The 115,343-nt window shown below is 49.1% G+C and carries 88 protein-coding genes (1 of these 88 running past the window's edge); 57 read left to right on the top strand and 31 right to left on the bottom strand.

Annotated features, from left to right (window positions below):
* The 3 genes from J0A65_RS10370 to J0A65_RS10360 all read left to right on the top strand — a co-directional run.
* Positions 1 to 1,580, top strand: the 3' portion of a protein-coding gene (locus J0A65_RS10370) for a TonB-dependent receptor domain-containing protein (RefSeq protein ID WP_206594105.1). The gene continues 1,144 nt to the left of window position 1, outside the view; only the last 1,580 of its 2,724 coding nucleotides appear in the window; its start codon lies beyond the left edge, outside the window; its stop codon occupies positions 1,578 to 1,580.
* A gap of 170 nt (positions 1,581 to 1,750) precedes the next feature.
* Positions 1,751 to 2,494 (top strand): GntR family transcriptional regulator, encoded by a 744-nt coding sequence (locus J0A65_RS10365; protein WP_206594104.1) that lies wholly within the window; start codon positions 1,751 to 1,753, stop codon positions 2,492 to 2,494.
* Between the two features lie 25 nt (positions 2,495 to 2,519).
* The gene (locus J0A65_RS10360) at positions 2,520 to 2,927 is read left to right on the top strand and encodes a DUF1801 domain-containing protein (protein WP_206594103.1); all 408 of its coding nucleotides are present in this window, start codon (positions 2,520 to 2,522) and stop codon (positions 2,925 to 2,927) included.
* Positions 2,928 to 3,192: 265 nt separating this feature from the next.
* Here J0A65_RS10360 and J0A65_RS10355 read toward each other — a convergent pair whose 3' ends face one another.
* From J0A65_RS10355 to J0A65_RS10325, 7 genes are all read right to left on the bottom strand, one after another.
* Positions 3,193 to 4,011, bottom strand: a complete 819-nt coding sequence (locus tag J0A65_RS10355; RefSeq protein ID WP_206594102.1) for an endonuclease/exonuclease/phosphatase family protein — start codon at positions 4,009 to 4,011, stop codon at positions 3,193 to 3,195.
* 100 nt (positions 4,012 to 4,111) lie between these two features.
* Positions 4,112 to 6,334: a GH92 family glycosyl hydrolase gene (locus tag J0A65_RS10350; protein ID WP_206594101.1), complete on the bottom strand. Its 2,223-nt coding sequence runs from the start codon at positions 6,332 to 6,334 to the stop codon at positions 4,112 to 4,114.
* A complete protein-coding gene (locus J0A65_RS10345; RefSeq protein WP_206594100.1) occupies positions 6,331 to 8,538 on the bottom strand; it encodes a GH92 family glycosyl hydrolase in 2,208 nt (735 codons plus the stop codon). Before J0A65_RS10345 ends, J0A65_RS10350 begins: the two co-directional genes overlap by 4 nt.
* A gap of 62 nt (positions 8,539 to 8,600) precedes the next feature.
* The gene (locus J0A65_RS10340) at positions 8,601 to 9,788 is read right to left on the bottom strand and encodes an AGE family epimerase/isomerase (protein WP_206594099.1); all 1,188 of its coding nucleotides are present in this window, start codon (positions 9,786 to 9,788) and stop codon (positions 8,601 to 8,603) included.
* Positions 9,785 to 10,798: a carbohydrate kinase family protein gene (locus tag J0A65_RS10335; protein WP_206594098.1), complete on the bottom strand. Its 1,014-nt coding sequence runs from the start codon at positions 10,796 to 10,798 to the stop codon at positions 9,785 to 9,787. The genes J0A65_RS10340 and J0A65_RS10335 overlap by 4 nt, the downstream gene beginning before the upstream one ends.
* Positions 10,795 to 12,045, bottom strand: a complete 1,251-nt coding sequence (locus J0A65_RS10330; protein WP_232849870.1) for a sugar MFS transporter — start codon at positions 12,043 to 12,045, stop codon at positions 10,795 to 10,797. Before J0A65_RS10330 ends, J0A65_RS10335 begins: the two co-directional genes overlap by 4 nt.
* A gap of 42 nt (positions 12,046 to 12,087) precedes the next feature.
* Positions 12,088 to 14,421: a GH92 family glycosyl hydrolase gene (locus tag J0A65_RS10325; RefSeq protein ID WP_232849869.1), complete on the bottom strand. Its 2,334-nt coding sequence runs from the start codon at positions 14,419 to 14,421 to the stop codon at positions 12,088 to 12,090.
* A gap of 302 nt (positions 14,422 to 14,723) precedes the next feature.
* On the opposite strand from J0A65_RS10325, the gene J0A65_RS10320 reads away from it, so the two are divergent.
* From J0A65_RS10320 to J0A65_RS10275, 10 genes are all read left to right on the top strand, one after another.
* The gene (locus tag J0A65_RS10320; protein ID WP_206594097.1) at positions 14,724 to 15,731 is read left to right on the top strand and encodes a LacI family DNA-binding transcriptional regulator; all 1,008 of its coding nucleotides are present in this window, start codon (positions 14,724 to 14,726) and stop codon (positions 15,729 to 15,731) included.
* 532 nt (positions 15,732 to 16,263) lie between these two features.
* On the top strand, positions 16,264 to 19,164 hold the full coding sequence (locus J0A65_RS10315; RefSeq protein WP_206594096.1) for a TonB-dependent receptor: 2,901 nt from the start codon (positions 16,264 to 16,266) through the stop codon (positions 19,162 to 19,164).
* 50 nt (positions 19,165 to 19,214) lie between these two features.
* Positions 19,215 to 22,103, top strand: a complete 2,889-nt coding sequence (locus J0A65_RS10310; RefSeq protein WP_206594095.1) for a discoidin domain-containing protein — start codon at positions 19,215 to 19,217, stop codon at positions 22,101 to 22,103.
* A gap of 193 nt (positions 22,104 to 22,296) precedes the next feature.
* On the top strand, positions 22,297 to 23,208 hold the full coding sequence (locus J0A65_RS10305; RefSeq protein WP_332874327.1) for a glucosamine kinase nucleotide-binding domain-containing protein: 912 nt from the start codon (positions 22,297 to 22,299) through the stop codon (positions 23,206 to 23,208).
* The gene (locus tag J0A65_RS10300) at positions 23,205 to 24,173 is read left to right on the top strand and encodes a N(4)-(beta-N-acetylglucosaminyl)-L-asparaginase (protein ID WP_206594094.1); all 969 of its coding nucleotides are present in this window, start codon (positions 23,205 to 23,207) and stop codon (positions 24,171 to 24,173) included. The genes J0A65_RS10305 and J0A65_RS10300 overlap by 4 nt, the downstream gene beginning before the upstream one ends.
* Positions 24,173 to 25,891 (top strand): endo-beta-N-acetylglucosaminidase, encoded by a 1,719-nt coding sequence (locus J0A65_RS10295; protein ID WP_232849868.1) that lies wholly within the window; start codon positions 24,173 to 24,175, stop codon positions 25,889 to 25,891. The genes J0A65_RS10300 and J0A65_RS10295 overlap by 1 nt, the downstream gene beginning before the upstream one ends.
* Complete coding sequence (locus tag J0A65_RS10290; RefSeq protein ID WP_206594093.1) at positions 25,888 to 26,625, top strand: copper homeostasis protein CutC; 738 nt, start codon at positions 25,888 to 25,890, stop codon at positions 26,623 to 26,625. Before J0A65_RS10295 ends, J0A65_RS10290 begins: the two co-directional genes overlap by 4 nt.
* Positions 26,626 to 26,662: 37 nt before the next feature.
* Positions 26,663 to 29,188, top strand: coding sequence for a beta-mannosidase (locus J0A65_RS10285; RefSeq protein WP_206594092.1), 2,526 nt, complete (start codon positions 26,663 to 26,665; stop codon positions 29,186 to 29,188).
* The gene (locus tag J0A65_RS10280) at positions 29,185 to 30,975 is read left to right on the top strand and encodes a sodium:solute symporter family protein (protein ID WP_206594091.1); all 1,791 of its coding nucleotides are present in this window, start codon (positions 29,185 to 29,187) and stop codon (positions 30,973 to 30,975) included. The genes J0A65_RS10285 and J0A65_RS10280 overlap by 4 nt, the downstream gene beginning before the upstream one ends.
* On the top strand, positions 30,975 to 33,188 hold the full coding sequence (locus tag J0A65_RS10275) for a GH92 family glycosyl hydrolase (protein WP_206594090.1): 2,214 nt from the start codon (positions 30,975 to 30,977) through the stop codon (positions 33,186 to 33,188). Before J0A65_RS10280 ends, J0A65_RS10275 begins: the two co-directional genes overlap by 1 nt.
* A gap of 1 nt (position 33,189) precedes the next feature.
* Here the strand turns inward: J0A65_RS10275 and J0A65_RS10270 are convergent, their stop codons facing one another.
* Entirely contained in the window at positions 33,190 to 33,636 is a 447-nt protein-coding gene (locus J0A65_RS10270) for a DUF6491 family protein (protein WP_206594089.1), read from the bottom strand.
* Between the two features lie 155 nt (positions 33,637 to 33,791).
* Between J0A65_RS10270 and J0A65_RS10265 the strand changes: the two genes are divergently transcribed.
* Complete coding sequence (locus J0A65_RS10265) at positions 33,792 to 36,143, top strand: DNA polymerase II (protein WP_206594088.1); 2,352 nt, start codon at positions 33,792 to 33,794, stop codon at positions 36,141 to 36,143.
* A gap of 66 nt (positions 36,144 to 36,209) precedes the next feature.
* Here the strand turns inward: J0A65_RS10265 and J0A65_RS10260 are convergent, their stop codons facing one another.
* The 3 genes from J0A65_RS10260 to J0A65_RS10250 are packed head-to-tail and all read right to left on the bottom strand — an operon-like array spanning position 36,210 to position 38,738.
* Positions 36,210 to 36,515 carry a DUF6482 family protein gene (locus tag J0A65_RS10260; protein WP_206594087.1) on the bottom strand — a complete coding sequence of 102 codons (306 nt, stop codon included), beginning with the start codon at positions 36,513 to 36,515 and terminating at the stop codon, positions 36,210 to 36,212.
* Between the two features lie 57 nt (positions 36,516 to 36,572).
* A complete protein-coding gene (locus J0A65_RS10255; RefSeq protein ID WP_206594086.1) occupies positions 36,573 to 37,316 on the bottom strand; it encodes a ParA family protein in 744 nt (247 codons plus the stop codon).
* Positions 37,317 to 37,343: 27 nt separating this feature from the next.
* Positions 37,344 to 38,738, bottom strand: a complete 1,395-nt coding sequence (locus J0A65_RS10250; protein ID WP_206594085.1) for a CHAD domain-containing protein — start codon at positions 38,736 to 38,738, stop codon at positions 37,344 to 37,346.
* 389 nt (positions 38,739 to 39,127) lie between these two features.
* Between J0A65_RS10250 and J0A65_RS10245 the strand changes: the two genes are divergently transcribed.
* The 5 genes from J0A65_RS10245 to J0A65_RS10225 all read left to right on the top strand — a co-directional run bounded on the left by J0A65_RS10245 (position 39,128) and on the right by J0A65_RS10225 (position 44,295).
* Entirely contained in the window at positions 39,128 to 40,381 is a 1,254-nt protein-coding gene (locus J0A65_RS10245) for a hypothetical protein (protein ID WP_206594084.1), read from the top strand.
* Complete coding sequence (locus J0A65_RS10240; protein ID WP_206594083.1) at positions 40,375 to 41,277, top strand: glycosyltransferase family 2 protein; 903 nt, start codon at positions 40,375 to 40,377, stop codon at positions 41,275 to 41,277. The genes J0A65_RS10245 and J0A65_RS10240 overlap by 7 nt, the downstream gene beginning before the upstream one ends.
* On the top strand, positions 41,274 to 42,368 hold the full coding sequence (locus J0A65_RS10235) for a glycosyltransferase family 4 protein (protein ID WP_206594082.1): 1,095 nt from the start codon (positions 41,274 to 41,276) through the stop codon (positions 42,366 to 42,368). The genes J0A65_RS10240 and J0A65_RS10235 overlap by 4 nt, the downstream gene beginning before the upstream one ends.
* Positions 42,365 to 43,522, top strand: a complete 1,158-nt coding sequence (locus J0A65_RS10230; protein WP_206594081.1) for a glycosyltransferase family 4 protein — start codon at positions 42,365 to 42,367, stop codon at positions 43,520 to 43,522. The genes J0A65_RS10235 and J0A65_RS10230 overlap by 4 nt, the downstream gene beginning before the upstream one ends.
* Positions 43,523 to 43,644: 122 nt before the next feature.
* Positions 43,645 to 44,295 (top strand): WecB/TagA/CpsF family glycosyltransferase, encoded by a 651-nt coding sequence (locus J0A65_RS10225; protein ID WP_206594080.1) that lies wholly within the window; start codon positions 43,645 to 43,647, stop codon positions 44,293 to 44,295.
* Positions 44,296 to 44,404: 109 nt separating this feature from the next.
* Here the strand turns inward: J0A65_RS10225 and J0A65_RS27330 are convergent, their stop codons facing one another.
* Complete coding sequence (locus J0A65_RS27330) at positions 44,405 to 45,280, bottom strand: PEP-CTERM sorting domain-containing protein (RefSeq protein WP_232849866.1); 876 nt, start codon at positions 45,278 to 45,280, stop codon at positions 44,405 to 44,407.
* Positions 45,281 to 45,527: 247 nt separating this feature from the next.
* Here J0A65_RS27330 and J0A65_RS10215 point away from each other — a divergent pair, with 247 nt between their 5' ends.
* The 7 genes from J0A65_RS10215 (at position 45,528) to J0A65_RS10185 (ending at position 52,854) form a co-directional block, all read left to right on the top strand.
* Positions 45,528 to 45,941, top strand: a complete 414-nt coding sequence (locus J0A65_RS10215; protein WP_206594079.1) for a VanZ family protein — start codon at positions 45,528 to 45,530, stop codon at positions 45,939 to 45,941.
* A 148-nt stretch (positions 45,942 to 46,089) separates the two neighbouring features.
* The gene (locus J0A65_RS10210) at positions 46,090 to 47,487 is read left to right on the top strand and encodes an undecaprenyl-phosphate glucose phosphotransferase (protein WP_206594078.1); all 1,398 of its coding nucleotides are present in this window, start codon (positions 46,090 to 46,092) and stop codon (positions 47,485 to 47,487) included.
* Between the two features lie 13 nt (positions 47,488 to 47,500).
* Positions 47,501 to 48,694 (top strand): outer membrane beta-barrel protein, encoded by a 1,194-nt coding sequence (locus J0A65_RS10205; RefSeq protein WP_206594077.1) that lies wholly within the window; start codon positions 47,501 to 47,503, stop codon positions 48,692 to 48,694.
* An 8-nt stretch (positions 48,695 to 48,702) separates the two neighbouring features.
* Complete coding sequence (locus J0A65_RS10200; protein WP_206594076.1) at positions 48,703 to 49,221, top strand: polysaccharide biosynthesis/export family protein; 519 nt, start codon at positions 48,703 to 48,705, stop codon at positions 49,219 to 49,221.
* Positions 49,222 to 49,223: 2 nt separating this feature from the next.
* A complete protein-coding gene (locus J0A65_RS10195) occupies positions 49,224 to 51,431 on the top strand; it encodes a GumC family protein (protein WP_206594075.1) in 2,208 nt (735 codons plus the stop codon).
* Positions 51,428 to 52,153, top strand: a complete 726-nt coding sequence (locus J0A65_RS10190) for a tyrosine-protein phosphatase (protein WP_206594074.1) — start codon at positions 51,428 to 51,430, stop codon at positions 52,151 to 52,153. Before J0A65_RS10195 ends, J0A65_RS10190 begins: the two co-directional genes overlap by 4 nt.
* Positions 52,154 to 52,218: 65 nt before the next feature.
* On the top strand, positions 52,219 to 52,854 hold the full coding sequence (locus J0A65_RS10185) for a hypothetical protein (protein ID WP_206594073.1): 636 nt from the start codon (positions 52,219 to 52,221) through the stop codon (positions 52,852 to 52,854).
* Here J0A65_RS10185 and J0A65_RS10180 read toward each other — a convergent pair.
* The 4 genes from J0A65_RS10180 to J0A65_RS10165 all read right to left on the bottom strand — a co-directional run bounded on the left by J0A65_RS10180 (position 52,820) and on the right by J0A65_RS10165 (position 57,465).
* A complete protein-coding gene (locus J0A65_RS10180) occupies positions 52,820 to 54,157 on the bottom strand; it encodes an O-antigen ligase family protein (protein ID WP_232849865.1) in 1,338 nt (445 codons plus the stop codon). The genes J0A65_RS10185 and J0A65_RS10180 overlap by 35 nt on opposite strands.
* A 67-nt stretch (positions 54,158 to 54,224) precedes the next feature.
* A complete protein-coding gene (locus J0A65_RS10175; RefSeq protein ID WP_206594072.1) occupies positions 54,225 to 54,692 on the bottom strand; it encodes a hypothetical protein in 468 nt (155 codons plus the stop codon).
* 16 nt (positions 54,693 to 54,708) lie between these two features.
* Positions 54,709 to 56,793 (bottom strand): EAL domain-containing protein, encoded by a 2,085-nt coding sequence (locus tag J0A65_RS10170; protein WP_206594071.1) that lies wholly within the window; start codon positions 56,791 to 56,793, stop codon positions 54,709 to 54,711.
* A gap of 45 nt (positions 56,794 to 56,838) precedes the next feature.
* Positions 56,839 to 57,465, bottom strand: coding sequence for a transglutaminase-like cysteine peptidase (locus tag J0A65_RS10165; RefSeq protein ID WP_232849864.1), 627 nt, complete (start codon positions 57,463 to 57,465; stop codon positions 56,839 to 56,841).
* A gap of 581 nt (positions 57,466 to 58,046) precedes the next feature.
* On the opposite strand from J0A65_RS10165, the gene galU reads away from it, so the two are divergent.
* From galU to J0A65_RS10110, 11 genes are all read left to right on the top strand, one after another.
* Complete coding sequence (gene galU / locus J0A65_RS10160; RefSeq protein WP_206594069.1) at positions 58,047 to 59,012, top strand: UTP--glucose-1-phosphate uridylyltransferase GalU; 966 nt, start codon at positions 58,047 to 58,049, stop codon at positions 59,010 to 59,012.
* Positions 59,013 to 59,051: 39 nt separating this feature from the next.
* Complete coding sequence (locus tag J0A65_RS10155; RefSeq protein ID WP_206594068.1) at positions 59,052 to 60,392, top strand: UDP-glucose dehydrogenase family protein; 1,341 nt, start codon at positions 59,052 to 59,054, stop codon at positions 60,390 to 60,392.
* A gap of 72 nt (positions 60,393 to 60,464) precedes the next feature.
* Positions 60,465 to 61,454, top strand: coding sequence for an NAD-dependent epimerase (locus tag J0A65_RS10150; protein ID WP_206594067.1), 990 nt, complete (start codon positions 60,465 to 60,467; stop codon positions 61,452 to 61,454).
* Between the two features lie 15 nt (positions 61,455 to 61,469).
* Positions 61,470 to 62,267, top strand: coding sequence for a WecB/TagA/CpsF family glycosyltransferase (locus tag J0A65_RS10145; RefSeq protein WP_206594066.1), 798 nt, complete (start codon positions 61,470 to 61,472; stop codon positions 62,265 to 62,267).
* On the top strand, positions 62,257 to 63,495 hold the full coding sequence (locus tag J0A65_RS10140) for a lipopolysaccharide biosynthesis protein (RefSeq protein ID WP_206594065.1): 1,239 nt from the start codon (positions 62,257 to 62,259) through the stop codon (positions 63,493 to 63,495). Before J0A65_RS10145 ends, J0A65_RS10140 begins: the two co-directional genes overlap by 11 nt.
* Positions 63,488 to 64,405: a glycosyltransferase family 2 protein gene (locus J0A65_RS10135; protein WP_206594064.1), complete on the top strand. Its 918-nt coding sequence runs from the start codon at positions 63,488 to 63,490 to the stop codon at positions 64,403 to 64,405. The genes J0A65_RS10140 and J0A65_RS10135 overlap by 8 nt, the downstream gene beginning before the upstream one ends.
* Before the next feature lie 49 nt (positions 64,406 to 64,454).
* A complete protein-coding gene (locus tag J0A65_RS10130) occupies positions 64,455 to 65,729 on the top strand; it encodes an O-antigen ligase family protein (RefSeq protein ID WP_206594063.1) in 1,275 nt (424 codons plus the stop codon).
* Complete coding sequence (locus J0A65_RS10125) at positions 65,722 to 66,639, top strand: glycosyltransferase family 2 protein (protein WP_206594062.1); 918 nt, start codon at positions 65,722 to 65,724, stop codon at positions 66,637 to 66,639. The genes J0A65_RS10130 and J0A65_RS10125 overlap by 8 nt, the downstream gene beginning before the upstream one ends.
* Before the next feature lie 24 nt (positions 66,640 to 66,663).
* On the top strand, positions 66,664 to 67,689 hold the full coding sequence (locus J0A65_RS10120; RefSeq protein ID WP_206594061.1) for a hypothetical protein: 1,026 nt from the start codon (positions 66,664 to 66,666) through the stop codon (positions 67,687 to 67,689).
* Between the two features lie 29 nt (positions 67,690 to 67,718).
* Positions 67,719 to 68,981, top strand: coding sequence for a Vi polysaccharide biosynthesis UDP-N-acetylglucosamine C-6 dehydrogenase TviB (gene tviB, locus J0A65_RS10115; protein ID WP_232849862.1), 1,263 nt, complete (start codon positions 67,719 to 67,721; stop codon positions 68,979 to 68,981).
* Positions 68,932 to 71,133 (top strand): polysaccharide lyase family 8 super-sandwich domain-containing protein, encoded by a 2,202-nt coding sequence (locus tag J0A65_RS10110; RefSeq protein ID WP_206594059.1) that lies wholly within the window; start codon positions 68,932 to 68,934, stop codon positions 71,131 to 71,133. The genes tviB and J0A65_RS10110 overlap by 50 nt, the downstream gene beginning before the upstream one ends.
* 180 nt (positions 71,134 to 71,313) lie before the next feature.
* Here the strand turns inward: J0A65_RS10110 and J0A65_RS10105 are convergent, their stop codons facing one another.
* The 8 genes from J0A65_RS10105 to J0A65_RS10070 all read right to left on the bottom strand — a co-directional run bounded on the left by J0A65_RS10105 (position 71,314) and on the right by J0A65_RS10070 (position 78,725).
* Positions 71,314 to 71,982: a type 2 periplasmic-binding domain-containing protein gene (locus tag J0A65_RS10105; RefSeq protein WP_206594058.1), complete on the bottom strand. Its 669-nt coding sequence runs from the start codon at positions 71,980 to 71,982 to the stop codon at positions 71,314 to 71,316.
* A gap of 128 nt (positions 71,983 to 72,110) precedes the next feature.
* Positions 72,111 to 73,157, bottom strand: a complete 1,047-nt coding sequence (locus tag J0A65_RS10100) for an acyltransferase (protein ID WP_206594057.1) — start codon at positions 73,155 to 73,157, stop codon at positions 72,111 to 72,113.
* Positions 73,158 to 73,635: 478 nt separating this feature from the next.
* Positions 73,636 to 74,541: a LysR family transcriptional regulator gene (locus J0A65_RS10095; RefSeq protein ID WP_206594056.1), complete on the bottom strand. Its 906-nt coding sequence runs from the start codon at positions 74,539 to 74,541 to the stop codon at positions 73,636 to 73,638.
* A gap of 161 nt (positions 74,542 to 74,702) precedes the next feature.
* The gene (locus J0A65_RS10090) at positions 74,703 to 75,548 is read right to left on the bottom strand and encodes a DUF4392 domain-containing protein (protein ID WP_206594055.1); all 846 of its coding nucleotides are present in this window, start codon (positions 75,546 to 75,548) and stop codon (positions 74,703 to 74,705) included.
* Positions 75,541 to 76,485, bottom strand: a complete 945-nt coding sequence (locus J0A65_RS10085) for a 5-oxoprolinase subunit C family protein (protein ID WP_206594054.1) — start codon at positions 76,483 to 76,485, stop codon at positions 75,541 to 75,543. Before J0A65_RS10085 ends, J0A65_RS10090 begins: the two co-directional genes overlap by 8 nt.
* A complete protein-coding gene (pxpB, locus tag J0A65_RS10080; RefSeq protein WP_232849861.1) occupies positions 76,485 to 77,183 on the bottom strand; it encodes a 5-oxoprolinase subunit PxpB in 699 nt (232 codons plus the stop codon). Before pxpB ends, J0A65_RS10085 begins: the two co-directional genes overlap by 1 nt.
* A gap of 11 nt (positions 77,184 to 77,194) precedes the next feature.
* The gene (locus tag J0A65_RS10075) at positions 77,195 to 77,917 is read right to left on the bottom strand and encodes a 5-oxoprolinase subunit PxpA (protein ID WP_206594052.1); all 723 of its coding nucleotides are present in this window, start codon (positions 77,915 to 77,917) and stop codon (positions 77,195 to 77,197) included.
* A 7-nt stretch (positions 77,918 to 77,924) separates the two neighbouring features.
* Positions 77,925 to 78,725, bottom strand: coding sequence for a putative hydro-lyase (locus tag J0A65_RS10070; RefSeq protein ID WP_206594051.1), 801 nt, complete (start codon positions 78,723 to 78,725; stop codon positions 77,925 to 77,927).
* Positions 78,726 to 79,247: 522 nt separating this feature from the next.
* Between J0A65_RS10070 and J0A65_RS10065 the strand changes: the two genes are divergently transcribed.
* Positions 79,248 to 80,828: a methyl-accepting chemotaxis protein gene (locus J0A65_RS10065; protein WP_206594050.1), complete on the top strand. Its 1,581-nt coding sequence runs from the start codon at positions 79,248 to 79,250 to the stop codon at positions 80,826 to 80,828.
* Positions 80,829 to 80,982: 154 nt separating this feature from the next.
* Here the strand turns inward: J0A65_RS10065 and J0A65_RS10060 are convergent, their stop codons facing one another.
* From J0A65_RS10060 to J0A65_RS10050, 3 genes are all read right to left on the bottom strand, one after another.
* Positions 80,983 to 81,369: a hypothetical protein gene (locus J0A65_RS10060; RefSeq protein ID WP_206594049.1), complete on the bottom strand. Its 387-nt coding sequence runs from the start codon at positions 81,367 to 81,369 to the stop codon at positions 80,983 to 80,985.
* A gap of 15 nt (positions 81,370 to 81,384) precedes the next feature.
* A complete protein-coding gene (locus J0A65_RS10055; RefSeq protein ID WP_206594048.1) occupies positions 81,385 to 82,578 on the bottom strand; it encodes an acyltransferase family protein in 1,194 nt (397 codons plus the stop codon).
* 146 nt (positions 82,579 to 82,724) lie between these two features.
* Complete coding sequence (locus J0A65_RS10050; protein WP_232849860.1) at positions 82,725 to 84,611, bottom strand: glycoside hydrolase family 3 protein; 1,887 nt, start codon at positions 84,609 to 84,611, stop codon at positions 82,725 to 82,727.
* Between the two features lie 195 nt (positions 84,612 to 84,806).
* On the opposite strand from J0A65_RS10050, the gene J0A65_RS10045 reads away from it, so the two are divergent.
* Genes J0A65_RS10045 through J0A65_RS10030 form a run of 4 tightly spaced genes read left to right on the top strand, consistent with a single transcriptional unit; the run spans position 84,807 to position 89,411 of the window.
* Complete coding sequence (locus J0A65_RS10045; protein ID WP_206594047.1) at positions 84,807 to 86,378, top strand: sodium:solute symporter; 1,572 nt, start codon at positions 84,807 to 84,809, stop codon at positions 86,376 to 86,378.
* Position 86,379: 1 nt separating this feature from the next.
* Complete coding sequence (locus J0A65_RS10040) at positions 86,380 to 87,279, top strand: glucosamine kinase nucleotide-binding domain-containing protein (RefSeq protein WP_206594046.1); 900 nt, start codon at positions 86,380 to 86,382, stop codon at positions 87,277 to 87,279.
* On the top strand, positions 87,280 to 88,233 hold the full coding sequence (gene murQ / locus J0A65_RS10035; RefSeq protein ID WP_206594045.1) for an N-acetylmuramic acid 6-phosphate etherase: 954 nt from the start codon (positions 87,280 to 87,282) through the stop codon (positions 88,231 to 88,233). It abuts the gene before it with no gap.
* Positions 88,233 to 89,411, top strand: coding sequence for an exo-beta-N-acetylmuramidase NamZ family protein (locus J0A65_RS10030; protein ID WP_206594044.1), 1,179 nt, complete (start codon positions 88,233 to 88,235; stop codon positions 89,409 to 89,411). The genes murQ and J0A65_RS10030 overlap by 1 nt, the downstream gene beginning before the upstream one ends.
* Before the next feature lie 51 nt (positions 89,412 to 89,462).
* On the opposite strand, the gene J0A65_RS10025 is transcribed toward J0A65_RS10030, so the two are convergent.
* On the bottom strand, positions 89,463 to 90,320 hold the full coding sequence (locus J0A65_RS10025; RefSeq protein WP_206594043.1) for a MurR/RpiR family transcriptional regulator: 858 nt from the start codon (positions 90,318 to 90,320) through the stop codon (positions 89,463 to 89,465).
* A gap of 48 nt (positions 90,321 to 90,368) precedes the next feature.
* On the opposite strand from J0A65_RS10025, the gene J0A65_RS10020 reads away from it, so the two are divergent.
* Both J0A65_RS10020 and msrB read left to right on the top strand, forming a co-directional pair.
* Positions 90,369 to 93,251: an FAD-binding and (Fe-S)-binding domain-containing protein gene (locus tag J0A65_RS10020; RefSeq protein WP_232849859.1), complete on the top strand. Its 2,883-nt coding sequence runs from the start codon at positions 90,369 to 90,371 to the stop codon at positions 93,249 to 93,251.
* Between the two features lie 141 nt (positions 93,252 to 93,392).
* Positions 93,393 to 93,833: a peptide-methionine (R)-S-oxide reductase MsrB gene (gene msrB, locus J0A65_RS10015; RefSeq protein ID WP_206594042.1), complete on the top strand. Its 441-nt coding sequence runs from the start codon at positions 93,393 to 93,395 to the stop codon at positions 93,831 to 93,833.
* A gap of 2 nt (positions 93,834 to 93,835) precedes the next feature.
* Here msrB and J0A65_RS10010 read toward each other — a convergent pair whose 3' ends face one another.
* Complete coding sequence (locus J0A65_RS10010; protein ID WP_206594041.1) at positions 93,836 to 96,538, bottom strand: protein kinase domain-containing protein; 2,703 nt, start codon at positions 96,536 to 96,538, stop codon at positions 93,836 to 93,838.
* Between the two features lie 152 nt (positions 96,539 to 96,690).
* Here J0A65_RS10010 and J0A65_RS10005 point away from each other — a divergent pair, with 152 nt between their 5' ends.
* Both J0A65_RS10005 and J0A65_RS09995 read left to right on the top strand, forming a co-directional pair.
* On the top strand, positions 96,691 to 99,072 hold the full coding sequence (locus tag J0A65_RS10005; RefSeq protein WP_206594040.1) for an LCCL domain-containing protein: 2,382 nt from the start codon (positions 96,691 to 96,693) through the stop codon (positions 99,070 to 99,072).
* Positions 99,073 to 99,528: 456 nt separating this feature from the next.
* Positions 99,529 to 100,260, top strand: a complete 732-nt coding sequence (locus J0A65_RS09995) for a peptidylprolyl isomerase (RefSeq protein ID WP_332874326.1) — start codon at positions 99,529 to 99,531, stop codon at positions 100,258 to 100,260.
* On the opposite strand, the gene J0A65_RS09990 is transcribed toward J0A65_RS09995, so the two are convergent.
* Positions 100,244 to 101,128 carry a hypothetical protein gene (locus J0A65_RS09990; protein WP_206594038.1) on the bottom strand — a complete coding sequence of 295 codons (885 nt, stop codon included), beginning with the start codon at positions 101,126 to 101,128 and terminating at the stop codon, positions 100,244 to 100,246. The two genes, J0A65_RS09995 and J0A65_RS09990, sit on opposite strands and share 17 nt — an antisense overlap.
* Positions 101,129 to 101,359: 231 nt before the next feature.
* Here J0A65_RS09990 and J0A65_RS09985 point away from each other — a divergent pair, with 231 nt between their 5' ends.
* From J0A65_RS09985 to J0A65_RS09945, 9 genes are all read left to right on the top strand, one after another.
* Positions 101,360 to 103,810 (top strand): M1 family metallopeptidase, encoded by a 2,451-nt coding sequence (locus tag J0A65_RS09985; protein ID WP_206594037.1) that lies wholly within the window; start codon positions 101,360 to 101,362, stop codon positions 103,808 to 103,810.
* The gene (locus J0A65_RS09980) at positions 103,810 to 104,322 is read left to right on the top strand and encodes a DUF6702 family protein (RefSeq protein WP_206594036.1); all 513 of its coding nucleotides are present in this window, start codon (positions 103,810 to 103,812) and stop codon (positions 104,320 to 104,322) included. Before J0A65_RS09985 ends, J0A65_RS09980 begins: the two co-directional genes overlap by 1 nt.
* 120 nt (positions 104,323 to 104,442) lie before the next feature.
* The gene (locus J0A65_RS09975; RefSeq protein WP_206594035.1) at positions 104,443 to 104,925 is read left to right on the top strand and encodes a GNAT family N-acetyltransferase; all 483 of its coding nucleotides are present in this window, start codon (positions 104,443 to 104,445) and stop codon (positions 104,923 to 104,925) included.
* A gap of 109 nt (positions 104,926 to 105,034) precedes the next feature.
* Positions 105,035 to 105,760: a hypothetical protein gene (locus J0A65_RS09970; RefSeq protein ID WP_206594034.1), complete on the top strand. Its 726-nt coding sequence runs from the start codon at positions 105,035 to 105,037 to the stop codon at positions 105,758 to 105,760.
* 347 nt (positions 105,761 to 106,107) lie between these two features.
* Complete coding sequence (gene lysC, locus J0A65_RS09965; RefSeq protein ID WP_206594033.1) at positions 106,108 to 107,454, top strand: lysine-sensitive aspartokinase 3; 1,347 nt, start codon at positions 106,108 to 106,110, stop codon at positions 107,452 to 107,454.
* 270 nt (positions 107,455 to 107,724) lie between these two features.
* Positions 107,725 to 110,691: an outer membrane beta-barrel protein gene (locus J0A65_RS09960; protein WP_206594032.1), complete on the top strand. Its 2,967-nt coding sequence runs from the start codon at positions 107,725 to 107,727 to the stop codon at positions 110,689 to 110,691.
* A gap of 232 nt (positions 110,692 to 110,923) precedes the next feature.
* On the top strand, positions 110,924 to 111,637 hold the full coding sequence (locus tag J0A65_RS09955) for a LytR/AlgR family response regulator transcription factor (RefSeq protein ID WP_206594031.1): 714 nt from the start codon (positions 110,924 to 110,926) through the stop codon (positions 111,635 to 111,637).
* Between the two features lie 13 nt (positions 111,638 to 111,650).
* Positions 111,651 to 112,745, top strand: coding sequence for a sensor histidine kinase (locus tag J0A65_RS09950; RefSeq protein ID WP_206594030.1), 1,095 nt, complete (start codon positions 111,651 to 111,653; stop codon positions 112,743 to 112,745).
* Positions 112,745 to 113,512 (top strand): LytR/AlgR family response regulator transcription factor, encoded by a 768-nt coding sequence (locus tag J0A65_RS09945; RefSeq protein ID WP_206594029.1) that lies wholly within the window; start codon positions 112,745 to 112,747, stop codon positions 113,510 to 113,512. The genes J0A65_RS09950 and J0A65_RS09945 overlap by 1 nt, the downstream gene beginning before the upstream one ends.
* A 23-nt stretch (positions 113,513 to 113,535) precedes the next feature.
* Here J0A65_RS09945 and J0A65_RS09940 read toward each other — a convergent pair whose 3' ends face one another.
* Positions 113,536 to 114,150 carry a carbonic anhydrase gene (locus J0A65_RS09940; RefSeq protein ID WP_206594028.1) on the bottom strand — a complete coding sequence of 205 codons (615 nt, stop codon included), beginning with the start codon at positions 114,148 to 114,150 and terminating at the stop codon, positions 113,536 to 113,538.
* 179 nt (positions 114,151 to 114,329) lie between these two features.
* On the opposite strand from J0A65_RS09940, the gene J0A65_RS09935 reads away from it, so the two are divergent.
* Complete coding sequence (locus J0A65_RS09935; protein WP_206594027.1) at positions 114,330 to 114,962, top strand: YiaD family glycine zipper/OmpA-like lipoprotein; 633 nt, start codon at positions 114,330 to 114,332, stop codon at positions 114,960 to 114,962.
* Between the two features lie 165 nt (positions 114,963 to 115,127).
* Positions 115,128 to 115,343, top strand: a 216-nt coding sequence (gene tnpA, locus J0A65_RS09930) for an IS200/IS605 family transposase (RefSeq protein WP_206594026.1), incomplete at its 3' end; no start/stop codon positions are given.

The following is a 115,343-nucleotide window of genomic DNA, read 5'->3' as shown; positions in this document are numbered from 1 at the left end:
GCGATATTACAGATAACATCGCCTGGGATCTCTATGGTCAATATGGCCGTACCGACGGTAAAGCAACAGTGTATAACAATGGTGTGCGCTTTGACGCAGCCGGTAACAGCCGCTTCGGCGCTATTGCCAATTCCGTTGACATCTTCGGTCCGGACGCTGATTTGAGCAGCTTGAGCAACCCAGTACTGCATTCTGACCGCCAGCGTGAGCAAAGCATTGTGGCATTGACCTTCTCCGGCGATACCTTAGGCCTGTTGGAATTGCCCGCCGGTCCACTGAGCTACGCCGTAGGTTATGAATATCGTAAAGAGCATGGCATCCAAACCGCCGGTAGCGCGCTGCGCAGCGGCACGGCCTATGGTCTGGGCGGTATCTTTGATATGGACGCTGAGTTTGACTCCAAAGAGTTTTACGCTGAAGTGCTAGTGCCTTTGCTGGTTGACCTGCCTTTCGTTCAGGAGCTGAACCTGGAAGGTGCGTACCGTATGTCTGATTACTCCAACACAGACTCCGCTAATACCAACAAGTTGGGGCTGAGCTGGACTATCAATGACGACGTGCGTTTCCGTGCCACCCGTCAGACCGCGATTCGCGCACCAAACCTGGGTGAGTTTGCCGGCCCTGAAACCGCTTTGTCTCTGGCATTGTTCGACCCTAACAGTTCGCAGTTCGTACCGCGTTTAGGCGGCCGTTTTGACGGTGATCCTTGTTTAGATGGTCGTGGTAATGCCGAGCAATGTGCCCGATTCGGTGCCGCCGCCCCTGGTACTGTGTTCGATACTTCCAAGGCCGTTTACACCTTCGGTGGTAACCCGAATATCCGTCCGGAAGAAGCGGAAACCTACACTGTGGGCCTGGTATACACCCCGGACTACATTGACGGCTTTGACCTGACTTTGGATTACTACGATATCGAAATTTCTGATGCAGTAAGTCAGATCCAGCCAATCGCTGCCCTGACCAACTGTTATATCGACAACCCGGTTGCAGATAATCCTCTGTGTGGTGCGGTACTGCGTGATCCCACTACCGGTCTTATCAGCCAGACGCTGGTTAATGACCTGAACCTGGCGACCCTGAAGCAATCCGGTATTGATATTGGTGCCCGTTACCGTTTTGATTCACTGCTAGGTTTCGGCGAAACCCTGCAAATCAGCTATCAGGGTAACGTAGTAACCGAACAGAAACGTCAGGACAACGCCACGGTTGCCGCTCGTGACTGTAAAGGTACCTTTGGTACTGCCTGTACTGGCGACTTTGCCAGTATTCTGCAGGCCGATTATCGCCATCGTGCCGCCATTGACCTGTTCATTGATGAGGTTAATGTACAGTTGAGCTGGCGTCGTATCGGCGATGTCGTTAATGCACTGGATGCCACTGATACGATCTCAGCCCAGAACTACATTGATCTGGCAGCCTCATGGGAAGTGTCAGACGAACTGCAATTGACCTTCGGTATCGACAACCTGTTCGACAAGGAGCCGCCTATGCCTAAAGCGGCCGGCAACTTGTTTGGCACAGTGAGTGATTACGATGTGATAGGTCGTTCATTTGGTTTGTCGGTTCGTTACCGTCCATAACCTCTGCTGAAAGGCGGCGGCGTTAGTCGCCGCCTTTTTTGTTTGTACAGTAGACTGCAGTTTGAAAATAGATATTCTGTTACATAACGTTGCCAGGTTGTAAATGGCATTAACCCTACTCAGAGCATTGTCGGCGGAGTTCGGCAGTCTTATAAACAAGGTCCGCAGTGATGCACACTTTCCCAAAACAATTGACCCCAAACCTGCATGATGCAACGCCGCTTTATCGCCAACTGGCTAGCCATATTCGCCAGTTGATTGATGATGGTGTGGTTAAAAGCGGCCAGGCCTTGCCCTCCGAACGTGAGTTGATGGAAATTACCGGCACCTCAAGGGTGACCATACGTAAGGCACTGGAGCAACTTATAGAGGAAGGTCTGTTGGTGCGTCGCCAGGGAGCCGGAACCTTTATCGCCCCAGGCCGGGAACAATCTGGTCAGCGCCTGACCGGGTTTACTGCTGATGCCAAAAGTCGTGGTGAATCGCCAAGTTCGGTGTGGCTGGTAAAAAGTCTGGCCAAGGCGACTGAGGACGAAGCCAAGCACTTAGGCTTGAGTGAAGGCGAACCCGTGATGCGATTCAGCCGTTTGCGCTTGTCTGACGGTGAACCTTTAGCCATTGAGCACGCAGTGATCCCTGCCGCCATCTTGCCATCTCCCGATGTAGTGCAGGACTCCCTTTACCAGGCCCTGCGAGAATACGGCAAACACCCTAAGCAAGGTACTCAGAAGCTGCGCGCCTCATTGGCATCACCTATAGAAGCTGGGCTACTAACAGTAAAAGACGGCAGCGAGGTGCTGCGCATTGAGCGTCAAACCTACTTAAACGACGGCTCGCCGGTGGAATATACCCGTTCGGTCTATCGTGGTGACAAGTATGTGTTTGTGTCGGAGCTGCAGGACGGCCTTAGCTAAATAGACAGAGTCAAAGGGATTGGCAATGAATACTGATGTGCAGATAAAAATCGATAGCTACCCGGCAGAAGTTCGACCCGTCTTTTCTCTGTTGCGCCAATGGCTGTATGACATCGCAGCCGAGAAAGCGTTAAATCCTGTCAGCGAATCGTTGAAATGGGCAGAACCCAGTTATTCGGTACAAGGCGGCAGCACGGTGAGAATGGACTGGAAAGCTGGTCGCCCAGAGATGATTCAATTGTATTTCCACTGCCAAACCCAATTGGTGGAAACATTTCGTGAATTGTACCCGCAATCCTTTGAATTTGAGGGAAACCGGGCATTACTGCTACCTGTTAGTGGCTCCCTTCCTGAGGCCGCTATCAAACATTGCTTGCACCTTGCACTGACCTATCACAAACGCAAGCATTTACCTTTGCTTGGTGCCTGCTAAGCTTAGTTGGCCTGTAGGTTGTCATTTTTAGTGATATCGCTCTCCCAGGCTCTCACTTTGATTGATATCACTCTCTCGGCCATAAGCAAGTGGTTGATTTAAGGGAAGATTCCCCCTTCGTGTTCTTCTGATCTTATTGGTGAGAAAACAAAATGCAAATCAACACGAAGGACACGAAATATACGAAGGGTTTAATAGCTACCACCGCGCATCTAAGATTTTGATTCTCTTGATGTTATCCGCCAGCTGGGTGGTGATGAAGCAATTAGAATATTAGCTTTGCCGAAATAGGGAAGTGGTCGGAGATATACACCCCGTCCTTTATGACTTGATGGGTTTGATACTGTGAACTGCCGATAGCCTTATCGGTAAAAATGTAGTCAATTCGCGCAGCAGATTTTGCCTTGCCAAAGCCGTTGAAAGTGGCCGGAGCCAACTTATCGGCGGTATCGCTCAGCCTTTCAGTAAGTAGTTGGTAAGTTGTATCAGAAGGGCTGGCATTAAAATCTCCGCTAATAACTACCGGTAAGCCCTCACAGAGGTTGGTGATTTGCGCCAGCAGCAGTTTTGCCGCATGTTGCCGGGCATTGTCGCTCACATGGCTAAAATGGGTATTAAAAAAGCAAAAGCTGTTTTGGCTTTGCTTATCGTAAAACAATGCCCAACTGGTGATGCGTGGTAAGTGAGCCCCAGGGCCTATAGAACCGACTTTATCCGGGGTTTCCGATAACCAAAAATATCCATTCTTCTTTAATTCCAGTCTGTCGAGGCGATAGAGTACAGGGACAAACTCCCCGGCTTGTTTACCGTCATCCCGCCCCACGCCTAACTGCCCGTACTCTGGTAGCTGCTGTCCCAACCATTGCCACTGGTGGGCTAACACTTCCTGAAGGCCGACCAAATCGGGGTGAAGATTTTGCAGATGCTCTTTTACCATTGCCCGTCGATGAGGCCAGGCGTTAGCGCCATCGGCGGGATTGTCGTAACGCAGGTTAAAGCTCTCCACCACAAGTGCTTGTGCCTTTAAGCTGCCAACATAGCAGGTACTTAATACCAACAACAAAACACTGGTGACTTTAGGCATTTCTAAGCTCCTTAGCGGTAACAAATCCATAGACTGGCAGTGGATGCCGGGCAAAAGCCCTGCACAGTTACATCAGCCATTCTGGTTGCCAATAGCGCGGCTATTGGAAAACCAACCGACCACCATTCACCAGCGCTTGATGGCTTAAGAATGGTTGTTCTAAATCTTTCTGCTGGAATTTAATTTGAGCGTTAGTATTAGAACTTTTGTTCTTTTTTCTGCTTTCTATCACCAGGCTGCCGCCAGGGTAGTAATCTGAATTCAGATGCACAGTGATCTTGTCAAAGCTGGGTTCAAACAAGGCATAGTCCATTACCCCTGGGCTGACCGGGTAAATTCCCATCATGGCAAAGGCTAACCAGGCCGACATGGTGCCGGTATCGTCATTACCCGGCAGGCCGGCTGGGTGGTTCCCATAGTGCTCAGCAATCAGCTGTTTAACCCTCAGCGACGTTCGCCAGCCCTGATTGTCCAGATAGTTGTATAGGAAGGGGTAGGTAATGTCCGGCTCATTGGCCATATCGAAATTACCGGTATCGAAGGTGGCGTCTAGTGCGTTAAGGAAATTGTTCTGGCCACCCAGTAGTTCAATCAGACCTAGTGTGTCGTGAGGCACATAAAAGCGATAATTCCAGGCGTTGCCTTCGATATACCCAGGTGCCGGCTCGAAGTTTCTACCAAGCTCTGGATCGTAAGGGGTCAGCCATTGTCCACTGCGATTTTTAGGGCGCAGCATACCTGTGCTGGCATCAAACAACTTACGGTAGTTCATCGCGTGGCTGAGGTACTTCTGCTGGTCTTCGGTTTTTCCCAGTGCGCCGGCCAGCTGGGCCAGATTAAAATCGGCCAGATAGTATTCCAGGCTGGTAGAGACACTGCCGTCATAAGGCCCTTCATCATCGACAGGAACATAGCCTAAGTCCAGGTAGTCGGCATTCTCTGGTCTGAGTAAATTGTTCTGACGTTGTTCGGCCGCTCTGACCATGGCCTGATAGGCACTGCGTATATCAAAATCGCGGATACCGCGCAGATAGCTATCTGCCAGCATCGGGGTGGCAGGGTCGCCAACCATAACCTGAGTTTCCATGCCGTATAGCTCCCACTTTGGCAGCCAGCCACTCTCAGCAGCCATGGCCACGGCTGAGTTGAGCATATCGCTCTGTAACTCGGGGTAAAGCAAGCTTAATAAGGGGTGCAGGTTACGATTGGTGTCCCATAGCGAATACACCGTGTAGCGATTCCGCTTGCTGTTACCCATGCCTTGCTGGCCCATCAAAGGATAGTCACCATTGATATCCTGCAGGATATTGGGATGAATCAAGCTATGGTAAAGGGCCGTATAAAAGAGGGTTTTGTTGGTATCCGTGCCTTCAACTTCAACCCTATCCAGCAGTTTGTCCCAGGCATCAACCGCGGCCTGACGGGTCTTGGCAAAATCAAAGCCGGGTTGTTCTGCATCCAGGTTGGCACGGGCATTTTCGATGCTAACAAAAGAGATACCCAGCTTAACCTCAATGGCTTCATTGGCAGAGGTATCAAAACTAAACCAGGCACCTATGTCATCACCGGATAAGGTCTGACGAAAGCCCGGATAAGGTTTAATGCTGTCGTTATAGTGGATCCAGTCGGCTTCCACATTCTGGTACTTGGGCATTTTCTTCCAGGCACCAAATTCAGCCGCCGCTTTACTGAAGCGGGCTACAAAATAAACCGGTCGCACGTCTTCAGGGTTATAACAAAAGGTGCCGAGCATACGGCTGCCTTCTACTTCCTGCTCTGACACCACCTTTAATGAGCCGCCGCTTTCATTGGTAAGGCCTAGTCCCAGGTTCAGCAGAATATGCGACTGTCCGGCCGGGAAGGTAAAACGGCTAAGCCCGCTGCGTAGGGTGCTGGTTAGTGCGGCTTTTACCTGGTACTTGTCCAGCATACTGCTGTAGTAACCCGGGCTGGCTTGCTCTTGCGAATAGGTGCTGCCGTATTCCCTGGCATCCAGATTTAGCTTTCCGGTGGTAGGCATCAACAACATCACGCCGGCTTCGGGGCAGCCCACGCCGCTTAGATTTAAGTGGCTGAACCCGGTGAGATAACCATTCTCATGGATATACACTCTGGAGTTCCAGGCGGCGTCCTTTTCAAACTTATTGAGGGTGTCGCCATAGGCCACATTAAAAGGTGAAACCGATGCCAAGGCATTGGGATACTGAGCGCCAGGGTGGGTGGCGCCAAAATTTGAGGTGCCGATAAAGGGATTCACATGCTGGCTGTTGCCAGCCAGCGCACTAGTGCTGGCCAATAGCAGGCCAAAGAACAACGTCTTCATGGTTTTTCACTCATGCTAAATACCAGTTCACCGCCTGCCATAATATCGCTATGACGCAGACGAAAGCCTGTTAATGCTTTACCGTTTAAGGTCACGGATTTCACATAGACCTGCTGCGGCCCCTGATTTTCTGTGCGGATCTTAAATACCTTGCCGTTTTCCAGATGAATGTCAGCACTTTGTACTTCAGGGCTGCCAAGTACATATTCGCCGGATACCGGATCGACCGGGTAGAAGCCCAGGGCGCTGAATAGATACCAGGCCGACATTTGCCCTGCGTCTTCATTGCCTGCCAGGCCATCCGGGGCGGTGCTGTAAAGCTCATCCATAATTTGCCTGACCAGCTTCTGGGTTTTCTGCCCTTCGCCAAGATACTGATACAGGTATGGCACATGGTGGCTGGGTTCGTTGCCATGCACATATTGGCCGATATAACCCGAAATCCACTCCGGGAAGGTTTCGAGATCCTGCACTGTGCTGAACATCTCATCCAGTTTGGCGCTGACCTTTTGCGGGCCACCCATCATTTCCACCATACCCTCAACATCATGTGGTACAAAGAAGCTGTATTGCCAGGCATTGGCTTCACAGTAATCTTCTGGATGATAGGCATTGGGATCAAAAGGTTGGCGGAATTGCTTTTGCTCGTCCAAAGCGCGCATAAAACCGCTTTGCGGGTCAAAATGGTGCCGGTAGTTCTGTGCTCGCCTGGCAAAGCGCTGGTAGATGCCCTCTTTACCCAGTGCTTTGGCCAAACGGGCGATAGCCCAGTCATCGAAGGCGTACTCTAAGGTCAGGGCCACGTTCCATTTACGTTCGGGATAGGGAACATAGCCAAGCTTCTGGTAGCTTTGTAAACCAAACTCTTCTTGTTCAGCGCTTTGCAACACGGCGCTAAGCAAGGTTTCACCATCAATGTCGGTCAATCCCTTTAAGTAGGCGTCCACCAAAACGGGGACTGAGTGATACCCCATCATCATGTCGGTTTCGTTGCCCTGAAATATCCACACAGGCAAGCGCCCAGCCACCTGATAGTGAGCCATCATACTGTCCATCATCTCGCGGGTGCGGCGCTGGTCGATGATGGTTTTCCAGGGATGCAGAGCACGGAAGGTATCCCACAAGGAGAAAAATTCGTAGCGAGGGTACTTGCCGCTTTGCTGAATACGGCCATCCGGGCCCTTATAACTGCCATCCAGGTCGGAGAAGAGCCGTGGCGCCAGTGATGCGTGGTACATGGCGGTATAAAACTGCTTGAGGTTATCCGGCGTGGCGTCAACCACGACCTTACTTAGTTCGTCCCGCCAGGCTTGCTCAGCAGCCAGCTTGGTGCGCTCAAAGTCCAATAAATGCACTTCTGCTTCCAGATTGGCTTTGGCGTTTTCTATGCTGACCGAGCTGATGGCGGTATGCACCAGGATGCTGTTGTCACCACTTAATTCAAAGTCCATTTCCAGGCTGAGATCTTCACCAAAGCCCTTAGACTGCGTGAGGGTGCGGCCATTGGCTTGAATCAGATGTTGAGCGATAGGGCGAGAAAAGCGCGTGTAAAAATACACTCTCTGATCTTTGGCCCAGCCGGTAGAGCGTCGATAACCACCAATACTATAGTGGTCGAAGATCTCCACATGGGTAGCCAGGGTTTTGTCCCAATTGCGGCTGTAGGCAAGGTCAAGGCGAATGACACCCTGTTTAGTATTTTCAGGGTATTGATAACGCTGTATACCGCTGCGAACACCGGCACTTAGTTCAACGTTAATATCGTAATCTTGCAAAAGTACCTGATAGTAGCCCGGGCTGGCTTGCTCTTGTTCATGACTGAAATGCGAGATAATGGTGCCATCTTCAGGGCCGCCTTCTGTTTTCAGTTTTTTAAAGGGACGGGTTAACGGCATAAAAGAGATGTCGTACAAGTCACCTGCGCCAGTGCCGGATAAATGCGTATGGCTGAAACCAGCGATAATGTTGTCAGGATAAAAGTAGCCGGCTATCCAGTCCCAGCCGGTACGGCCATTATCGGGGCTTAGCTGCACCATGCCATGAGGTACGGTGGCACCAGGATAGGTTTTACCTTTGCCATCGGTACCAATAAATGGGTCAACAAAGTTCAGCGGATCGAGCTTGTCTGAAGCCGTCTGGTTGGTCGAAGGAGTATTGCATGCTGACAGTAGAGTGACCAGCAGCAAGGTGACAATTCTTTTCATGACATCCTCATCGTTGTCTGGCAGACAGCCTGCCTGTAGACAGGCTATCTCTGCCCGGCCTGTTACTTCAGAGCCGTAACACCTAAGTCGCGCAGTACCTCAAAGCAGGCGCCCAAGGTGTGATAGTCACACTTGGCACCGGCAGCACTCTTCTGGTTGGAATACTTGCTGTTATTTCTTCTAAGCACTCTGAACCAGGCACCGTATTGGTGATCTACCATGTGCTTCCAGCTGTATTCCCACAGTGCCTGATACTGCTCCAGATAGTTGTTATCACCGGTGACTTTGTAGAGCATAGCTGCCGCGGCAAAGCTTTCGGCCTGTACCCAGAAGTATTTGTCGTCGTCACACCAATTACCTTGTGGGTCAAAACCATACACCAGACCACCTTCTTGTGCATCCCAGGCTTGTTGATAGGCACGATCAAACAACGATTTAGCGCGTTCTACCAGCCAATCCTGCGGTGCATGACGATGAAGGATCAATAGCAGCTTGGTCCACTCGGTTTGGTGGCCTGGCTGAAAACCCCAAGGCCGATAAAGGTTCTTCGGATCGTTTTTATTGTATTCCCAATCTGGCTGGAAACTTGGTGTGTAATGCTCCCATACCAGCCCATCGGTGAGATTGGCCTGACGCACAGCAATATTGTGCGCAAGCAATTTGGCACGTTCCAAAAACTGGCTGAGACCTGTTGCTTCGTAAGCTGCCAGCATAGCTTCACACAAATGCATATTGGCATTCTGACCACGATAGCTGCTCAGCACTCCAGCCGGACTGATTTCATCGGCATATAAGCCGTATTCGGTTTGCCAGAAGCGCTTTTCCAGCAGATCGTAAACCATCAATAATTTACTGTTATCGCTGACCAAGCCGGTTTTACGGGCGGCGGCATAAGCTAACAACACGAAAGCATAACCATAGGCCTGCTGGGTCATATCCAGCGGCTGATGGTCTTTAAGGGTCCAGGCATAAGTCTGGCTGTCCGGTTGCCAGTGCACCTTTTCCAGGTAGTTCAAGCCGTGGCGGGCAATACTCAGATAATCCTGACGATTAAACAGCATCCCGGCCAAGGCATAGTTGACGATAATCCGCGTACTACTGACTAGCTGTTTAAAATCTGTGTCGAATAGTCTGCCGTCATCCAGATAGTTCTGATGATATCCACCACTGGTGTCTACCACTTTGTCGGTATAGAAATCCAGAATGCTCTGGCAATGTTCAATGAGAAAGTCTTGGGATAGGAAATTCATACCTGGCTCCGGAATAAAGCGGGATTGAATGCTGAAAGTTCATGTCCATGGGCGCGCAATTGCGCTTGTATATTGTTCAGGTCCGGCAAGGCCGGAAATGCACCGGGTTTTGTTACGGCATAGGCGCCACAATGACTGGCAAATAACAGCAGGGATTCAAGTTCTGCCGGTTGGACGAAAATCTTATGGCTGTTAGGAAGGCAGCTCAAGCCGTAAAGGAAGCCTCCGATAAAGGCATCGCCACCGGCGGTGGTGTCCACGGCTTTGACACTGGGAGGCTGAATGCTGCCCTGGTGAGAGGCGGTATAGTAGTCAATCCGATTGGCACCATCGGTGACCAACAGCAATTGGCATTGGGCATTCAGGCAGCGAGCCAGGTAGGCGCTAGTCTCACCTTCGGCCAGGTAGTCCAGTTCATCGCGGGAAAACTTGACCAGGTCTGCCTGCTCAACCAGCTTATTGACCAACAAGCGATCAGCCTGATTCTCGGCCCACAAATTGTGCCGCAGGTTAACATCGAAACTGATGAGATTGCCGGCCTGACGTGCAGACTCCACAACATGTTGCGTTGATTCGGCTATTTGGTCCGTGGTCAGGGTGTTACTGCAAATATGCACAATAGTTTCGCCACTGAACCATTCGGGGTTTACCTGCTGCTTATCCAGTATCACATCAGCGGTTTGATGGCGGTGAAAGGAAAAGCTGCGATCGCCACTGTTATCCAGCATCACAAACGCCAGGGCGGTTTTGGCGTGCGGATGTTGTAAAAGAAAACGCGTATCTACACCATATTGGCTGAGGGCATCAGCCAGAAAATCACCAAAAGGGTCTTGCCCTACCTGCCCTGCAAATAAAGCCTGGCCACCTAGCTGAGCCACGGCAACGGCGGCATTGGCCGGTGCGCCGCCCGGATACTGGCGAAACTCGGGTAAGGTCAGCGGGCCCTGATGAGCGGCGCCTACGTTAAGAAAATCAATTAAGGCTTCGCCAAAGCACAACACTTTCTTCATGGTTGCACCTGTGCGGCTTGAATTTTGGGGGAGGCCTTGACGCCATAAAGGGCATACCAGCCGATATACAGGTAAGCACACATAGGCACGATAAAGCTGATTTGGACTGAGCTTTGATCTGCCACAATGCCTTGCAGTAAAGGCAGTATGGCGCCACCGACTATAGCCATACACAATAGACCTGAGCCGCGAGACGTCAGCCGCCCCAGACCACCAATGGCCAGCGAGAAAATGGTGGGGAACATGATGGAGTTAAAGAAGCCAACGGCCAGAATAGACCACATGGCCAACTCGCCAACGCTGTTGATGGACAGAATAATCAGACAAATAGCTAAGGTGGCATTGCCCGCCAGCACGTAAATCGGCGCAATAACGCGGGTCAGGGCGGCGCCGATAAAGCGACCAATCATGGCTGCCCCCCAGTAGTAGGAAACCATGGCTCCGGCTTGCTTGGCGCTAAGGTTACCAATGTGTGCTTCGGCAAAGTAATTGACAAGAAAGCTGCCGATAGCGACTTCAGCCCCCACATATAAGAAAATGGCCAATACACCGAACATCAGTTGACGATGTTCCAGTACCTCTGACCAGCTAGGTTTGGCTTGCTGTTGCAGGTCGGCGTGTATATCTGGCAGCTTAATGGCTTTAAACAACAATGCGACCAGTACCGTAGCGCCAGCGAGAATCAGATAGGGCAGTTTTACCGCATCGGCGCTAATCGCCGCGCCGACTGCACCGAAAATCAGCACAGTGCCAAACAGGGGGCCCAATGTATGGCCCAGAGAGTTCACTGCCTGAGCCAGATTTAAACGGCTGGCGCTGGTTTTTTCCGGCCCCAGAATGGCCACATAAGGATTGGCTGAGACTTGCAAAACCGTAATGCCAGCGGCCAGAACAAAGAGTGCCAGTAAAAACACGCCGTATACTTTGACTTCTGCCGCCGGGTAAAACAGCGCACAGCCTGCCGCAATAGTACAAAGACCGGTAATAATGCCGCGGCGGTAGCCGATCTTTTCAATCAGCATGCCGGCAAAGGGCGACACAATAAAATACGCGCCAAAGAAACAAAATTGCACCAGCATGGCCTGGGTGTAGTTAAGAGAAAACACTTCCTTAAGATGTGGGATCAAAATATCGTTCAGGGCAGTAATAAAGCCCCAAATGAAAAATAACGTGGTCATGGCGGCAAACGCAAAGTGTCCACCGTTCACTTGCCCGCCTGTTACCTGACCTGTTTGAAAACCTGCCATAATCTCGTCTCGCTATATGAAGGGCGCGACTGCGCCCATACGTTAGTGGCGTGAAGCCTCAAGTGACATAGAATAAGGTTGGGCTGAACTGCTGCTTGCCCAGGCTTTATTCGGGGTTTGTCCCATGTCGAAATGTAGTTTGCCGCCGGCCTGAATCACGTGATGATCCAACCAGCTTTTATTCAGCGCTTTGCCATTTAACCAGGCTTGCTGGATATAAGGGCTGTCAGCCTGATTGTTGCTGGACTCAACCACAAAGGTCTTGCCGTCTTCCAGGGTGAGTGTGACCTTGTCAAACAACGGGCTGCCAATCACATACTCGGGCGTGCCGGGGGTTACCGGATAGAAACCCAACGCACTGAACACATACCAGGCTGACGTCTGACCGTTGTCTTCGTCACCACAATAACCATCAGGGGTAGCGGAATACAGTTTGTCCATCACATCACGCACTTTGTACTGGGCTTTCCAGGGTTGGCCAGCGTGGTTGTAAAGATAAATCATATGCTGGATAGGCTGATTGCCATGGGCGTAGTTACCCATGTTGACAATCTGCATCTCGCGGATCTCGTGAATAGTGAAACCATAGTAAGAGTCGTCAAACAGCGGTGGCATATCGAAAACCTGGTCCAGCTTATCGATAAAGGCTTGCTGTCCGCCCATTAGCTGTTTTAAGCCTTCGATATCGTGGAATACCGACCAGGTGTAGTGCAGTGCATTACCTTCGGTGAAGGCGTCACCCCATTTAAGCGGGTTGAAGGGAGACTGGAAACTGCCGTCTGCATTCTTGCCGCGCATCCAACCTGTGTCAGGATCAAATAAATTCCGGTAATTCAGAGAGCGCTGACGGAAGAGCTCAGCATCCTGCTCTTTACCAAGCGCTTTAGCCAGCTTGTACAAATTAAAGTCGGCAAAGGCGTATTCCAGGGTGCGGGCTGCATTTTCATGAATACCCACATCGTAAGGCACATAGCCAAGCTTGTTGTAGTAGTCCACACCTTCACGGCCCACTGACGTCATTGGGCGGCCTTCATTGACCTCAGCGTTTTTCTTCACCGCCTGGTACAGGGTCTCCATATCAAAACCGCGGATCCCTTTTAAGTAAGCATCGGCAATATTGATGGCGGAATTTGACCCAACCATGACGTTGCGATGACCAGGGCTAGCCCATTCAGGTAGCCAACCGGATTCCTTATAAGTGTTGGCCAGCCCCGCCATAATCTGCGCATCCAGTTCAGGATACATCAGGGTGAAGAAAGGAAAGACGGCACGGAAGGTATCCCAGAAACCGTTGTCGGTGAACATATAACCGGGCAGTACTTCGCCGTTATAGGGGCTGTAGTGTATCAGTTGGTTGTTGTTATCGTATTCATAGAACTTACGAGGGAACAGTAGCACCCGGTACAAAGCAGAATAGAAAGTGCGTACCTGATCCAGGTCCTGATCTTCTACCCGAATTCTGGACAACTCTTGCTGCCAGGTTGCTCTTGCCTTGGCTTGCGTCTGGGCAAAGCTGTCCTGGCCGATTTCTCGTTGCAGGTTTAGCTCGGCCTGTTCCAGGCTGATAAAGGAAGAGGCAACTTTGGCATGCACCTGCTCACCTCTTTGGGTCTTAAAGCCGATGATAGCGCCGACATGCTCACCTTTACTGCTCAGGCTGTTTTCTTGCAGCGTCCAGTCATCGTGCCAGGTGTGAGTCAGTTCGAAATCTTTATCAAACTGCACCACGAAGTAGTTATGGAAGTTCTCCGGCACTCCGCCATGATTGTTACGCGCATAGCCGACAATCTTGCGTTGCTCAGGCAGAATTTTCACCATTGAGCCCTTATTAAAGGCATCCAGCAGAATATATGCCTGTTCGGTATCCGGGAAGGTGAAGCGAAATTGTGCGGCCCGCTCTGTGGGCGTCACTTCCATGCTGGTGTCATAATCGGCCAGGTAAACCGAGTAGTGGTCAGGACTGGCTTGTTCGGCTTTATGGGAAAACCATGAAGCACGCTCGTCTTCTTTAAACTTCAATGACCCTGTTACCGCCATCAGTGAAAACGCACCGTAGTCATTTAACCAGGGACTAGGCTGATGGGTTTGTTTGATGCCACGCAGGGTGTCGTCATCATATTTATAAGTCCAGCCGTCGCCCATAGGCGCTGTCATCGGTGTCCAGAAATGCATGGCCCAAGGCGTAGCGATGGCTGGGTAAGTATTGCCATTGGACAAGCTGAACTTGGAATCCGTACCCATTAAGGGATTAACATATTGAACCAAATCTTCGGCCACCAGGTTGACCTTGGTCTGGTGCGATTGCTGGGGTGTCTGGTTGGCGCAGGCCAGTAATGACAGGCTGACCGCGACAAGGCAGGCATTACGCATTTTCATGTTCCACTCAATTGTGACCCAAATGTAGAGTCTGTAACAGGGTCAGGTTAACAATTCGTAAAACTGTAATCGATTACATTTGGAACGTCTAGATCAAAATGTCATTTCAACCGATAACCCAAATAAAAACGGCTATAACGGTTGATTTTGGCGTTATTATCTTACGATATGTTATTTTTGTTATCGATTACATCTATACTTGCTATTGCCTTTATGGGGTGAAATTATATAAACAGAAGGACAGGTGTGCATTGCCTCAGCCGATGGAAGGGCCCAGCAAACAACAGGAATCGTTAGCGTTCATGACTAATATAAAAAAGGTAAGTGAATTAGCCGGTGTTTCAACGGCAACAGTATCCAGGACACTCAAGAATCCTGAGCTGGTGACAGAGAACACCCGGGAAAAAGTGATGAAAGCGGTTCAGTTGGCGGGGTATCGGCCCAATTGGTTGGCGACTAGTGTTAAAACCGGTAAATCCAACTCCATCGTGGTGCTGGTGCCTAACCTGGTAAACCCGTTCTTTATGCGCATTATCGAGGGCATCGAGCAGGCTGCACAGGAAAAAGGTTACTCAGTGTTACTCGGGGATACGCAAGGCAAAGCCAACCGTGAAAACGAATACGCCAGTATGGTACTGACCAACCGAGCTGACGGACTGATTCAGCTTGACCACTCTTTTCCCTTCTCTGCCAATGACGCAGCTTTGGCTGAAAAAGTGCCTATGGTCAGTGTCTGTGAACGCATAGAAGGTGAGCGTCGCTATCCTTTTATTGAGCTTGATAACTATGCTGCTGGCAGAGCGTTGACTCATCATTTGATTAGCTACGGACATAGCCGCTTCGGTATTATTGCCGGTCAACGTACCAGTCAGATCCACCATGACCGACTGGCAGGGATTAAAAGTGTGTTGAACGAAGAGGGCATAGACTTCTCAGAAGATATGCTGGTTGGTGGCAGTTACCGCATTGAAACCGGCATTGAAGGTGTGCAGGAATTACTGAAACGGGACACCCCGCCCACGGCGATTTTTTGCTTCAACGATGATATCGCCATAGGTGCCCTGTATGAACTAAAACGCCAAGGCTTACGCGTGCCTGAGGACGTATCTTTGACCGGTTTTGATAATGTCAAAGTCTCGGCTTATATGGATCCACCGCTAACAACCGTTGACCAACCCGCCTATGAAATGGGCCGCCGCGCGGTGGATGTGCTTATCCAGCTTATAAATCGTCAACCCTTGTCGCGCACAAGAGAAATATTGCCCTTTCAGCTATTGGAGCGCGGAAGCACGGGGCCGGCCAAGGCCTGAAATCCCGCGATGGGGCTGGTGGTGACGTGGCTCCACACTAAAGATCGGTGCCGGATAACGCCAATTGGCTATTTATTGGATAGCTAAGCCTGGCCCGCTATTTTTCTCCACCGCCTGAATTGTGGAACCAAAGGCTATTCACGGGCAAAGAGTCTGCCTGGCGGTCTTCGCTTTCAATAGACTGAGTTTTCTTTACCTAGCCTGAAGTAACATTTTTAAACAACTTAGTTTTCTGTCTCACTAATTTTTTACAATTAAAAATCCAATTTAAATCAATTGGTTGGGCTTATCTTTGATGCTTCATTAAGTGGCAGTGGTTAAGGATTTGTTATTTCTCACCTTTTGGAACGTTGACAGGTTTTGGTACTGGGGCTAGTATTTTAACCAATTTGTAATCGATTACATTTTGGATTCGTGATTGATTGCAATGTGTAAAATCTAAGTAAAAGTGTAACTCACTGAAATTAAAGACCTATTGTGTCTTGTTGTTAATTCTGTGTTTACGATTACATTAATGCAAGTGGAGAAGCCAATGGCTACCTGGAACACAACAAAAAATACCTCGCCCTCAAGAGGTTTTGCCAAATCCCTGCTGTGCTTATCTGTATTGACTGCCATTGGGGCAACAGCCCAGGCGCAGGAATCCAGCGAGCAACAACAAGCGCAAGAGACAGAGGTCATTGAGATTAGGGGGATCCGTGCCTCTGCCTCAGAAAACCTGGCGGTTAAGCGTCTTTCTAATGCGGTGGTCGATGCCATTACCGCCGAAGATATTGGTAAGTTTCCGGACAAAAACGTCGCCGACTCGTTGCAGCGTGTTCCCGGTGTGGTGATTCAGCGCGATGGCGGGGAAGGGGCAACGGTAAGTATTCGTGGTTTGTCTTCTGACCTGACCTTTACCCAGCTTAACGGCAACTTTATTGCCTCTTCTCCTGGTGAGCCATCCCGCTCCTTCTCCTATGCATTGCTGCCTTCCACCATGATTGAGCGGGTAGAGGTATTTAAATCATCTGAAGCCCGTCTGGATGAGGGCGGTATAGGTGGTACCGTATTGATGCACAGCCGCAAGCCGCTGAGCATGGACAAGAATTCCGGTGTATTGAATGTCGAATACACCAACTCTGATATTACCGACAAGTATGAGCCGCAGTTTAGCGGTATCTATTCGTGGAAAAACGACGACGAAAACTTCGGTATGTTGTTCGGTTATACCCGCCAGGATCGTACTAATGGTTCGCAAAGCGCGCGGGTAAATATCATCAATAAAAACTTCCTGTATCAGGAGCGCCAGGACAACCAACTGGTTGAAGGTGGGGCTAAAGGTTACGCGCCACAAAGTATGGTGCAAGAAATCTGGGAAGAGAATCGCGAGCGCGAAGGTTATCAGTTTACTGCCCAGTGGCGGGTAACTGACAGCCTCGAATTTGGTATGAACTACTTTAAGTTCACCCTTGGTCAAAATGCGATTCTGAACCAGTTGGAATACCCCGAGTGGAACAACAATGACAATTTCTGGACCGATATTCGCGTAGATGCCGAAGCAGAGTATGTCACCGGCATTGATTATTCAGTTGGCACGTCCGGTGGGCAACGATTGTCGGCCATTCCGAGAATTAACGGTGAGTACATAGTTGAAGAATCAACCTCAGATACCTTCGACTTCTTCGCCAGCTACGAGGGTGACAATTATAAGGCCAGGCTAACCTTCGGTAAGACGGAAGCCGAAGGTGGCCCGTCTGAAAAATACCGTGCGGCTTACTATGCCAACGAAGCGTCTTTGTTCTATGGCTACGACCTGTCCGGCCACCGTATGACCACCTATATGGATCCTAATATGATCAATAATCTGGTGGCAGGTATTGGTGGGGAAGCAGACGTAGGCGCAACCGACTCAAGCTTTGTTACTGGCACGCAGGAAGAGAAGTATGCGAGCCTGGATGTGGATTACTACGTTGATTGGGGCATAGTTGACACCCTGCGTTTCGGTGCTAAATACCGTAACGGCAAGATTCACCGCGATACCCGTAATACCTTCTATCTGGCGCCAGACTTTGATATTGCTGCCGCAGAAGCAGATGGTGGGATTAATCTGGATGATGACTACTCGCGTAATGGCGGTATTCCGGATATCACCAAAGTGGTGAAGTCTGAATCCCTTGGCAATCTGTCGGATGTGATTAATACCAACTTGTTCCCTGCCGTTGACTGGCACAAGTATCAGCAACATCTGGTGGACAACTTCGTCAAGTACACCCGTATTGAGCCTAACTATGTTTACGGCGTAGAAGAAGAAATCACCGCGGCCTATATGCAGGCGGATTACCGCTACAAGAGTTTACGCGGTAACTTAGGCCTGCGTTTTGTGCGCACTACCACTACCTCTGGCTCATCTGACAAGATTAACTACCGCCTGGACTGGAAAGATGCTAACGGTGACATGCTACCCGAGGATGAGCAACGTGTAGAAGAGTTCGTCTACATTGAAAAAGAGAATACTCAGAACAAGATTCTGCCTAGCTTCAACTTAGTCTGGGATATTGATGACAACTGGGTTTGGCGTGTAGCAGCGGCCAAAGTGATGGCCAGACCTGGCTATGATGAAATCGGCCAGTTCCAGACGCTGACCTACACCTCTAACGAATACTCTGCAGACCGCTCTGCTGCTGATGACTTCGATACTATTCGTGATTCCGAGGGCTGGACTGGGTCAGGTGGTAACTCCAATCTGAAGCCGCTGGAGTCAACCCAGTTTGATACGTCACTGGAATATTACTACGGCGAAGGCTCGGGCTTTGGTATTGCGTTTTTCAAAAAGGACGTAGACAACTTTGTCGTGCCTTTGATTATCGACACTACCCGAAGCCTGCCTGAAGTGCAGTTCACCCTGCCAAATGCCGGTGACAAGGTGGTTAACGCGGGTGGCGACAATCTGCTGATTCGCGACTTTAGCACAGTGGCAAATGGTACTAACGCCAGCTCTAAAGGTACCGAAGTATTCTGGCAGCACTTCTTCGACAATGGCTTTGGTCTTTACGCAAACTACACGCGCAACAACACCAATCAGGCCAACGTAGAACTGGATGGCCAGAAGGTCGGTGAGTCGCCTTTAATCGGCAGCTCCAAGTATCAATGGAACTTGTCTGCTTTCTATGAAGATGACCTGTTTAGTGTACGTGCTTCATATAACAAACGGGGCCCGAGTGTAGGCGGCTATTCCGCTTCCTGGGAAACCAACTTCTACACGGCAGCTTACGACCAGGTGGATGTGAACGCCAGCTACAACCTGACCGACAATCTGGTGCTGTCAGCCTCAGTGATCAACCTGACCAAATCGGACACCTACCGACACCTTGGCAACGATACGGATAACCGCTTTATCCAGAATGCCTACAGTGGTCGTCGTTTCTACATGGGTGCTACCTACAGGTTCTAAGGGCCTGCCTGCGTAAGTGGGCAGCCGTAAAAAGATTCAGAGGAATTACAATGAAACATTTTAAAAACAACAAGTTGTATGCAGTAATTGCGCTCGCCATGAGCGGTTTATATGGATGTGGTGGCGCAGGCGAAGCCGATCCTGCCAATATCCCCGTGGTCATTGATACCACTTCCGCCGATATTAGTGGTTCTGCGGTTAAAGGCACCCTGAGTAATGCATTGGTGACAGTCACGCAAATGAACGGTTCTGATATCAGCATGGGCTCTGGCGACAGAACTGATGCCGACGGCAAGATCAGTTTCAGCGTTGAAGGAAAGCAGGGCTTTGGTATCAACGGTATGTTGAAAGTCGAAGTGAAAGCCGATGCCAGTACCAGTATGGTCTGCGATGCAATCAGCTGTGCCGGTGTGGATATGGGGGACATGCTCTCTGGTGCGCCTTTAGATGGCACCACCTTTACTACCCTGACTTACGTACAAGTACCTTATGCCAGCAATTCTGACGGCGTCGCTGATGCCAGCTTCCAGGCTAATGCCTTGACCACGGTGGCCTCAACCCTGGTGGCCGAGCAGGTCGCGGGTGGTCGCAATGTGTCGGTACGTCCACTTTACGAACTGGCCTTGTCTGATAACTCGCAAACTTTGCTCAAAGCGCTGGGCATTAGTGCCAAAGCTAACGTATTCAGCACAGAGCTGGTCAGTGCTGAGTCATATGAAAACTTTGTCACAGGCGAAAGCTGTGATGATGTGCCAAAAACTGATGCCGAGGGTAACCCTGTCACCGATGCTGAAGGTAATCCAGTAACCGAAGAAGTTTGTGTGGATACCTTGGTCAGTGGTGACATTATCAAACTGTCACTGGCTAACGCGGCCTTTGCCAACATCACTGAAGGAGAAAGCTTCAGCAGTTTAATGAATGATGTGGCAGGTGCTATCACCATCGCGCAGGAAGGGGATGTCAGTGTACTTACGCCATTGCGTGAGCGCATGTTGGCAAGCATCAGTGCCGTTCCTTATCTGCCAGAATTGGCTATCACGGCAGAGCAGGTTATAGACTTGTCTTTGGCTTTCCTGGACAGTGATACCAGCTCCGGCCCCGTGCATGAAATCACTACTGAGGCGAATCTGGCCTCTGCGGTGATTACTGGTCGTAACCGTATCAGTGATGCGGAAGCCGAAGCTATGGTATTTGACGGTAATCTCGATACCAAGTGGTTGGATCACAATGAATGGAAAGGTGCGCCAAGTGTTGAAGACCCATCCTGGCTGCAAGTACAGTTTGCCGAGCCACAGGCAGTAAGCAGTCTGTTTATTACCAGCGCTAACGATGCCCCGGCTCGTGATCCTGAAAACTTCCAGGTACTGGCTTCTAATGATGGTGAAAACTGGATTACCTTGGCCGAGTTTATTGGTGAGACCTTCGACGAGCGTTTTGAGCGTAAGGAATTCCGCTTTGTAAACGGACTGGAATTTACCCACTATCGTCTGAACATCACGAAGAACAAAGGTGATGACACCCTGATGCAAATAGCCGAGGTGGAATTTGTTGGTCCCATTTATACCAGCGCTGACCACACCGACCCGGTAGGCAGTGCCAATATCACGGCCCGCAACCGCATTGGTGATGCAGAAGCTGAGACTATGGCTTTTGACAATGATGTGGAAACTAAATGGCTGGATCACAACGACTGGAAAGGTGCGCCTACGGTAGAAGACCCATCCTGGGTACAGATCGATTTACCCGAGCCTAAGGCGGTAGATACCCTGGTGATTACCAGTGCCAATGATGCCGATGCCCGTGACCCGGAAAACTTCAATCTACAAGGCTCCAATGATGGTGAGAACTGGGTCACCTTGTCCGAGTGGATAGGTGAGAGCTTTGACGAGCGTTATCAACGTCGTCAGTTCAGTGTGGCCAACAGCCTGGCATTTAGCTCTTACAAGCTGAATATCACTAAGAACAAAGGTGATGACACCCTGATGCAGGTTGCCGAAATCGGTTTGGTCGGACCCAAGTTGCCGGATCTCAACCATGCCCTGATGGACGGCAAAGTGGTGACCTTCCGTAACGCTATCAGTGACACTGAAGCGGGCGACATGGCCTTTGACGGCGATGCACAAACCAAGTGGCTGGATCACAACGAGTGGAAAGGTGCGCCGAGCGAAGAAGAACCGTCCTGGGTTGAGGTCCAGTTCCCTGCGCCTGTTGCAGTGAATAAGCTGGGCATGATAAGTGCCAATGATGCAGATTCACGTGACCCGGAAAACTTCAATATCCAAGCCTCAAACGACGGAGAGAACTGGGTAACTTTGGCTAGCTGGATTGGCGAAGGCTTTGATGAGCGCTTTGAGCGTCGGGTTTTCCCCTTTAGTAACGATCTGGGCTTTAGCCACTACCGGGTAGAAATCACCAAAAACAAAGGTGACGATACGCTGATGCAAGTGGCTGAGATTGAGCTGATTGGTCCGCAGTATCAGTCGGTAGATCATTCGTCTGCTCAAGGTGTTGAAGTGACTGCGCGTAATGCCATTGGTGATGCCGAGGCCGGTCCGATGGCCTTCGACGATAATATTGAAACCAAGTGGCTGGATCATAACGAATGGAAAGGCGCGCCGAGTGAGGAAGACCCGTCTTGGATTCAGGTGGACCTGCCACAAGCCAAGATCGTCAGCAGCATAGCTATTACCAGTGCCAATGACGCGGATGGCCGTGACCCCGAAAACTTCAACATCGAAGGCTCCAATGACGGTGGCCTGACCTGGACTCGTCTGGGAAGCTGGATTGGTGAGTCTTGGGATAATCGTTATGAACGTAAACTGTTTGAAATGGGTAATGGATTTGCGTTCAACACCTATCGCATCAACATCACCAAAAACAAAGGCGATGATACCCTGATGCAAATCGCAGAAATTGAGCTTATTGGTCCTGACCTGTAAGCCCATCAGCCGGCGGCTACGCCGCTGGCATTTCTGTTGTATGGATAGTCGCCGCACAGGGAATTAACCTGCTGCGGCATTGTGTTTGATAGACGACCTGGAACAAATTGCAGGCAGAAAACAGACAGCTTAAAGCTGTTTCTGCCTGTGAAATGGCGGTTCGGCGAATGAACCAAACAGCAATGAGGTTTGTGTGAAGACCAAAAACCTGCAAGAGCAAGATCCCCTCTTCATGGGCATTGATGGCGGTGGTAGCCACTGTCGGGTCATGATCCAGAATGGTCAGGGTATGGTATTGGGCCAGGGCCAGGGCGGTCCGGCCAATCCGGTGTACGGTGTACAGCAGTGCAAGGATTCCATTATCAATGCCACCCGGGACGCGCTACGTGAGGCCGGGCTGGATGATAAGGCGATGGCACGTCTGGTGGTTGGTGGTGGTCTTGCTGGTTTGCACTTGCCGCAGATGCAAGCACAGATGCAGGCCTGGCAGCACCCCTTTGCGGCTTTGTATCTCACCACAGATTTGCATGCCGCAGCCCTTGGTGCCCATCAGGGCATGGATGGTGGCGTGATTATTCTGGGCACCGGATTTAGTTCTTTAGCGGCCTGTAAAGGCAAACTGACTCAGGTTGGTGGTTTCGGTTTCCCCATCAACGCAACTTGTAGCGGCGCCTGGTTTGGCCTTGAAGCCGTTAAAGCGGTATTGCTGGATGCTGACGGGGTAGGTTTGTCTACCAGCTTAACCCAGGCACTGCTGGAAACGCGCAGCGCAACCCAACTGGCCGAGGCCTTTATGCATGCCACGGCTACCGACTACGCCAAGCTTGCACCGCTGGTGTTTGAACAGGCGGATGTGGGGGATAAGGTCAGTCTGGGCCTGATTCAACAAGGTGCGGCCTTTATCAATCAGGTGATCCGGCGGTTGCTGGCTTGCGGCGTGACCCGTTTGGCCATGATCGGCGGTATTACCGAGCGCATCAAACCCTGGCTTGACCCGCAACTGGTGATGACGATTGGTCCGGCACTAGCGAGTCCACAGCAGGGCGCCATTTTGTTTGCCCAGCAATCCCATAAGCAGAAAAACAAGACTAAGGACTCCCTATGAGCTCAAGACGCGACTTTCTAAAACTATCTGCCATTACCGGTGCCGTTGGCATGCTGATGCCTAAGCTTGCTGGTGCATCCACCAAGGTCAACAAGCCCATTGTGGTGTCGACTTGGGAGCATGGTACCCCGGCAAATGAGGCGGCCTGGCAGATACTGGAAAAAGGTGGTCGCGCACTGGATGCTGTAGAAGCCGGTGTTCGGGTGCCTGAAGCCGACCCTAAAGTGCGTACCGTAGGTTACGGTGGCTATCCGGATCGCAACGGCAAAGTGACCCTGGATGCCTGCATTATGGATGAAAACATGAATTGCGGCTCGGTAGCGTTTTTGCAGGATATTAAACACCCGATATCGGTGGCGCGTTTGGTGATGGAAAAGACTCCCCATGTGATGCTGGTGGGAGATGGCGCCAAGCAATTTGCCCTGGAGCAGGGCTTCAAAGAAGAGAATCTGCTGACACCTGAGTCTGAAGCCGATTGGCAACAATGGCTAAAAGACCAGAAAGTACAGATGATCAATATCGAGAACCACGACACCATAGGTATGCTGGCCCTGGATGAAGCTGGTAATCTCAGCGGCGCCTGCACTACCAGTGGCGCGGCTTACAAAATGCACGGACGGGTGGGCGACTCGCCGCTAATTGGTGCTGGTTTGTATGTGGATAACGAAGTCGGTGCCGCCACCGCCACCGGCATGGGCGAGCTGATGATTAAGACTGTCGGTTGCCATTTGGTGGTGGAACTGATGCGCCAGGGCGCAAGCCCTGAGCAGGCCTGCCGCCAAGCGGTGGAGCGTATTGCCAGAAAGCTTGGCGACTATGCCCAGTTCCAGGTGGGCTTTTTAGCGCTGAATAAACGCGGTGAGTACGGGGCTTATTGTATTCAAAGCGGTTTTAACTACGCGGTCCGCCAGCAAAGCGGTGCCCAACTGATTGACGGTAAGAGTTTGCTGGGAGGCCAGGCTTGATGCGTGCCGGCTTGTTACTTCGACCTCTGATGCTAAGTGCCGCGCTGTTTGCCGCTGCTCTGCAGGCTGACAGCGCAAGGATATTGCATGACCAGCCACCTTTTGCGTTAACTATTTCGCAAACTAAAGCCTGGACGCCGGCAGAGGCCAGTGTTCAAAATGTTTCTGCGGTGCCACTGGCCCGGCGTTTTCCTGCCTTACTGGACGGGCAACAAGCTTCGCCTGCTAAGGTGCTGTATGCACCGGATGGCATGAACAACTTTGCCAATTATCTGCAAACTCAGCCGCAGTTTAACTTGTATAACTTTACGCACTGGTCACAGATTGACGTGCTCAACTGGTTTGCCGGTACTGCCGATTTAGGTATTCAGATCCCGGCCCGCCCTTGGGTAGAAACCGCCCATAAAAATGGCGTAAAGGTCATAGGCTCGGTATTTCTGGGGGTTGCCCAGTGGGGGGGCAGTGCCGATACCGCTGAAGCTTTGCTGGAGCAAGACGCACAAGGGCGTTTTGTGGTGGCAGACCGCTTGATAGAGATAGCCCGCTTTTATGGTTTTGACGGTTGGTTGATTAATCAGGAAACCGACCTTACCGCGGTTAAAGATGACAACAACCAGTTGCTTAAAGGGCAGAAGAACCAAGCAAGAGGCGAGGCGCTGGCCGCGCGTATGCTGGCTTTCGTGCAATACCTGACCGCCAAGGCTCCGCAAGGTATGGAAATCCATTGGTATGACGCCATGGTTGCCAGTGGCGAAGTGCGTTGGCAAAACCAACTGAATGACAAAAACCAGGTGTATCTGCAGGATAAGGTACGCTCATCCGACGCCATCTTTCTCAACTATTGGTGGGATCAGAAGATGGTTCATGCCTCGGTAGCTAAGGCCCAGGAATTGGGACGCAGCCCTTTTGATGTGTATGTGGGGGCCGACCTTTGGCCCAGTCGCAATGCTCAGCGTGCCTTTAGCCGCCATCAGTGGCTGGACTGGCTGTTTGAAGACGACCAGGCGCTTGCCTCTATCGCCTTGTTTGCTCCCAATGTGAATTATAACTTTGACGGCGAGTCGCATACCCCGGCCTTTAGCCAGTTCCAAAAAAATGCCGATGACGAGCAGGCCTTCTATACCACCGAGGTGCGACTGTTTGCCGGTGACGATTTAAACCTGGCCAAAGTCGACAGCGAGGGTTGGAAAGGGCTGGGAGGTTATCTACCGGCTAAATCCACCCTCAGCAGCCTGCCCTTGGTGACCTTTTTTAATACCGGGCAGGGCAAGCATTGGTGGCAGCAAGGCCAAAAGCAAGGCGGCTCCTGGTCCAATATGGCCTATCAGGAGCCACTGCCGACCTGGCAATTTGCCAATGAGGGCGCCATGAAGCTGCACTTTGCCTTTGATGATGCCTTTAACGGTGGCAGTAGTCTGGCCGTCACTCAGCCCCAAGGCGACAAAGCATATGCACCTTTGTATGCCACCGAGCTGTTACTCAGTGGCACAAGTCGCTTGTTAGTTACCAGCCGTGGCCAAAGCCATGGCTTGTCGCTGTTGCTGGAAACCGCAGACGGACAAACACTGCACTTGCCGCTTGATGCCACCGAGGACTGGTCAACACAGACAGTGTCGTTGCAGTCATTGGCAGGTAAGAAGCTGGTTCGCATCGCCTTGCAGGGCGATGGAAAACAGGCCATTGAGGCGCGTTTGGGTGGTTTGGAGATCCTGCCATGAGAGGCCTGGAAGTCTGTATTAATGCCGACGACCTGATGCACCTTGGTGAAGATGTGCGCGCGGTCCGCCTGGGCGGCGCGGTTCGTATTGAGCTATGCGGACAGATGCAGCATGACGGCCTGACTCCCAGCAGCGAAGCTATGCAGATTGCGCGGGACGCCTTTGCGAATGTACCCGGTATGCTCGTGATGATTCGCCCTCGCGGTGGTGATTTTTGTTACTCCCCTGATGAGCTTGAGCTGATGCGGGAAGGTATTTATCTGGCCGCTGAGCAGGGCGCCGACGGCGTGGTGCTGGGCATCTTGAACCAGCAGGCTGAACTGGATATGGCAAGTCTCAAACCCCTGGTTGAGCTAGCCACAAAGTTATCGTTGCAAGTGACCTTCCACCGCGCCTTTGATGCCATAGCTAACCCTAAGCTCGCCCTCGAGCAACTGATTGAACTGGGTATCAGCCGCGTGCTTAGCGCCGGTACCCCATGGGGTAGTGGCCAGGGCGCGTTGCAAGGACTGCCAGTGTTAAGCGCCCTGCTTGAACAAGCCGCCGGACGCATTGAGCTGGTGGTGGGCGGCGGGATTCAAATTGCGGTGCTGGATAGCCTGCTTCCGGCATTGCAAAACAAAGCACAAGCCTGGTCGGTGCACAGTTATTCGGCCCTGCTGGATAAGGGCAGAGTAAATCAAAGCTGGGTGGCCGATATGGTGGCCCGGTGTCAGGCGGAAAACCGGATGTGATCCGGTCACCGCAGCATTTTTATTTTCTAAGAGTATTATGATTACGAATTCATCCATGCATTATGGCCAGCGTCTGGATCTTTGTGGTGACTGGCAGTTTCGTCAGGCCAACGCCGCAACCTGGCTTCCTGCTCAGGTACCGGGCTGCAACTTTACCGATCTTCTGGCCAATGGGCTGATAGATGAGCCTTTCTACCGCGATAATGAAACCAAGTTGCAATGGATTGAGCAAGAAGACTGGCACTACCAGAAGCGCTTTAACCTAAGCGCCGATTGGTGGCAGTACCAGGATATTCAACTGGTTGCCGAAGGCCTGGACACCTTTTGTGACTTGTATTTAAACGGCCAGAAGCTGGCCGAAAGTCAGAATATGTTTATTGGACAGCACATTTTGTGCAAATCCTTGCTCAAAGAAGGTGAGAACCTGCTGGAGATACGTTTTCGCTCTCCCATCAAAGAAGTGCTACCGCAATATCAACAGGCCGGTTTTGCTTATCCTGCCGAGAACGATAAATCTGAGGACAAACTCAGTGTTTATTGTCGCAAAGCCCCTTGCCACTTCGGCTGGGATTGGGGCCCAAGATTTGTCACCAGCGGTATCTGGCGGCCTATTTATCTGCAGGGCATAACGGCTTGTCAGATCACCGATACGCATTTTGTTCAGCATCAGTTAGATGCCACACAAGCCCTTTTCAGTTTTGATATTTGCATGCAATCGGCACTGGCGGAGCAGGCCATATTGCAGGTGGAATGTGCGCAGGCACCGCAACTGAATAAACAAATCCCTGTACAATTGACTGTGGGCGAAAACATCCAGCGGCTGGATTTTGACTTAGCTTCACCACAGCTTTGGTGGCCCAATGGCTTAGGGGAAGCTTATCTTTATGATTTCAGTTTTAGCCTGCTGATTGGCAATCAAGCGCAGCACAGCAAACAGCAGCGCATTGGTTTTCGTACCCTCGAAGTGGTGAACGAAGATGACGCCATGGGTCAGTCTTTCTTTGTCCGCGTGAATGGCCAGCCAGTGTTTATGAAAGGCGCCAACTATATTCCCGGTGACAGCTTTGTACACCGTATGACACCAGAGCGCCATGCGCAGGATTTCAAGGCAGTGGTGGATGCCAATATGAATATGCTGCGGGTATGGGGCGGTGGTATTTATCAGGATGAGGTGTTCTACCAATTAGCTGATGAGCACGGCATTCTGATATGGCAGGACTTTATGTTTGCCTGCACTTTGTATCCGGCTGACGAGGCCTTCCTCGCCAATGTAAGAGAGGAAGCTGAATACAATATTAAGCGTCTGCGCAATCATCCCTGCCTGGCCTTATGGTGCGGAAATAATGAAGTAGATATGGGCATTAAGCATTGGCAGTGGCCGGAAAAATTTGGCTATAGCGATGCCCTGTATGCCCGTTTAAAAGACGATTACATTCGTTTGTTTGACCAGTGCCTGCCAGAGGCGGTGGCAAAGCTTGATGCCGGACGTTTTTATCTGCGCTCCTCCCCCATAGGCTTCTGGGAAGAAGATATGGATCATATGGGTAATCACCATTATTGGGGGGTTTGGCATGGTGAAGAGCCGTTTAGCGAGTACCAGAAACGCATACCGCGTTTTATGAGTGAATTTGGCTTCCAGTCTTTTCCGCTGGCCTCGTCCATGGCGAAGTTTATCGAACAGCAAGACTGGCATCTGGACTCGCAGGTTTTGAAGGTGCACCAGAAGCACCCTCGCGGCAACAGCCTTATCCGTAGCTATATGGATACAGAATATAGCGCGCCGGAAAATTTTGCCCGTTTGCTATTTTTAAGTCAGGTGCAGCAAGCCGAAGGACTGAAATTGGCCTTTGAAGCGCACCGGGCAGCGCAGCCATTTTGTATGGGTAGCCTTTACTGGCAGCTCAATGACACCTGGCCGGCCGCGTCCTGGTCCGGCATTGATTATTATGGTCGCTGGAAGGCCTTACACTATCAGGCTAAGCGCAGTTTCCGCACCGACTTGTTGGTAATCGATGAGGTACAGGAGAGCATCCGTATCAGATTGGTTAGTGATCGCTTGCATTCAATCAATGCCAAAGTAGGTTTGACCTTGCTGGACTTCAACGGCAATAAGCTGTGGCAACAGGAGCAGCTCATCAGTACACCAGCCAATGGCAGTGCTCAGGTGGCTATGCTACCTAGAATTGAGCTACTGGCTGCACATAACCCCAATAAAGTGGTACTGCAAGCTGTGCTGATTGATAGCCAGGGGCAGGAACTTACCGACAGCTTGTTTTACTTTGTACCCAGCAAGCAGCAAGCTCTCAGCGCGCCTAACCTTGAGGTGACAAGCCAGGTGGGTGAGCAAAGCCTGACCCTGACCTTGCAAAGCCCCACCCTGGTGCGCCAATGCCATGTGGAAATAGACGGCGCGGCAGGCAATTTTTCCGATAACTTCTTTGACTTGTTGCCCGGCCAAAGTAAGCGTATTCACCTGGCCTTGCCGGGGGCTAGCCAAACTGAGATTGAACAGCTGCTTGTAAGTGCTCGCTATCAGTCTTTATTCCAGGAGCAAAGCCAATGACCCTGGCTTGGTTAGACCTACTTATCATCGCTGCATACCTGCTCGGTACGCTGGGGCTTGGGATGTATATCTCCAAGCTGGCCAGCCGCGATATGAATGCCTACTTCCTGGCCGGTAAGCAGATCCCTTGGTGGGCACTGGGGGTATCAAACGCCTCGGGGATGTTCGATATTGCCGGCACTATGTGGTTGGTGTCCATGTGCTTTGTTTATGGTCTGAAGAGCGCCTGGTTGCCCTGGATCTGGCCCATCTTTAATCAGGTGTTTTTGATGGTCTACCTGTCGGTTTGGCTGCGACGCTCCAATGTCATGACCGGTGCCCAGTGGTTGCAAACCCGCTTTGGCAGTGGTCGTGGCGCCGAGTTATGCCAACTGGTGGTGGTAGTCTTTGCTATCGTCAGTGCCATCGGCTTTATTGCTTATGCCTTCAAGGGCATCGGCAAGTTTGCGGCGATATTCTTTCCCTGGCAGCTATCCCCCGATACCTACGCCTTGATTATCTTCGCCTTTACCACCTTGTATGTGATCAAAGGCGGCATGTACTCGGTGGTGTTCACCGAAGTCCTGCAGTTTGTGATTATGACCATTGCAGCGGTGGCGGTAGGTATCATAGCGATTAATTTGGTCAGCCCGGAGCAAATTGAAGCCGCGACCCCGGCGGGTTGGGACAATATCTGGTTTGGCTGGCAGTTGGATTTAAACTGGCAGGGGCTGATAGACAGTGTTAACGACAAGATTCAGTCCGACAGTCTGGAGCTTATCGGCCTGATGGTAATGATGATGCTGTTTAAGGGCGTGCTGTTCTCCATGGCAGGGCCTGTGCCTAACTATGATATGCAGCGGATCCTGGCGACCCGTTCTCCCAAGGAAGCAGCCAAAATGAGTGGCCTGGTGTCCCTGGTGATGTTCTTCCCCCGCTATATGATGGTGGCCGGTTTGACGGTACTGGCCTTGGTGTATATGGGCCCGGATATTCAGGCTCAGGGCGGTGCTTTCGATTTTGAGCAAATTCTGCCTTACGCCATCAGTAACTTTGTGCCGGTGGGACTGACCGGGCTGCTGATAGCCGGGCTGCTGGCGGCCTTTATGTCGACCTTGGCGGCGTCGCTGAATGCGGCTCCCGTGTACTTTGTTAACGATATCTACAAACGTTATTTTCGCCCTGACGCTGACAAGCAAACCTATGTCAGAGTGAGTTATTTGGTGTCTTTTGTACTGGTATTGGTGGGTGTCGGGCTTGGCCTGATGTTGTCCAGTATTAACGACATTATGCAGTGGATCTTTGGTGCGTTATTTGGCGGCTACGCCGCTGCCAATCTGCTTAAATGGCACTGGTGGCGCTTCAATGCTTACGGTTACTTCTGGGGCATGATGGCCGGTTTGCTGGCTTCACTGTGTTTGCCGCTGCTGATGCCGCACACCCACCCGCTGTTCGCTTTCCCTGTGCTGTTGCTAATAAGCCTGGCCGGTTCGGTGATAGGTACGCTTATGACCCCGGCAGAAGATGACAAGGTGCTCTGTGATTTCTACCGCCAGGTCAGACCCTGGGGTTGTTGGGGACCCATTCGGGCCAAAGTGCTGGCCCAGGATCCGAGTTTTGATCCCGATACCCACCCAGGCCGCGACATGGTCAATATTCTGGTCGGCATGGCCTGGCAAATCTGCCTGGTGGCTCTGCCTATTTACCTGGTTATCCAACAATGGACAGAAATGCTGGTGGCGTTGACGCTGGCTTTGCTGACCACCTGGTTCCTGAAGAAAAACTGGTTAGATAAGTTGAAAGATTAATGAAAACGAAAAGCTTGATTTACGGCCTTGCGGCCTTACCGCTGATGTCTTTGCTGGGATGCGCCTCCTCTACTTCACAGGTATCTGAAACTAAGGCTCTGCCTGTGCAGCAGGTGCTGGACTTTGTGGACCCTTTTATCGGTACCGGCGGTCATGGTCATACCTTCCCCGGTGCCTTAGTGCCTTTTGGCATGGTGCAACTGAGCCCGGATAACCCTTCTAAGGGCTGGGACTGGACATCGGGATACCATTACTCAGATAACATTCTGCTGGGTTTTTCTCATACCCACCTTTCCGGCACTGGTGTGGGAGACATGCTGGATGTGCTGGTGATGCCCTTTCGGGGAGACTATCAAGCCCGCGCCAAAGATGACAAAGGGCGTATATTTACAACCTACGGCCATGATAAGGAAAGCGCCAGTCCTGGTTACTACAGCTTGTATCTGCCCGAAGAGCAAGTTCAGGCCGAGCTGACCGCCAGCACTCGCACAGGAGTGCATCGCTACCGTTTTGATGGTCAGCAGGACGCCAAACTGTTGTTTGATCTGGGCTATGCGCAGAACTACGACAAGCCTGTTGTGACCTTTTTACGGGTTGAAGATAAGTACACACTTACCGGCTATCGCCTGTCTACAGGCTGGGCCAAAAATCAGCCTATCTATTTTGTGGCCAAATTTGATGCGCCCTTCAGCCACCAGTTGCTGAACGACTTACAAGCAGTGAAAGGCGATCAACTGCAGGCCGAAAAAGGCAAGATTGTGCTGAACTTTGGTAAACCGGCTAAGGCCATCGAAGCTAAGGTCGCGTTGTCCTACACCAGCATTGCTGGGGCTAAGGCCAACCTGGCGGCAGAAACCGCGCAACTGGGCTTTGAGCAGGTAAAACAGCAGGCTGCCCAGGCCTGGGCAAATCAGTTGGGTAAATTCCAGGTTGAGGATGCTGACAAGACTAACAAAACCAAGTTTTACACTGCCCTTTACCATGCCTTTGTGGCCCCGCAGGTCTTCCATGACGTGGACGGCGCTTTCTTTGGCGCAGATGGCGCGGTGCATAAAGACAAGCACTATGGACGCTATTCGTTGTTTTCGTTGTGGGATACCTTCCGCGCTTTACATCCGCTGCTGACTCTCAGCAATCCGGAGAAAGTGGACGATATGGTGAAATCCATGCTGGGTTTTTATGACGAGACAGGTTTGCTACCTACCTGGGATCTGATGTCCAACGAAACCGACGTGATGATTGGCTACCACGCGGTACCTGTGATCGTGGATGCCTATTTAAAGGGCCTGACCAGTGCCGACCCTGAACACATCATGGCGGCCATTAAGGCCTCGGCTATGCAGGACAGATTCGGTATCGATCTGTATCGTCAGTACGGCTACATCCCATCCGAGCTGGAAGTCGAAGCGGTGTCTAAAACCTTAGAATATGCCTTTGATGACTGGGCCATTGCGCAGATGGCCAAGGCATTGGATAAGCAAGATGACTATCAGCTGTTCAGCCAGCGTGCACAAAGTTATCGTACCCTGTTTGATGCCAGCACCGGCTTTATGCGTGGCAAGGATAAACAAGGTCAATGGGTAAGCCCCTTTAACCCTACTTATGTTGAGCACCGTAATACCGATTACACCGAAGCTAACGCCTGGCAGTACAGCTTCTTTGTCCCCCATGATGTACCCGGTATGATTGAACTCTTTGGTGGTGAAAGCCCTTTTGTGGCTAAGCTGGATGAGCTGTTCTCCACCAGTTCCGAGATGCAGGGTGATGTATCTCCTGATATTTCCGGACTGATCGGTCAGTATGCCCATGGTAACGAGCCGGTTCACCATGTGGCCTATCTGTATGCCTTTACCGCAGATAAGCACAAAGGCGAAGCACGTATTAAAGAGATCCGTGACACTATGTATCTGGCGCAGCCCGATGGCTTGGCCGGCAATGACGACCTAGGACAAATGTCGGCTTGGTATGTGTTCAGCGCTATGGGCTTCTATCCGCTAAATCCGGTCGGTGGTGAATACGTGCTAGGCACCCCACAGTTTGAGCAAGCTACCCTGAGCCTAGCCAATGGTCATCAGCTAAGCGTCAAGAAAGAAGGTGAGGGAAGCGTACAATCGGTCTGGTTAAACGGCGAAAAGCTGGTAAGTCCTATCCTGACTCACCAGCAGATCTTACAAGGCGGTGAACTGCGCTTTGTGATGGCACCCCGTTCTTGATTTAGTTTGCGGCAGGCTTGGCCTCTTCCTGCTTGCCGCTTTTCCACGACGTTAAGGCTTTGTATTGTTCCTTGCTGATGGGGTAAATGCTGTCTATTGGGCAGCGTACATGGAATTTACCTGGCACATACACAGCGTCAAATTTAGCATCCAACTGTGAACTTATGCTTTGGTCGGTGGCCAATGCCTGGGCAAAGTCTAAATCCGGACAGCGTCCTTTTAGTTTCAATAAATAGGATCTTGCAGGACTGGTACGTAGGACTAAATGCTGTTCACCCAAGGGATACCAGCTATCCAGTTTAAAGGTGGTAATTCGCTTAATGCTTTCAAGCTGCTGACTTTTTACAAAGTCATTTACCATAGTTTGCCATTCTTCTTCACTTGGATGGTAAGTGGCGCAACCTGCCAATAAGGCTAAAGCCAGTACGCTTGCAATCAGCTTAGACATCTTTGCTCCTTTGCCGGACGGTTGTGATGCTTTTAAAGCCTACTGCCTGACAGGGGCTTTTTCCAGCCGTTCTAAAAACCTTTAGGCTATGCCGTCCATCATTGGTATCGTTAGCGCCTCATCAGTCCATTCGTCTTTCGCCAAGAGAAACTTTCTTGTCCAGCTATCACACCGGTTTTGTGCTTACTCGTAGCAACCTGGATTCCGCTAATGGAACCCTGCTTGAACTCTGGTTGGCTACCGAACAAGGGCCGGTGCGGCTGTTAACCGAGCCGCAAAAATCAGTGTTTTTCATTGCTCAGGATGATGCAGGTAACGCTGAAAACTTGCTTCATAGGGCAGGAGTTCGTTTTGGGTTGAAAGCATTGCCACTAAAGACTTTTGCCCAGCAAGCTGTCTGTGCCCTGTATTTTTCCTCGCAGTCGGCGGCTTTTCAGGCCAAAGATATATTGAAAGGCGCCGGGCTGACTTGCTATGAAGATGATATCCGCCTGGCCGACCGCTATCTAATGGAGCGGTTTTCCTACGGTAGTCTGGCTTTTACCGGCACAACTCATCAGCGCCAAGGCTATCTGGAAGTGTTGGATGCCAAAGTGCGGGCTGCTGAACCGCCTGTGCAATTTCGTTTGCTGTCTTTGGACATAGAGTGCAGTGAAAAAGGTGAGCTTTATTCCATAGGGCTGGCCGCCGATGACTATCAAAAAGTCATTATGATAGGTGCGGTACAAGAAGGCCCTGACTGGATTGAATGGGTAGCAGATGAAACTGCACTGCTCAGGGCTTTGGAGGCTGCTGTAGCTGATTACGACCCAGACTTGTTTATTGGTTGGGCGGTGGTGAATTTTGATTTCAAACTGCTGCTGCTGCGCGCTGAACTGAAAGGCATTAAGCTCAAGCTGGGCCGCGGTGGAGGTTTTGCCACCTGGCGCGATGGCCGTGAAGCCAATCAGGGCTTTGTCAGTATGGCTGGGCGGGTGGCGCTCGATGGTATTGATGCGCTGAAAACCGCTACCTATCAGTTTGACAGTTTCAGTCTTGAATTCGTGGCCCAGCAACTCCTGGGCAAAGGTAAAGATACCGAGGATGTCGCTAACCGACTGGCCACCATCAAGCATGATTTTCTGCATAACAAGGTCAAGCTCGCTAAGTACAACCTGCAAGACTGCAAGTTGGTGCTGGAGATCTTCGCTCATACCCGACTGATAGACTTCTTAAAACTACGCAGCCAGTTAACCGGCCTGGAACTGGACCGCAGTGGTGGCTCGGTGGCGGCTTTTACCAATGTGTATTTACCCAAGTTGCACCGGGCTGGCTATATTGCCCCCAACCTGCCCGTGGGCGGCGGTTTGGCCAGCCCCGGCGGTTATGTTATGGACTCAAGACCTGGCTTGTACCGTCAGGTCTTGGTGCTGGATTTTAAGAGCCTGTATCCCTCTATTATCCGCACTTTTAAGATAGATCCTCTCGGCTTAATTGAAGGTTTACTTGCTCCGGACAAAGCCATCCCTGGCTTTCGCGGTGCGCAATTTTCCCGGGATAGGCACTTTTTACCTGACATTATCGCCGGGCTGTGGCAGCAGCGTGACGAAGCAAAAAAGCAAAAAGATGCCGCTCGTTCTCAGGCTATCAAGATACTGATGAACTCTTTTTATGGCGTGCTTGGCTCGGGGGGCTGCCGTTTTTACGATACCCGCCTGGCCAGCTCCATCACCTTGCGTGGCCACGAAATTATGCAAACCACCGCCCAGTGGATAGAGGCAGAAGGTTATCAGGTGATTTACGGTGATACCGACTCGACTTTTGTCTGGCTGGGGGATGAGGTGGCAGATGAGACGGCCACCAAGATTGGTCAGCATCTGGAGAGCATGATTAATCAGCGCTGGCAGAAAAAGTTGCAGGATGAGTTGCAACTGGACTGCTATCTGGAAATTGAATTTGAGACCCACTACAAACGCTTTTTGATGCCCACCATTCGCGGTTCTGAACTGGGCAGTAAAAAACGCTATGCCGGGCTTAAAGCCAGTGCTGAAGGTGAAGTTTTGGTGTTTAAAGGTCTGGAGTCAGTGCGCTCAGACTGGACGCCGCTGGCCAGACAATTTCAAAACGAGCTCTATCGCAGAGTATTCGCCGGGCAAGATGTGGCCGGTTATATTCGTGGCATTATCGATGATACTCGTAGGGGCAAGTTGGATAACCAACTGAGTTATCGTAAACGCCTGAGAAGGCCGCTGGCTCGTTATGTGAAGAATGTCCCCCCGCATGCCAGAGCGGCCAGGTTAGCGGATGAGCAAAATTATGCGCAAGGTAAGGCGTTGCAATACCAACACAAGGGCTGGGTTTCCTATGTGATTACCCTGGATGGCCCACAGCCTGTGGAATACCAACATAGCGCTATTGATTACGATCACTATGTGGAAAAGCAGCTTAGACCGGTAGCTGAAGGGATCCTACCGTTTGTCGACCTAAGCTTTGATGAGCTGGCCAGTAACCAGATGGGATTATTTTGAGCGCGTACTGATTCGGCTGGATCGTCTTCCTTTCGTGTTTTCTGTGTTCTTCAGATAAACAGCCCCCTAGTACAACCTGTTGTTTCCCAGTGGCACCTCCAATCGATTCCCTCCAGGTTTCGCCGGTTGACCGATCATTTCATCATAGGCGCTTTCATGGCGCAGGCGCATCTGGCCAACCTTGCTACCGTCAAACAACTTCTGCAGGCTAAGGATATTGGGGGCCCGAATGGCCCGACCGGATTCATCGACCACCAAGTGTTCCTGATGGTTAATGGTCACATAAAGCTGAAAAACTGATAAATCCAGGGATTGAATGATCACCTTTTCAATATGCTTGGTTTTAGTTAGCTCAGTCAGTTTAATGGTCATATGCGCTTGTCTGAATCTTTAACACTCACTAGTTATACGGACAAATGGGCATCGGGTTCATATTCGTGTTACCAGTTCCCGCCAGAGATCAAGATAATGCTGGGCTGCCGGTGTGGCTTTGGCAAAATCCGTGGCTGGCGCACGGTTTACTCCCATACGCTCAATATGTGAAGAGAATGGAATGTAGGTGCTCAGCAGCATGTCAGCATGCTGCTCCCCCAGACGTTGCATAGTATCAAGGTGCAACTTTTTACTTACCTGGACCATGGAGAAGAAGGCCAGAATCTTGCTTTTTTCCAGCTTATGCTGAGTGAAAAAGTCCAACAACTGTTCTAAGGTGCGCTCTGATAAGGTACTGGGGATGACGGGTACTATCACTTTGTCGGCACAGCTAAATACCGATTCGGATAACATGGAAATGGTCGGTGGGCAATCCAGCAGCACAATGTCATAGTCTTTCTTTACGCTTTTCAGAGTTTTCTTTAATGCCCCATGGCCTTTGGCCAAGCGTGACAGGAAAATATCGAAATCACGAAAATCCATATTGGCGGGCAGTACATCGAGGTTTTCATAATCACTCCCCTTTATGGCTTTCAGCAGTTTGTCGTGATCGGTGAAGAAGCTATCCTCGGTGAGCTTTTTGGCCGGTTTGAGGCGAAAGTAAAATGCCGAGGCACCTTGCGGGTCTAAATCACAAAGCAGTACTTTTTGCCCGGATTGCGCCATTAAATGCGCCAGATTAACGGCGCTGGCTGTTTTCCCCACCCCGCCTTTGTTGCTGTAACAAGCAATGATTTTCATAGATTGCTCCCTTAGGCGTGAGTTGGCTTACATAGTGGCCAGTAACTTAGATTGATGGATGGGGTCACGCAGCTTAGCTACATGCTGTTGTATCTTTAGTTTGTATTGCTGTTTTTGTGCCTGGTAGTGTAGCAGCAGTAAGTTCAGTGCGTGGTGGTAGTCAACGGATGCGCGTTTGTCTGCCTGGGCTTCTTCCAACCAAGCTTGCAAAGCGAGTTGCTGAACACAGGCATCATTGAACTGACCGAAGTCCTGAGTTAACCGCTTTAACCAAGATATCAGTTTCAACAATGGCTTAGCGGTTATCGTTGGCTGAAAAAACTCAGCCAGATAACGGGCCTTTTTCAGCGCAATACGCAACTGATGTAAATCATTATCGGGTGATTGCTCATCTAGCCGGTTTGCCAGGGTAAAAATTTTGCCTAACTGCTTGAACAGCCGCTTATGGCCGTACCGGTAAGCATGCTTATGCCCTTTCGGGCCTATGGTTAGTCGTGAAGTTTCCTCTAGCAGAGCTTGCCTCTGCCGTTGATAGCGGGAGGATTCAAGTAATCTCTTCACACTGCGCAGGGCGCTTTTGCGCTTATCGTGTAACCGGCGCTGCAATTCATCTGCTTGGCTTTGCAGGTGATCGGGCAGTATCAATTTGTAGTTGCTTAAGTCTTGCAGGTGCACGTCTAGATCACGTAGTGCATTGGTTTGTTGCATCCATTCTGCCAATTTTTGTGCAAAGCGCCGCTGCTCAGTTTCAATAAATATCCCCTTACATAGCGACAGCAGTGAACGTGCTTTGCGCATATTCACCCGGTATTGATGTAAATACTCGTTGTCAACATCCAAAATAATGCCTTGTTCATTACTACAGGCACCACTGAGCAAAGCTTTTAACCAGCTTCTGGCCTGTACGGCCATTTCTGGGTTGCCAGGGATTTGGCTAAGTTCTGGATTCTTTGCAACTAATGGGTTTGTTGCGAACAAGGCGGCAAAATCAAGGGCTTGACCGGGACATTCTCGTTCCAGCAGTTGTTGCCAGGCTTTCAGCAATTTTTCACTTTTTCGAAATCCCCGATAAGACCGGCAGAAACAGAAGCTAAGCGCGGCCTGGTCGTCTAATTTGATACTCAGCCAGTGAATTATCCCGCAAGTTTTTTGCATTTTGTTTAGCAGCCGCCACTGCTGGTAATGGCCTTCGCCATAAGCAAAAACCTGCAAAGGCCGCAGGCTGGGCAGGGTGGATAACCAGGTCGGCACGTCCATAAGGTTTCTACAAAGCATTTCTGAAGCCAGAGGGAAAACTAACTGATGCGCATGCGTGCACTTAAGCTGGTGAAGGTCGGTCTGGCTGAGGCTTATCAATTCCTGTTCAATTTGCAGTAATAGCTTGTCTTGTCTGGCGATTTGACAATCCGCGTTATCTATCAACCTTATTGGTCCTGAAAGCGACTCGGTCTGACAAAGTGTTAGGTCTCTGCTGGCCGCCTGGGTTCTCAGCCATGACCAATACTGAGGGATGTTTGACTCCCCAGAGCAATGCCACGAACCGGCCATACTGCAGGTCCCCTTTTTGATGGTTTTTTACGCTATGCCTACCACTCTATCGTGGGAACAAGTCTTGGTCAAAGTAACTATCTAAGGGAAATTTGCGTGTCTTTTCTTTAGCCGCATAGGTTAGGTAACTGCTGATTAGTTATGCAAAATATGCTAACTTGTCAGCCACTTAACAGGACAGGAAGGGTGGTGTCCAAACACCAATAGGGTATGTCAGCCAGCTCCTGTTTTCTTGTGTTGTTTATTATGTCGGATAGGTATTAATGAAAAGCCTGTGGCCAGGATGGCGCCGTATCCTGAATGTTTCTTCCAGTGCGTCCCTTGCCGGTGCGAATCTGACTCTATCCTTGTTGTTGTTGTGGTTTGCCGATGCTGCCGAGTTTGGCAGTTTTGCCATGCTGCAGGTCAGCACCGGGCTTGCTTATGGCATAAGTAATGCCTTGTTGGGTTCCCCCTTATTATTGTTTCTCAAAGAAAAACAGCCTGATGAGAGCCAACTGCGAGGCTTTTTTTCTGCCAGCTTGCTGTTAGCAGCCTTGCTGTCTGCCGGGCAAGTGTTGATCACATTGGGGCTGGCTGCCGCTGCACCTGTGATGTTGTGGGCATCCATGTTGGTTTTCTGCGGCACACTACGCTGGTTTGGTCGCAACTATGCGCTGAGCGTGAAACCTGCTCTGGCGGTATCTAGTGATTTGACTACCTCGGTACTGATGCTGATGGGTGCGCTGCTGCTGTGGGCTATTGAGTGGATAACCTTGGAAGGTATGTTGCTGGTATGTGCCATTGCCCAATGTGGTGGGCTGCTAGCGCTAGGCCGAACGCATGCGTCATTATTCATGACGGCGCTGTTTAGGCGTGACTGGCACGCCGTTAAGCATGGTGTAAATCAGCAAGGAAAGGCGGCCCTGACTGGGGCGTTAAGCGTGGAGGCCACCACCAACGGACACAGTTATCTGATTAGTTTGCTGGCGGGGCCAGCGGCTTTTGCACCTATTGCTGCGGCCGCGCTGTTGTTTCGACCTTGCTTTGTGGTGCAGGGGGCCTTGGCTTCGTTTGAGCGTCCTCGCTTGGTGCAGTTACTGGCAGCGCAAGATAGAAGTGGGGTGCGTCTGGCTGCACGGCAAATGATGGCCTGGTCTGCCTTGCTGTGGGCGGGCAATGCCTTGCTGGTTACTGCCTTGTTGATCTGGCCTTCGCACGGTTTGTGGGAAGCCAAAGATAACAGCATGATGCTTTATCTTTGTTTGTTGTGGGGGGGCATTGTATTGCTGCGTAGTGTTCGACTGACTCCCTCATTGTTTGCTCAGGCAAATGATCAATTCGGCCTGTTAGCGAAAGCCTGTGTTACCTCCGCACTGGTGACCTTGCCACTGCTGTTAACGCTGATTTTGACTGTCGATGTAAACGCCAGTTTATATGGCCTTATAGTTGGGGAAGTGATCATCTTAGCTTGGCTGTATCCCACATATCGTCGTCTGCTTAATGCCCAGGCTACTGAGGTGCAATCTCTATGCTGAGATATGTAGCCATGCTCTGTTGTTACAATCGCAAGGAAAAAACCCTGGCTTGTTTGGCTTCGCTGTCAGCGCAGCAGTTACCAACTGATGTCAGCCTGGATATTTTTCTGCTCGATGATGGCAGTAGTGACGGCACATCGGCGGCTGTGAAGGAGCAATTCCCTCAGGTGAAATGCTATCAGGGCCAGGGTGATATGTACTGGAATGGGGCGATGGCCTGTTTGTGGCAGCACGCTTTGCCGCAATCCTATGATGCGTATATCTGGCTAAACGATGATGTGCAGTTACAGCCTGATGCCCTGACGAGGCTGCACTATTGGCAATCATCGATATCTGGCAAATTAGGTGCGCTGGTGGGCAGCATGCATGAACCAGACAGCACGGCCATTAGCTATGGTGGCAGACGCAGCAGGTATGCATGGCACCCGTTAGGGTTTGGCAAGCTGCTCTCTCCAGATGAATATCCCATTGAATGTGACTTTATCAATGGCAACTTGTGCTTTGTCACGAAAGAAGCTGTGGATGCAGTCGGCATACTGGATAAAACCTATACCCATGCCCTCGGCGATTTTGATTATGGTTTAAGGCTGAAACAGGCAGGGTTCAGGCTATACGTAGCGCCGGGTTTTTACGGGCAATGTGCTTCAAATACTAAGCTAAATTCGGTATTTGACGCCTCGTTACCCATGTCGACCAGACTGGCGCTATTGAATAACCCAGCCAGATTCGTGCCTGTTGGCGAGTGGATGCATTTTGTTCGGCGACACGGCGGTTTGGTTTGGCCTTTGCTATGGGGCAAGGCGCTGATGCGCAAGTTGGCTCCGCGCTTATGGTTGTGGTTGCGGGGGCGAAAGCCCGCTGACTTAGATGCTGACAGTGGGGCAAACACCAAATGAAGCGGGTACTGATCATTCAGGATGTACTCAAGCAGTATCGTCTGGCTTTGTTTGATTCATTGCACGACGCGTTGCGATTACAGAACATTGAACTGACGGTTGCGTTTTCACTGCCGGATAACAAAGAACGCAGTAAGCAGGACAATATACTCACTTCACCTAACGCTTTTTATCAAAGGGTGCCGGTATTGAGAATGGGTAAGCTAACCTGGCAAAGAGTTGGCGGACTTAGCAATTACGATCTGGTCATTGTAGAGCAGGCTAACCGACATTTGCTTACCTATGCGCTTATGATTAGCAGGCGCCTGATCGGACAGCCGAAGCTTGCATGGTGGGGGCATGGGCATAATCATCAGAGCCGTCACACTGGCTGGCGGGAGAAATTCAAAGCTGCCATGTTGACTCAGGCCGACTGGTTTTTTGCTTACACCGACAAGGTTGCAAGTTCGGTAGAAGCATCGGGCATGCCGGCTTCACGCATAAGCTCGGTAAACAATAGTATTGATACGCAGAAATTTGCCGAGCAAGTAAAAAACTATCGGCTGGCAGGGGCGCAACAAGCTGACACTGTGCTTTTTTGTGGCGCTTTGTATCAGGATAAACGTCTGGATCTGTTATTGGATGCTGCTGAGCATCTTTACAAACGTGGCGTAATTTCGCGTCTGATTGTGCTAGGCGCTGGCCCGCTCGAAACCCTTTTAAAACCCAGCCCTTGGCTGGATTATCGGGGAGCCTGCTTTGGTGAGGATAAAGCCAGGGCATATGCTGAAGCCTCACTAGTGCTAAACCCAGGGTTAACCGGGCTGGCGATTCTTGATGCCTTCGCCGCAGGTTTGCCTTATGTTACCTGTGATTTGCCTTACCATAGCCCTGAAATCGCTTACCTTTATCCTAATGTGAACGGCCTGATAGTCTCACCATCAGCAACGCTGCTGGCTGATGCCGTAACCAACTTGCTGGAAAACCCTGAGACTTATCAGCATTGTGCAAGAGGTGCATTGGAAAGTGCCGAGCGCTTTGGAATATCAGCTATGGTTGAGCGCTTTAGTCAGGGCATATGCGATTGCCTGCTGGAAGGAGCCATGAAGTGAAAGTGATCCAGGCTCATTGCTTCTATAGTAAACGTGGCGGTGAAGACGTGGTGGTCGAACGTGAAGCGTCGCTATTGCAGCAGTCGGGCGTTTCTCTGCTTCCCTGGTATCTGAATAACCCTGCACATCCAACGACCAGGCAAAAGCTGAGGCTGGTGTTGGGGACAATTTGGCAGTCTGATGTCAGGCAACAGTTGGCTGCATTTCCGGTATCTGCAGGCGATATATTACATGTGCACAATTTTTTCCCGCTGTTGTCTCCTTCTATCTTCTATTACGCCAAACGTCAGGGGCTGAAAACAGTATTCACACTGCATAATTTCCGCTGTCTTACGCCATCGGCCATGTTGACTGAAGGTTTGGTGGAATATTCGGCTCGCCACACTTTGCAGCAATGCTGGCAAGGTGCATATCAGGGCAGCAAACTTGCCAGTCTGGCTATCGGGGGCATGATTGAGATGCATCGCTGGTGCAAGACCTGGCTAAAACAGGTGGATGCCTTTATCTGCCCCTCTGAATTTGTTCGACAGCAATATATAGAAGCGGGATTTGCCGCCGATAAATTGCGGGTTATCCCGCACTTTTGTCCAGACCCTGTGTTGGATAATCAGCCAACCGATCAAGTTGAACGCACATTTGCTCTTTTTGTCGGGCGAAATACACCAGAAAAAGGGCTGAATATGCTTCTTGAAGCCTGGCAACAGGTTAATTTTCCGCTGGTCATTGCGGGTGCCGATAAACCGCTGATTGGTGACGTTCCGCAAAACGTTCGTTTTGTTGGAAAAGTGGATGCATCCGCACTCAGCAAGCTATATGCCGAGGCCAAACTGTTGATTGTACCTTCGCAAGTGGCCGAAACTTTTGGCAATGTGGTTATGGAAGCCTTTTCCCATGCCACGCCGGTATTGGTCAGTGCCAAAGGCGCGTTGAAAGAGCTGGTGCAGTCAGGAGTGAACGGCGAATGGATAGCTTTGGAAAGTGTTTCGGCTCTTGCCAACCAAATTAAACAGCTGTTGCTTGAACCTGAACGTCTGCGCCATCTTGGCCATAGGGGCAGGATACACTATGAACAACACTATACCCCAGGGGCGCATGCTGAGCAGCTTATTGGCCTCTATAAGGAATTACATCAAGGTCAGGGAAGCACAGATTGAAGTCTTATATCGTTTCAACTGACGTGGCAGTGACGAGTTGCCAACAAGCACTAGATAGCATTCTGTTGATGTGTCAGACCGGCCAAAAAGGCTATGTTTGCCTGGCCAATGTACATATGTGCATGGAGGCCTATGATGATCCGGAATTTGCATTGCTTTTACGGCAAGCTAGGTTGGTTCTCCCCGATGGCAGGCCTTTGCTATGGATGCAGCGATTGCTAGGTTATTCAAAGGCCAAGCAAGTGCGCGGTCAGGATCTTTTCCTGGCAGCTTGTGAACTTGCGCAGGCTAACGGGATTCGCGTTGGAATTTATGGTGGTCAAAATAGTGTTGTTCTGCAAGGCCTGGCTGACACCTTACTGAACCGTTACCCTCGTTTAAGGTTAGTTTATCGATATGCACCACCATTCAGGCCTTTAACTGCCGAGGAGGAGCAAAAAGTAGCGGCAGATATTCAACGTTTGGATGTGCAATTGTTGCTGGTTGGACTGGGCTGCCCTAAACAAGAAAAATGGATGGCAAGTCATCAGCACCTTGGCCCACTAATGATAGGTATTGGTGCTGCAGTGGATTTTGTTACTGGAAGTAAGCTGTCTGCCCCCCGTTGGATGCAAAAATTTGGATTAGAGTGGCTTTATCGCTTTAGTCAGGAGCCAAGACGACTTTTTTGGCGGTATATAAAGCACAATCCGCGTTTTTTACTATTGGGGATGGGGCAGATAGTGAGCTTTTGGTGGAGGAATTTTCGCAAGAAGCCTGATCAAGGGGAATAAGATGTAGCAAATATTGATGCTTTTATTACGAGCTTCAATAGCTATATCGAGCGAGCATAAAAAACGCCAGACAATGTCTGGCGTTTTCTGTAAAAAATTCTGACAATATTTATTTGGCTCTGCGGCGCATTGCACCCAAACCAACTAAACCTAGTGCCAATGAAGCTAACGTACCTGGCTCTGGAACGGCAGTAACGTTAACGGCATCCAGGAAACCACCGTATTTGTTACTGTCTGCATTGTAATAGTCCTGACCACCAACATTTACATCCCAGGCTTTATTGCCCAGTGCTTGGAAGCCCAGGAACATTTCAGCGGCAGAGGCAGTAAAACGGTAAGTATAAGTTGTCCAGTTCAGCCAGTTAGACCCATCGTAATCCACACTTACTTGGAACAAACTGCCGAACAAATCTTCAGTCTCGCCCCAGTAAACACCGATACCGTTATCATCAGTGTCCTGAGTACGGGCGGCATAAGCAAAAGAAAGCTCATAAGTCTGACCAATGTTTAATCCGGTCAGTTGCTGACGGATCCACGAGTTACTATTGGTTGGATTCTCGTAATCAAAGTGAGTATCCAGTTCAACGTAATAGTTACCGTCAAAAGCATTAAACTGTGTGCCGTTGGCAGCATCAACAATGTTACCGTTGAACTGAGCTTCGACACCTGAACCAGCGCGAGCTTGCCAGTTGTCTAGATTCTCATAGACACCCCAACGCTGCCCTGGTGCAGCTGTACCCAAATTATCGAAGGTTACATTGGGGTCATGTTTCCAAGATGGTCCGGTATTATTGAAAATAATCAAATCACCAGCACCGTCTTCAAAACTACCGTTCGTGACGATTGAGGCGTGGGCGCCTGCTGCGCCAAAACTTAAAGCTAATACTAAAGATTTCAACAAGTTAGCTTTCAGCATCGAGAATCTCCTTATCTGAAAAAAAATTACAACATCTCCTGCAATTTGATAAAGCAAGAAATAGGCCATAAAATTATCTAATTGATATGTATGGTTTATTTTATTTTTTACTTTGCCAGCCTGTAAAAAACTCTGACAAACCCAGGTTGTAAGGTAAAAAAAATCAGTAGCCCCTGAAAAATAATATTATCTTTTAGATGCACGGTATTTTTCTACTTGTTATCCTAGAAAAAGAGTGTCGAAAAGTGAGCAAATACGCGTGTTAACGCGATGTTAATGCGGTTTTCGAAGAACCAACACGGAAAGTATCGGGTTCATGAAACTGAAACAAAAATGGACTAGCAGTGACAGGCTTGCATTTGTCGTTTTTTTGACGTGTTTGGTGGTAATAGCCGCTAAATACATACCAGGATGGGATACTTTCCCTAAAGCTATTGAGCGATGGTTAGGGTCTGATCATTACTTGCATATGTTGGTTGGTTGCGGTTTGTCTTTGGCGTTAGCGCAGTTGTTTGCGATACACAGGCATTTAGTGAAGCGGCAACTGGGCTTCTTTGTCATTTTGCTGGTGATGTACGGCGTAGATGAATTGATTCAGATCTGGGTTCCCTTTAGGAAGTTTAGCAGTAGGGACTTCGGAGCATCGGCATTGGGATGGGGAATAGCAGTATTTTGTTGGTTTATGCTGCACTGGCTTGGCAGAACGCGCAGTACGGCACTCAATCGGTAATAAATTTTATTTATATAATTATGCGCTTAGCATTGCGGGATGCTGGTTCTTCTGTTTAAAAGTTGAACTGTGTAGTTTTTTTACTATAGGATCGGCCACCGCTAAAGCGCTTAACGGAATTTAAGCACTTCGTTTCAAGGATTTGAAAATGGACACCTCCTCATTGTTTAAGATTGATTCGTCGACACATTTTCTTTATCGCATCATAGATGTGTTTATTCTGGCCACGACCTTATTCATCGCCAGTTATCTGTATGGTGTAACTTTTTCACGTGATTACCTGCTGGTCTTGCTGTCTCTGGTGCTTTTGTATGCCTATATTGGCGAGTCGGTGGCGCTTTATCGTTCATGGCGGGTTGGTCGGTTTTCCCGCATGTTAATGCTGCTTATCCTGGTGCACAGTGCTTGCTTCCTGCTGATCTTCTCGCTGTTGTTTGTGTTGAAGGAAGGCGCAACCTTTTCACGTGTGGTGTTGTTGGGCTGGTATTCATCCAGTTTATTGGCACTGGTAAGCTGGCGCATTTCTGCCAAGCACATTAAGGCTTGGCGTCGCCGCCGTGGTTTGAGCATGCAGACCGTCGCTATTGTTGGTATGACCAAATCCGGTATGCAGTTGCATCAGCAAATGCAGGATCACATCGAGCTTGGGTTTGAATGTATTGGCTTCTTCGATGATCGAACAGCAGAAAGGCTAGGACAAGGTTATAAGCATCTGCTGAAAGGTTCTATTGAGCAGGCTGTAGAAATGGCGCAGCAAGGCAAGGTATCCAAATTGTATATCTGCTTACCGATGCTGGCGGAAAGGCGTATCGCTGACATTATTCAGCGCCTCGGCGATACAACGGTCGACGTTTTACTGGTTCCTGACTTCCTGCTGAAAAACCTGATGCATGCGCGTATTGGTAGCGTGGGTGAAATGGATACCTTAAGTGTGTTTGAATCCCCGGTTTATGGCATCAAGGATTTTTACAAACGTACCTTTGATATTTTATTTAGTACATCGGTACTGCTGTTGATTTCGCCCTTGTTGGCACTTATTGCGTTGGCCATTAAAGTGGATTCAACCGGGCCAGTGTTTTTCCGCCAGAACCGTTATGGTTTGGATGGTAAGGCGATTAAGGTACTCAAGTTCCGCTCAATGCGTGTGCAGGAAAATGGTGCCAAGGTGGTACAGGCAACCAAAAATGATCCCCGCATTACTCGCCTGGGCGCTTTTCTGCGCCGTACCTCGCTGGATGAATTACCACAATTTATCAATGTGTTAATAGGCGATATGTCTGTTGTTGGGCCGAGGCCTCATGCCGTTGCACACAACGAAGAGTATCGCAAGCAAGTAGCCTACTACATGCTCAGGCATAAGGTTCGTCCGGGTATTACCGGTTGGGCACAAGTGAATGGCTGGCGTGGAGAAACGGACACTTTGGAAAAGATGGAAATGCGAGTCAAGTATGACCTGGAGTACATTCGTCATTGGTCACTTTGGTTCGATATCCGTATTGTGTTTATGACGTTATTTAAGGGATTTACCGGAAAAAATGCTTACTAGGGGACAACTCATAATGAACAAACCTACTTATTTGAGCTTGCTGGTGGCTGCTACTTTGAGCAGTGCCGCTATAGCACAGGAACAAGCTGGCTACGTTATTCAGACGGAAAGCGGCTTTGACATCATGCCAGGTTTTGACGTCAAACTTAAACACGACGACAACATTGCCAACACTAACGCTGACGAAGAGAGCAGCACGATTGCGGTGTATTCACCTACCATTGCTGCCCGTTTGTTGGATGGCGTGAATGAATACAATCTGCAAGCCGGGGTTAGTAAGGGACAGTATTTTTCCAGCAGCATTGACAACTTCTTGGATATTTATGCTGGCGCTGATGCTAAGTGGGAATTTACTGACTCTCACCGCGTGTTCGTTGAAGCGTCTTTCGCTGAAGGTCACGATGAACGCGGTACGGGAGTATTTGATGCTAGCGGTGCAACCCAGTTAGAGCCTACCGAGCATCGTACGATAGGTATCACTGGCTACTTCGAATTTGGTGCACGTACAACGCCTGCGCGTATTCGTCTTGGTGGTGGTTACACACAAAAAGATTATCAAAATCTGGAAGCTGCGACCCAATTCCGTGAGTTTAATAAAGCCAATGCGTCAGCCGCTTTCTATTATGACACCGGCGCGTTCACTAGTTTAGTTGCTCAGGTTACCCGTGATGATATCCGCTACGACAAAATTGATCCCGTCGGCGGTAATCGTGACAACATCGATACCCGTTATCTGGTGGGTATGGATTGGCAGGCTACCGCACTGACCAGTGGTGAGTTCCGTATCGGTTATCAGAAAAAGAGCTTTGACTCTGCCGGTCGCGAGGATTTCAGTGGTATCTCCTGGCAGGCAGCCGTGAACTGGCAACCTTTGTCCTACTCAACTGTTACGTTTGAAACGGGTCGTAAAGCCCGTGATCCGGACCTACGTGGTGATGTAATAAAAGAGAGCGCTCATGGTTTGGGGTGGGAGCATAATTGGAGTGAAGATTTGGAAACCAATCTGATCGCCGGCTACGTTCGCTCCGACTACCAGGGTTATGATCAACAAGATAAATACTGGCGTTATGAAGCCAAAGCCAGTTATCGTATCAGCTACCTGTGGAAGTTAGAGGGCGGCGTTGAGATCTCTGATCGCACGTCTACTGATGATCGTTTTGAGTTTGATAAAACCGTCTTTTATGTCGGTGTAGGTATCAATCTGTAAGGGATAGCATGCGAATTCTGTATATTCTCGGATTGCTGTTGTTCCCAAGCTTAGTTCTCGCCCAAAGTGGCGAGAACTATCGTTTGGGGCCGGGCGATAGCATAGAAATCAAAGTGTATGGTGAGGAAGAGTTAGATCTCAATACCCAACTTACCGACAGTGGAATTATCAACTATCCGTTTCTGGGCGCGCTGCGCTTAAGTGGCTTGACCTTAAAGGAAGTTGAGGTGCTGATTCATGATGGACTCAAAGGAGACTATCTGATTAATCCTAATGTCTACGTGGGCATAGTGGCATATCGTCCTTTTTACATTCATGGTGAAGTTAAAAAACCTGGCGCATACCCTTATCAACCGGGTATGACGGTTAATCAGGCTGTGGCCTTGGCTGGCGGTTTTACTGAGCGTGCGTCTAAGGAAGGCGTGAATCTTTCCCGCGAAGGTAATAAGTCGCAGCAGGAAACGGGAACCTTGAATAGTCGGGTGTTTGCCGGCGATACCATCACCATTCAACAGAGATTTTTCTAGTCATGACGCCTATGGACTCAGTGAATATGCAGGAACAGGGAAGTAAGGAACAGGTGATAGACCTGCGTAAGACTTTTCTGGTTATTTTGAATGCCAAATGGCGCATTTTATTAATGGCATTGATGGTGACTCTGGTGGCTGGCCTGGTCGTGTTCGGTATGCCAAAAGTCTATCGAGCAACCTCAACATTGCTTATTGAAGCCCAGCAAGCGCAGGCAATCAAGATCGAAGAAGTGTACGGTTTTAACTCAATGCAGCAGGAATACTATCTGACGCAGTTTGAGATAATTAAATCCAGAGCCGTTGCCGAGCGTGTTTTCCATCAATTCAATATTCTGGAACATCCAGAATTCCAGGGTAAGTCTTCATTAACGGATGATTTAGTTAAGTTGATTAAGTCAGCGCTGCCGTTCTTACCTGCAGAACAGTCATTAGATCCTGAGGCTGCTGAGTTACGGAAAACAACTAAAACGCTAAATCGTTTTATAGATCGAATCAGTGTTAATCCAATACGTCGTACTCAATTGGTTGAAATCAGCTTTGAGTCCGAAGACCCCAAACTTGCGCGGGATGTAGCCAATGCCCTCGGGCAGGCTTATATCGAAAGCCAGTTAGATGCGCGTATGGGTATCACACAAAAGGCCAATACCTGGTTAGGTGGACGTCTTGAGGAACTTCGTCAGCGCCTGGAAGACTCAGAAAAGCGTTTAGAGAGCTTTAGAGAGGCGAACAATCTGGTGGATGTGGCGGGTATCACCAGCCTGGATGCGCGTGAACTGCAGCAGCTTACCGACGATATTACTACTGCACGTTCTCGTAAGGCGCAAGCCGAAGGTCTATGGCAGCTGCTGGGGCGTTATAAAAACAACTACCAGCGTCTGCAAAGCTTGCCAGAGGTTACCTCACACCCATCAATTCAGAATGTGCGCAGGGAGCTGATTTCTGTCGAGCGTAAAGTGTCTGAACTGACGCAGGTATATGGCCCAAAGCATCCCAAGATGATTGCAGCACAGGCTGAACTGAAAACGGTGCAAGACAACCTGCGCCGTCAGATTCAGGAACTGGTGAACGGCATTGAGAAGGAGTTGGAGTCTGCGGACCAAAATCTGGTAGCACTTGAATCTCAACTACAACAAGCCCGTTCAGTGTTTTCCGGGTTAAGCTCAGTTGAAACCGAATATCGCCGTCTGCAGCGCGAAGTCGAAACTAACCGAACGTTATTTGATAGTTTCCTTGGTCGTCAGAAAGAAACCGAGGTGGCCGGCGATTTTAATTCGCCTGTGGCGCGTTTTACCGATTATGCAACAATGCCCACCGAAGCGGTTAAGCCCAAGCGTAAACTGATTGTATTACTGGCTTTTGTTGCCAGTATTGGTTTAGGTATGGTTGTGGCTTTGGTATTTGATGCCTTGAACGATACAGTGAAATCGCCCAAGGATGTTGAAACCTTGTTGCGTCATCGGGCCTTGGGGTATATCCCGAGATTGAAGAAAAAACTGGCGCAAAAAGACAAAACCTATGCCTTCTTTGACGACCAGCAAAAGCTCTATGGCGAAGCAATACGTAGCATTCGTACAAGCTTGTCACTGATGGCGCTGGATAAACCCTTGAAGGTGATCGAAGTCACCTCCTCGTTGCCGGAAGAAGGTAAATCCACCGCATCATTGAACCTGGCCTTCGCATTTTCAAGCCTTGAACGTGTCTTGTTAATTGATGCAGATATGCGCAAGCCCACGGTTGCAAACCGTCTGGAGTTACCTCCTTATCAACCAGGATTAGCCGATTGCCTCGGTGGTACTGAATTGCTGGAAGATTGCATCATCAAAGATGTCAGAGGCATTGATGTTATGCCGGCCGGTGCTGTGCCGCTTAATCCCCTGGAATTGCTGTCAGGCGATAAGTTAAGCGCTTTACTGGAGCAGCTTTCTAAGCACTACGATAAAATTATCGTGGATACGCCACCTGTTCAGGCCGTCAGTGATGCGCTGGTGATCGCACCTAAGGCCGATGCGGTAGTGCTGGTGGTCAAAGCCGACAGTACTCGTAGCCCTGTGGTTCAGCACGTGTTAGCTAAACTGCATCAAGCCCATGCCAGGGTGTATGGTGTAGTGGTAAACCAATTGGCCACTGAGAAGCAGACCAGCTACTATGGCGGTAGCGCTGAATATGGATACTATCAAACCTATGAACAACCTGCAGGGAAGGCATGATTGATCTTCATGCCCATTTGATACCAGGTATTGATGATGGTGCCAGTGATTCGCAAGAATCACTGGCATTGTTGCGTATGGCGGCTGAGCAAGGTGTCAGTCGCATTGTTTGTACGCCCCATTGGTATCCGGGTCGCTTTGATAACGATAGAATTAAAATTCTCGCAGGGCTCGGTCATTTACAGTCATTGTGCAGCGTGGAAAATATAGCAATAGAGTTACGCAGTGCCTGTGAAGCACGGGTTTGCGCAGAATTGCTACCAGCGGTTGAGAAAGGCGAATTGCTGTTTCTAGGTGAGCTGAATGGCCACAAAGTGCTGCTGTTAGAGTTCCCGCATAGTCACATCCCACCCGGTGCAGATCGGCTGATTAAGTGGCTGTGTCGACAGTCTATTTTGCCTATGATTGCCCACCCTGAAAGGAATCGTGACTTGCAGTCAAATCCTGAACTTATCAGGCCCTTTAAGCAAGCCGGTTGTTTATTTCAACTAACAGCTTCGGCACTGATTGGGGAAATGGGCGAAACCGCCCAAAGTCTGGGGGAAAAGTGGCTCAGCGACGGCTTGTTTGACATTATCGCCTCAGACACCCATTCGGTTAAACGTCGCCCGCCAAGAATGCGGCAGTCTTTTGACAGGGCCTGCGAACTGGTAGGAGAAAACAAGGCCGAGCAATTGTTGATAACTACTCCGGGCAATATATGTCAAAGCTTGTTCAGCTAAAAAGTCACACAAGCCGACTGCTTGCGGCGTTAATTCTGGTATTACTGATTTGGCAAATACCGGTTTTGTATCAGTCTGCTCAGGGTAATATTCAGTACTATGTCGTCAATGATGCTTTGCAAAAGTGGCAAAAAGGCGAGGTGCCAACCGAAGAGGCTTATCAGCAAAGCCTAAACGCTGCTAATCGTGCTTTGGAAAGTCAGCCGGAATCCGCTCATTACATACTCACCCTGGCGAAGGTACTCGAGTGGGGTATGCATTTTCATTTCGAGACTTCTGCTGCCGAGAGATTAATACCGCTGTATAAAAAGGCTATCTCGCTAAGACCTGATTGGCCGGTGGCTTATGCGGACTATGGATTTGTGTTGGCTTTTTGGGGAAATGATCTTCCAGGCGCAGTGACCCAACTACAGCAGGCCGAATACTATGGTCCATTTTTGCCCGAAGTTTTACGTCAACAACTGGTGGTGGGATTGGCAAACTGGGATGACATGTCAACACCAGACAAGGCATGGCTTCTCAAGGTAACCGGACGAGCCGCTGAAGCTCATTGGCCAACCTTCTCAACCATGCGTGACCTGATTAAACAATACCGTCGTGAGGCGGTAGTTTGTGCTTATCTTTTCAATCGGACTCCTGCGCTTTCAGAAGACCGTCTGAAACATCTCAAAAAACTTTGCGCTCACCCGGCAGCATTCTGACCAAATAAGCTAAGGTCAGGATGGTCATAAACAGCAGACTGTTCGCCGGCGCCTGCAAACTAAAGTCAACGGTACTGTGCATTAGCATATGTACCCAAGCCATACAGCAGCCAAAGGCAATCCCCTGATAGAGCTTGGTTTTACGCTTATTCATGACATACAAAGATTGCCAGAGTGCAATGGCAAGCCAGGCACAAAGTAATACAGTGACCGGCCAACCCAGCTCAATAGCAAACTGTAAATAGTCATTGTGTGCGTGGTCGTAAAAGCCGCTATAGGATTGCTGTTGATAGCGCGGAAAGACAGTATAGAAAGTGCCCCCGCCCGTGCCAGTGAGCCCTTGTTCTTCCAATAGTGGCAGACTGTGCATCACCACTTCATCACGGGCTTCACTGACAAAGCTGGTATCTTGCATGCGCTGTTTTACCTTTTCGACCCCAAACATTGAGCCAATCAACAGCATATCCAACACAAAAATACTAAGTACCAGCCATTTAAGCAGTGGTGGTGGGCGACGATAAATAAACAAAGCCAGTACAGCAACTATACCTAAGGCGGTAAAGAATCCGGCGTTACCCATTCTGGAGCGACTTAGCACTAAACCCACAACCATCAGAATGATAGCTAGACGCAGCAAAAGCTTGCGGCTGAGGATTAATTCCGCCATAGCCCTAAGCCATTTCGCTAGTGGCACTTTCTGCTTGCTGGTGCTTAGCTCACTGAGCATCCACCCGATAGCAATGCTCAGACAAAGCGCAAGATAGTTTGCATAGTGATTCTGGTAAACAAAGCTGCCTCTGGCTTTTTCTCCTTCGGGAATGCCAAATACAGGGGACAACTCCAGCCCGCTGAGATTTAACAGACTGCCATAGATTGCCTGTAAGCCACCGGAGATTAGGATGCAAATCAGAATGATCTTTAGCTGATGCTGATTGCGGCAGTTTTGGCTGAGTAAATAAGTAAATAGCAAAAGATAAAGCGACTTTTCCAACATAATATTGGTTTGATATGGGTCGACACTGCATATCCCCGGCAAAGCACAAGCCAACTGGGCGGCTAGATACATAGCTATAAGGACGGGGCCGAAGAGCAGCAGGAGTTGCCATTGCTTAGGGAAAAGCGGGGCTTTATTGCGGGCCACCTGAAACAGGTGCCAAATACCGCCCATAGCTATCAGGCCATGTAATAACGCCCAGGCCCAGGGGCGATTGCTACCAAGAGGGATGGGAGCCCAAACCAGAATAAACCCCAGCCACCATATCAGGGGAGTGCTGCCATAAAATCCTGACGTCGCTTTGTGCATAGATTGAAGCCGAATTACAGACTAACAAAAAAGGGCCTGTCGGCCCTCTTTACTGAATCTCACCAACTTAGTTGTTGGATGCGGTAGCGCCACCACCACCAGTGCCAGCACCAAGACCCAGTACGCCAGGCGTTGGCGCTGGACCCGTAGCAGCACCTGGTGCGGCTGTTGCTGTGTCGGCAATCAGGGTGCTAACCAGAGTAGGGTCAATACCGGCACCCACTGCGCTAGTCAGAAGCTGGTCTGAGGAAAAACCACTGGCAGAAACAGAGTCCAGCAGTTCAGCCACTTGCTCTTGGTTGTCACGCAGCAAGGCTAACAGCGATGTTAAGGTTTGTTCTGCGTTGATGGAGTTAGCAGCAATCATCTCGTCGGTCAGTACTTGCTGGCGCAGATACTGTACGAAGCTGATACCTTGATTAGCAGCCTGAGCATAGCCCTGCTGTAGCTCAGCCAGATTCAGCGTTTGCTGAGCCTGAACGGCAGAAACAGACAGTGCAGCGGCCAAGAAAACTGACAAATGCTTGATTTTCATAATGGTCCCTCATTGATTACGACAAAAATCTGTTGCGCAATTCTAAACCAGCTGGGGTGTCACTGTATATGAAATTTTTAAAACAGTCGCTGATCGAGGCTGTATCTGCAAAGCCTCTGCCTTGTATGCCATCTATATGCAGCTGCAGACATTGCCTGGCTGTCGTAGCGTTTTCCACATGACATGCCAGCACCTTGACACCGACGGCGTGGCAAACTTGGGTGAGACTCTGCACGAAAAACACGTTGTTATGCTGATTCAGGCTGCGAATAAAGCTGCCGTCAATTTTCACAAAATCGATATTCATATTACCTATAGACTGGAAGCTGCTCAGATGCGCACCGAAATGTTCAATGGTGACCTGAGCCCCCAGTTCATGCAGACTTTGTATCAGGTCCTTCAAACGATGCCCCTGGCTAATTAAGGCGCTTTCCTTAATTTCAAATACTAATGGTGGTAACTGACCTTTCAGTGTTTTCAACAGCGTAAGGAGCCACTGCTGATGCATGCGGTCATGCACAAATACATTGCTCAGATTGATACCGACACGATGTTCCGGGTGATGGCGTAACTGCGATAACACATAACACAAAACGGCTCTTTCTAATGCTGGTCCAAGGTTTAACCTTTCCGCCATGGCGAAAGTTGCTGCCGTGGATAAACTGGCTTGTTGCCAATTGAATCTGACCAAGGATTCTGAGTAGATGATATTGCCATCTTTACCCAGTATGGGTTGCAGCATAAGTTCAAAATGTTTCGCCAGACTGGTGCTTAAATGCTCAAATTGGCTTTCGGTTTCAATAGGTAAGCCGGTTTGGGTAATGGCCGTATATTGCTTTATTACACCGCGCCAATATTGACGGCTATGCCCTTCTGTTGCGTCCTCCAGGACGGCTGTGGGTTTCGCTTCATTATCAGTGAGGTGCAATGTATCCAGACGGCTGATGGCTTCTGAAAAGGATTCTTGCTCTTCTACTTTCGTGAAGTAAAGCTGAGCAAAGCCCAGAGGATACAACTCTGCAGATTGTGTAACGAACTCATTACTCAGGTGTTGCTGTAGTTGAATCAGGTCACCGGTATCCAGTCTGCACAGTATTGCCAGCTCAGAACCAGATAGGCGATAAAGACGGGTATCTGCTCTTTTGGTCAGATGTTTCTGGACAATAGTGATGCACTTCATTAGGTACTGATCGCCACCCGTATAACCCTCATTTTGGTTAATGTCGGCTAGAGATGGCAAACGGATAAGGCCAAGTTGTAAGCTATCGTTGTGCAATTGGGCATCTTCCCGTTGTGGTTCGAATTGCATTATCAGTGCCTGGCGATTGGGTAAGCCGGTCAAGCCATCCACATAAAGTTGCTCGGATAGCTGTTTGGCATAGGTGGCTTGCTCGGAAAAACTGCGTTCTGTATTGCTGACCATTTGGTTAAAAGCGCTGACCAGAGCACGTAGTTCCAGGGTGAAGGGGCGCCGCTTTACCTGATGGAATTCTTTCCTCATCACAGCCAGAGCCTGGCCTTTTAAGGCTGACAGGGGACTTAGCACTGCTTTTAAAATTAAATAACCAATCAGCATGGCAGCAACCAGCAGCCACAGCGTATTGAGCGAAAGTCCTACGGCACTTTGCCATAGCGCTTCATAAGCTTGGCCAACGTGAGATTGCACGGTAAGCGTACCTCCCGGTACCCAGCCGTTGGCGACTTCACTTTGCATCTTTGGGGCGTGCAGCGGAAACCAATCTTGAAACCATTGGGGGACGTCTAGCTCACTGTTTTCATGCACTCGGGAGAAACGCGTTTCGCCTTGTGTGTCGATAAACTGAATTTGCTCATAGTAACCGGAATCAAATATGGCACTCGCCATGGTTTCCGCGAGAATTAAGCCGGGCTCGTCCAAATGCGGTGAGATAGCCAAACCCAGGTTATGCGCCGCGTCCTGAGCATGCGAAGCAAGTTGCTTAGCTTGATAGGCTCTTACCCCTTCAATGCTGGTATACAAAGCACTGGCAAAGGCCAAGGCTAACAGGGTAACCAGCAAACCATACAGCTGAGCCTTTAACGACAGGCCGCCGCTGACATTGACTCCATGTTGTTCTGTCACTTTTTATTCTCCAAACATACCGCCCCAGCGATTAACATCAATCGCTCATTCCCCTCTCTCGATACGCTCTAACAGCTTGGTCCAGCTGGACACACCGCTGCTGTTTTTTACCGGTTTACCCAATCCTTGTGCTCTGGCCAACCAAAGGCCTTGACCATTAAAGGAGTAAACCGGGCGCAGATCCTTGCGTTGGTCTGCGGGTAAAATCTTATCGGTTAAATTATCCAGCACCAAAGGTAATGACTGTGGTGTCTCAAAATAGATCAACACCATATGCGGCTCATTTACGCTAGATGCACGCACATACATCAGGCGCAATTTATCTTCCGGAACACCTAAAGCACGTAAGGTGGCATATTTTAAAATGGCGTAGTCTTCGCAATCACCGCGCTGAGATACCAAGCTCTCTATCGGCGTGGCCCAATAGTCATTTTGTTGCCAGTGTTCCATGTCGGTGGCATAGCGGATGCGACGATTGGCAAAATAATTGGTGGCATTTAGCTGAGCGATGACGCCATTTTGTTGTTGCTCTTCGATCAAATTTTGCCAGGCTTTTACAGGGCGTTCTGACCGCTCGCCATAGCGTTGGCGGAGTTTAAGGTAGAATTCATCATCGAACGGGAAATGTTCCTGTACTGCTGTTGCCAGGCCGCTGAGTAAAAGACAGATCAAAAGGCCACCAAGCAAAAGGCGTTTATTTTGATTGTGCTGCAACGTTTGAAACCCGTACATCTATTCCCGTAAGCCGTCCAGGCTAATGTGGCGGCAAGCATAACCTAATCTCCATGAAGGGTTAACAGTTACTAGCCTACTTGGTTGATAACAAGTGAAATGTCCGCCAATAAAGGAATGCGAATAAAGCCTAACCAATGGGCTTTGAGAGTGATATTCTGGTTATTCACAAGTCGGTGTTCGCTTAGCAATGCCCTTTCGAGGCTGTGATTATATTTTCTGCCAAAATATAGTTTTCGAATGGTTTTCGCTTTGGGTACCGGGAGAATTATTTGGAAAGCTTTGAAAAATAGTAGGTTTACCGGATTTGATCTGAAATTCTGTAATTTTCATTCAAAAAATTGGCGTCATAATGCCGTCATCTGTGGCAGATATCCTACGAAAAGTGTTATTATCCGCCGCGCTAAAATTTGGATGTAACCCTTGTGGTTGTTATAAAAAAGTTAAAACGGACTTAACTTGATCCTGGTATTTCCTACCTTTTTCAGGCTGTCCGCGTTTAATTGATGAGGATGGCTTAAATGTTGAAAACTTCTATCACGGAAACTTCCCCGTCGTTGGTTACCAAAGCGGTAATTCCTGTGGCTGGGTTGGGTACGCGCATGCTGCCTGCTACCAAAGCCATTCCCAAGGAAATGCTGACCGTCGTTGATAAGCCCATGATCCAATACGTAGTGCAGGAAGCGGTAGCGGCCGGCATTACCGAAATTGTATTAGTCACCCATTCATCTAAAAACAGTATTGAAAACCACTTTGATACCAGCTTTGAATTAGAAGCGACTTTAGAGAAGCGGGTAAAAAGGCAGTTGTTGGATGAAGTGCGCAATATCGTGCCTAAGAATGTCACCATTATCTCTGTTCGTCAGCCTCAGGCCTTGGGTTTGGGTCATGCCATTTTATGTGCTCGCTCTGTAATTGGTGAACAACCTTTTGCGGTGATTCTGCCGGACGTAATGGTAGATAAACACCGCAGTAATCTGAAAAAAGATAACCTTGCCGCTATGGTTAAACGTTTTGGTGAGACAGGCCACAGTCAGATTATGGTGGAGCCTGTAGCCCCGGACCTGGTTAACCAATATGGTGTGGTAGATATAAATGGTGCAGAAATTCAAGCCGGTGAGAATGCTCTGATTAAAGACATGGTTGAAAAACCTGATGTAGATGAAGCCCCGAGCAATCTGGCGATTACCGGGCGCTATGTGCTTTCATCTGCTGTGTGGGATTTACTTGAATTTACTCCCCCTGGCGCAGGCGATGAAATCCAGTTAACCGATGCGCTGCATCAACTATTGTTGCTGGAAAAAATCGAAGCTTATCAGATTAAGGGCAAGAGCCACGACTGCGGTAACAAAATGGGCCTTCTCCAGGCAAATCTGGAATATGCCCTGCACAGTGAACGGTTCGGTCCGCAGATTCGCACTGTAATGGAAGGGTTGCTTCAGGAGCTTGAAACTGGCGCCTTTCCTCATCTATTACCTAAGCAGTAATGATCTGAATTCAGGATTTAAAAAGAATAAGGTTAAATCATGCGCGTAACAGTATTTGGCATCGGCTATGTTGGTTTGGTGCAAGCAGCAGTATTGGCTGAAGTTGGTCACGATGTGGTGTGTGTCGACGTTGATGAGAAGAAAGTTGAGAACCTGAAAAAGGGGATCATACCAATCTACGAACCGGGCCTTACGCCTTTGGTTGAAGCTCATTTTAAAGCTGGGCGATTGAATTTCACCACCGATGCGGCGCTGGGCGTGGAGCATGGTGAGGTACAATTTATTGCTGTAGGTACGCCGCCTGATGAAGATGGCTCTGCAGATCTAAAATATGTGCTGGCTGTGGCATCGACAATCGCCAAGCATATGGAAAGCCCCAAGGTCATTATAGATAAGTCCACGGTACCAGTAGGTACGGCGGACAAAGTAAAGCAAAAAATTGCAGATATTCTGGCCGAGCGTGGCGCCGCTATTGAGTTTGACGTGGTGTCCAACCCGGAGTTTTTGAAAGAAGGTGCGGCGGTTAACGATTGCATGCGCCCTGATCGCATCATTATCGGTACCTACGATGAGCGTCCCCAAGATCTGATGCGTGAATTGTATGCGCCGTTCAACCGCAATCACGACAAAGTCATCTTTATGGATGTTCGTTCGGCAGAACTGACCAAGTACGCAGCTAACTGTATGCTGGCCACCAAAATCAGCTTTATGAATGAAATGGCCAATCTGGCAGAGATCCTCGGCGCAGATATCGAAGCTGTGCGTCGCGGTATCGGTTCTGACCCGCGCATTGGTTATCACTTTATTTATCCTGGCTGTGGTTACGGCGGTTCCTGTTTTCCCAAAGACGTGCAGGCATTGATTCGTACCTCCGAGCAGCATGATTATCAACCTGCCATTTTACAAGCCGTTGAAGCGGTGAATGATCGCCAGAAGACGAAACTGCCGACCCTGGTTGATAGGCATTTTAACGGCCAGTTGGCAGGCAAAACCTTTGCCTTGTGGGGCCTGAGCTTTAAGCCAAACACTGACGATATGCGTGAGGCACCGAGCCGTGTTTTGCTTGAAGCCTTATGGGAAAAAGGGGCTAAGGTTCAGGCTTTTGACCCAGAAGCCATGGAAGAAACCCAGCGTATTTATGGTGTACGTGATGACCTTAGCCTGGTTGGCACTAAAGAAGCGGCACTGAAAGGGGCCGATGCACTGATTATCTGTACTGAGTGGCAGCAGTTTAAGGCACCCGATTTCGATCTTATAAAACAACAATTAGGTGAAGCGGTTATTTTTGATGGACGTAACCTGTTTGAGCCAAGTCGTATGACGCGTAAGGGCTTCACCTACTATGCCATAGGGCGCGGAGCTAGTGTAACTAGCTACTAAGTGTTTAAGGGCCATATAAGCGGCCCTTCTTTCTGATTGTTGTTTGAACTTCAACGAAATAAGGCAGATAAAATGAAATTTCTGGTGACAGGAGCGGCCGGCTTTATTGGCATGTTCACTGCTAAAGCCTTACTGGAACAAGGCCATGAGGTCGTAGGAATAGACAACCTCAATGATTACTACGATCCGGCATTAAAAGATGCGCGGCTCAAGCAACTGGCAAACTACCCGACATTTCGTTTTATTAAACTGGATTTGGCTGACCGTGCAGGTATCGCCGAGTTGTTTGCTAAAGAGCAATTTCAGCGGGTTATACACCTGGCGGCACAGGCTGGGGTGCGGTACTCACTTGAGAATCCCATGGCTTATGCCGACAGTAATTTAACTGGCACACTGAACATACTGGAAGGCTGCCGCCATCATCAGGTTGAGCATCTGGTTTATGCCTCAAGCAGTTCAGTATATGGCAACCAACAGAAAGTACCCTTTAGTGAAAATGACAGGGTAGATACGCCTATCTCTTTGTATGCGGCGACCAAAAAAGCCAATGAGCTGATGGCGCATACCTACAGCCACTTGTATCAACTTCCCACCACAGGGTTGCGCTTCTTTACCGTATATGGCCCCTGGGGCAGACCGGATATGGCACCCTTTAAATTTACCAAAGCGATCCTCGAAGGCAAAACCATTGATGTGTATAACCACGGTAAGCTGCAGCGTGATTTCACTTATGTGGATGACATTGTCGAAGGCATAGTGCGGGTTCAGGCACAGATTCCGGGCAGCGCAGGTTATCCGGTACAGTTGGCTGAAAATCCTTATTATGCGCTTTACAACATAGGTAACAATCAGCCGGTTGAACTTGAAACCTTTATCAGCGCTATTGAAAAAGCCTGTGGCAAGTCAGCCAATAAAAACTATCTGCCCATGCAGCCCGGTGATGTTTATCAAACCTATGCCGATGTGACTGCCTTGAATCAATGCACCGGGTTTGCGCCGAAAACAGATTTAGTGGATGGGATGCAACGTTTCGTTGACTGGTATAGAGCCTTTTATAAGTAATGGAGTGTTTGGCGAATGTACAAGCCAGCGTTTGAAAAAGTTAATGTGGGTGGCATTCAAACCGCCTGTTTGGGAAGGGAAGCGTTGGCCAGGTTAATTGGCGATGTTTGTGAAAAGTACGCGTTAGCTGAACCTGAGCATAGAGAGCCTTTTGTTATTTTCAGTAATAATGGCCATGCCATATCCATTTATAACTCAGACAAAGAAGCTCGTGAGCAAATGGACAAAGCTGATCTTGTGCATGCTGACGGTCAAAGTGTGGTGAGTTTTTCCCGTTGGTTTAATAGAAATCCAGTACCGGAACGGACTGCTACCACTGACATGATTCACGATGTTCCAAACTTTTATAGCCCTAAGTTAAAGCACTTTCTATTGGGTGGAAAAGAGACCTCAGTGAGCAAAGCGGCAGAGATTCTGGCAAAAACTTACAGTAATTTCGACGTGGTTGGGCATCAGCATGGTTATTTTACTGATGCAGAAGAAGAGGCGATTTGTGCTGCAATAAATGCTGCCAGTCCTGATGTGCTTTGGGTGGGATTAGGAAAGCCTAAGGAACAGATTTTTTGCATCCGCAACAAGCACAGATTAAATGTGCCGGTGATTATTTCCTGCGGTGGTTGCTACAACTACATCACCGGAGAATATCCGCGTGCGCCCATGTGGATGCAAAATGTCGGATTAGAGTGGTTTTTTAGAATGGCCAACGATCCGCGCAAATTATTCGTCCGCTACTTGTTGACTAATCCCCATGCCATTTATTGCGTGATTAAGCACGGAATAGGTAAGCGACAAGTTACCGCCGATGTCCAGTAAGTTACCCTTTAAACGAGCGCTTGCAGCCATAGGTGGTTCTGCCGGAATGGCCTTGTCCAGTTTGGTGCTAGCGCTTTGTTTGATGCAAAAAGGCGCCGTCGAAGAATACGGGTTGTTTGCATTTTTGTTGATAACCCAAGCTTTGGCCAATGGCGTGTCAAATGCGATTTTGGGTGCGCCTTTACTCATTGCATTAAATGAAAGTACAAGCGTCAATAACGAGCGTGTTCGAAGCTTTATGCTGGCAAACCTTGCATTGTGTATGGTTTTCGCATGTGTTCAAGCTTCATTTGCTTGGTTGTACTCTGAATCAGGCGTTATTGCTCTTGTCTATACATTCAGTGGCTTTGCGACAACGTTACGTTGGTTTGGTCGTTCATACTGCAACAATTGTCATCAGCACCAACGTGTTGTGTATTCTGATGCGATATATAGCGTCTTATGCTTGAGTGGAGCTGCAGTTTTGTATCTATCCGATTGGGTTGATCTGTATAGTTTTGGATTACTTACTGCTGTATCTGCCATTTTTGCACTATTTATGCTGGGAGCTGAGTACTTCCAAAAACAATTTACAGCGCTTTTTAGTGCTAGTTTGGATGGTTTTTTAAAAGGTTACCGAGCGCAGGGAAAACATGCATTGATCGGAGTGGTTTCAACAGAAGCAACGGTAAATGCGCATTCTTATTTGGTGACCTTTCTACTCGGCCCGAAGGCTTTTGCTCCTTTAGCGGCGGCTACGTTACTTTTCCGTCCGGCTAATGTGGTTTTTAGCAGTTTGATGCAAATTGAACGACCAAGGTTGAGAAAGCTAATTGCCGGCCACCAAACGGTAGAAGCTAGGAAGTCTCTGAAGCGTTTTTACACAATCAGTATTTCATTCTGGCTTGCTAATAGTGTGGCTGCGGCACTGCTGTTATCTCTTTACCCAGCGCTGTATTGGTCTGATAGCAGTTCGTTGAGTGTACTTTTTGTTGCTGCCGGACTGATGTCACTAATTGTGCTTGTTAGGGCTCTCAGAAACCCAGTTAGCGTTTTTCTCCAGGCTCAGGACAGATTCAAAACGCTGGCAAATATTACGTTGTTTGCGTGCGCGGTGACGATTCCACTGGTTTATATACTACTCGTAAATTTAGGCGTTGCACCTTCGCTTTTTGGTGTGCTTGTGGGAGATCTTATTGCGCTAACTCTGATTGCATTGAATTTGAAGAAGGAACTTCAGGGTGCTTAATGAAAATGTTGTGATAGGTATACCCACTTTTAAAAGGCCTCTCCAGCTGGAGAGGCTTCTTACATCGCTAGCAAAACAAGAGATAGATTTACGTTTTACGATCATCGTTGCTGACAACGAAGGCCTTAGTGGCGCTGGCTTGCTGCGAGCTAGTGAGATGTCTAGTTCATATCCTTACGACATTATTTGTTTACCCGTTGAAGCCCGCGGAATATCAAACGTCAGAAACGCAATTATGACTAAGGCTTTTGCTGAACTAGACGCGGACCTTTTGGCCATGGTTGACGATGATGAAGTGGTTGATAAACACTGGCTCAAAGAACTTTTGCTGGCACATCAGAAAAGTGGAGCGGAAATTATTGGCGGGGCAATAATTCCAGAGTTTGAATCCCCACCTCCAGAATGGACCAAGTTATGCCCTCTTTACTTTAGAAAGATAAGAGAGGAAGGCGAAGTTCAACTCATTCAGGCTGCAGGTAATATTTTACTTTCTAAGAATGCTTTTATTAAATCTGGCAGTTTGCTTTTTTCTGAAGAGTTTGGATTGACTGGTGGTGAAGACAAAGAGTTCTTCTTGCGTTTAAAGGACTTGGGATGTCGATTTTATTTTGCACCTAAAGCAGTATCTTATGAGTTTTATGGGAATGAGAGAGTAAGTATAAATTGGGCAATTGAGCGGTCATATAGAATTGGTTCTAATGATGTGAGAATTATTTTAAGTCGAAATTGTAATGTGTTACTGAGACTAAATTTTTTTATTCAGAGCTTAGTTTCTCTTTTGTTTTTCTCTGCTTCTTATCTGGTTGCTTTGACTAGAAGAAAAAATGAGTTTCTTGTCAGGCTTAAAGTTCATAGACAATTGGGGAAATTGTCAGCTTTCCTAGGGAAAAGTGAAAATTTCTACAAGTGAGCGATTCATAAAAAAAATAGTCTGATAAATATAGGTCTATGGTGTATATATGATCTCCTACAGTGATGGAAAATTAAAATTAGATTATTACAAAGCATCAGTGTTTTTGATGGGATTGTTTTTTATCTATTCTTATGTAGGGCTTTCGCCGTTTGCTGAGGCTGATTTTGATCTTCAACTTTCTGATACTGGCGGCGGAAACTTTCTCAGGCAGTTTGTCTTTGTTTTATTATTTTCTTTGACCTTTATTTGCTTCAGAAAACTGGGGGAAAAGCATGATCTGTATAAGATTGGAGGATATATTTTTCTTCTATTTTGGTGTCTTGCATCCGTTTTATGGGCTGAGGTTCCAGGTGTTTCTATAAGACGCACAGTTCTACTTTTTATCACATCATCAGTGGTCTTTATGCTTGTTAGCATTATTGATAAAGAGGATTTGCTGCGGTGTTTAGCGAAAGTGTATCTTGGAATGCTAGTCGTTAGCATTGTATCAATACCCTTGGTTAATGGTGCGGTTCATTCTAATCCGGAAATGTTTGATAGTGGTTTAGTTGGGAACTGGAAAGGGATCTACTCCCATAAAAATATAGCTGGGCCTGCAACTGCATTTGGAATCTTGCTTTTTTCATATATGTATATGAAAACCAAAAATCTTATTTGGGGTTTTGCAATATTTTGCGGGCTTGTTTTTATATATTTTACAAAATCAAAGACGTCCCTTGCCTTAATTATACCAAGTATGGTTTTTGGCATTGCCATGATGAAAGCATCTTCAAATTTTACGATTAGAAAAGTTCTATCATTAATGCTTTTTATTTTCATCGTACTATCGATAATTCTGCAGGGATTTATAGTTGATGGATTTGTTGAGCTTCTAGATGATCCTGAAGCTTTTACCGGTAGAGCAACCATATGGAATATTATGTATTACGCTCTCAAAGATAATTTTTTACTTGGTCTAGGTTATGGTTCAGTATGGCGTGTTGGCGATAACATGCTGATAACTGAATACGCATTTGGCTGGGTAGACTGGGTTTTTACTCTTACCCAGGGACATAATTCTTATTTAGATATCCTATTATCTATTGGAGTGGTTGGCTTCGGGATTAGTATTTTTGTTCTATTTATTCAGCCTTTTTATAAAATGATAGTCTTTGGAAGTAATAGCAGTTTTAGTTTTGTCTACTACTCATTGTTTTTCTTTTTTGTTTTTCATTCATTTTTAGAAACCAACTTGCTTTATGCAGATAAGGGACGGTGGTTGTTTTTCTTGCTGATATATATGGTTGTCATGCTTAAGTCTAGGGAGAAAGCTGGTGAGTGATCCTGTTTTTAGTGTAGTAATACCTGCATTTAATCGTTCGGGTACTATTGAAGAATGTGTAAAGTCGGTGCAGCAGCAGACACTCAATAATTTTGAGATAATAATTGTAGATGATGGTTCATCGGATAATACAAAGGATGTAGTAGAAAAACTATGTGAATCAGATTCTAGAATTACTTATGTATATCAAGATAATGGTGGCGGTTCTAAAGCGAGAAACACAGGAATAAAAATAGCTAAAGGAAAATATATAGCTTTCCTTGACTCTGATGATGTGTTTCTTAGTCATCATTTAGAACAAGCCCTACCTGTATTGGAATCCAAAGAAAATGTTTGTACCTATGCACAAGTAGTTGTGGACAGAGGTGATGGACTTACATTTTTAAAGCCAGGAAGAGAGATTAGGCAAGATGAGCATATTTCAGAGTATCTGATGTGTGATAGGGGCTTTGTTCCTACCATCACTTTCATTGTCCCCCGGGAATTGGCTTTAAGATCCTTATATGACGAAGAGATTAAGTCAGGTCAAGATTATGATTTTGCAATTAAGATCGTATCTAATGGTGGCTTGCTTACCATGCTTCCCTCGGCATCAGCTATATGGAATGACGGTTGGGATCCTGGCCGCCTTTCTAGTAAACCAAATCCAGATTTAAGAACTGGTTGGTTGAATCGAATTAAGCCTTTGTTAACAGATAAAGCTTACTGGGCTGAGACTGGATGGCCTGTGGCCAGAGCATACTCACAACAGGGAAGAAGGTTAAAAGGGCTTAGCCTTTATTCTAAAGCGCTGTTTAGAGGATGTTACAAACCCAAGATGGCCATTGTGATTTTTTTGCAGGTGCTACTGAGTAAAAGTGCTTATAGGAAGATGTCAGATGTGCTTGCCAAGTTTGGGATTAAGCCTTAAGCCAAAGGCATAGAGGGAAAGTTAGTGAGAGATTCAATCGAGTCATATTTAAATAATCATGCATCGTTAATCAAGTCATTCTGGTCCACGGGAAATTCAGAAGTTTTGGACTGTGGAACGCTACAAGATCACGCAGATTACATTTATGTACGGGCATTGCTAGGGGACAAGGACTGGTATTGTGAATCAGCATTAGACAAATATGCAGCTGTACTTATTGATTCAGCTTTCGCGGGACGCGTCGGTTGTCAGGAACACCTGTTACCACATATTTCAGCTTACGCACTGGCCTCGTTGAATTTGTTGGCTCTAGCCGGAGCGGATGTCAGGGGTAGAGTTCTGGGCAAGGTTCGGCTTGATTTGGATCTGCTTATAGATCGCCAAACTTATTTACCCAAATGGCCTGCTAAGTGGTCGCATCATACATGGCGGGTTAGCCACTGGATTGGTGGTATTCCATCTATCCTCCTTACGTTTGCCAGGCATGATCCTAATCGACAGATAGATGAGGCACTTGTTTGCAAGGTCCTTGAAGCATGTGACAAGGCTATATTGCAACCCAATACTGGATTGATGAAGGCTTATAAAAGTGAGCTGTTGCAGCAATGTTTTCGAGTTCTATACCGTCTTCGCCATAATCCTGAGCACGGCGATATTGGCGGATTGGTACATATTCATTGGATAAACCATGTGTTGGGTAGAAATTATATAGCGGCTGATAAGTTGATCGATAGGTGTATGGAGCATATGCAAGACGGACCTTTCCTAGAATCAGTACCCTATTGTTTAGACTTTGACTATATGCAACTTATTCGCACAGCTTTGGAACAACGCCCTGAAAAAGAATCAAACGCCATTACCTCCCGAGTTGAGATATTTAGACGCGACTTGGTTTCTTTTCTAGGAAACATACCCACTGAAGGTTATTCACTGCATAAGTTGCCTGGAGCACTGGCTACATATCATGAGGCTAATTTAATTTTAAACAGGGAAGCAGAGGAACTAAATATTAAGTCTGTTGATATTATAAAAATGGCTTATTGGCTGTAGTTCACCACCCGCATATATAGAGGATGTTTATGCAAAAAATTTGTATTGTTGGCCTTGGTTACGTCGGTTTACCTTTAGCTGTCGAGTTCGGGAAAAAATACCGCACTGTTGGCTTTGATATTAATAAGTCTCGTATTGATGAACTGAGGGATGGTATTGACCATACACTTGAAGTTACAAAAGCTGAGATTGCCAGTGCGACTTCTTTGAGTTTCACCTGTCAGGTAGAAGACTTAAAAGACGTGAATACTTTTATTGTTACTGTGCCTACTCCTATAGATGAGCATCGCCAACCTGATTTAACCCCTCTTATTAAAGCCAGTGAAACTATCGGCAAGGTGCTGAAGAAAGGCGATATTGTTATCTATGAATCTACTGTTTACCCTGGGGCAACGGAAGAAGATTGTGTTCCAGTACTAGAGCGTGTGTCTGGTCTGAAATTCAATCAGGACTTTTTTGCAGGATACAGTCCTGAACGAATTAACCCTGGTGATAAAGAACACAGGGTAACTACTATCAAGAAGGTGACTTCTGGTTCTACACCTGAAGTAGCTGAAAGAGTAGACGCTTTGTACCGCAGTATCATTACCGCGGGGACTCACAAGGCGAGCAGTATCAAAGTCGCCGAAGCCGCTAAGGTTATCGAAAATACTCAACGAGATTTAAATATCGCATTGATCAATGAATTAGCGGTAATTTTCAACAAACTAGGCATTGATACCGAAGAAGTACTATTGGCGGCAGGTACCAAGTGGAACTTTCTACCTTTTCGTCCGGGACTAGTGGGCGGGCATTGTATTGGTGTTGATCCTTATTACCTCACTCACAAAGCGCAAGCCATTGGCTATCATCCAGAAGTGATTTTGGCAGGTCGCCGTATCAATGATGGTATGGGTCGTTATGTGGTGAGTGAACTGATCAAGGCCATGTTAAAGAAACGTATTCAGGTCAGCGATGCGAAAGTTTTGGTTATGGGCTTAACCTTTAAAGAAAATTGTCCAGATCTCAGAAACACCAAAGTAATTGATATTATCAACGAGTTGCAGGAATACGACGTGCAGGCCGATGTTTATGATCCTTGGGTCGATCCAGATGAGGCTATGAGCGAGTATGAAATTAGACCTATCCAAGAGCCAAAGGCGGGTCAGTATGATGCTATTGTGCTGTGTGTCTCTCATAAGGAATTTAAAGAGAAAACAGTTCCTGAATTCAGGTCTCTGTTAAAGGAAAAAGGCGTTATCTATGATCTCAAGTATGTTCTGCCAAAAGGGACGGCAGATATTCGGTTATAGAAGAGGGCTCCAAGGCACTCTTCTTTCACTTCTTGTCATTTGTAGCCCGGTTTTCGGTGCTACAAGTGATTTGAAGAAAGCAAAAGAGAATTGGAAGACTTCAAACAGCTTAAAATACAAACAGAATAAGGAACTATTGGAAATACTAAGTGATGTCAAAGAAGACAGAGATAGGATATTTCCAGAGCTTCCCTTAGTAAACTCTTCCGGAAAGGTTCAAGCAGACTCAATTACTCGGAGTCTTTTTAAAATTAGGAAGTCGCTTTCTGAAAAGCTGAATGATGAACAAAAACAGAGCATCAGCGCAGCATTAGAAAAAATACTTGGTGAGTACAACACAGAAAGTAAAAAGGTTGGAAACTGGTGGCACTGGGAAATAGGCATACCCAGACAGATAAACCAAGTTTTACTGCTATCGCAGCCTTGGCTGGACAAAGATTTGTTTTCGCGTCTTTTGGCTGCCAGTCATCATTTTCTTCCCAAAGCAGAATTTCAAAACTACGGTAAGGCGTCTTCCTCAAAAGCATTTCACAATACAGGGGCGAATCGAGTAGATACAGTGTTAATTGTTCTTCAAAGAGCCTTATTAGAACAAGATGAGCTAGCGTTTAGTGAGGCGTTAGATAAGCTTTGGGAAGTATTTGAATATGTTGATTCCGGTGATGGCTTCTATAGAGACGGAAGCTATATTCAGCACAAAGACATTCCCTATATTGGTACATATGGTCTGGTTTTATTTGAGGGCGTAAATAGAATTTTTACGTTACTTCAAGGCACAAAGTGGCAACCGTCCTCGGCTGTCTATCATTTGATTCTAGATCGCTATCAAACACATTTACTGCCGTTCTTGGTAGAAGAGCGTTTGCTCGACGCCGTAAGTGGACGAGGGCCGAGCAGAGGCTGGGCACAGAGTAATCATAGAGGTAAGCAAGTATCTCAGTTGCTTGCAATCTTTAAGACGTTGAGTCCTCCAGATGTCGTTGCACGGATAGATTTAATACAAGAGGAAATGGAAGAGGCTGATAAACAATATAGAGCATTAATGTATCCATCTATGGACAGGTTTGTGTACCGTGCCCCCAATTATGCTTCAGCAATTTCTATGCATTCATCACGGACGGGGAATTATGAGTGTACAAATGGGGAAAACTTAAAAGGCTGGTATACCGGTGATGGTATGCTCTATTTACAGCTACACCCAGATGATTACATCGATTTCTGGCCCTTGGTTGATTCAACTTCTCTCCCCGGCACAACGACAAACGCAAAGGTTTACCCGCCATGTAAGGGACTAAGCAATATTTATAACAAACCTCAGAAGTCACAAGACTGGGTAGGCGGAGCCACTTTAGATGGCTATGCTGCAGTTGGAATGGACTATAGAAGTGTAGATGAAGAAGTCCAAGCTAGAAAATCCTGGTTCTATTTGCCTGACCTTGTTATCGCTTTGGGTTCAGATATAGAAGGTGCTTTGCAGACCAATGTCTTACAGAGGTTTGCAGATAAGCCCACCCAATTAAAATGGGAAGAATTGGATAATGGGAAGACGTTCTGGCTGGAAAATCTGGCATCAAATACTAGTTTGGGTGTCTACCTGCCCTATGAGCAAAGTGCCTCGTTTAAGCTAAATAAAATACAAGGCAGTTGGGAAGAGCTTAACCGATTTTCTACTCAGTACATGGAAGAAACAGAGCTTTCCAAGTGGAGAGCACGGTTTGATATTCTCCATGATACAGAGAAAAACAACTACGCCTATTTTCTGTTTCCTAATCAAGAGAAAGAAAGTTTTAGGTCTCTTTCAACAGAAAATCGCGTGAAAGTGCAGAGTCAATCGAGAAAGTCTCATTCCATTTGGATTGAAGAGGAAAGTACGCTGCTCGCAAATGTTTTTACAAAGGATCTTCTAGAAATATCAGAGTGGTTTGATATTAAAGGAGCTGTCAGTCTTGTGGTGAGGAAGACCGGAAATGTACTCGATGTCAGCATGGCAGATCCTTCAAGAAGCCAAGGTCATGTTGAGCTACTTTTTAAAAGTGACTTCTTACAGCAAGGTGATGGAGAGGGGAGGGCGAAAGTTAAAGATAATGCAGTGTTAGTTAACATGTCAGGACTTAATGGAAGCAGTCTGACACTTCGATTTTTGTTGAATTGATTCGTTCTTTTTTAAGAAGGTTAATACTATAAAGGAACTCATTATTAACCACAGACCTCCCGTTGCTGAATATATTCAAGTAGTGTGTTGCTGCATGCTAGTGGCAGCAAAGTCAGGATGGCTATAAAAAATACTTGTGAGTATTGCTATAGGTAAAAGTGAATGTGCTTTTTTGAGTTTTCACTTTTTACTAGTGGTTATTTTAGGCAAATCATCTAAGCAGGCTTTATTAACGAACAGTGTAATTGGGGTTTCCAGCAAAGTATTTTCTGACATTTGCAGTTTGGCTTTGTTATCGCGTTCCAGCCCGGCAAAGCTGATGTCGTCCAGCATCGCCATATACACTCTGTTTAGCAGAACCATCTGTAAGCCAGCTTGTACGGATTCAACATACACGATTCGTACTTCTGCATCTTCGAATTGCTGAACAAACTCTGAGCTTTCTCCTGTGCGTAGCAAAGCTACGCTTTTTCCCGCTAATTCGCTTAGTTGCTTCCAGCCGAATGAGGATGTTTGTGACAGCCTGACCAATCTGATTTTAATCGGCTGCTGGGACAACTCGACAGTGAAATAGTCCGAGGTCTTATTGGCCGGATAAAAGCTAGCGCACCAATGGCCGCTGTCGATACTTGCATAGGCCCGTTTGGGAGGCACAAAGAGTGGTTTCCATTGTCGCTGTGGGATGGCCGATTCCAATAATTCAAACGCCAAGCCACCATAAGGATGAGTAATGGTCGTAAAGGGGGGATATTCTACTGCCAGTACTTCAATGGACTGATACTGTGCCCGGAGCTGCCAGGAAGTGGTTAGCAACAAGAGGAAAAACAGGTGCTGTAAGGCATATTTCATGATTGCAGGCTAATCCACGGCATAATTTCGATGAGAGTCTTGTATAGCATAGCCAAGGATGAAGCGGCTATTCGACTTTAAAGGCAATCAATACAATTTGTTTATGAAAGGTCTGTCTGACCCGGCTATTAGTGGGGAGTCTGGGCAGTCAGAGAGGCTTTCAGGTATTTTGAGCTAGTATGGCGATAAGTCATACAAGTAAGCAATGACAAACCGAATACCAAAGGAAGCTGTACTAGCATCTTAGCGATATCATCGAACATAAGTTTAGCCAGCAGCATCTGACTGATATCGAGGAAGATGGGATGCACCAGATAAATCCCAAAGCAATAAGGGGCTAAAAAGCGAGTGTATGCGGCGAGCTTTTGATGAGGTCGTTTAAATAGATACCAGGCGCATACACTGGCTGCCAGCACCGGCAAACTCAAATACTGATAGCTATAGATGGCGCCCAATGCAGGGTATTCGCTAAGTTGAATATGTGCCAGACGGGCAATGATTACTACCATCAGCACAAAAGCGGCCAGCAACGCCAAACGCCCCTGATTACTGGGGCGTCCCCACATGGCGGCACCCAGCATAAACAATGGAATATAGCCGACAAACCACAATGGCCAGGGCCAGCCGTCACCAAACCATTGGAAGCCAAAAGTGTAGAGGGTTGACGCGACTACGGCCGTAGCGAGATAAAAACTCGGGGAAGGCGCATAAGCGGCTTTTAGCAACATCATCAACCAGCGAATCAGCGGCGTGGCGGCGTATAAGCCAACCAGCATAAATAAATACCAGAGGTGAAAGTAGGGCATACCGCCCAGCAGATTATCCAACAGCTGTGAAGGCGGCACAGGTTGGTGTTTTACCTCGCCTTTAAGCAGTGTCCAGCCACTGTAGAACAAAGACCACAAGAGCAATGGCACAGCAATACGGGCAACCCGCTTACGATAGAAATTGGCGACTGAATCAAGGGGAGGATGCAGTAGCAGGGCTCCCGAAAGCATCACAAACAGTGGAATGGACACTCGACTGAATGAATCGAGCAAGTTCGCCAGCCACCAGGCTCCGCTATCCAAAGGTAAACGACTGACGCCACTGGCACTGACATGCAAGACAATTACCGCAATGGTAGCAACTACCCGGATTTGGTCAGCAGAAAGGGAATACTGGTTGTCTTGCATGGTCTGTTTAGTGATTCAGTCCGTTGAGTCTGTGGGGTAATCCTCGGTTATTCTGCCAGAAGCCTTTCATTATCTCTATGGTGCCTCACACATAAGGGGCGAATTGGACATCATCAGCACGCGCTAGTCAGCATATTTTTAACGTAATTTTTTCATTCTATTCCCAAATTGCTTGTTTGGTTCGTTTTAACCAGGTCGGCGAATAACAGCGTTCGCCAATAATCCGTAAAACTTGAGAGAAGACCATGCATCAATGGAATCATAAAGCACACCGACTCAACCCTATTGTCAGCGTTCTGGCCCTGTCTTTATTGGCAACGGCGGATTGTCAGAGCCCGTGCCGTGATGACCTAAATGCGCGCACCAGCGCGTTGCTATAGACTGACATACGGGGCATATCAGTCTGGCATTGGATTGGTGTTATTAGGTCAACAACCCCTGGTTGTTAACCTCTGAATCAGCAGGCAATGCCGCTGGGCTAGCAGGGCTGTGGCTGATAACTTTGCGTTAGCTGCAGCTCAAGCCGGTTACGCAGCCATTGCTGACATTTGCCAGCTTCGCCTTCTCGTCGCCACATAATGTCCAGTGATTGTGGAAAGGATGTGGCCTGATGGTGGCTGTGCAGGTGCACTACTTGCCCGCTTTGCAGCTCTTTTTCTACCCATGGCAAGGGCAGGTCTGCCCAGCCAAGACCCATCCTCAGCATAGATAGCAGGGTCTCAGGTGCGTTGCAGTACCACGCATTGCTTCCACCTGGGCGGATACTCTCGCTGTGCGCTTGTGTATCAACAAACTTTAACTGCCGATGTTGCTGCAGATCCTGATCACTTAATTCCTTTAGCTCAACAAGTGGGTGATCGGCACTGGCCACTTTGGCAAATTGCACCTGTCCAATGCTTGTCACGCCGAAACGCGCTGCACTGTCGGGATGTCTGAGGCCAATGGCGAGATCCACTTTGTGCTCATCAAGCAACCTATAGGCGCCGTGTTGGGCAGCATGCAGTAATCGCAACGAAGTGCTGGGGAATTGTTGTTCAAAGTCATTTAGCAACTGCTTTATCTGCTGGTCGTTAATCAATTGGTTGTCATAGGCCAGGCCAATTTCCAGCTCAACTTTGTCAGCGAGGTTGCTGACCCGGTAACGAAGATGATTGTGGCTCTTTAGTACAGACTTGATGTCTTCCAACAGCGCTTGGCCTTGGCGGGTTAAGCGGGGTTCACGGGTGCTGCGATCAAACAAAGGTAAACCGGTGTCAGACTCCAGATTACTGATTAAGCCACTGACAGATGACTGCGCTTTACCCAACTTGCGGGCGGCGGCAGAAAAACTGCCGGTTTCAACGGCAGCCATAAATGCTTCCAACTGCTCCAACGAAAGTGCCATAAGTCCCTACTCCTTAGCTGACTTTACCCCTGGCAGGTAAAAATAATCGATTATTATTCGTTGTCGAATAAGTAATACTTTATTGTTTGTTGGCAGTAAGCGAAAGATATTCTCGATGGTCTGAACAAAAAAGGCCGCGAATTACGTGGCCTGCAGAGGCGTTAGGGGGCTGACCGCCAGACGTCGCGGATCTGTTCAATCAATTCAACACCTGCGCTGAAGCACAAACTATCTTCGGTTAAGGTATTTTCTCTGGTAACCCCATCAACACTGCCACGCTTCGACAGATAAGTGAGAATTTGCTCTGGCTGTATGCCTTCCAGTAAATCCACACCGCGAAGTTTACCCAACAAGGCAAGAATACCGTAGGCAGCCCAGTTTGATACATCGGCCACCACCAGTTCATCGCAACTGGTCACTGCCGGAACTATGTTGAGTGATTTCACCGCGTCCAGTACTTTCCCCATACCTATCTCGTTGCCACCGTCCCCGATAGCGATAGTTGGGCACTGGGAATCAATCAGAAAATAGTCATAGCAGGCACAGCGGTCACTGATATCTTCGCTGCGCATGTTGTAATAACGTCCGTCTGCACTAAGACCCGGACGTTCAATGGATATCACCAGACTAGGGGCATATTGCTCCAGAAGCTGACGGGTCTCACGGCGAGCTTCCGGGAGCTCATTGTCTCGAATCCGAATGCACTGATAGTCGCTGGATAAAGCGCTAAACAGCGGCTCGCCGCATACCAGTACAGGCTTGTAGCCGAGGGTTAACAGGGCGTTGTACAGTGCAACAGCGCCAACCGGGCCGTCTGTTTCAAAGGTGTCAGTGACCGGAAAACCTGTACCTATTAATACGGTGCCCGGATTATCGTTTAGCAAAGTTGCGGCACGCAACAAGTAGCCTGGCGACAATGCAGCCTGGAGGCTCTGCATTCCACGGATATTGCGCGCAACCAGCAGATCTTCTATCTGACGGCTAAGGTGAAGTAGAGCGTCACTCATCAAGTTCTTCCAGGTGTGTCAGCAAGCGTTGTTGGCGGGCATGGTGAAGCATAAGTTGATTATGCGCCTGCTCCAGGCTGATAAGTTCAAATTGGATATTTGCTCCGGGGCGACACTGGCCCAATCTGGCGCAGTCTAGGGACAGTACAGAACCCAGTTTTGGATAGCCGCCGATGGTTTGGCGGTCATTGAGTAATACTATGGGTTGCCCGTCAGCAGGAACCTGTACAGCACCCAAAGCAATGCCTTCTGACAGCATGCTAGTGGTATTGCTGGCAACACTAGGCCCTTGCAGACGATAGCCCATACGGTCGGCTTGGTTACTGACCTGGTAGGTACTGCTAAAAAACACCGCCCGGCTGGTGGCAGAAAACGCCGCATATTGGTAAGCGGGAATCAAACTTACTGTGATGTTGTGCTGGTATTGGGGAATAGCAGATTCTGGCAGTTTTTTGCGCACAGCCTGTTCAACCGCTTCGCCAATAGGCAATTCATCACCTGCATTCAGTTTACCGCCCTTCAATCCACCAATGCCTTCACGCACAACGGTGCTGCTACTGCCAAAGGCGGGGCGGATGTCAAAGCCGCCATGAACCGCCAGGTAAGTGCGCAGTCCGGCTGTTTGCATACCAAGTTCTATGTGGCTACCGGCTTTGATCTTGATGCTCTGCCATAGCGGTTGCGGCTGTTCATCGACTGTTAGTTCAAGCGGTGCGCCTGTGACGCAGATAAGTGCATCCTGACGCGCTTCAAGCTTTAAGCCACCCATGGTGACTTCCAATGCCGTGCATTGCGCAGTATTACCCGCCAGAATATTTGCCATACCAAAAGCAAAAGGATCCACCGGTCCACCCTGGGTCAGACCCAGGCCAGCCTGGCCAAAGCGACCAGCGTCGGTGAGCAGGCTCATCATGCCCGGCTTCAGTACCCTAAACATCAGCTAATGCCTCCTGCCAGCTGTGAAAGATCGCCACCCAGTCCAACAAACTCATCCTGACTGATCGCCACAAAGCGCACTCTGTCACCCACTTGCACTGGCATATGGGGCTCGCTAAGCGGATTGAACATGGGCGTTGGGCATAAACCTACCAGATTCCAGCCGCCAGGCGACATGGCCGGATACACCGCAGTCTGACGATCAGCTATGGCTACCGCGCCTTTAGGAACTTTCTTGCGGGGCGTGGCTAAACGTGGTGCAGCGATACGTGCATCCACTTCACCCAGATAAGCAAAACCTGGTGCAAAGCCTATGGCATAGACCCGATATTCCTGCCCTTGATGGATGTCGATTACGTCCTGAACGGACAAACCAGCGCGCTGTGCCAGTGCTGATAAGTCAGGGCCGCTTTGCTCACTGTAGTAAACCGGCAATTCAACCAGCTTACCGGCCAGACTGCTGCTTTGCTGTGGCAGGCTGAGTACTTTTTGAAGCAGGGCCCTGGCCTGAAAATGATCAATCTGCAGGCAGTCATATTGGATCAATATGGAGTTGTAAGAGGGCGTAACGTCCACCAGGTAACGACCAAACACCGTTCTTAAGCCAGGCAGTAAGGCTGCAATCTGGTTTGCTACGTCGGGCCCGGACTGCTCTGCCACATAGAGTATCAGGCAGTTCTCGCCCGCTGTCTGGATCATCGGATACTGGCTCATCGTGGCAACAGATCCCGGATCTGTCTGACCATGGCCAGAGCATGGGGATTATCACCATGCACACATAACGTATCAGGATTTAATGCCAGCTTACGGCCGCTTTGGGTGATCACTGTGCCTTCCGCTGCCAGCAATTTCACTTGCTGCAGGGTTTGCTCGGTATCCAATACAGCATCCGGCTGACTGCGAGGGGTGAGATGGCCGTTGTCCTGATAACGTCGGTCAGCAAATGCCTCAAACAACAGCGGTACTTGTCCAGCCGCCTTTTGATATTGATCGGACTCTGCAGTAGCAAGAATCATCAACTTCAGTTTGTGCGGGAAGCTGTCAATAGCCTCAACTACTGCTTCAAATACTGCGGGCTTGGCCATCATGTCGTTGTACAAGGCGCCGTGAGGTTTTACATAACTCAGTTGCATGCCATGTACTGTGGCCATGGCACTGAGTGCGCCAATTTGGTAATGCAACAGGTTGATGATTTCCTGACGGGTGAGTTGCATAGAACGGCGCCCAAAACCCTGTAGATCCAGATAAGCGGGATGTGCACCTATGCTGACTTGATTTTGTTTCGCTAACAGCAGGGTGCGATGCATCACATCCGGGTCACCAGCATGGAAACCACAGGCGATATTGGCCTGATCGATGAAGGGCATCACCTGGTCATCCAGACCCATTTTCCAGTTGCCGAAACTTTCACCTAGATCGCAATTCAGCAGCATACGTCACCTACAGGATAGATAGTCGGCTGTTAAGCAGGTCTGTAACCAGCATGCAGCCAGGGCTATGAGTAATGCAAAATGGCGGTTTGGCATGGCGAATGGCCATTTGTGGTGTCACGCCGCATGCCCAGAAGACCGGCATTTCACCCTCTTTAATACTGACTGCATCGCCAAAATCCGGCTTGTTGATATCCGCAATGCCGATTTGGGCCGGGTCACCCAAATGAACAGGCGCACCATGTACAGCAGGAAAGCGACTACAGATCTGGATAGCACGGATGGCATCGGCTGCTTTCATCGGCCGCATACTGACCACCATGTTGCCTCCGAAGCGCCCGGCTGGTTGGCAGGCAATATTGGTGCGGTACATGGGCACGTTTACTTTTTCAGTAATGTTGCGAATTTCCAGGCCGTCAGCCAGTAAGGGCTCTTCAAAGGAAAAAGAGCAGCCGAGCATAAATGTCACCAGGTCATCGCGCCAAAAGTCGAGAAGATCGTGAACCCGCGCTTTGTGCTCCCCGTGCTCAAAAATTTCATAGGCAGGTACATCGGTACGGATATCCACATCCTGGCCAACCTGCGGCAGCATAAAATCCCCAGGCTTGTCTGCCATGCCTATCAGCGGGCATGGCTTGGGGTTTAACTGACAAAAGCGCAGAAACTCATTGGCATAATCGGCCGGTAAAATCGCCAGGTTGCATTGTACATACCCGGCAGCCAGCCCAGATGTATTGCCCTGATGCAGGCCCTGACGAATTTCCTGGCGCAGCTGATAGGGATTTAGCGTGGCTTTGAGTTGAGCAGACAATACATACTCCTGATTGAAAAATGGACGACCAAATTATGGGCCTGACCGCGACTGGCGGCAATATACCTCAATTCTGACGCTTTCCTGCCTTGTGACCATTGCTTGTTTTTGCTCGTCGCATAACCCCCATGCATGGGGGAAGGAGGATTGGGGCCTCCAGGTTATGTTGTTTCAATTGACTAGCATTGCCTCTGACAGCAACCTCACTGGCTTTTGATGAGTTTTCATGCGTACCGGTAAAAAAACAATTAGGAATAAAATATTTCATAAACTTGCAATATTTTTATGTTTAATTATTCTTGTCATGTTGTTGTTTTGATAAGCGGTTCAACCGGGCTGGATGCTCAGTTGATTCCGCCCCCTTGCCCTCTCGGGGCGGCTTGTTCGAATCTTCGCGCTGCCGCCCTTTTTTCTTTATCTCTCATACTATTAGGCTGAAATCATTAGTTGAATGAATTTCAAATGTAGACTAATTGGTTATCAGTACACCAACACAAATCCTGGATACCTTTAGGAGATAGTATGAGGGACAATCAGCCTGTTACCCAGAGAGACTACGCGATTCCTGCCGAGTATCGCCTCATTTCTGGCACTGACCACCGCGGTATCATACAGCATTGCAATGATGCTTTTGTCGAAGTGAGTGGTTTCACCCGTGAAGAGTTAATTGGCAAGCCACACAATATCGTTCGGCATCCGGATATGCCTGCCGATGTGTTTAAGGCCATGTGGGCAACTATTTCTGCGGGACGGATCTGGATGGGATTGGTCAAGAACAGACGTAAAAATGGTGATCACTACTGGGTAAGTGCTTTTGTTACCCCCATTTTTGATGGCGACCAACTGGTGGGATATGAATCAGTACGCATTTCTGCCACGTCCAGTGAAAAGGCACGGGCAGAAGCCATGTATCACCGGATTAGGCAAGGGAAACCACCGCGCCCTGCCTGGGACAAGATTCTGGCTCGCGGGGCGGCTATGATGCCGAGTGTTCTGCCCGGCATCATAGCCAGCGCAGTTGTTTGGGTGATGGCCGATTGGCAGGCAGGATTGGTGGTATTGGCATTGACCTGCGTTGCTGCTTGGTGGAATAGGAATGCCGGCAGGCGAGATTGGCAGTCGCTGCTGGATATCAGTCCAGATTCATTTTCAGATCCGTTTGTGGCAGAAACCTACTTCAACGATGTGGGGCTGCAAGCTCAGGCTAAAATGGCATTTGGCTCGGAACTGGCCAGAACCCGCACAGCCTTAACCAGAATTGCCGATGCCGCAGGTGTTCTTGAAGGTATTGCGCATCAGACGCATAGCGAGTCAGATGCTGCAGCCAAATCGAGTGATGCGCAGAATCAGTCTACCCAACAAATTGCCTCGGCGATCACTCAGATGTCCACCGCTATCCAAGAGGTATCAGCCAATGTTCAGGCTAATGCAGAAAATGCCAGGCAAGCGCTACAAAATGTGCGTGACGGCGGCAAACTGGCCAATGATGCAAAACGTGCAATAGATGAACTTAGCGGTTCCGTCAGTGATATTGCCAAGACTGTGCGTGAATTAGCCGAATCCAGCAGTGAGATTGGTCAAGCGGCCAGCCTTATTTCAACAATTGCTGAGCAAACCAATTTGTTGGCGCTGAATGCAGCCATTGAAGCGGCCAGGGCCGGTGAACAGGGCAGAGGATTTAGTGTTGTGGCGGACGAGGTTCGCTCTCTGGCGATGAAAACCCGGGAATCCACAGACAAAATTCATGGTATTGTCTCGGTGTTGAGTAAACGGGCTGAGAATGCTGTGACTGTTTCAGGTAAAGGAGAAGCCGCGGCAGCCAAAGGGGTGGAAATCGTTGATCAGACCAGGGATGCACTTGACGGGATCAGCGAAGCTGTTGGCAGGATCACTGAACTGACAGATGAAATGTCGGCAGCGGTGGAAGAACAAAGTTCTGTTGCTGAGCATATCAATCAGCAGGTGGTTGGAATTGCTGACAGTGCCAGGTTAACTCGCGAGTCGGCCGAGAATTCACTCAATGCCAGTGAAAGATTGATGAAAACCGTTACATCGGTGCGCGAAATTATCCGGCGTTTCAGTGTAGGAACTATTGGAAAGTAAAAATTATCTTATGTCTCTGTAGGTAATATCGGAGTTCACTATTGCCGCTATTTTGCGGGCTGGACGTGCCATTCAAGCCTGACGAGTTTGGACGCTCTGTTATCAGCTTATCCTGCCCCTCGCTTTCAGTCTTGGCGGGAGCTTGTTAGTTTGGCTACTTTATCTCAAGTCGGGCAACCATGCCCGACGACGTCGCCTCAATACTGAAACCATTTTTCCAGTAGTACTGGGAGGCGATAGTGCTTTGGTTGCGGTTGATAAATAATTCATCATCCAACTGCCGTGGCAAGCTATCGTCGTTTTGTATGGCAGATGATTGTTGTAGTGGCTCTATAAGTTCTTCACAACGTCCTTGATACAAAGCGTTATTAAAATGTCCATCAGAGGCAATAAACTGATTATCTGAGAAGCGGCGGTCGCGATCCTGACCGAACAGCCACATGCAGGCAATCATTAGTGATAGAGACGCACTTGAGATTGCCAGCACGGTGAATAGGAAACGTTTAAGTGCCTGGGCAATTTTTTGATGGTCTTGCTGCATAACACATCCTCTGTATCAGACTTTCCAGAACCAGCCTCGCTTGTACATCCAATGCATTACTGTATAAGACAGCGCCAGGAAACACAGCGCAAAGGCTAATGAACCGTTGTAGTTACCAAACAGGGGCTGAAATACTTGTGTGTATAGCCACCCCTTAAGACTGGTGTCACCCACGCTTAACATCAGCAACACTCTGGCAACGATGGCAGCAAACATATAAAACGCAATGGCATTTGCGCCGAATACGACAAAAGGTGCGGTCCATGCCTTTATTCCTTTGTGATCGATAAGCCACAAACATAAGCCCAGGGTTAAACAGGCAAAACCTGAAGACAGTAAGACAAAACTGGGAGTCCAAAGGGCTTTGTTGATAGGTAGCAGACTATCCCAGACTTCGGCAACTAGCACTGAAGCTAAACCTACAACCAGTAATCCGCTTATGCGTTTTAGTAAGGCGATTTTGTCGTTCATCAAAAACTGCCCGGCTAACACGCCTGTCAGGCAGCCTGCAATTGCAGGCAAGGTACTGAGTATACCTTCAGGATCCATGACAAAAGGTGCGGCTTTCTTGTCGTACACATGAGCAGCACCCAATAGCCACTGATCCAGCCATGACGCCAGATTGTTGCCGTAGTCATACAGCCCCTGATATTGGTTTCCGGCTGTGTCACTGTATGGCACAAACGCCAGCATCGCCCAGTAACCAAAGGCCAGCAGCAGGGCCCAGATGGCGCGTCCTGCGGTGCGCCAATACAGCACTATCAGGACGGTGAAGAAATACACCAGACCAAGCCGCTGTAATACGCCGGGTATGCGCATGGAGAGCAAACGATCGTTTATCCAACTGAAGGATGGGTCGCGGAAATTGTAGAAAAACAAGGCGAGGAACCAACCCAGTAAAACCAACTTAGTCATGCGAATAAAAGCATGCTTGATGATAGGAGCGCGGGCATGGCCGGCGGCCAGTTGGCGGTCAATGGCAATTTTGATTGACAAGCCAACAATAAACACAAAAAACGGGAAGATCAGATCTGTGGGTGTCCAGCCATGCCACTGCGCATGTAGCAGGGGCGCATATACGTAACTCCAACTGCCGGGATTGTTGACCAGAATCATGGCCACTATGGTTAAACCACGAAAGGCATCAATAGCCAGTAAACGATTAGGCGGCAGGCCCTGCAGAATGCCGTTAGCGTAGCGACTTAGCATGGAAGATCCTCATTATTATTCTGTATTCCGGCAACCTGAAGGTCGGCTCAGTAAAGGTCAGATATTATTGACCTGAATGTAAAACCGGGCCAACAGGATAGGAGGTATCCCAGTTAGCCCGGTTAATCTACACATAAGATGGAGGCTCAGTCTTGCTTCACCGACACTGGTAAGTGGCCGGTGGCGGTTATTTTTCCGGACAGGAAGCGAGCCAAAGTCTCAAATGCTGGACCATAGATCTGTGGCTCAGCCTCTGTACCGGGGATCACATAGCTGTTGTAAGCATAAGTAGCCAATACCAAATCGGCGTCCTTAGCCAGGCGAGCCGTTTCATAGGGGGTGCGCAGGCTGACAAAGGCAACGGCTTTGTTCTGGCTTTTCGCCTGTTTGATCAGGGCCGGAATTAACGCCTGCTGGGCCTGGTGATCCAAGGCATCGGCTTTTACCAGGCTCATGTCTTCCATGCCGCCACGCTCTACTGCACTTTGGGCAGGTGTGATACTGGCTATCAGCAGCAAATCGGCATCTGCCATTTGCGACTGATTTAGCTCGGCGTCGAAGCCTTGCAGGCTGGCACAGCTGGAAGATAACGAAGGCAAATTGCGGCGCAGGGCCTGTTGCATGGCCAAACATTTGCTTCGGTCAGGCATAACCAGATGCAGCGATTGGATCTTGTTAACCACTGAATCCTGAGTGCCACGAATCAGTGTGAGTGCATCGTCACTCAGTGCTTGTTCAAGAGCCTTGTGCTCATCTGCACCCACTACAGCTTCGGCTTTGGCAATCGCGTCGGCTTCGCTTGCTTGGTCCAGTTTCACATAACGGGCTTTGCTGGCTCTGATTCGCTCAGCAGAGGCATGTACTTCCTCGGCCGATAATTCGCCAGACTTGATGGCGGCCATCAATGCCTCGATTAATTCTGGCAACTGCTTCAGCTCTTCCTTGCTGTGCAAACGCACCGGCATCAGAACCATATCGGTACCGGCCTTAAAGGTTTCTATCACCGCCTGGGTGGGTTCAAAGAAATGCGAAATGCCGGCCATGTCCATGGCATCCGTCACAATTAGCCCTTTAAAACCCAATTCACCACGCAGCAGGTCTGTCAGAATGGCCCGAGACAAGGTAGCCGGGCGTAATATTAGTTCACCGGTTTTGCTGACTAGCTTGGAATCATCCAGGGCAGGGTACTGGATATGCGCTGTCATGATGGTTTCCACCAGACCTTGCTCTATGGCGCGACGGAACGGCAACAGATCAACTTTGTCTATGGTGGCACGGTCATGTTCCACCAGAGGCAGGCCGGTGTGACTGTCCACAGCGGTATCACCGTGTCCGGGGAAGTGTTTCAGTGTGCCAATTACCCCTTGTTCCTGCATGGCTTGCATCTGAGCAATGCCCAACTTAGCAACCAGCGAAGCATCTTCACCAAAAGAGCGCACATTGATGACCGGGTTGTCTGGATTGACGTTGACGTCCACTGTAGGTGCATGGTTTACATTAAAACCCAGGGATTTTAGCTCTTTACCTAACACTGTGCCGGTCGCTTTGGCATACTCCAGACCGTGTTTCTGATATGTAGCGCCGATGGCCATGTTACCGGCAAAGGCAGTGCCTAAATGACGCGGCACCCGGGCAACCCGCCCGCCTTCCTGATCCAGGCTGATAAACAAAGGTTGCTGGCTTTTTGACTGGCTGGCGGCCAATTGCATGGCGCGATTCAGTCTGACCATTTGTGGCACGTCGGTAAGATTCTCGGCAAACAGAATAACGCCACCTACACCGGTATCGCGAATCAGACCGGCCAAGTCGTCAGGTAGTTCGGTCATGGGGGTGCGGCATAAGCCTTTTTCTGGTGCTTGCTCACAATAGTAACGCAGATCGATCATTATCTTCTGCGCCAAGTCATCGCGAAGTTGCGCATCGCTGAGTTTAGCGGCAGGCTGAGAAACTGGAGAACAAGATGTCATGGTTAAGATAGTCGCCACAATACAAATGAGTTTGCCGCGCTTAAGGCGACGTCCGATTGGATACATAGATACTCCCGTTGGAACTTTATCACTCCCGGTGCCGACAGCAAACTTTACGGCAAGACCAGTGAAAAGAATAATTTTTTACTGGCTTTCGGAATTAATTATTCATTAGAATGAAATCATATCAGTATAAAAAATTACATCAATGGAAAATCCTTATAAGGTATTTCCAGATTAAGTGCGATAAGCGAGGTTCGAATGCATAGCCAATTTGCCTGGCAGGACTGGCTGGTATTTGCCGCCTATTTTGTTGTGATGGCCACTACCGGCTGGTACTACAGCAGACAGAAGGCGGCTACTACCGCCGACTATTTTCTTGGCGGAAATAAAATGCCCATATGGATGGTTGCCATCTCTGTGCTGGCTACATCCCAGTCGGCCGCCACTTTTCTGGGGGGGCCGGATCAGGGATATCGCAACGATTTTAGTTATCTTGCCACCAATATCGGCGCCTTTATTGCCGCTTTTGGTGTGGCGATATTCTTAATCCCGCGTTTTTATCAATTGCGGGTCACCACAGTATACGAACTGCTTGAACAGCGCTTTGGCGCATCGGCCAAGCGTCAGGCCGGTATTATGTACCTGTTCGGTCGCGTGTTTGCCAGTGGCGCCAGATTGTACATGGCTGCCATAGCCGTCGCCATGATTCTGTTTGGTGATATCCAGGCTGGCAGTGTTATCAGCGCTATTGTTATTTTGACGCTGGTGGGGCTGGCTTATTCCTTTGTGGGGGGCCTGAAATCCGTTATCGTCAGTGATGTGATTCAGTGTGCCGTTTATGTAGGGGCTGCGCTATTCGTTATTTATTTTCTGGCGGTCAGCATCCCGGCCGATTGGTCAACCATCATGGATGCACTGGCGAATCCAGCAGACCGTGAAATGTCAAAGCTGACCTTGTTTGACTGGCGTTTGGACTTTGGCCCTACCGGAGTCTTTACCGTTTGGTCGGCCATTACCGGCTTTGTGCTGCTTAACATCGCCGCCTTTGGTCTGGATCAGGACATGACGCAGCGCATGCTAAGTTGTAAAGATGCCAAGCAAGGGGCATCTGCCCTGATTTGGTCGGTGGTGATGGTTATCCCGGTGATGGCGCTGTTTATTATTATTGGTTTGCTGCTGTATGTGTTCTATCAGCGCCCTGACTTGATGATGACAGATGCCGGACAGCCCATAGTGCAAAGCTTCGAAGGTGAGCAGATCACTATCTTTATGTATTACGTGTTGAATGAAATTCCGGTGGGGGTCAGAGGATTAGTAACGGTCGGCGTGATTGCCGCTGCATTATCTACTTTGAACTCCGGTCTGAATGCCATGTCATCCGTATTGGTTCAGGATTTGTATCGCCCCATGAAAGAAAAGCGCGGCGAGCATAGCGAAGCGCACTTTGTCTGGGCCGGCCAGATGGGCATGGTGGTCGCGGCGGTGGCGCTGTCGGCTATGGCTATTTTGTGTTTCTACTGGCAACAATATTCGGATATGCCGCTGCTCGCCTTTGCCCTCTCAGTGATGGTCTTCTCATACAGTGGCTTGCTGGGCGTTTACTTCACCACCCTGTTTACCAAAGGCGGTAGCCCGCGTTCGGTACTGGCAGCCTTGATAACAGGTTTTATGGTTACGCTGGCGATGCAACCCTATATTCAAGGCCTGCTGTTACCTGAAAGCTGGCAGTTTAACCTTGGTTTCACCTGGCAGTTGTGCATCGGTACCGCTATTGCCTTTACGGTTTGTTGGGCGGGCCGCAGTCAGCAATCGCCAGCGCAGGTAAGCTGACATGCAGACTCAGTATATTTTAGGTATAGACGGCGGTGGTAGTAAGACTCTGGCACGATTGGAGCATCTTGCCAGTGGAAAACAATGGGAAGCGCGTGGGGAAGCCTCATCGCTGAGCCTGGGTGTACCCCAATCGGTAGCTCGCATTCTCTCCCTGGCCGAAGAGCTGGCCGAGCAGGCTGGTTGCCGCACCCAGGATATAATTGCTCTGGCCGGTCTGGCCGGAGCCGGGAATCCACGTTTTTGCGCCGATGCCATGGCGGGGTTTTCCGGGCATTTTAAGCATATAACGCTCTGTTCTGATGCGCGAACCTCGGCCTACGGCGCCAACCTTGGTGAGCCGGTGGTCGTGGTGGCCTTGGGAACAGGATCGGTGGCCATGGTGCTGGATAACCATGGCGGAGAGCGCCAAATTGGCGGTTGGGGACTGCTGGTCGGCGATCAGGGCAGTGGCGCTCGCTTGGGCGTGAATGCGGTAACTTCCTTACTATGGGAACTTGATTTACACGGTGGTCATGCTGAATCCAAGCTGGGCAAAATGCTGAAGTCTCAACTGGGGCAGGATAAGCCGACTATTTTGCAATGGCTGGCTGCCGCTACCCCAACCCATTACGCGGCTTTGGTACCCATGGTACTTAGCCTGAAAGACCAATGTGCGGTAGCAGGACAGCTTTTTGCCGCGCATTTACAGGAAGTGCAGCGATTGATTGCGGCCAGTCGCCAGCATGACCAGGATTTGCCGCTGGTACTGACCGGCGGGCTTGCCGAGCCAACCATCATGGCCTTAGCTGCAGATAAAAACATGAATTTAATTCGTGCGCGTGGGACTGCCTTGGATGGCGCCTGCTTGCTGGCGCGGAAATCTGACGACGTTACTTTGAACAATGAGGAAGCCAAATAGATGGCATCAACCCAAGATAAGCTGAAAAACGAATCCGTTTTGCTACAACAATTGGATCAAATGGTTTCTGAAGGACGCAACCCTGAAACCTATGACATAGATTTGCTAAGCACCGAAGAGATCCTCGACAAGATCAATCAAGAAGATCAGAAAGTGGCGCTGGCGGTTCGACAAACCATTCCTTTGGTGGCCCAGGCAGTAGATAAGATTGTCGAGTCCTTCGCTAAGGGCGGGCGACTGATTTACATTGGCGCCGGCACCAGTGGTCGTCTTGGGGTGTTAGATGCGGTGGAATGTCCGCCAACTTTTAGTGTCTCGGATCAGCAGGTCATTGGCATTATTGCTGGTGGTGAAGGTGCTATGTACAAAGCGGTGGAAGGGGCGGAAGATGACCCTGAACTGGCCATCAGGGATTTACAGAAAGTTGGCCTGAGCGGCAACGATGTGTTGGTAGGTATTGCCGCCAGTGGTCGTACACCTTATGTGATTTCAGCTTTGCAATACGCCAAGCAACTCGGCGCACCGGCGATCAGTGTCACCTGTAACCCCAATTCGGCAGTCACCCAGGAAGCCGATATTGGTATTTGTGCCACTGTGGGCCCCGAGGCATTAACCGGCTCAACTCGGATGAAATCGGGCTCGGCGCAGAAAATGGTACTGAATATGCTGACCACCACAGCCATGATCCGCAGCGGCAAGAGCTATGAAAATCTGATGGTGGATGTGAATGCCAGCAATCAGAAGCTTTATGCCCGCGCTATTCGTATCGTGATGCAAGCCACTGACTGTGATCATGAAACTGCGCGTGACGCTCTGGCGAAAACGGGCTTTAAGGCGAAACTAGCCATTTTACACGTTCTGACCGGTTTGGAGCGTGAAGAAGGCCAGGCGCTTTTGGACAAACAACAGGGCTTTTTGCGTAAAGCCGTTGAGTCTGCAAGAGGTCAGAACTGATGTTTAAGTGGCTGGTTACCTTGTTGATGGCAACGAGCTTGGTGGCTTGTTCCAGCCATAACACTGCGCCGACCGATAACTTTATGGTGGGCGCTGAGCGTGATGGACTGTTTTTACCCAAACTGGCCGGTAAGCGGGTCGGTTTGATTGTTAACCAAACCTCTGTTGTTGGTGAGCAGCACCTGGTGGATCTGTTGCTGGAAAAAGGGGTAAAGGTTCAGCGCATCTTTGCCCCAGAGCATGGCTTTCGTGGTGACCATGATGCCGGTGCCAAAGTGGACTCATCCATTGATGCAAAAACCGGTATTCCACTTTACTCCATTTATGGCAAAACCCGTAAACCTGAAGCCGAAGCCTTAGCCGATTTGGATGTCATTCTGTTTGATATTCAAGATGTTGGGGTGCGTTACTACACCTACATCAGTTCCATGCACTACATGATGGAAGCGGCTGCTGAAGCAGGCCTGCCCTTTATGGTGTTAGACAGACCTAACCCCAACGGTGATTACGTTGATGGTCCTATGCTTGAGCCGGCATTTCGTTCTTTTGTGGGAATGCATGAGATCCCCTTGGTGCATGGTCTGACCGTGGGTGAACTGGCCCATATGATTGTCGGTGAAGGTTGGCTGGAAACGGATAAATCCCTGGCATTAACCGTTATCCCTATGCAGGGTTACCGTCATGATATGCGTTATGAGCTGCCTGTCAGACCCAGTCCGAATCTGCCCAACTATGTGTCAATCCGCCACTATCCGTCGCTGGGCTTTTTTGAACCGACGCCGGTGAGCATAGGGAGAGGGACAGATTTCCCCTTCCAAGTGATTGGCCATGACAGCTTGTTTGTGAGTGCCGCCGAGCCATTCAGCTTTGCGCCTCGTTCTATTCCGGGGGCGTCTACTCATCCCAAGTTTGAAAATGTCACAGTGCAGGGCATGGATTTACGTAGTATTGAAGCCAAAGGCTTAAACCTGAATTATCTGGTTGAATGGCATCATAAATTTGCCAAGGCAGGTGAGACCTTTTTCACCAGTCCGAGCTTTATGGACAAACTGGCCGGTACTGACAAACTGCGCCTGGCCCTTGCCGAAGGCTTAAGCGAGGCGCAAATTCGCGCTCAGTGGCAGAGTGATTTGCAGCGGTATATGAAAATGCGTCAGGGCTATTTGCTCTACCCCTGAGGTTGTTTGAATAGGCAAACAGGTATCCAGGCTGGATACCTGTTGAACCCTTTAGCGGCCGCTGGTGCGGAACTCGCGTATGGCCTGGTTGGAAACTTCGAGTAGCTTCCGACCCTTTGCGGAAGACTGGGTGAGCAGGATAAACAAGGTGTCTATCACAAACTCTTGCGCCGTACGCGCGAGAATAGAAGATAAACGCGCCGAGTTTTCGTCAGACACAGTGTAGAGTTTGACGTCGGCTAGTTTGGATATGCTGTTGTTGCCATAACCGGTGAGGCTGACAATTGTTACACCATGTTTTTTGGCTAGTTCAGTGACGGCAACTTCTTCACGGGTTTCCCCCGATTCACTGATAACAAACAGCAGATCCTTATTGGTATAGTTGGCAACGTTGGCCATTTGCACATGGTTATCGCTTTCCGCGAAGGCTGACATACCGAGTTTTTGCAGTTTAAACGACAAATCCCGGCCGACTAACGCTGAACCGCCCACGCCGCATATGAGTATGCGATTGGCTTTTTGCAGCATGGTCTGAGCTTGCTCGTAGGTGGATTGCTCATTGACACTTTTGGTATTGGTCAGCACGGCAACTTTGCTGGAGAGTAATTTTTCTGCGACAGCAGAAAAGGTGTCATCCAGGGATATCTGTCCATGAAGTCTGGGCGTGTCATTTTGCTGAGCGGAGCGCAAACTGTCGTTAATGGCAAATTTAAAGTCCGGATAGCCGCGATAGCCGAGTTTTTGGGTAAATTTCACCACACTGGATTGACTGACGCCGGCCTGCTGAGCCAGCTTCTGCGAGGATAAGTCGCGGATGCTCTCTGGATGGGACAAGATATAGTCCGCCAGGGCCAATTCACTGGTGGAGAGGTTGTCGCGCATGGCTTTGATTTTTATGAATGTTGACATGAAGCGCCACTCTGAAAGGTCAATAATAAGCTATTCGACACATATTAAATGAATACGAATAATTTTCACAACTCGCAAACCAAAATGGGACAGATGATGCAGCAAGACCCGGTAAATAAGGCTGACTTTCAACGTTTTGTGGATGAAATACAGACCTTCTTGGCCGCGGCCAATATGTATTCCGATTTGCCCCGACGACTGGCATATGCCGGTGATGCCAGTTTTTATCGGCTTATTCCCAAACTGGTGGTGAACATCGATACGCTCGAGCAACTGACCCGTTTGGTTGCCTGTGCCAATACCCACAAAGTTGCTCTGACCTTTCGTGCCGCCGGCACCAGCTTGTCAGGCCAGGCGGTAACCGATTCGGTATTGGTTTTGCTGTCTGAGCATTGGCGCGGAGCCAAAGTGTTGGACGAGGGTAAGAAAATCTGGCTGCAACCTGGGGTGATTGGTGCGCATGCCAACCAACTGCTGAAGCCGCTAGGGCGTAAGATAGGGCCGGATCCTGCCTCTATCGATAGTTGTAAAATTGGCGGGATTGCCGCCAACAATGCCTCGGGTATGTGTTGTGGGGTCAAGCAGAACAGTTACCACACGGTGGCTGATATTCATGTGGTGCTGGCCGATGGTAGCCGCCTGGATACTGCCGATTCCACCAGCGTGCAGGCCTTTGTGGCTAAGCGCCCACAGCTGCTTGATGGTTTGTCTGAACTGGCGCAAAAAGTAAAAAGCAATCCCGTGCTGAGTGAAAAGATCCGGCACAAGTACCGACTTAAAAATACCACGGGCTATGGCATTAATGCGTTGCTGGACTTTGACCAACCTCTAGAGATCCTCAAACACTTGATGATTGGTTCTGAGGGGACACTGGGATTTATTGCTGACATTACCTATCACACAGTGGTTGATGAGGCGTTTCGGGCCACAGGCCTGTTTGTTTTCGCCGATATCCGCGCCTGCTGTGAAGCCGTGCAATTAATGGCATCGGCACCGGTTAGCGCGGTGGAGCTGATGGATGCCAGAGCGCTACGCAGTGTAGCTGAAAAACCCGCCATGCCAGCTGGCATGGTAGCGCTTAAAGACAACGCCGCGGCGCTGTTGATTGAAGTTGCTGGTGAGGATGAAGCTATGCTCACCGCTCATTTGCAAGCGGTGTCAGGCATTTTGGCGGGATTTGACTCATCCATGCTCGCGCAAGTGCCATTCAGTCAGGAGCCTGCCCGCAACCAGGCGCTGTGGGCCATTCGTAAGGGAACCTTCCCGGCCGTGGGTGCGGTGCGCCCGGCTGGCACTACGGTGATTATCGAGGATGTAGCCTTTCCGGTAACGCAGTTAGCAGAAGGGGTTGAGAAGCTTCAAGCCCTGTTGGTGCGTTTTGACTATCAGGAAGCCATTATTTTCGGTCATGCGCTGGAAGGAAATCTGCATTTTGTCTTCACCCAATCCTTCAATCAGCCGTCAGAAGTGCAGCGTTATGGTGAGTTTATGCAAGCGGTAGGTGAGCTGGTTGCGGTGGAGTTTGGTGGCTCACTTAAAGCCGAACATGGCACCGGACGCAATATGGCCCCCTTTGTAAAGTTAGAGTGGGGCGAAGATGCTTACCGATTGATGCAAGATATTAAGGCCTTGTTCGACCCATCTGGCGTATTGAATCCGGGGGTTATCATTAATCATGATGTTAACGCCCATTTGAAGGACTTGAAGCCCATCCCGTCGGTGGATACTGAGCTGGATAAATGTATCGAGTGCGGTTTTTGTGAAGCGGTCTGCCCATCTCGAGAATTGAGCCTGACACCACGTCAGCGAATTGCCTTGCACCGGCAGATCCAGGATGGTGACAGTGCATTAACAGGTGTCGAAAAAGCCCAACTGAAAGAGGCTTATCAGTATCTGGCCGTTGATACCTGCGCGGCCACCGGTTTGTGCGCCATGCGCTGCCCGGTTGGCATCAACACCGGCGACTTTATTAAGTCGTTACGTGCCGAGCAGCCAACAGGAAAATGGCTGGCGGGGATGGCAGCCGAGCATTTTGCTGCGGCGGGCGTGGTGGCGCGTTTTGCACTTAACGCCAGCAAGGTTACCCATAATGTGCTGGGCGATTCGGCCACCGCGGCTTTATTCCGCGGTCTGAACAAAGTGACCGCAGGCGCGGTACCCACCTGGTATCCAGCTTGGCCGGGGGGAGCAAAAGGCAGCGATATCCCGCAACACCCTGACGCCCGGGCGGTAGTGTATTTTCCTACCTGCGCCAATCGTATGTTTGACGCTGACAGTCACGCAGAGGATCGCCGACCTTTACCTGAGGTAATGGCCAGTGTGCTGGCCAAAGCTGGCTACAGGGTGCTGATCCCGGATAATCTGCAACAGCTTTGCTGCGGAATGCCTTGGGACAGCAAAGGACATCAAGCACTCGCTAAGCAAAAGCGTCAGCAAAGTGCCGAGGCACTGTTACAACTGGCAAAAGAGCAGGAATTACCCATAGTCGTTGATGCTTCGCCTTGCGCATTGCAGTTTAGTCAGGACGGTTTGAATGTGCAGGAGACCGCCCAGTTCCTGCATCAGTATGTGCTGCCAAACTTACACATCCGCAAACAGCAGCAACCTGTGATGCTGCATGTCACCTGTTCCAGCAAGCGCTTGCATGCTGAGCAGCAATTGGTGGAGCTGGCCAGAGCCTGCGCCGAAGACGTGGTGATCCCCAAAGATATTCAATGTTGTGGTTTTGCCGGGGATAAAGGCTTTTTTACCCCAGAGCTCAATGCCAGTGCACTTAAAGGCTTGAAACAGCAAATTCCGAGCGGTTGTCATCAGGGCGTATCTAATAGCCGCACTTGTGAAATAGGTTTGAGTCAGCATAGCGGCATTCCCTATCAATCCATTTTGTACCTGCTGGATAAAGTCAGCGAGCGGCAGGTGGAAACACCATAACTTGCTAATTAAAAGTGGGTTGTCATGGATGACACCCGCAGAGATTTGAAAGTTTTGTGTTTGTGCCGCTGTCTTGATGCATACTGAGGTTAGTCAGGCATGTAAGCGGCGGCGAACAGGCTGCCAAGAAGGAAAGTCATCATGTTGAACTGGGCAGATGTGATTAATTTCGCGATTCAGGGCAATCCTAAACCCTCGCACAAGATTCAAAAATCTGAGCAGGAGTGGCAGGAATTGCTGGATGAAGAGGTGTTCAGGGTGACCCGCCAGCATGGTACGGAGAGACCATTCAGCTCTGCCATGTGTGCCAGATTTGAACCCGGCTGCTATACCTGTGCGTGCTGCAATACTTTGTTGTTCGATGCGGATCATAAGTTTGATAGTCACAGCGGCTGGCCGTCATTCACTCAACCCGCCAACATTGATTCTGTTGCCTATGTCATGGATGAGTCTCATGGTATGCGGCGCATTGAAACCTTATGCAATGTCTGTGATGCCCATCTTGGTCATGTCTTCCCAGATGGACCACCCCCCAGTGGCCTGCGCTACTGTATTAATGCCGTGGCCTTGAAGAAGCTCTGAATCTATGGCTGTAAGGCGCGTTTAAATGGGGTAATGATCCACTCCTGCATCTGTAACGCTTCCATCCTGCCTATGGCGGTTAGTAGTTGTTTCCTACCTTCTTGTTGCTGGCCCTGGCCTATCAGTAATCTGGCATGCAGGCCTGCTACCCGGGCATCCCAACCTTCGCCAGGGCTACCCGAAGTCAGCCTGGCCGGGTCGAGTATCTGAATAAGCGGTGCGGCCAACTGATATTGTGCTTGTTCCAGATACGCGCAGGCCAGGTAATAGCCAAGTACCTGTACACCAGGGGAGTCCTGTCCCAGACGCTCGGCGAAGGCGTGCATGGCCGGTTCAAGCTTGGCCACCGCCGCTGCCGGTTCTTGAAGTTCAAGCAAGATAACCCCTTCATTGCCGCTTTGCATCATACAGCTCAGGTGGTTCTCTCCCTGAAGTCGGCAAGTTTGGTCTCTGACTGTTCTCACCAGTGGCAGGGCTTCGGCCCAGCGTCCTGAAGTAGCATACAGGTTACCCAGCGAGCCTTTGGCTTCCAGCACCTGGGGTGACGCTGAACCGAACACTTCAATCAGTTCAGCAATCGATTGTTGTAAAGTGCTTTCTGCCTCTGAGTAGTGGCCGCTGTAAAGATAAGCCGCGCCCAAATAGAGTTTGGCGCTAGCGCGGTTGGCATCACTAATGTTCAATTTTTGATAGCGGCTTGAATGCAATTCAAGCAACAGGTCGATGGCTTGTTGGTACTGACCCAGGCGGCTGTAACACTGAGCAAGGTCCATGTTCAGCCGAAAGGCCGCAATTTGTTGCATGGGATCGGCTGGGTCGATGCGCAGCAGGGCGCGCTGCAACCAACTGGCGGCATCCTCAATTTGCGCTTTAAGCAAATGGTAGCGGGCGTGTGCGCGGGACGCTTGATAATCCAGGCTGGCATTTTGCTGCAGTTGCTGTTTGCTGTTGGCATCGGCCAGTTCGAGTTGTTGCCGCGCTTCGTCATATTCTGAGGCATTGACCAGTATTTCAGCCAATTGATAACGGGCCAGCAATAACTCGCTGGCATCGGGTGCCAGATGTTGCGCCAATAATTCTACCTGGCGACGCCCCTGTCTGGCAGCGGCATGATAATCGGCCAGACTGGTGTAGAGGTGGGCGGCGGTTTGATGCACAAGCATTGCCAGGAGCGGCTGGTCTTTAAAATGTACAGGAATTGCATCGGTGGCCCGGTCCAGCGCCTGGCGTACTGTCACGTTACCGCTGCCGCCAGGATTGTGCGGATCGGCATTTTTCAACAAATCGGTTAAAAAGTCGCTGATAGCCTGGGTTTTGTCAGTCTGCAATCTGGCCTGCTCGGCTGCCTGCCAAGCCTGACGATACAAGATTAAACTGCTGGTTAGGCCTAATACTAATGCCACTAGCGTTGCCAGCAGCCAGGGACGTGCGGCACGCAACTTTTGCAGTTTCTGCTGATTCTGCGCCATCAGCTGTTGCTGCCTTTCCTGCATAGCCTGCTCATTATGCCGATGGCGCAGATTTCTCATACGTTCTGCCAGGGCGGCGGCTGAATGAATACGTTGCTGAGGATTACTGTGACAGGCCAGCGCAATATCTTCACATAATAGCGGATCGTCAATGTTCTCCTGCCAGTTGCTGGTCAGAGGTTTACGTATATCGCCACTGAGTAGCTGATAAATCAATACGCCAAGCGCATAGATATCGCTTTGTATGGTGGGCATTTCACCGCGCAGCACTTCCGGTGCCAGATACAGGGGGGTACCTGAACTACTGTCTTGATGACCGACATTGTGGTCGGGATGCACAGTGATCGACAGGGCTTCAAGTTGGCGGGGATCTAGCAAGCTGCCGACGCCAAAGTCTGTCAGCTTGATTTGCCAGAAGCCCTTGCTGTCAGGTGCCACCAGTATATTGGCGGGTTTCAGGTCCTTGTGTAATATGGCACTTTGATGAGCTGCCGCTAAGGCATCGGTCAGTTGCAGGGCGAGGGTTAAACGCTGCTCGGATGACAGACTGGCCAGCCGGTTATGTTGCTCTGACCAGTGCAGGAGATCTTCCCCGCCGTATTGATATTCCAGAAAAAAAGGTGGTTGCTCAAAGTTCCAGTCCAGCAACCTGCACAGATCGGGTCTGTCGCCCAAATTCTGCTGTAACAGACGGGCTAGGGTCATTTCACGTTTAAGGATACTCAGATTTCCCCCGTCGGGACTGAACTTGTACACCCTAAGTTCGTGGGTTTTGTGGTGAGCTGCTAACCAGACTTCACTATGCCGGTTAGCGGCCAGTTGCCTTTGAAAGTGAAAATGACGGCGTTGCGGTACGCTCTGCCCTACATGCAGGTCAAGCTGGGTAGTTGTTCCTGTGCTTATCGCTTCGCACTGCAGCACACCGACAAACCGGTAGCCTATTTTGGGCTGAGTCTGGATATACTCACTGTTGTCCTTTCCCAGCGCCTTACGAAGCTTGGCGACAGCATTGGCCAGCACATGTTCAACCGTTACCCGACCTGGCCATACCCTTTCTAACAGCTCTTCCTTGGTCATTACCTCGTTGTTGTGGGTCAGCAAAACCCCCAGCAGTTCCAGCGGTTTGGGTTCCAGCTCTGCGGCTTGGCCGGCAACCTCCAGGGTCATGGCCGCGCTGTCAAAGCAGGCTGTGCCAAAACTGTAGCGAAAGCGTATATCCTGAGTTGAAGTAACCATGGCCAAACTCCCACAGATTTTTCAAACACTATACCCAAACAGTTGAAAAAGTAGACAGTTTTATGCCGTGAAAAATTCGTGAAATCACCGTGAGGACAAATTGACAATGGCGCGGTGACACTGCAAAGCAGTCAACCAACAGGAAGATTGTCATGAAATACTTGAATCTATTGATGCTGCTGTGCTTATGGGGATGTGGTGCGGAGTCGTCGTCTTCACAATTGGCCGGTGATCTGTCCAAACCTCTGCAGGGACATCCCGTGGAAGACCGGGATGAACTGGAAGGTGCGTGGATGGCGGTCAGCGATGGGCAGTTCGGCAGCCTGGAATTTCTATCCAATGGTTCAGTGTTGGTGGTGCAGGGTTTTACCAATATGAATGGCCAGGCTATGACCATGCAATATCAACTGCTAGAGGGGGGGCGGTTGAGTCTGATTGGTTTGGGGGGCAGAACCTCAGTGCTGCAGGCTATAGTGGATGATGAGTGGCTGGAATTGAGCGAGCAGCTCGGCGGACAGAGCAGCCAGCGTTTCCGGAAGGTGGACTCAGGTCCGGCATTGCTGGCCGAGCGGCAGACCTATTTACAGCAACTGGCCCTGGAGCGTGAACAAATCCTGGTAGCGCTGGGGCAAAGTCTGAGTCGCGAACATCTGCTGCTGAAATCTTCAGACAGCAAGGTGCCACTGCCTCCTATACTTTTGAATGTAAAGCTCACCGATGGCAGAACTTTTAGTGGTACCGCGGTGACCGATATTGCCGGCGATGATCCACAAGTATTTGATGTGCGCGGACAACTGCTTGTGGCCATGGATAATAGTGCCAACCTGGATTTTCAGCTTACCGGGCGGGTCGACACAAATAGTCAGGCCAGGCGCATGCGGGGCCACTTAAGGCTGATTGCCGGTGGCGATCCACTGCAGCTTGCCGGAGCATTGGAGGAAGGCAATGATGCATTGGCTGTTGTGCTGGAAAAGGACAAGTTAACCGCGCAGGCCATACTGGCCAGGGTGGAGGAAGTGGTTGAGCAGAAACGCCGGGCCATCGCTATGGTCACTGATGCATTGGGTGTTCGCACTGTCCTTAAAGGCAGTGCGCTGCGTACCGCCCAGGGACAGTTAGTGCCCGTAAGTATCATCCTGGAGCGTATGGGACAGCAGTCCGCCTATATAGGCACCGCGGTGTTCGGGCAGGATAACTTCTCGTCCAAAGTGCGCTCAGAGATTGACGTGCTGAGCAAAGGTGATGACAAGGTAGCCATTGTTCAACTGCATATGGACAACAATAACCACTGGCGCCTCTCTGTAAGCGACAAGGGGTTATCGGGCACCTGGTATTTTGGTAATTCGGTGCTGGAGGGCAAAAGTGCTGCCAGCGATTTGCGTATAGACCAAACCTGGAACGAAGAACAGCTCAGCGCTGACAAAGCAAAGATGCAGGCTTATCTGGACAAAACGCTCAGTCAGCCGCAGCAGTTTAGCGGACTTCTGACTATGCGTGATGAGGCCATGCCCCTATGGCTATCACTTCATCGCCAGTCTGACGGTAGTCTTAGCGGTATGGCAAAGCTGCAGTTCGAAGAGGTCAGTGTAGAGCTGCAGGGCAGTATTAAGCCCGGCTCTTTTTCACCACAGTTATTGTTGCATGCTACCAAGGTGCAGGGTAGTACGATGAATTTGCGCAAATTCGGCCGCCAGGACTGGCAACTGGAGCTGCTGCAGGCTGACGAGCCTATGAGGTTATCTGGCCGGGTGAAGTTGAATCTCAGCAGCGGCGAGGTGCTGCTTGCGCCTGTGGATGAACATCTGCTGGCAGAACAGAAGCGGCAACTGATTGCGGTGTTAAGCGGGCAGGATTTTATTCTGACTACCGACGACCGACCCAGAACCGAGCAGACCTATGTAAGGCTGACCCTGGATCCAGCCACCGATAAGCTCAGCGGTGCGATTTTTGGTGCCAGGCTCAATGCGGTGCGCCATCCTGCTCATCTTTCCGGGCAACTGGTGACTGAGCAAGGCCAGCATATGCTTCGGTTGCACAGCGTGCATGACTTCAAAGGACATAGCAGTATGGATTTTGCGCTGTTTGCAGACTGGTCTGAAACCGGGGTGGTTCTCAAGGGGCCGGTGCTGTCCAACAGCAGCGGTACTTACCTGACCCTGCGGACTACAGCAGACAAAGTGTCGATTCCTGCAGACCAGGCATTGCTGATTGAGGCGTATGCGCTGGGGGCGTCCGAATACCCACCGTCCAAACCTGAAGCCGGACAAAGTGCTTATCTGTATCTTACCGGCAGAACCCGCGGTGCTCTGTACGGTACTGATGTTTATCTGTTCGGCAGTGATGTGGCGGTCGCTGCGGTACATGCGGGGGTATTAGAGGACGGACAGAGTGGTATTGTTAAGGTGCATTATCAGAATCAACCAGAGCAGCTGCAAGGCTCAAGTCGTTATGGTGTGGCCAGTAAGGGCTATGAAAGCAATGGGCGAAAGGCCAAGGGACCGAGTTTCAGACTGGCATTGGTAAAGAGGTACTGATAGTCGTCACTTCTTTGACTTCGAGCAACAAGCTGAGTCGCATCGCTATGCCCGCATTCAACAGCTCAATAAGCTGCATGTGGAAGAAGTGGATTATCACGATAACCGGGGGCAGCGTCTTTCTGCCAGTTACTGGCAGAGATTTCCCGCCTTTCACTATGCCTTTCCGGCGTTTGTGGCAAAGCCAACGGCGCAATACCCATTACCATTGGCCTTGGTCATATTGCTTGCTGGGCTTGGAGTACTACTAACCTGGCGATTTAATCGTCTGGCAAAAGTATAAAGTATGGGGCGAACTTGTTCGCCCCTGTGCTACAGGCAAACACAAAAGAACACAAACTGATAAGGTTTTTCCCTTGTCTTCCACTTAAGCTTCTCTCCAAGTTAATGCTTATATTTAGTGGAAAAGCGCAAATGAAGTTATCGCGTCATATTAATATTGTTCTTGGAGCTGGCTTGCTCACGTTATCAACCTGGTCAGCACAGGCAACAGTGGTTGAAGTACAAACTGTGATGGGCAATTTCCAGGTCAACCTATATGACAGCAAAACCCCAAAGACGGTGGAAAACTTCCTCGGCTACGTTAAATCCGGCGCGTATTTTAATAACGTTGTACATCGTTCAATGGACGACTTCATCATTCAGGCGGGTGGCTATCAATTCGATGGCGAGTTACCCCTCAATGAGCTAAGCAAAGCGGCATCCGTGGTCAATGAGCCTAAGTTGTCAAATGTGCGCGGCACTATTGCCATGGCTAAACTGGCGAATGACCCTAACAGTGCAACCTCTGAGTGGTTTATTAATCTAAAGGACAATAGTGCCAATCTGGATCTGCAGAACCATGGTTTTACCGTATTTGGCCAGGTTCTTGGGAATGGTATGCAAGTGGTGGATGCCATTGCTGCATTACAAACGTTCGATAAAGGGCCGGCGTTTCGCAATATTCCCCTGCGTAACTACAGCGATGCCAGTCAGGACGTAAACGGTGAGAACTTGGTACTGATCACCGACATCGTGATAGTGGATGCGACAGTCAATACTCACCCCGAGTTGAATCCCGTGCCTAATACCCTGATTAATAAATTACCAGGATCAGAAGGTTCAGGTTCAGGCGGTAGTTTAGGTTTTGGCGTGCTGTTGGTCGGTATGCTGGTTGCCTGCAGACGCCGTTTCAGCGCGAAATCCTAATCTGTTGCTGAGGCGATTGGTTTAGGACCTGACTACGGTAGTGTTGCCAGAACGCAGTACTGCCATCAGCAAACCAAAATTCCAGATTACGAAGATAAGCTGCTGAGCGGAGTACCCTCGGCAGTGCTTGGTTTATTAACGAAATAGTCTGCTCACCCCATGGGTTGTTACTGCATCCCACTGCCCCTATGATAGCTGTTTGCTGATTTTCGGCTATGGGCAGGTAAGCAAGTGGAAGTTCAGTAGTAAGTTCAAAGTATCGACCAATTACCGGGTAGTCCAAGCTGTAGTCTAGTTTCCTGGCGGTAATCAAACGCAGCATGGTGAGGGTTGGTGCTTCTCCGGCCAGCTGTATGTGTTTTTTATCCTTATCCGCATACTTATCCATTAAGGGCTGTAAGTATTCTCCGTATTGACGGCCTAGCGGTCTGACAAAAGAATATTCAGGGTCTTGCAGTAAGCTGGCCAATAATATGGGCCGGCCATGTTTAGCCTGTAATTCTGATGCTAAATCCAGGCTGGTAAATAGCTGGTGGGCTTGGTAGTAGAGAGTCGCACGCGAATAAGTAGTATCTGGTGTGTCAGCCTGTTTGATCATACAGGGAAAGCACAAAGGGGCGCCTTGCTTACGCAGTTTTGCAATCCTCGCCGGGGGGAGATACATCACTTCATGTTTGCCGTTCAGTGAATGCTTTAATTGCTCAGTGAGTACATCGCAGAATCCCTGGCCTTCATACTTGCCTCGCATAATATGAAAGGGCGGCGCGTCATTTACTGCCCAAATGAAATGATGTTCGGCAGGTAGTTCCTGACCAAAAACACACAGATTGATAAGCCCAGATATCAGGGAGATAAAAACGGCACGCATCCCAGTCTCTCCAACTTCCCTGTTTATCAGGGTAGTAAATAAAATCGGGATTGCAGCAATTTCCGCCCATTTCATCCTTTTTACTCGACCATTGGCCGATTTATTTTGTTCTGACTGGTTATTTTTTTGAGTTTAGTGCGGTAGGCTGCATCTTTGGACCGGGATAAAGGTGCCGAAGAGCAACCCAACCCCGGATACCGTCATAATGCCAACAAGTTTTTTGGACATCCCATGTTAAGACCATTGTTAATCTCAGCAGCCTTGCTTTGCAGCTTGCAGGCCAGTGCAGACGCGATCCGTCAGACTAAAGGCGATTTCGAGGACAAATTTCGTCAACTAGATGAAGTGTTGCCCACTCCCAACGTGTATCGAAATGCTGCAGGAGAGCCAGGTCATCAATACTGGCAGCAGCAGGTAGATTATAAAATTCAGGCGAAGTTGTTGGAAGACAAGCGCCGACTGGAAGCCAGCCAACAGGTGACTTACCAGAATAATTCACCGGATACCCTGCGTTATCTGTGGCTGCAGCTGGATCAGAATATTTTCAAATCCGATTCTATGGCCGAACTGACGACAGCCTTTGCCGGCATTGGTCGTCGTGGTCCCGCTACGTCTGCCGGTGATGGTAAAAAGCCGGCACGTCTTAGCCTGGATGAGCTGCGTCGCCAGCACTTTATGGCCGACAATGAATTAGGTTATGTGATTAAAGACGTTAAGGACGGTAATGGTAAGCCGCTGAAAGTGACCTTGGTGGGTACCAATATGCGTATTGACCTGAATCAGCCGCTAAAGCCCGGTCAGTCCACTCAGTTCTCGCTAACTTACGCTTACAACATAGTGGAAGAGAATGCAGTTTCGGCCCGCGGTGGTTACGAGCATTTCCCTAAGGATGCTCGTGAAGGTGGCAATGATATTTTCCAACTGGCCCAATGGTTCCCACGTCTGCATGCTTACACTGACTATGAAGCCTGGACCAACAAAGAATTCCTGGGGCGCGGCGAGTTCACCCTGGAGTTTGGTAATTACGACGTAGAAATTACTGTACCCGCTGACCATATCGTAGCGGCCACAGGTAGTTTGCAAAACGCGGATAAGGTATTGACCCGCGAGCAGAGAAAGCGTTTGAAAGACGCCGAGAAGGCTAAGCGCCCTGTGTTTGTGGTGACCGAAGAAGAGGCGCTGGAAAACGAGAAAGAAGGCACCGACAAAACCAAAACCTGGCGTTTTAAAGCCGACAAGGTAAGAGATTTCGCCTGGGCGTCGTCGCGTAAGTTTATGTGGGATGCGAAAGGTTATCAGCAGGGCGGCGACACACAGCCTCTGGTCATGGCGATGTCTTTCTACCCGAAAGAAGGTGGCGATCTGTGGAAGAAATATTCCACCGAAGCTGTTGTGCATACCATGGAAGTATACTCACGCTTCTCCTTTGACTATCCCTATCCCGTAGCTCAGTCGGTGAATGGCCCTGTAGGTGGCATGGAATATCCCATGATTACTTTCAACGGCCCGCGTACCACCTTGCAAGATGACGGCAGCCGCACTTATACCCAGGCGGAAAAACGCTTCCTGATTGGCGTGGTTATCCATGAAGTAGGGCATATTTATTTCCCTATGCTGGTTAACTCGGATGAGCGTCAATGGACTTGGATGGATGAAGGCCTGAACAGCTTCCTGGACGGCGTGGCCGGACGCGAATGGGATTCAGATATGCCCTGGGGTATCGAACCTTCTGAAATTGTTGATTACATGGTGTCCAGCACCCAAGTGCCAATTATGACTCAGTCTGACTCTGTGTTGCGCCTTGGCCCCAATGCCTACACTAAGCCAGCTGCGGCACTGACCATTTTGCGTGAGACTATCCTGGGCCGTGAACTGTTTGATTTTGCCTTCAAAGAGTACGCGCGTCGCTGGCAATATAAGCGTCCGACACCGGCTGATTTTTTCCGTACGATGGAAGAGGCCAGCGGTGTTGATTTGGATTGGTTCTGGCGTGGTTGGTTCTACAGCACTGACCACGTAGATATCTCATTAGATAAAGTCTACAAGCTGCGTTTGGATACAGAAAATCCGGACATCGATTTTGCTCGTGATAAAGAGCAGGATCTGGATAAGCCATTGTCCATGAGCTTGGAAAACAACCGTAAAGAAGGCATCCGTGAGTGGCGAGAACTGAATGAAGACCTGAAGGACTTCTATGACGAGCATGACCGCTGGACGGTGACCAACAAAGAACGCAACAAGTACAACAAGTTCATGAAGGATTTGGAAGACTGGGAGCGTGAAGCTCTTGAGCGTGCAGTAAAAGAAGACAAGAACTACTATGTTCTTGAATTCTCAAACCTTGGCGGTCTGGTGATGCCGATTATCCTTAAACTGGATTATGCGGACGGCAGCAGCGAAACCATGCGTATTCCCGCCGAGATCTGGCGTCGTAGCCCGAAAGAGGTGAAGAAGCTGATTGTCACCGATAAGGGTAAAGAGTTGACCCAGGTTGAAGTGGATCCGCGCTGGGAAACTGCCGATGCGGATATAGAGAACAACCTCTATCCACGCCGTATAGTGCCTTCTCGTGTTGAAGCTTATAAGTCTGAGAAGTCTAAGGCTAAGATCAGCCGCGATATCATGCAGGACATCAAGACCAAGCTGAAGACAGATGAAGACAAGGACGATAAAGCTAACTAATGATCAAACAGCACTTTAAACTGCTGGTTGCCGTCAGCCTCGTGCTGGCGGCATTTGCCAGTCTTGCCCATCAGCAAAAAGCCTCTGTGACCAAGGTTTTGTTTAATTCACGCACGCAGCATATTGAAGTGATGCATCGCTTTTATCTGCACGATGCGGAGCATGCGGTAAAGGAAATTTTTGGCAAAGATGCCGATATTATCGGCTCAGAGCAAACCCAACGTCAGTTTGCCGAGTACGTGGCTGAGCGTTTTGCTTTATTACGTGACGGCCAGCCGTTGCCGCTGGGTGCGGTAGGATTTGAAACCGAAGGTAAGTTTTTCTGGGTTTATCAGGAAACCCCTGTTCCCGTTACCCTGAAGGCGCTGTCGGTGAAGCATAACGCCTTGCGGGACATCTGGCCGGAACAGGAAAACCTCGTTAATGTTGAAAAAGATGACGAGGTAAAAAGCCTGAACTTCAATGGCAATACGGAGTTGTTAGAAGTGCATTTAGGTGGTCATCACCATTGATTCAAAGCGGGGCCAATCGGCCCCCTTTATTTTTCTGCTGCTTGGCTTAGCGCCACAATTTTTCACACAACCAGCAATTTAGTTAATATCTCCCGTTTAGACCCATAACAGAGAGTAAATATGACAAACATCAGTATCAGGGCCGCGCAGCGCGACGATGCCGCCACCATATTGCACTTTATTCGTGAACTGGCCATTTATGAAAAAGCCGAGCATGAAGTCAAAGCGACACTGGAAACAATTCAAACGAGTATGTTCGGCGAGCAAAGCGGTGTGCATGGACTGATTGCTGAGGCAGAGGGGCAGGCAGTTGGCTTTGCGGTGTACTTCTACAATTACTCCACCTGGCTGGCTAAACCGGGTCTGTATCTGGAAGACTTGTATGTGTCTCAGGCGCAAAGGGGCAAGGGCTATGGTGTTGCCTTGCTTAAGCATTTGGCGGGTATAGCGGTTGAAAAGCAATGTGGACGCTTCGAGTGGAGTTGCCTTGACTGGAACACCCCGTCCAGGGAATTTTACGAATCATTAGGTGCTGAACCGCTTTCTGAATGGATCGGTTATCGAATGTCTGGCGAAACCTTGCAACGTTTTGCTACCCAGTAGTTCTGCCATCCTGTACCGGGCGGGAAATACCTATAAGTAGTGGGCGGCAGTGAACTTTCCTGTTAGCCGTGCATCTACATTGGCATGTTTTTTTGTTACCTGAATTGTTTTGCAACAGGAAGTTAAAAATAGCGCCAAGCCACCATCATTGTTGCCATGGATAGGTATATCCGTGGTCGCACATATGCTGGTGGTTCTTGCTTTGTTGCAAAAAAATACCCTTCCTAAGCAAAAGGTGGCAGAAACCACTATTAAGGCGAAGCTTTGGACAATGTCGCCAAAGCCAGCGCCTTTGCCATCTGAACCTGTTGAACAGCCTGTTGTGACTGAATTGCAAAACGAACAAGTCATCCTTCCTGAGCCTGCCGAGCAAGTGCCGTTGCCTGCTATTATCGAACAACCTTCCGCCTCTGCTTCGGAGCAGAAAGATACAGAGGTGGCTGCAGTTGAGGCAACAACGCCAACTGTGACAGAGCCGCCCCCAAGTGCTGAAAGTGGAAAAGTGCTGGGGGGGAATAGTGAACATATGTCCATGGCACAGAGGCACTTACGCAATTGGCATTCCCAGCAACAACAGCAAGTGGTTGAGCGCGCTGCCAGGCAGTTCCGGCAGCAACAGAATAACCCTGTTGGGGAAATTTCTGACTACAGCGAGCGGCTCAGTGAAGATGAGCAGCGGATGCAGGATTTAATGGTTGAAGCCAATTGTGACTCAACTAGCAACAAGGTGGCTGCCGTGCTGATGGGCATTGCCGGAGGAATGGTTAAATGCAGTCAGCCACCGCCCATTCAAAAATTTATAGATGAACGCTTGAAACGTAATAAAAATCAATGAGATAAAACGCTCTTTGGGTTGTGCTTCAATGCCATGTCTTAGCAGTTCACGCCTTTTCGAACCGAAACCGTTTCAACCGACTTTATTTTCCGGCTCTGCATCCACTTACATTCATATTACTTAGATAAAATTTGGCGGCCTTATAGCGAATATTTTCATTGTAACAGGGGGAATAGGCGCTATCATGCTTGGCCCAGACCCTAGTGCGAGTAGAAAGAGTATCTTTTTTACGTTGCATAAAATTTCATTTTTAGTGAATGGAAATTCTTCTGGGTGGCGGCTCAGTAGCGTTGCTGGGCTGCCGCAGTGCGCCGAACATCGGGATGAATTTGTTTTTGGGGGGAGCTATGTCACTCAATATTGCCAAATTTGGCGGAACCAGCGTCGCTAATATTGACGCGATGCGCAACTGCGCGCGTATCGTTATCAACAATCCTGCAACCCGGGTTGTTGTGGTCAGTGCGGCCGCTGGTGTTACGAATTACCTGGTGCAGTTGGCTAATGAAGAACTGACCTCTGAGCAAATCAATGAATTGATTGCCAAGGTCGAAGAGATCGAATTTTCCATCCTCAGAGGCTTGGACTCGCCAGCACCGGTTGCAGCGAAGCTGAATGAATTGTTGGTGCAGTTGCGCGAGTTGGCAAGTCACGAAGAGATCTTACATCGCCCGGATTTGAAAGATGCCATCCTGTCGCTGGGCGAGCGGATGTCATCGCTGATGTTTGCTGAGCTTTTGTGTCAGATGGGGCACGCTGCTGCAAACTTTGATGCCCGTAAAGTAATCAAGACTGATAATGACTATGGTCAGGCTGAGCCTGATATCGGTCTGATTGCACAACAGGCGGAAAAACTCATGAAGCCGGAGCTGGCGAGTACTGTGCTAGTCACCCAAGGCTTTATCGGCTCTGATGAACAAGATAATACCACTACACTTGGCCGCGGCGGCTCAGATTACACAGCCGCGTTGTTAGCCGAAGCGCTGGATGCGGACACCTGTGAGATCTGGACCGATGTTATCGGGGTATACACCACGGACCCACGCATTACTGACAAAGCCCGGCCTTTGCCCGAATTGAGCTTTGAAGAAGCGGCGGAAATGGCTACTTTCGGTGCCAAGGTCCTGCACCCTGCCACTATGGTTCCCGCGGTCAGAAAGAACATTCGTGTGTTTGTTGGTTCCAGTCGGGAGCCGGAGAAGGGCGGTACCTGGATTGCGAAGAACTGTGACCACGAACCCTATTATCGTGCATTGACTCGCAGAAAAGACCAGGTGTTGGTAACGGTTAAAACACCCAGCATGCTGTATGCCTCGGGTTTTTTACAGCAGGTTTTTGAGATTCTGGCTAATCATAATCTGAGCGTCGATCTGGTGACCACTTCAGAAATTGCCGTGTCGCTAACCATTGATAATCCACCTAATTCAGTGCGAGCCAGGCTGAATAAAGCCACCATCGAAGACTTAAAAGAAATCAGCGAAGTTACGGTGGAAGAAGGCTATGACCTGGTGACAGTGGTGGGCAACAACATGCACAGTGCTGCTGGTGTCTCCAGCCGTATCTTCAATGCAGTGAGCGAGTTTAATCTGCGCCTGATTTGTTATGGTGCCAACCCTCACAATATATCCTTCCTGGTCAAGGACGAAGACAGTACCGACGTTATTAAAGTCTTGCATCAGGACTTATTCGAGTCTTGATGCGAAGGGCAATGGTGTCTGATACACCATTGCCTGTTTCCCCTAATTTTATTTCCTTCTGTCTATACCCTGCAGCGCAACATTTGTCCCTCGATACTGTTTATTCCTCACACAGGACGAATTTTTAACATCTGAAATGGGCTATTCAAACTCAATACTGTCTGGTTTGTCACTGATTCAGCTTCTGCGTTTGGCGCACTGTTAGCGTTGCCATAATCGGCGTAGTTGTGCGTCGATGGAAACGAATAATAACTCCACAGGAGATGTGACATGAGAGCAAAATTCAATAGGCGCATGACTGCATTGGCAGTTGCCGCTGCATTGAGCTTTTCAACCAGTGTATTGGCTGATACGGGTGGTTTGCGTATCACTATCGTTGATAACAACGGTAACCCAGTTGCTGGTGCAACGGTTAAAGTTAGAACCCCTGACAGTTTGACAGAGAAAGAAGCGGTTTCAGACGCCGAAGGTAATGTGCGTTTGGTTGGTCTGGATGCATCGACCAAGTACCAAGTCAATATTACCGGCCAGGGATATCAACCGCTGGTTGCTAATAACGTGCGGGTTGTTACTGGCAAGAGCCTGAGCCTGAGTTATCAGGTATCCAGTGAGAATTTCGAGAAAATCGAAGTTACTGGTAAACAAGTTGCGGCGATGGATACCACATCCGCTGTCGTAGCAACAGATATTACCCTGGACCTGACAGAATCACTGCCTACCGCGCGTAACTACCAGAGCTACCTGCAGTTGGCGCCAGGTGTTAAGCCAAGTAATGGTGGCAACCCTTCATCGAAATCGGGTGTGAACTATTCAGATATTCCTGATGCAAGATTTGGTAGTGCAGGGACTTCTTCGGACAACGTCTACTACATTGATGGTGTAAACGTAACGGATAACTCTGCTGGTACCTTTGGTGCCAACTTTAACTCTGAGATTATTCAGGAACAGCAGATTATTACCGGTGGTATTCCTGCTAAATATTCAGGTGGTGCAGGTCTGGTCTCTCGGGTAGTTACCAAATCAGGTAGTAACGAGTTCCATGGCTCCATTAACTACTATATGCAGAATGACAGTCTGGTGTCTGATTACAAAAATGACTCTACCAGAGAGAAGAGCTTCAGCAACTTTGATACGGCTATCACACTAGGTGGTCCAATTATCAAAGACAAACTGTGGTTCTTTGCGTCTTATCAGCTGAAAAACGAAGATACCGACGTACCAGATCCAGACAATAACGGTGCGGTAGCCCGTTCAGTTGAGCGTGAAGAAAAACTCGGTTTTGCCAAAATTACCTGGCAGGCCACAGACGATGATCGTCTGACCTTTACCTACTTCAATGACCCAACTGAGATCTCAGGCACCGACATTGCCAGCACGCCAAACAATCGTGACCGCGTTCGTAAGCAAGGTGGCGACAACTACAAAGTTGATTACACCCACTCATGGGATGATTTGATTCTGTCAGCCGGCATTATGTCGCATGAAGGTGAACTGAGTGATATCGCAGTTGACCAAACCACCCGTAACGATGTTGCCTATATAGGTGGCAACCCAACCAAGGCCGAATTAAGCCGTGGTGGTCTGGGTTCCAATACCACACGTTTCCGTAATAAAGACAATGCATATATCAATCTGGAATACTACCTGTATACAGATTTTGGTGAGCATAAGTTTGAGTTTGGCTACGAAAGAGAGAAAAACGAAAACTACAGCAACCAGATATATACTGGTGAAGGCGCACAATATACCTCTATTGCCGCCGCTCAAGCAGGTATCACGCTGGATGAGTATATTGCCGCTAGTTGGACAGGTGAGAAAGAGTTCAGTTCTGGTGACAGAGCGCGTTTTATCAATGCAATTAACAGCAGTGCTGACAAAGACTATTTCGTAGGTCTGCTGGATACCGACAATGATGGTGCTGTTAGCCAAGCTGAAATAGGTGCAATGACCTTCGGTACGACTTCAGGCAACCCTGATAGCCAAGTTAATGCCTATCGTGCCTTGTTGTCTTTCCAAGCTCCGTCAGAGTTTGTAACAAAAGGTCAGGTTTTCTATCTGCAAGATACCTGGACTTTGGACAATCTGACTGTTGCTGGTGGTATCCGTGCTGAAAAATGGAATCACTATGCCAACGACGGTAGCAAGATCTTCACCTTTGATTGGGAATATGCTCCGCGTTTAAGCGTGGTTTATGACATCAATGGCGATGGTGAAAGTAAGGTTTGGGCGTTCAGCGGCCGTTATTACGACCCCATTCGTACCAACATGACCTCATTCGCCGGTAATGTGAAGGGTAATGTTCTGGATGAACAGGTGTTTGTTGGTGATAAGTGGCTGACTTACCGTACACGTGGTCCAGCTGATGCGATGTTTGCACCTTCAACCAAGACGCCTTATACCGATGAGTTTATGATCGGTTATCAGCAAAGCATCCTGGATGATATGAGCGTGTCATTTACCTATACTGATCGTAAAACCAAGGACATTCTGGAAGATTATGACTTAGGTTTGTACTCAGAGACGGGTGAATATGCTGGTACCTTCCTCGAGCTGCCACTGTCTTACTTTGGCTTCTCTGAAGTGCCCCGCACCAACTACGTGATTGCCACATTAGAAGGCGGTATCCGTAAGTATAAAGGCTATGAAGTGGCCTTCCGTAAGCATAAAACTGACAACTGGCAGATGCTGGCGTCTTATACGCACAACGATGCAGAAGGTAACACCAACTCAGACAGTAACGCTGACTACCAAGGGGACTGGAGTGTTCTGGATCCTCGTGCGCCTAACCAGTATGGTAAGCAGCCAGGTAACATTGATGACCAATTCAAGGTCGCTGCGTCTTACTTCTTTGACAATGGCATAGAAGTTGGTGCGGTATACAACTGGAACTCTGGTGTACGTTACAGTGAAACTATGGCGATTGGTGGACGACACTTGCCAGTATTGGTTGATGTACCTTATGAGTTCGGTGGTTGGACTGATACCTGGATTAAAGAAGGTGCGGTAGGTTCACACACTACGCCGTCTTTCGGTACGTTGGACCTGCGTGTTAAATACAGCATGGATATCGATATCTATAAGGCGGAGTTCTTCCTGGATATCTTTAACGCGCTGGATGATCAAGCTGTTACGCGTGAACAAGACCTTGTAGCAGGTGACGGTACTTACCAATTTGGTGAGGCGATGAACTGGGTTGAACCACGTCGCTTCTACCTGGGTATGAAGCTGTCATTCTAATCTGTCACTAACTGTAACAACAAAGCCAAGGCCTGTGCCTTGGCTTTTTTTTTACCCTGTTGCAGAATCAAGGGGATATAAAAAGTGGTAAATCGACGCGCATTGGCAGGTCAGACGGGCAATGTGGGTAAAGCTTGTGCGCGCGCAACTAGCTGCAAACATCTGTAAGATCGTTTCCGCATGTTGAAGAAAAGCATAGAAATTCGCAGTAACTGAAATTGAGAGGGGAATCATGTTCACTTGCATGGTGGTTGATGATGAGGAATTGGCCAGAGAGCGTCTTACCAGGCTGATTGCTCAGCGCGGCAACTGGAAACTTGTAGCTGAAGCTGATAGTTACCAGAAGGCTCGCACACTATTGCTTGAGAAGCGACCTCAGGTTTGTTTTATGGATGTGGAAATTATCGGAGGTAGTGGCATCAATTTGGCTACAGAACTGAGTTCGGAGCTGAATACGCGTTGGGTGTTTACCACGGCTTACTCTCAGCATGCTCATAAGGCCTTTGAGATTGAAGCGGATGATTATTTGCTTAAACCCTTCGATGACGAGCGCTTTGAGCGAATTTTGGAGAAGCTTCAGCGTAAACTGATATTAAGTATGCCAAACCGGGACATCTTGGCGGTGCGTACTAATGGCCATGTACAATTTATTAAAACACGAGACATCATCTGGATTAAAGGTGCGGGTAATTATCTGGAGCTGCATTGTCAGAACCGAACCTATTTGCACAGAGAGTCGATGACCGGTATTGAGCAGCACTTGGATCCCTCAAGTTTTATTCGTATTCACCGCTCAGCTATAGTCAATATTAACTATCTGGATGCCATCAATAGCGAACTGGGTCGTTACAGTACCCTGGAAATGTCTAATAAGGACGAAGTGCGTATCGGTAATACCTACCGAAAGCCATTATTCCAAATGCTAGGGTTAGATGCTGGTGAATGAGCCTGTAACAAGCTTGAGTTCGCCAGATATTAACGAGTCGTTGTTTAAAAAGCCTAACTTTTGGTTGCTGCATATCAGCGGCTGGCTTTTTTATTATTTGGTGTTGGTATTCGACAATCTGTTTTTATTTGGTAGTTATAACTACTTTGGCACCAGCATTGTCTATTGGCTTATTCCTATTACCCTGATGGGGATGCTACTGACGATACCGCTGCGCTATCTGTTCCGACACTGTATGCATATGCGGCCTTTATGGCTTGGCGTAATGATTCTGGGCGTCAGTGCCTTACTTTCTGTACTTTGGACTGTACCGAAAAATCTGCTCCTGCATTACGCCAGAGGAGAGGATGTGTTCGCCTTGAACAGCATTCCTAGTTTTGAATGGGTACATTTATTTATGATGGTCAGCACTTCATTTTTTATCATCATGGTCTGGTGTAGTCTGTATTTTGGTATCAACTACCACTTTCGCCTGGTAGATGCCCAGAGTCAGCGCTATGAGGCTGCGCGGCTGAGTCATTTGGCACAGATTCGTATGCTGCGCTATCAGATCAACCCTCACTTTTTGTTTAACAGTTTAAATGCGGTGTCTACGCTGGTGATGCGTGACGATAAGCAACGCTGTAACCGGATGCTAAGTCAGCTTTCTACCTTTTTGCGTTTTTCCCTGGATACCGATCCTGAGAAGAAGATCCGGCTGCATGAGGAGATTCGCGCTTTGATGCTGTATCTGGATATTGAAAAAACCCGTTTCGGGGAGCGATTGGAGGTTAAGTTACATGTGCATCCGGATGCAGAATTTGCTCTGGTTCCCAGCTTGTTAATACAGCCATTAATTGAGAATGCAATAAAACATGCTATTGCGAAAATGTCCCGTGGCGGAAAGATCACTGTTAGAGCATGGTTAGAAGAGACGGATTTAATTTTGCAAGTGGAAGACAATGGGCCACTCACAGACTTGGCGGAGGTCAACAAAGATGGGATTGGATTACAAAATATTACGGACAGGTTAAGAGTGCTGTATCAGGATAAACAATCGCTGAAACTCTATGTGGTTAATCCGAATGGTTTTGGCGTTCGCATTAGCCTGCCATACGAAGAGAACTGATGAACAAGGTATCTGTCATTATTGCCGATGATGAATTATTGGCCAGAGAAGGATTGACGAGTCTCCTATCGATGTTGCCTGGAGTGTGCATTGTTGGAGTCTACGCCGACGGTAAGCAAGCCTTGGAAGGGATTCGTGCCTTGCGCCCGGATATGGTAATCCTTGATGTTGAGATGCCTGAGTTACGTGGTGATGAAGTGCTCCAGATAATACGGGCTGAAGGCTTGTCCACCTCAAAAGCAGTTTTGGTGAGTGCCACAGACTTGCGCCACCGCTATTTAAATTGCTGCGATGATTACTTACTTAAACCCCTGTGCCCCCAAGTTATAAGCGATCTTATTGGAACAGTTACTGCCAGTAGGGGAATCGCTGAGGGGCGTTTGCGATGCGTTGGGGACGAAGGCGGCACGCTGATGCTTGGTGAATCATCTGAAGATACGGCGAGTGAATTTGTGCGACTAAAAACCGGCGATCACTGGCGCAAGGTGCCTCATCACCGGATTAACTGGGTGGAAGAAGCTGGAGATTATGTGTGTTTGCATACTCCTTATGAGTCTGTGGTAGGTCGGCACAGTATATTAGGCGTGGAAAGGCAGCTTAATCCGAAGACGTTTTGTCGAATTAATGCATCAGTGATTATCAATCTGACACAGTTGCAGAAAACCTCAGCGGAAGGAGCGGGGGAGCTATTGGTGTTTATGAAATCCGGCGACAGATTTAGAGTCGATAATGCCTACCGTCGTCGTTTTCAGCTATCGGCGACCTGAATGACAGGCCGCCTGTCACGCGGTTAATTATCAAAGAAGTGGACTTGTCCGGTTTCCAGTGAGTACTCGGCGCCCACTACCATCAGTCCGTCATTTTTAATCAGGTTTTCTAGGACTGCAGAGCCCGCGCTAAGTGTATTTACTGACATTCTCACATTGGCGCGAATGGCTTGTTCGGCCAGGGCTTTCTGATCATTACGTAAATCGGTATAAACCAGTGCTTCAACGGCAGGACGGATGCGTTTGACGATGGAGCCGAGGTTTTTCGAAGGGGCATCTGTTGGACGTTGCAGCTGTTCCAAGGTGGCATGTACTGCGCCGCATTTGCTATGGCCCATCACCACAACTAAGCGAGTGCCAAATTGTTCAGCAGCAAATTCTACGCTGCCAATTTGTGATGGCGCGACGATATTCCCCGCCACCCGGATAACAAATAAATCCCCCAGACCCTGATCAAAAACGATCTCAACCGGCACTCTGGAGTCTGAGCAGCCTATGATAACTGCGAAGGGAGCCTGACTACTGATCAACTTGTCACGGCGGTTTTCATTAACCAGTTTTTCCAGTTGACTGTCGCCTTCAACAAAACGTTTGTTGCCTTCTTTAAGTCTTGCTAACGCTTCAATTGCGGTAAGCATAAGCTCTCCCCTGTTATTGAAATAAATACTGATGCGAATCTTATAGACATAATCCTTACTTGGAAATCCGATATGATCGGCAAACGTAAAATTGTTCTATTGTTAAGGTGCTTGTTCAGGACTGATTAAGCCTGATGAGATAACCTGAACCCGTATTCGCAAATAGCTAGGAGTTTTTTATGCGCAAAGCACTGATTTTTTTCACTCTCTCTGCTCTGGCCTTAGCGGGTTGCCAGACTACTGCAAATAACACCCAAAAGGGCGCTGCTATTGGCGCGGTTGCCGGTGCGTTGTTAGGTAAAGCGACGGGCGATAATGCGAAAAGCCGTTATGTTTGGGGGGCGGCGGTTGGCGCGCTGGCCGGTGCTGCCATCGGCAACTATATGGATCAGCAAGAGCAGGAGTTTCGTGATGAGCTGGCCGGCAGTGGTGTGCAGGTGTATCGCGAGGGTGACAATCTGAGGCTGCAACTGCCTGGCAATATCACCTTTGCAACTGGCAGCGCTGGTATTTCTCAGGGCTTTAACCCTGTTCTGGAAGATGTCGCCAAAGTACTGAACAAATATCCGAAAACAACCTTAATGGTTGAAGGTCATACTGATGATGTGGGCAGTGCCGAAAGCAATCAGAAACTTTCTGAGGCACGGGCAAATTCGGTGAAAAACTTTCTGTTAGGTCAGCAGGTGGATTATCGCCGTATCACCACCGTTGGCCTGGGTGAGTATCAGCCGGTAGTTGATAACTCAAGCGATGCTAATCGCCAGCGCAACCGTCGGGTTGAATTGAAAATATTACCCCTGCAAGCGGGATAACAGAGCAAAAGAAAGTTAAGCGGCGCCGATGGCGCCGTTTTTTGTTGTCAGTCTTAAACCACCTCCTATGGAGGTGGTGATCGTCCAGTCGGGGCTATGCCCGTAAAGCGCCCATGCTAGATACTGACTTTTGTTTGTTACCAGCAAATAAAAGGAGTAAATAGCATGAGCCGATACGAATCCGCCTCACACGTATTCTATCGTTGTCAGTATCACATCGTGTGGACACCGAAGTATAGATACAAGATTTTGAGAGGTCAGGTGGGCAAAGAGCTTTACCGAAGTATCTATGTTTTTTGCAGCATGAAGAAGTGCGTGGTAGTTGAACTGAATGTTCAGATTGACCATGTCCACTTGGTGGTGAGAACGCCGCCGAGTTTA

Source organism: Bowmanella yangjiangensis, assembly GCF_017255015.1.
Taxonomy (GTDB): domain Bacteria; phylum Pseudomonadota; class Gammaproteobacteria; order Enterobacterales; family Alteromonadaceae; genus Bowmanella; species Bowmanella yangjiangensis.
This window is presented reverse-complemented; position numbering and strand designations above follow the sequence as displayed.

Excerpts from the sequence above, each read along its gene's own strand:
- J0A65_RS10010 (WP_206594041.1), bottom strand. The coding sequence starts at position 96,538 with ATGGTTACTTCAACTCAGGATATACGCTTTCGCTACAGTTTTGGCACA.
- J0A65_RS10355 (WP_206594102.1), bottom strand. The coding sequence starts at position 4,011 with ATGCCTAAAGTCACCAGTGTTTTGTTGTTGGTATTAAGTACCTGCTAT.
- murQ (WP_206594045.1), top strand. The coding sequence starts at position 87,280 with ATGGCATCAACCCAAGATAAGCTGAAAAACGAATCCGTTTTGCTACAA.
- pxpB (WP_232849861.1), bottom strand. The coding sequence starts at position 77,183 with ATGATCCAGACAGCGGGCGAGAACTGCCTGATACTCTATGTGGCAGAG.
- J0A65_RS10085 (WP_206594054.1), bottom strand. The coding sequence starts at position 76,485 with ATGTTTAGGGTACTGAAGCCGGGCATGATGAGCCTGCTCACCGACGCT.
- J0A65_RS10270 (WP_206594089.1), bottom strand. The coding sequence starts at position 33,636 with ATGTCTAAGCTGATTGCAAGCGTACTGGCTTTAGCCTTATTGGCAGGT.
- J0A65_RS10030 (WP_206594044.1), top strand. The coding sequence starts at position 88,233 with ATGTTTAAGTGGCTGGTTACCTTGTTGATGGCAACGAGCTTGGTGGCT.
- J0A65_RS09980 (WP_206594036.1), top strand. The coding sequence starts at position 103,810 with ATGATCAAACAGCACTTTAAACTGCTGGTTGCCGTCAGCCTCGTGCTG.
- J0A65_RS27330 (WP_232849866.1), bottom strand. The coding sequence starts at position 45,280 with ATGGCCTATTTCTTGCTTTATCAAATTGCAGGAGATGTTGTAATTTTT.
- tviB (WP_232849862.1), top strand. The coding sequence starts at position 67,719 with ATGCAAAAAATTTGTATTGTTGGCCTTGGTTACGTCGGTTTACCTTTA.
- J0A65_RS10345 (WP_206594100.1), bottom strand. The coding sequence starts at position 8,538 with ATGAAAAGAATTGTCACCTTGCTGCTGGTCACTCTACTGTCAGCATGC.
- J0A65_RS09990 (WP_206594038.1), bottom strand. The coding sequence starts at position 101,128 with ATGCGTGCCGTTTTTATCTCCCTGATATCTGGGCTTATCAATCTGTGT.
- J0A65_RS10210 (WP_206594078.1), top strand. The coding sequence starts at position 46,090 with ATGGACACCTCCTCATTGTTTAAGATTGATTCGTCGACACATTTTCTT.
- J0A65_RS10255 (WP_206594086.1), bottom strand. The coding sequence starts at position 37,316 with ATGAAAATCATTGCTTGTTACAGCAACAAAGGCGGGGTGGGGAAAACA.
- msrB (WP_206594042.1), top strand. The coding sequence starts at position 93,393 with ATGTTGAACTGGGCAGATGTGATTAATTTCGCGATTCAGGGCAATCCT.
- J0A65_RS10145 (WP_206594066.1), top strand. The coding sequence starts at position 61,470 with ATGTACAAGCCAGCGTTTGAAAAAGTTAATGTGGGTGGCATTCAAACC.
- J0A65_RS10260 (WP_206594087.1), bottom strand. The coding sequence starts at position 36,515 with ATGACCATTAAACTGACTGAGCTAACTAAAACCAAGCATATTGAAAAG.
- J0A65_RS09940 (WP_206594028.1), bottom strand. The coding sequence starts at position 114,150 with ATGCTTACCGCAATTGAAGCGTTAGCAAGACTTAAAGAAGGCAACAAA.
- J0A65_RS10300 (WP_206594094.1), top strand. The coding sequence starts at position 23,205 with ATGAGCTCAAGACGCGACTTTCTAAAACTATCTGCCATTACCGGTGCC.
- J0A65_RS09985 (WP_206594037.1), top strand. The coding sequence starts at position 101,360 with ATGTTAAGACCATTGTTAATCTCAGCAGCCTTGCTTTGCAGCTTGCAG.
- J0A65_RS10245 (WP_206594084.1), top strand. The coding sequence starts at position 39,128 with ATGAAAAGCCTGTGGCCAGGATGGCGCCGTATCCTGAATGTTTCTTCC.
- J0A65_RS10205 (WP_206594077.1), top strand. The coding sequence starts at position 47,501 with ATGAACAAACCTACTTATTTGAGCTTGCTGGTGGCTGCTACTTTGAGC.
- J0A65_RS10180 (WP_232849865.1), bottom strand. The coding sequence starts at position 54,157 with ATGCACAAAGCGACGTCAGGATTTTATGGCAGCACTCCCCTGATATGG.
- J0A65_RS09960 (WP_206594032.1), top strand. The coding sequence starts at position 107,725 with ATGAGAGCAAAATTCAATAGGCGCATGACTGCATTGGCAGTTGCCGCT.
- J0A65_RS10200 (WP_206594076.1), top strand. The coding sequence starts at position 48,703 with ATGCGAATTCTGTATATTCTCGGATTGCTGTTGTTCCCAAGCTTAGTT.
- J0A65_RS10365 (WP_206594104.1), top strand. The coding sequence starts at position 1,751 with ATGCACACTTTCCCAAAACAATTGACCCCAAACCTGCATGATGCAACG.
- J0A65_RS10075 (WP_206594052.1), bottom strand. The coding sequence starts at position 77,917 with ATGCTGCTGAATTGCGATCTAGGTGAAAGTTTCGGCAACTGGAAAATG.
- J0A65_RS10315 (WP_206594096.1), top strand. The coding sequence starts at position 16,264 with ATGGCTACCTGGAACACAACAAAAAATACCTCGCCCTCAAGAGGTTTT.
- J0A65_RS09935 (WP_206594027.1), top strand. The coding sequence starts at position 114,330 with ATGCGCAAAGCACTGATTTTTTTCACTCTCTCTGCTCTGGCCTTAGCG.
- galU (WP_206594069.1), top strand. The coding sequence starts at position 58,047 with ATGTTGAAAACTTCTATCACGGAAACTTCCCCGTCGTTGGTTACCAAA.
- J0A65_RS10110 (WP_206594059.1), top strand. The coding sequence starts at position 68,932 with ATGATCTCAAGTATGTTCTGCCAAAAGGGACGGCAGATATTCGGTTAT.
- J0A65_RS10310 (WP_206594095.1), top strand. The coding sequence starts at position 19,215 with ATGAAACATTTTAAAAACAACAAGTTGTATGCAGTAATTGCGCTCGCC.
- J0A65_RS09955 (WP_206594031.1), top strand. The coding sequence starts at position 110,924 with ATGTTCACTTGCATGGTGGTTGATGATGAGGAATTGGCCAGAGAGCGT.
- J0A65_RS10240 (WP_206594083.1), top strand. The coding sequence starts at position 40,375 with ATGCTGAGATATGTAGCCATGCTCTGTTGTTACAATCGCAAGGAAAAA.
- J0A65_RS10330 (WP_232849870.1), bottom strand. The coding sequence starts at position 12,045 with ATGGCAGGTTTTCAAACAGGTCAGGTAACAGGCGGGCAAGTGAACGGT.
- J0A65_RS10045 (WP_206594047.1), top strand. The coding sequence starts at position 84,807 with ATGCATAGCCAATTTGCCTGGCAGGACTGGCTGGTATTTGCCGCCTAT.
- J0A65_RS10060 (WP_206594049.1), bottom strand. The coding sequence starts at position 81,369 with ATGCAGCAAGACCATCAAAAAATTGCCCAGGCACTTAAACGTTTCCTA.
- J0A65_RS10335 (WP_206594098.1), bottom strand. The coding sequence starts at position 10,798 with ATGAAGAAAGTGTTGTGCTTTGGCGAAGCCTTAATTGATTTTCTTAAC.
- J0A65_RS10090 (WP_206594055.1), bottom strand. The coding sequence starts at position 75,548 with ATGAGTGACGCTCTACTTCACCTTAGCCGTCAGATAGAAGATCTGCTG.
- J0A65_RS10005 (WP_206594040.1), top strand. The coding sequence starts at position 96,691 with ATGAAATACTTGAATCTATTGATGCTGCTGTGCTTATGGGGATGTGGT.
- J0A65_RS10225 (WP_206594080.1), top strand. The coding sequence starts at position 43,645 with ATGGAGGCCTATGATGATCCGGAATTTGCATTGCTTTTACGGCAAGCT.
- J0A65_RS10295 (WP_232849868.1), top strand. The coding sequence starts at position 24,173 with ATGCGTGCCGGCTTGTTACTTCGACCTCTGATGCTAAGTGCCGCGCTG.
- J0A65_RS10130 (WP_206594063.1), top strand. The coding sequence starts at position 64,455 with ATGATCTCCTACAGTGATGGAAAATTAAAATTAGATTATTACAAAGCA.
- J0A65_RS09975 (WP_206594035.1), top strand. The coding sequence starts at position 104,443 with ATGACAAACATCAGTATCAGGGCCGCGCAGCGCGACGATGCCGCCACC.
- J0A65_RS09945 (WP_206594029.1), top strand. The coding sequence starts at position 112,745 with ATGAACAAGGTATCTGTCATTATTGCCGATGATGAATTATTGGCCAGA.
- J0A65_RS10140 (WP_206594065.1), top strand. The coding sequence starts at position 62,257 with ATGTCCAGTAAGTTACCCTTTAAACGAGCGCTTGCAGCCATAGGTGGT.
- J0A65_RS10350 (WP_206594101.1), bottom strand. The coding sequence starts at position 6,334 with ATGAAGACGTTGTTCTTTGGCCTGCTATTGGCCAGCACTAGTGCGCTG.
- J0A65_RS10320 (WP_206594097.1), top strand. The coding sequence starts at position 14,724 with ATGACTAATATAAAAAAGGTAAGTGAATTAGCCGGTGTTTCAACGGCA.
- J0A65_RS10100 (WP_206594057.1), bottom strand. The coding sequence starts at position 73,157 with ATGCAAGACAACCAGTATTCCCTTTCTGCTGACCAAATCCGGGTAGTT.
- J0A65_RS10050 (WP_232849860.1), bottom strand. The coding sequence starts at position 84,611 with ATGTATCCAATCGGACGTCGCCTTAAGCGCGGCAAACTCATTTGTATT.
- lysC (WP_206594033.1), top strand. The coding sequence starts at position 106,108 with ATGTCACTCAATATTGCCAAATTTGGCGGAACCAGCGTCGCTAATATT.
- J0A65_RS10325 (WP_232849869.1), bottom strand. The coding sequence starts at position 14,421 with ATGAAAATGCGTAATGCCTGCCTTGTCGCGGTCAGCCTGTCATTACTG.
- J0A65_RS10195 (WP_206594075.1), top strand. The coding sequence starts at position 49,224 with ATGACGCCTATGGACTCAGTGAATATGCAGGAACAGGGAAGTAAGGAA.
- J0A65_RS10215 (WP_206594079.1), top strand. The coding sequence starts at position 45,528 with ATGAAACTGAAACAAAAATGGACTAGCAGTGACAGGCTTGCATTTGTC.
- J0A65_RS10025 (WP_206594043.1), bottom strand. The coding sequence starts at position 90,320 with ATGTCAACATTCATAAAAATCAAAGCCATGCGCGACAACCTCTCCACC.
- J0A65_RS10055 (WP_206594048.1), bottom strand. The coding sequence starts at position 82,578 with ATGCTAAGTCGCTACGCTAACGGCATTCTGCAGGGCCTGCCGCCTAAT.
- J0A65_RS10175 (WP_206594072.1), bottom strand. The coding sequence starts at position 54,692 with ATGAAAATCAAGCATTTGTCAGTTTTCTTGGCCGCTGCACTGTCTGTT.
- J0A65_RS10340 (WP_206594099.1), bottom strand. The coding sequence starts at position 9,788 with ATGAATTTCCTATCCCAAGACTTTCTCATTGAACATTGCCAGAGCATT.
- J0A65_RS10155 (WP_206594068.1), top strand. The coding sequence starts at position 59,052 with ATGCGCGTAACAGTATTTGGCATCGGCTATGTTGGTTTGGTGCAAGCA.
- J0A65_RS10285 (WP_206594092.1), top strand. The coding sequence starts at position 26,663 with ATGATTACGAATTCATCCATGCATTATGGCCAGCGTCTGGATCTTTGT.
- J0A65_RS10360 (WP_206594103.1), top strand. The coding sequence starts at position 2,520 with ATGAATACTGATGTGCAGATAAAAATCGATAGCTACCCGGCAGAAGTT.
- J0A65_RS10235 (WP_206594082.1), top strand. The coding sequence starts at position 41,274 with ATGAAGCGGGTACTGATCATTCAGGATGTACTCAAGCAGTATCGTCTG.
- J0A65_RS10190 (WP_206594074.1), top strand. The coding sequence starts at position 51,428 with ATGATTGATCTTCATGCCCATTTGATACCAGGTATTGATGATGGTGCC.
- J0A65_RS10280 (WP_206594091.1), top strand. The coding sequence starts at position 29,185 with ATGACCCTGGCTTGGTTAGACCTACTTATCATCGCTGCATACCTGCTC.
- J0A65_RS10275 (WP_206594090.1), top strand. The coding sequence starts at position 30,975 with ATGAAAACGAAAAGCTTGATTTACGGCCTTGCGGCCTTACCGCTGATG.
- J0A65_RS10290 (WP_206594093.1), top strand. The coding sequence starts at position 25,888 with ATGAGAGGCCTGGAAGTCTGTATTAATGCCGACGACCTGATGCACCTT.
- J0A65_RS10105 (WP_206594058.1), bottom strand. The coding sequence starts at position 71,982 with ATGAAATATGCCTTACAGCACCTGTTTTTCCTCTTGTTGCTAACCACT.
- J0A65_RS10065 (WP_206594050.1), top strand. The coding sequence starts at position 79,248 with ATGAGGGACAATCAGCCTGTTACCCAGAGAGACTACGCGATTCCTGCC.
- J0A65_RS10095 (WP_206594056.1), bottom strand. The coding sequence starts at position 74,541 with ATGGCACTTTCGTTGGAGCAGTTGGAAGCATTTATGGCTGCCGTTGAA.
- J0A65_RS10150 (WP_206594067.1), top strand. The coding sequence starts at position 60,465 with ATGAAATTTCTGGTGACAGGAGCGGCCGGCTTTATTGGCATGTTCACT.
- J0A65_RS10020 (WP_232849859.1), top strand. The coding sequence starts at position 90,369 with ATGAATACGAATAATTTTCACAACTCGCAAACCAAAATGGGACAGATG.
- J0A65_RS10040 (WP_206594046.1), top strand. The coding sequence starts at position 86,380 with ATGCAGACTCAGTATATTTTAGGTATAGACGGCGGTGGTAGTAAGACT.